The following is a 114,974-nucleotide window of genomic DNA, read 5'->3' as shown; positions in this document are numbered from 1 at the left end:
GCGGTCGAAGATCCGTTCGCGGGCTTCGGCGGGGATGCCGGGACCGGTGTCGGAAATCGTCAGTTCGGCTGTGCTGGAGTCGGATCGGTCCAGGGCGGCACGCACGTCGATGGTGACCGAGCCGTGGTCCCGCATGGCCTGGCAGGCGTTGGTCAGCAGATTGGTGAGGATCTGTGTGATGCGCTCGGGATCGGCGGAAGCGGTGACCGGATCACCGGTGAGATGGAATTCGGTGTCCGGATGCAGCATTCGCATGCTGTCGAATTGGGCGTCGGCGAGCGCGCGCAGATCGACGGGTTCGCGCCGAAGCTGGAGCCCGGCGTCGATGCGCGCCAGGTCGAGCAGATCGTCGACCAGCCGTCCCGCGCGATGTGTCTCGCGGACCAGGAGGAGCAGCATCCGTTGTCGATCCTCGGGATCGGTGTCGGTGGGCTGTTGCAGGACCGCTTCGGCGAGTGAGCGCACGCCTGTGACGGGTGTGCGTAATTCGTGTGCGGCGTCCCCGACGAACGCGCGGATCCGCTGCTCGGAGGCGCGGGCCCGGGCCTCGGCGGCCGCCGTGTCCCGCAACGCCCCTTCCAGCGCGTCCAGCATTTCGTCGAATGCCGCGGCGGTGCGCCCCAATTCGGTGTCGGTGCGGGAGGGCTCGAGCCGTCGGCCGAGGTGACCGTGGGCGATGTCGCGGGCCAGTCTGGTCATGGCGTCGAGCGGTTCGAGGGCGCGGCGCACGCCGAACCAGAGCGCGAGTGAGATGACCGCGATGGCGAAGGTCGTGGCCATGACCAGCAGCAGCCCCAGCCGCGATTGCACGCGAGCCAGCAGGGGAGTGTCGATCTGCAGGGTGAGCCGGCCGCCGTCGATCGCCCCGGACCCGCTCAGCCGGATCAGGCGCGTCTTGGTGGTGCTGTCCTCGGCGATGCGGTGATCGAGGCTGCCGAAGGTGCGGCCGTCGGCGAGCACGAGCCGCACCCGCACCGATCGGGTGTCGACGCGGGAGACGAGATCTTCCGGTGTCACCCCGTTGTGCGCGAGTTCGCGGGCCAGTTGGGCTCGGTCGGTCAGCACGGTGTTCTCGCTGCGGTTGACGACCAGCCCGAACAACGCGTGCACGCTCACCCCGACCAGCACCAGGACGATCCCGGAAACCAGTGCGGCGGTGAGGGTTACCCGCCCGCGCAGCGACACGGTCCTCACTTCGGCGCCCGCAGGGTGTAGCCGAGTCCGCGCACCGTGTGCACGACCCGTTCCCCGTGTTCCTCGAGCTTGCGTCGCAGTGCGCTGACGTGCACTTCGACCAGGTTCGGGTCGTAGTCGTCGTAGCCCCACACGGCCGTGAGGATCTGGGTCTTGGTCACCACCCGGTCGCGTTGCGCCGCGAGGTACGCCAGCAGTTTGAATTCGGTGGCGGTGAGCGTGAGTTCCTGTCCGCCCCGGCGCGCGGTGCCGGTGTCCACGGTCACCTCGAGGTCGCCGATCACGGTGCGGCGCTGGAGTTTCCCCATTCGCCGCAGCAGCGCGTCCACGCGTGCGACGAGTTCGGTGAGGTCGAACGGTTTCACCAGGTAGTCGTCGGATCCGGCGCGCAGTCCGCGGACCCGGTCCTCGACGCCGTCGCGGGCGGTGAGCATGACCACGCCCGCGGCGGAGCGCGCCCGCACCGATTCCAGGAGCGCGAACCCGTCCCGCCCGGGCAGTCCGACGTCGAGGACCACCACGTCGGGCCGGTACCTGGTGAGGTCTTGTTCGAGGAGCGCGCCGTCGCCGCGGGCGAGCACGTCGTGCCCGGCGGCGGTGAGCCCGGCTCCCACCGCCGCGCGAATGGCTTCGGCGTCTTCGATGACAAGGATGCGTCCCGGTTGCACCCGGCAATTCTCCGGTCGGCGGCTGTGAATCCGCTGCGAACCGGGACGCTTCCGGTGAAATTAGTGCGGCACCGCGACGGCGCTGATGAACGCGGCGAGCTGCTTGTCGCTGACGTTCTTGGCGAGATCGGATTCGCAGATCATGCCGGCGAGCTTGTTGCCCTTGCGCATGTCGAGGACGGGCATGCGTTTGATCTGGTTCTGTTCCATGACGTCGAGGACGGTTCCGAGGTCGGTGTCGACGTCCACCGACCACACCCGGCCCTGGGCCAGGTCGCCGGCGCGGACCTTGCCCGGATCGTGTCCCATGGCGATGCAGTTGACCACGATGTCGCGGTCGGTGAGCATGCCGATCATCTGGTCGCCGTCACAGATCGGCAGGGCGCCGACGTCCATGTTGCGCATCATCTGGGCGGCGCGGTCGAGCGTCTCATCAGCGGGGATGCATTCCGCATTCCGGTGCATGATGTCGCGAGCCTTCACTGCGAACCTCCTGTCTCGGATGGGTGTGCCACGAGACATCGTGACCCCAGTCACACCGGAAGGTCAATGCGCCTGTTTCGGATCCTGCCGGTGACCTGGCCGAATCGTCCGGTCCCGGGCGCGCTCAGCCACACCACGAAGGCCAGCAGACCGTCCAGGGTGAGCGCCAGCGCGGCCACCAGGATCGCGCCGACCAACACCTTGTCGTACCGGTAGAGGCTGATGCCGTCGAAGATGTACCGGCCGAGCCCGCCCAGGTTCACGTAGGCGGCGATGGTCGCGGTCGCCACCACCTGCAGGGTGGCCGCGCGCAGGCCGCTGAGCAGCACCGGCAGCGCGTTGGGGAGTTCGACGCGGAGCAGCACCCGCGGCTCGCTCATGCCCATGGCGCGGGAGGCGTCGACCACGATGGGGTCCACGTTCGCGATGCCCGCGTACGCGCCCGCCAGCAGCGGCGGAATGCCGACGGTGAGCAGCGCCAGCAGCGGCGGGGTGAGCCCCAGCCCCATGAGCAGCACCACGAAGGTGAGCACACCGAGGGTGGGCAGGGCGCGCATGGAGTTCGCGAATCCGACGATGAGCGCCGACCCGCGCCGGGTGTGCCCGATCAGCAGTCCGATGGGCACCGCGATCACGGCCGAAAGTCCCACGGCCAGTAGGCTGTACCAGAGGTGTTCGAGCAGCCGCCGCCCGATCCCGGCGGGCCCGGACCAGTTCGCGCCGTCGGTGAGGAAGTGCCAGGCATCGACGAAAAGGTTCACCGCGCAACCCCTTTCAGCCACGGCGTCGCCACCTTGCCCAGCAGGTACAGCGCCCGGTCCACGATCAAGGCCAACACCAGGACGACGATGATGCCCGCCACGATCTCGTCCGGATAGTCGCGCTGATACCCCTGCGTGAACAGCTTGCCGAGCCCGCCCACCCCGATCAGCGCGCCGACGGTCACCATGGAGATATTGGTGACGGCCACGACCCGCAGGTTGGCGAGGAAGACGGGCAGCGCGAGCGGGAAGTCGACGGTGAGCACCCGCCGCCAGCGCGGGTACCCGATGGCGTCGGCCGCGTCGAGGGTGGCGTCGGGCACCGAGTCCAATGCCGCCGGCACCGCGGTCACCAGCAGCGCGACCGAGTAGATGGTCAGGGCGATAACGACATTCAGCGGATCGATGACCCCGATGCCGAGCAGCGGCGGCAGGATCACGAACAACGCCAGCGACGGAATCGTGTAGGCGATCCCGGCCGCGGTGGTGGTGATCCGCCGCAGCCAGCGCGCCCGATGCGCGAGCGCGCCCGCCGGGATCGCGATCACCAGTCCGAGCGCCAGCGGCAGCAGCGCCAGCCACAGGTGGGTGCGGGCGTATCCGGCGATCTCGCCGAAATTGTCCAGCAGATACCTCACCGGGGCTCCTTGGTTCGACCCGCGAAGCAGACCCTGCCACGTGGCCTGCCGGCTGCTCGGCTGTCGGTCATGACAGACGAATCTACGTCACGAGTTTCGGTCATCGGAGTATGGACACAACACCATGCGCGCCCGTGTTCGGGCTGGTGCCGGGCCACCAACCGGCCTGGTACGAGACTTCTTGGATTCGACCAGGATCGAGTGGTCGGTCGGTAGCCTGGACTGTACGACATACAGACACACTGTATGACTCTCGTGGAAGGATTCTGATGATGTCGGATGCCATCAGAGACCTGTTCGAGCGCTATCACGCCTGTTGGGCGGATCGTGATCCGGATCGGATCGCCGCGATGCACACTCCGGATTCGATCTTCCATCTGCATTCGGGTCGGGAGCCCGCGCGGGGGCGGGAGGCGATTCGCGCGGCGGCGGCGGAGAACTTCGCGCTGGTGCCGGATCTGACCTTCCATGTGGTGAATCTGCGTGTGGGGGAGGATTTCTGGGCGGTGCAGTGGAAGCTGTCCGGGACCTCGATCACGGGTAGTCCGGTCGATATCGATATCGCGGATATGGTGCTGGTTCGCGACGGCGCCGTGCTCGAGAAGCACACGTACATCGACGGAGTGGCGATGCAGGCGGCGCTGGCCGCGCCCGCCGACATCGCCTGAACCGCCGGCGGGAGTTCCCCGCGGCAGGGCCGGGTTGGGCCGAGGCGCCTCACGTGGTCTCCCCGAAGAAGACCCGATTGCGTTCGGCGTCCTCGGCGGTGCGCTGGCGGTGTAGCTGTTCGAGCACGTCGCGGGCGTAGATGGCGCCGCGCACGCCGCCGGAATCGTCCACGGCGACACCGATTTCCGCAGGGGAGGAGATGGTGGCGTCGAGAGCCTGGCGCAGGTCGCCGCCGGGCGGGAACAGGGAGCCGCCCGAGGCCATGCTGCCGGCGAGCGGGTGTCCGGCGCGGACGCCTTCCACGCCGGTGGTGTCGATCCAGCCCATCGGCTTCTTGGCCTCGTCGATGACGAGCCGCCATTCGCCCTCGTCCAACCGGATGCCGGGCACCTGTTCGGGGGAGACGGTGGGAAGGTCGTGCAGGGGTACGGCGTCGGCGGGCCGGAAGGACAGTTCGCGGTAGCCGCGGTCGCGGCCCACGAATCCGGCCACGAAATCGGTGGCGGGCCGGGCGAGTACGGTCTGCGGGACATCGTGTTGTTGCAGGCGCCCGCCGGGCCCGAAGACGGCGATGTGGTCGCCGAGTTTGATGGCCTCGTCGATGTCGTGGGTGACGAAGACGATGGTCTTGTGCAGTTCGGCCTGCAGTCGCAGCATCTCGTTCTGGAGTTCGGTGCGCACGACGGGGTCGACGGCGCTGAACGGTTCGTCCATGAGCAGAATGGGCGGGTCGGCGGCCAGCGCCCGGGCGACGCCGACGCGCTGCTGCTGGCCGCCGGAGAGTTGCGCCGGATAGCGATGCGCCAGACCACGATCCAGCCCGACGCGATCCATCACCTCGAGCGCCGCTTGCCGGGCCGCGCGCCGGGATTGCCCGCGCAGCACCGGCACGGTGGCCACATTGTCGACGACGGTGCGGTGCGGCAGCAGTCCGGCGCTCTGGATCACGTACCCGATGCCGAGCCGCAGCTTTACCGGGTCGACCCGGGAAATGTCCTGTCCGCCAACGGTGATGGCGCCGACACTGGGGCTGATCATCCGGTTGATCATGCGCATGGAGGTGGTCTTGCCGCAGCCGGACGGTCCCACGAACACGGTGAACGACCCGGACTCGATGCGCAGGCTCAGGTCGTGGACGGCGGTGGTGCCGTCCGGGTAGGTCTTGCTGACGCCGGTGAATTCGATGTCGGACACCGTGTTCCGCCTCCTTTTATGCGATCGGCTTGTCGAGCCCCTGCGCGGCGACCCACTGGCGGGCGGCGGCGGCCGGTTCGGTCTTGCTGCTGCCGGAGACGGCGGTATTGAGCGAGATGAGTTCGGCGGTGGTGAGTTTCGCGGAGGTCGCGTCGAGCACCTTGGTCAGTTTGTCGCTCTTCTTGGCGGTGTTGTAGAGCGGCGCCACGTTCTGGGGCGGGAAGTTGTGCTTGGGGTCGGTCAGCACCACCAGATTGTTGGCGGCGATGGCGGGGGAGGTGGTGAAGATGTCGGCGGCGGTGACCTGGCCGTCGGTCAGCGCCTTCACGGTGGCGGGGCCGCCGCCGTCGGCGATCGGCACGAAGTTGGCGGCGGCGATGTCGAGTCCGTAGTTCTTCTTCAGGCCGGGTAGCCCGCCCGGCCGTTCGGAGAATTCCGCGGGCGCGGCCAGTTTCACCTCGGCCGAGTGCGCGGCCAGGTCGGCGATGCTGGTCAGATTCCATTTCTCGGCGGTGGCCTTGGTGACGACGACGGCGTCGGAGTCCTCGCCGGGCGCGGGCGCGCCGATGGCGAGCTGATCGCCGAGCGCCTTGGCGAGTGCGGCGTTCACTTCGTCGGGTGTGGTGGCGGTGCTCGATTTGTCCAGATATTGCAGCAGATTGCCGGTGTAGTCCGGGATCAGGTCGATGGCGCACTGCTTCAAGGCGGGCACGTAGGCTTCACGGCTGCCGATATTGAGTTTGGTGTCGACACTGAACCCGTTGGCCCGCAACGCCTCCGCGTACACGTCGGCCACGGTCTCGGATTCGGGGAAGTTGGCGGACCCGACGGTCACCTTGTTCGCGTCGCCGCCGCAGCTGCCGCCCCCACCGAGCGGATTGGACTTGTTGTCGCCACAGGCGGACAGTGCCATGGCGGCGGCCAGCGCGACCGACGCGGCCAGGATTCGGAGTACGGTCCGGGAGATGCGCTTGCCATCGGCGCGCGTGGTGATGAGCGATTGCACTGTCGTCCTTCCGAGCGGGATGCCTGCGGCGGGCGGGGTGTCACCACCCCTGGAACAGACCTAACTGTCCATATTGCCCGTCTAATCCCATGAACGGTGCCTACCTACGGTCGGTTTCGCGCTTCCGGCGGAAACGGCACGCCCGATGTCCGGCCCGGTTTCACCGCCGCGAGGGTCGGCGCGGCAGACTGTTGCGCGTGTCCGGCACTGACTCCCACCCCTCGCAGGCGCTCGGCCGTCGCGCCGCCCGCCGTCGTCCGTCGCGTCGCGCGCGCACGTCCGGGACCGGATCCAACCGATTGGTTTGTGCCGTGCGAACACTGGGCCGGGGCGCGCTCGTCACCGCGATCGCGGTGGCCGCGGTGGCCTGCGGCAGCGCGGACACCGGTCCGGTTGTGACGGTGGGAGCAGGAGATTCGCCGCAGTCCCGGATGATCGCCGAACTCTACGCCGGCGCGCTGGCCCGCACCGGCCTGCACACCCGCGTCGAGGAACGGGTGGGTTCCCGCGGTGATCTGCTCGCCGCCCTCGACTCCGGCGACCTCGCCCTGTTCGGCGACATCACCGGCGACATCCTCACCGCCCTCGACTCGACCGCCACCGTCACCAAGCCGGACGCGGTGAATGCGGCCCTCGCCAAAGCCCTTCCACAGGGCGTCACCACCTCCGACCCCGCCGACGGCACCGACCTGCGCCCCAGCGTGGTCGCCTCCGCCGCGCACCCCACGGACCTCCCGTCCTCCCTGAAGGACCTCGGGCCCCGCTGCGACGACCTCATCGTCGGCATCGACACCGGCGTCCCGCTGGACGTCCAGCGCGCCCCCCTCGACCCCGACCGTGACGTTCTCACCCCCCTGCGCGCCACCTACCACTGCGCCATCACCCGCACGGTCACCTTCACCACCCCCGCCGACCTCCGAAAAGCGCTCTCCGAAGGCGAGATCGAGCTGGCCGTCCTCCCCGGCCCGGCCGCCTTCCTCCCCGGCGACGGCGCCGACCTCACCGCCCTGGCCGACCCCGACTACGCCTTCCGCGCCGCCATGGTCGCCCCCATCCTCCGCAAGTCAGCCCTCACCGACCCGCAGCTCCGCAAACTCAACTACGTGGCAGGCGAACTCACCACCACCGAACTCGCCGACATGATCCACCAGATCCGCGACCAGAACGCCATCCCCGCCGCCGTGGCCCGCACCTGGCTCGACGCCCACGCCCTCTGATCCGGGTCGACCGCCGCCGCGCTGTGCCACAAACCCTTTCGGTCGCCTACCGTGGAGGGTTCGGGGGCAGCTTCCAACGGCGGTACGGAACTGGATACGACGGTGAACTCACCTGACGACGATCATCTGGGCAATTGGCCCTGGCCCACAGGCACTTTCATGGAGCGGCTGTGCCCGCGATCGCGGCGGTCGCTGCTCCGGCTCGGCACGCGGACGTACGGCCCGCCGGGCACGGTGCTCATGCGGCAGGGCGATCCCGGCAGCATGGTGTACCTGTTGCGCTCGCGCGACCGCTCGGTATCGGCGTGCGTGAAGATCACCACGGCCGACGGCCGGCTGCTCGCGATCCGGGTCAGCGGGGACGTGATCGGCGAACTCGGTGCGCTGGTGCCGGATTCGCTGCGCTCCAACACCGCGACCGTGTGCACGCCCACCATCGTGCACCGCATCCCGGGCACGGCGTTCATGACCTTCCTGGAAACCCATCACGACGGTTCCCTGGTGCTGTGCCGTTCCCTGGCCGACCGGCTGGCCTGGTCGGATCAGCGCCGCCTGGATTTCGGCGACCATCAGGTGCGGGTGCGGCTGGCGCGCCTGCTCGTCGAGTTCGTCGAGTCGTACGGGCGGCGGGTGGAGGCGGGGTGGGAGCTCACCGTGCGGCTGTCCTACGAGGAGCTGGGCAATCTGGTCGGGGCGCGGGTGGACGCGGTGGGCAAGGCGATGAAGGAACTGGGCACGGACGGGTCGGTTTGCCTGATGAAGCGGCACGTCATCGTTCGTGATCTCGAAAACCTGCGGCGGGCAGCGGAGTTGACGGATGTTTTCGCGAAAGACGCTCGGGTGACCTGATTTTTCAGGCGTGTTCGCCACCGGCGCGTGCGACTCTCGGGACAGAAGTCTCCCCACCATCCGGTTCGGGGCACGACCCTCGGGAGGTGTGACCGATGTCGGCACCCGCATCACCGTCCGGATGTATCGCGGTCGACGAGCTGTATCGCCGTCTGCTGGTGGTCCACAGTCAGCTGGCGGCCGAGCTCATGATCGCCGCGGCGGCGTTCACTGCTGAAGGGCGGCGGCCAGATCTGCGTTGAGCGCGAGGGCGGGCAGGGAGGCTACGAGCATGTCCACGAGGGCTTCTCGGGGGATGGGTTCCTCGCGCAGCCAGGTGAGGGTGGTCTCCTCGACGAAGGCGATCCAGCCGCGGACCGCCAGGGCGAGGCGGGGGCGGTCGGGGTCCTCGACGGGGATGGGGGCCTCGGTGAGGATGCGGTTGACCAGCGCCATGCGGGTGGCGTTGACGAGGGCCACGAGTTCGGGGCTGGCGCTGGCGGGGCCGCGCAGCAGGGCGAGGTAGGACGTGCGGTTCTCGGTGACGTAGGCGATGTAGCGCTCGATGGCGTCGCGCAGCATGTCGAACAGCGGGAGGGCGGGGTCGGGGGTGGTGCGTTCGAGGAGTTCGGCGTTGGCGTGGTTGACGATCGCCAGGTGGAAGTCCTGCTTGGTGGGGAAGTAGTGGAAGAGCAGGCCGCGGGAGATGCCGGCCTGGGCCGCGATCTCGACGATCGAGATGTCCTCGAGGGCGCGTTCGCGCAGCATGCGGGCGCCGAGCGTGATCAGCTGCTCGCGGCGTTCGCCGGGGCTGAGGCGCACGCGTTTGACCCGGCTGTCCGGTCTGCTGCTCACGGCGCGCTCCTTGGTCACTTGTCCGACAGTACTGAATGAGGTTCGACGATTACTGAACCCGAGTCAATAGTATTGACTTGCGCTCAATAAGAGTATTGACTCCCACTCAATAAGACCATATTCTCGGGTACATGAGTCGCAAGGTTACAGACAAAGCTGTCGGCAACCGGCCTGCCCGGCACGCCCACGTGATCATCGTCGGCAGCGGGTTCTCGGGCCTGGGCCTGGCCATCCGGCTGAGCAAGCAGGGTCGCTCCGACTACCTCGTGCTCGAGCGCGGCAATGACGTCGGCGGCACCTGGCGCGACAACACCTACCCGGGCGCGGCCTGCGACGTCCCCTCGCAGCTGTACTCGTACTCCTTCGCGACCAACCCGGAATGGTCGCGCTCGTTCTCCAAGCAGCCGGAGATCCAGCGCTACATCCAGGGCGTCGCCGACAAGTACGACGTGCGCGACAAGCACATCTTCGACTGCGAGATGACCGGCGCCCAGTGGAACGCCGCCGAGGCGCGCTGGGAGCTCCAGACCAGCCAGGGCCCGTTCACCGCGGACATCCTGGTCTCCGCGGTCGGCGCGCTGTGCGAGCCGAACCTGCCGGACATCAAGGGCATCAACGACTTCCAGGGCGAGATCTTCCACTCCGCCCGCTGGAACCACGACTCCGACCTGACCGGCAAGCGCGTCGCCGTCATCGGCACCGGCGCCTCCGCCATCCAGATCGTCCCGAACATCGCCGCCAAGGTGGCGCACCTGGACGTCTACCAGCGCACCGCCCCCTGGCTGCTGCCCCGCGTCGACCGCGAGTACCTGGCCCCGGAGAAGTTCGCGCTCAGGAAGATTCCCGCGCTGCGCAACCTCTACCGCGCCGGCATCTACGCGGCCCGCGAGACCCAGGTGGTCGGCCTGGCCAAGTTCCCGCCCGCCATGCTCGGCCTGGAGGCCATCGCCCGCGCCAAGCTGTTCGCCGAGGTGCGCGATCCCGAGCTGCGCCGCAAGGTCACCCCGGACTTCCGCATCGGCTGCAAGCGCATGCTGATCTCCAACGAGTACTACCCGGCGCTGGGCCGCGACAATGTGGACCTGGTGACCGACGGCATCAAGGAGATCCGCCCGAACGCCATCGTCACCAAGGACGGCGTCGAGCGCGAGGTGGACGCGATCGTCGTGGCCACCGGCTTCCACGTGACCGACTCGCCGGTCTACGACACGGTTTCCGGTCGCGACGGCCGTACCCTGTCCGAGGTGTTCGACGCCATCGGCCAGCAGGGCTACAAGGGTTCGGCGATCAACAACTACCCCAACATGTTCTTCATGCTCGGCCCGAACGTCGGCCTGGGCCACACCTCGATGGTGTTCATGCTGGAGTCGCAGATCAACTACATCTCCGACGCCATCGCCCAGTTCGACAACCTGCGCCTGCGCACCGTCGAGGTCCGCAAGGACGTGCAGGACGAGTACAACGCGGGTCTGCAGCGCAAGCTGGAGGGCGCGGTGTGGAGCACCGGCGGCTGCGCCTCCTGGTACCTCGACAAGCACGGCAACAACACCACGCTGTGGCCGGACTTCACCTTCCGGTTCCGCAGCCTGCTCGAGCACTTCGACGTGGCGGCCTACGAGACCACCACTCAGCCTGTCGCACAGGCCGTTTAGTCACCCCCCACTCCTTACCAACCGAAAGCGGTAGCCGTGAGCAACGATGCTTACTTCAAGGACAAGGTCTGCGTGATCACCGGTGCCGGTTCCGGCATCGGCCGGGCGCTGGCGGAGAACCTGGCCCGGCGCGGGGCGCACCTGGCGCTGTCCGACATCGACGCCGAGGGCCTCGCCGAGACCGTGCGGCGCTGCGAGAAGTACGGCGTGAAGGTCAAGTCCGATCGGCTCAACGTGGCCGAGCGTGAGGCCGTGCTGCTCTACGCCGACGCGGTGAAGAAGCACTTCGGCAAGGTCAACCAGATCTACAACAACGCCGGCATCGCCCACCACGGCAATGTCACCGACACCGCGTTCAAGGACATCGAACGCATCATGGACGTCGACTTCTGGGGCGTCGTCAACGGCACCAAGGCGTTCCTGCCGTACCTCATCGAATCCGGTGACGGCCACGTGGTGAACGTGTCCAGCCTCTTCGGCCTGATCGCGGTCCCCGGCCAGAGCGCCTACAACTCGGCCAAGTTCGCGGTCCGCGGCTTCACCGAGGCGCTGCGCCAGGAAATGCTGATGAGCGGCACCCCGGTCCAGGTCACCTGCGTGCACCCCGGCGGCATCAAGACCGCCGTCGCCCGCAACGCCACCGTCTCCGAGGGCCTGGACCAGAAGAACCTGGCCAGCCTGTTCGACAGCAAGCTCGCGCTGCACACCCCGGAGATGGCCGCGCAGACCATCACCGAGGCGGTCCGCAAGGGCCACGGCCGCGTGCTGATCGGCTGGGAGGCCAAGGCCCTCGACCTGTTCGTGCGCACCACGGCTTCGTACTACCAGCGGATCTCCGCGGTGGTGCAGAAGCGGTTCCTGCCGTAATACAGCGATTCTGAAGGACATTCGGTCATGCCCGATGTGACACTGCCGTTGCCTGTCGTCCGAGCCGTGCTGAACCCGGTCTTCCGGGTGATGCTCAATCACCGGCTCCCGTTCGGTGTCCAGCGGGCACTGATGGATTGGGGTTCGGCGGCGCAGCGCGCGCCGCGCGGCACCCATGTCGAGCACGTCCGCCTCGGTGGCCGCCCGGCCGAGCGCGTCTCGGTCGGGCCGGTCTCCGACAGCGCCACCGTGCTGTACCTGCACGGCGGCGGCTACACCGTCGGCTCGCCGCTCACGCACCGCTCGCTGGCGGCCTACCTGTCCCGCGAAACCGGTTGCGCTGTGCAGGTTCCCGACTACCGACTGGCCCCCGAACACCCGTTCCCGGCGGCGCTCGAGGACGCCGAGGCCGCGTTCCTGGAACTGGTCCAGACCGGTTTCCAGCCGGAACGCATTGCGGTGGCCGGTGATTCGGCCGGTGGCGGGCTGTCGCTGGCGCTGGCCGAGCGGCTGCGCGACCGGCACGGCCTGACCCCGGCCGCCCTGGGCCTGATCGCGCCGTGGGCCGACCCGAACGAGGTCCCCACCCGCAACCGGGATCTGGTCATCAACAAGCCGTGGTCGCGAGCCTGCGCCGCGGCCTACCTGGGTGGCGGCGACGGCACGGACGCCGGGTACGCGCCGCTGCTGGGCGAACTGCGCGGTCTGCCGCCTACCTACGTCCAGGCCGACAAGGCCGAGCTGCTGCACGACCAGTGCACGCGGCTGGTGGCGCAGCTGCGTGCGGCGGGTGTGCCGACCGAGTTCACCGAGACCGAGGGTCTCTGGCATGTCGCCCAGCTGCAGGCGGCTCTGGTGGCGCCGGCCGCGGCGGTCACCGTCGAACTCGGACAGTTCCTGCGCCAGGCGCTTCGACCAGCCCAAAGCCGGTCAATAGGATAGAGAAGAGTCACAGCGCGAGACCGTCCGGGAACAGGTTCGGGCGGTCCGCGGAGAGTTACCTGTGAGCGTGGCGTAAATTACCCGCCAGTAAACCTCTGTGGAAGGGCAGCGATGCGAGAGTTCGAAGTCCCGGCTACCTACACCATTCCGGAGAACGCCAACATGTCGGACGGCGCGTTCCGGCATGCTGAGAAGACCCCTGACCTGGTGGTCTTCAACACTCCGAATGGCAAGGGCGGCTGGAACGACGTCACGGCGGCGACGTTCGCGAAGACCGTGACCGACGTGGCCAAGGGACTGGTGGCCTCCGGTATCGAGCTCGGCGACCGCGTCGCCATCATGGCTCAGACCAGCTACGAGTGGGTCGTGCTGGACTTCGCCATCTGGGCGGCCGGCGGCTGCACCGTCGCGATCTACGACTCCTCCTCCGCCGAGCAGGCGCGCTGGATCCTCGAGGACTCCGCCACCAAGCTCACCGTCGTCCAGAACGACAAGCACCGCGCCACCATCGCCGAGATCGAGTCCGGACTGGACAGCCTGCGCGAGGTGCTGCAGGTCGACAAGGGCGCGATCGCCGAACTCACCGCGCGCGGCGCCGAACTCGACGACGCCGTGGTGCACGAGCGCCGCGCCCAGGTGAAGGCCGCCTCCCCGGCGACCCTCATCTACACCTCCGGCACCACCGGCCGGCCCAAGGGCGTCATGCTCTCGCACGCCAACCTGTACGCCGAGTCGGCCGCCGACCGCTCCGCCATGAGCGAGTTCCTGCGCCCCGGCCGCAAGTCGCTGCTGTTCCTGCCGCTGGCCCACGTCTTCGCCCGCGCGGTCGCGCTGGCCGCGTTCGACGCCGGCGTCACCGTCGCCCACACCGCCGACTGGTCCACCCTGGTCGAGCAGTTCGGCCAGTACAAGCCGAACTTCATCCTCTCGGTGCCGCGCGTGTTCGAGAAGGTGTTCAACGGCGCCAAGCAGAAGGCGCACGACGGCGGCAAGGGCAAGATCTTCGACTACGCCACCGAGATCGCCATCCAGTACAGCCAGGCCCAGCAGGACGGCAAGCCGAACCTGGTGCTCAAGGCCCAGCACATGCTGTTCGACAAGCTGGTCTACTCCAAGCTGCGCGAGGCCATGGGCGGCCAGTGCGAGTCCGCCGTCTCCGGCGGCGGCCCGCTGGGCGCGCGCCTGGGCCACTACTTCCGCGGCGCCGGCGTCACCATCTACGAGGGCTACGGTCTGACCGAGTCCACCGCCGCCGTCAGCGTGAACACCCCGCGCCACATCAAGGTCGGCTCGGTCGGCCGCCCGCTGCCCGGCCACGGCGCCAAGGTCGCCGACGACGGCGAACTGCTGATCCGCGGCCCGGTCGTGTTCGGCGGCTACTGGAACAACCCGGAGGCCAGCGCCGACGCGTTCGACGCCGACGGCTGGTTCAAGACCGGCGACCTGGGCGCCATCGACGAGCAGGGCTTCATCGCGATCACCGGTCGCAAGAAGGAAATCCTGGTCACCGCGGGCGGCAAGAACGTCTCCCCGGCCATGCTCGAGGACTCGCTGCGGCAGAACGCGCTGATCAGCCAGGTCATGGTGGTCGGCGACGGGCAGCCCTTCATCGGCGCGCTGGTCACCCTCGACCCCGAGGCGCTGCCGGCGTGGAAGGCGCGCAACGGCATTCCGGCCGACACCCCGATCGAGCACGTCATCGAGAACCCGGCCCTGGTCGGCGAGATCAACGACGCGGTCGCGGCGACCAACAAGCTGGTCTCGCACGCCGAGGCGATCAAGAAGGTTCGCATCCTGCCGGTCGACTGGACCCAGGAGGGTGGCGAGCTGACCCCGAAGCTGTCGCTCAAGCGGGCCGTCGTCATGAAGCAGTACGCGGCCGACGTGGACGCGATCTACAACTCCTGACCGGAGTTGGGAGGGTTCCCGGGGGCTGAGCCCCCGGACCCGCACAGGAACATGGTTGGGGCTCACGGTTTTCCCGTGGGCCCCTTCCCTATCCCTGGGTAGCGGGCAGCCGGTCGAGGAAGTCCGCGATGAGCGGGGCGATCTCGGCCACATGCGTCTCCAGCGCGAAATGGCCCGTGTCGAACAGGTGCAGTTCGGCCTCGGGAACGTCCGCGAGATAGGCGTGCGCCCCGGGGGCGGGGAAGAACATGTCGTTCGCACCCCACGTGATGAGGGTCGGGGGAGTGTACTTGCGCAGCCACGCTTGCCATTCGGGGTAGCGGGCCACATTCGACTTGTAGTCGTAGGCCAGGGCCAGCTGCGCTTCCTTGCGGCCGGGGAGGTCCAGGAAGTGCTGGTCCAGGGTCCAGGCGTCGGGGTTCAGCAGGCTCGGATCGGGAACGCCGCCCTCGTACTGGCCGCGGGTGCCCTCGAGGGTGAGCAGGCCGAGGATGACCTCCTCGTCGCCCTCGTGATCGGGTCGCAGCGCGACGAAACCCTGTGCGGCCTCGGACAATCCGGCCTCGTAGGCATTGCCGTTCTGGACCACCAGCCCGGCGATCCACTCCGGATGGCGGGCGGCCAGCCGCAGGCCGATCGGCGCGCCGAAGTCGAAGATGTACATGGCGAACCGGGTCAGGCCCAGCCCCCGCACGAATCCCTCGGTGATGTCGGCCAACCGGTCGAAGGTGTAGTCGAAATCCGCCGGCGCCACGGTGTTTCCGAAACCCGGGTAGTCGGGCGCGATCAGCCGGTAGCGGTCGCCGAGCGCGTCCATGAGCCGCCGGAACTGGTGCGAGGCGGTGGGAAAACCGTGCAGTAGCAGCAGGACCGGGGCGTCGGCGCGGGCGGGGACCGATTCGCGGTAGAACACGTCGACGCCGTCCACCTCGAGGTGACGGTGCTGGACCCGGGGCAGTTCGCTCATAGCTAGGTCAACCGGGGGACGCACCGAATATTTCTCGCATTCACCGAAATTTCCCGGCGACGACCGATGATTTCCGGGCGGCCCCCGCGTCCTACCTGTCGGGTGCCGCCGCACCCGCCACACCGACCGAGGAGGAACCCATGCCCGCACTGAACCCGTACCTGGTCTTCAACGGCAATGCCGAGGAGGCGATCACCTTCTACCAGTCCGTCTTCGGCGGCGAGGCCACCATCGTCCGCTTCGGTGACATGGGCGGCGACACCCCCGGCGACCTGCCCCCGGAGATCGCCAACCGGGTCGCCAACGCGCAGCTGCCGCTGAGCGCCACCAATATCCTCATGGTGTCGGACACCCCGCCCGGCAACGACATCGACAACTCCAACCCCGGCTTCGCCGTCCAGGTCGAGGTGGAGTCCGCGGCCGAGGCCGAGCGCCTGTTCAACGAGTTCGCCCCCGGCGGCACCGTCACCATGCCGCTCGGCAAGGTCGAGTGGGCCGACGCCTTCGCCATGGTCACCGACAAGTTCTCGGTGCCGTGGATGATCAACTACACCGGTTCCGCCACCATGTGACGACGTCACCGGATCGTCATTTCTCGCGCGGGCTCGCGCGGGGGTTCCCGCAGTAGGGTCGGTTTCGTGGCCGATCGCGAAGTACGAATCGCCGGCGGCATCGTCGCGGGCCTGGTCACGCTGGGCGTGGCCGAAGTGGTGTCGGTGCTGATCAGTCCCGACAGCACCCCCTTGCAGGCCGTCGGGGCGTGGGTCGTGGACCATACGCCGGACGGGTTCCGGGAATGGGTGATCGGGCTGGTCGGCACCAACGACAAACTGCTGTTGTTCGTGTCGATGGGCGTGGCGGCCGTCGTGCTGGCGGCCGTCGCCGGACTCGCCGAGCGGGCCCGGCGGCCCTGGGGATCGATCCTGTTCGGGGTCTTCGGACTGCTCGCGACGCTGGCCGCGATGGGACGTCCGGCCGCCGCGTGGACCTGGTCGATACCCGCGCTGCTCGGCACCGCGGCCGGAATTCTCGCGCTGCGCAGCCTGATTCGTCGCCTCGAGGAGTCCGCGGAACGCGCCGCCGCGACACCGGCGGCCGCGGAGTCCGCCGAAGAACAGGCCACGCAACGGCGCCAGATGATGCGCTGGCTCGCCATCACCGGCGCCGTCGCGGTCGCCGGTGGCGTGGCCGGACGGATCGTCGGGCTGCGGTCGCGGGACGTCTCCGCCGAGCGGGCCGATGTCGAGTTGCCCACGCCGACCGGCGTCGAGCCGCCGATCGATCCGGGCGCGGACCTGAGACTGCCGGGCCTCACCCCCTACCTCACCTCGAACTCCAGCTTCTACCGCATCGACACCGCGCTCACCGTGCCGCAGGTCAGCAAGGACGACTGGTCCCTGCGCATCCACGGCATGGTCGATCGCGAGATCCGTTTGAGCTACGCCGATCTCGCCGCACGCACTCCGATCGAGCGGCTGGTCACCCTGGCCTGTGTCTCCAACCCGGTCGGCGGCGATCTGGTCGGCAATGCCCGCTGGCTCGGTTACCGGCTCGACGAACTCATCGCCCAGGCCGGGCCGTACCCCGACGCCGACATGGTGCTCTCCCGCAGTATCGACGGCTTCACCGCGGGCAGCCCCCTCGCCGTGCTCACCGACGGCCGCGACGCCATGCTCGCCGTCGGCATGAACGGTGAACCGTTGCCCACCGCGCACGGCTATCCGGCGCGGCTGGTGGTGCCGGGCCTGTACGGGTACGTGTCGGCCACCAAATGGGTGACCGAACTCGAGATCACCAGATTCGATCGCGCGGAAGCGTTCTGGACCAGACGCGGCTGGTCGGCGTACGGCCCCATCAAGACCGAATGCCGCATCGACACCCCGCGCGGCCGCACCCTCACACCCGGCAAGGTCACCGTCGCAGGGGTGGCGTGGGCGCAGCATCGCGGCATCCGCGGCGTGGAAGTCCGTATCGACCAAGGGGACTGGCAGCCCGCGCGCCTGGCGGCCGCCCCGTCCATCGACACCTGGGTGCAGTGGGCCTTCGACTGGGACGCGCCCGCGGGCAGCGGCGTGCACACCGTGTGGGCGCGCGCCACCGACGGCACGGGGGAGACCCAGACCGAGCGGCGACAGGACGTCGTGCCCGACGGCGCGACCGGATATCCCTCGCTGACAGTGCGAATCGGCTGACGAACACGCCGGTCGAGCACGGGCGACAGTTCCGAATGGCCGTTTTGCCCGCGGCCTCCGTTTAGGATCGGCGCGGCAGTCGTCGCCCAGTCCGACCGGTTCAGGGAGCATCCCTCGACGGAACAGAGGAAGCGCATGACCGGAGTACTCGAATGGGCGCGGGCGGAGAACCTGCAGCCCGGACCGATCACGCTCGACGTCTGGCAGCAGCTGCCGCCCGACTTCCGTCGGCTGGTCGAGGTGGTCAACGGGGATGTGGTCCGGGCCGACACGCCCGCGCTGCCGTACCGTAATGCCACCCGGCGGCTGGCCGCCATGCTGGAATCCGGGGCCGAGCAGCATATGAGCCGGTACAACGACGGCTCGCTCTACGTCGGCGTCGACCAGGACGTGCTGCTGTGGGAATCGCCGCGGCTCACCGTCCGCCGCCCCGACATCATCATGTTCTCCTGCGCCCCCGCCGATGTCGGGCCGCTGCAGGCCGCGCGGGTGAAGATCGCCGTCGAGGTGGTGTCCCCGGCCACCGAACGGGTCGACGCCGCCGACAAGATGGCCGAGTACGCGCTGGCCGGAATCCCTTGGTACTGGCTGGTGTACATGGATCGGGACCGGGTGAAGGCGATTCAGACCCATGTCCTGGTGCTGGGGCACTACCGGCCGCTGCGCCGCCTCGGCGCGCACATCGGGGAGACACTGATCGACATGCCCATCGAGATCGGGATCGATTGGACGCGGCTGATCGGGCTGCTGCTCTGAGGGAATCCGCCCTGCGGAAACGACGCTGCCCGCCGGGAATCCCCGGCGGGCAGCGCCTTTCGAACAGTCGGGATCAGTGCGCCCCGATATCGGCCTTCGCCATATCGTCCGCCCGCCCGTCGCCCTGCTTGCCGAAGCCGATGAACATCGCCGAGGCGACCACACCGATCAGCAGGATCGCCGCGGGCAGGTACATGGACTGGCTCAGCGCGGTGCTGAGCTTCTCCAGGATCGGATCCCGCACCTGCGCGGGCAGATCGCTCAGGCTCTTACCGCCCGAACCCTCGCCGATCGGACCGCTCTGCAGGCCCTGCGCCGAGATCCGCGCCGACAGCAGCGCGCTGATCGCCGCCGAACCGAGCACCGAACCCACCTGGCGGGTGGTGTTGTAGACGCCCGCACCCGCACCGGCCTGCTGCACCGGCAGGTTGTGGGTGGCGGTGGAGGCCAGCGGCGCCCAGATGCAGGCATTGGCGATACCGGCGAAGCCGCCGACGATCATGAACAGCGGCAGCGAGCCGTCCGGCTTCATCAGCGCGGCGAAACCGAACAGGGTGGCCGCGAACACCGCGAAACCGATGGTCGGGATGACCCGCGGCGCGACCTTGTCGGAGATCTTGCCGATGATCGGCGCGAACACACCGGTCAGCACGGCCATCGGCGCGAAGATCAGCGCCGAGCGGGTCGGCGACAGCTCGTGCACCTGCTGCAAATAGAAGTAGGCGGGCACGAACACACTGGTCACCGCCGCGCCCATGGCCGCGATACCCACATTGGACAGCGCGAAGTTGCGGTCCTTGAACAGGCTCAGCGGCACCAGCGGCTCACCGGTATTGCGCGCCTGGTTCACCACGAACAGCGCCAGCACCACGGCGCCGGCCGCGATCATGGCCCAGATCTCGGCGTCCCAGTCGTGGGTGTTGCCCTCCTGGATGCCGAACACCAGCAGGAACATGCCGACGCCCGACAGCACCACCCCGACCAGATCGAACTTGTGCTCGTGCGTGGGCAGCGACGGCACCAGCCAGAACGCCAGCGCGAAGGCGATGATGCCGATCGGCACGTTCACGTAGAAGATCCACTGCCAGCCCTGCCAGTCCACCAGCACGCCGCCCAGGATCGGGCCGACCAGGGTGGCCAGACCGGCCACGCCGCCCCACAGGCCCATGGCCGCGCCGCGCTTGTCCGGCGGGAAGGTGCGGGTGATGACGGCCATGGTCTGCGGCGTCATCAGCGCCGCGCCCAGGCCCTGCACGGCGCGGGCCGCGATCAGCATATTGATGCTGGTCGACTCGGCGCACCAGAGCGAAGCGAGGGTGAACACGACCAGGCCGCCGAGGTAGATGTTCTTGGGGCCGAAGCGATCCCCGAGCCGGCCGGTGACCAGCAGCGGCACCGCGTAGGCCAGCAGGTAGGCGGAGGTGACCCAGATGACCTGGGAGACATCGGCGTGCAGGTCCTTCATGATCGCCGGATTGGCCACCGCGACGATGGTCATGTCCAGCAGGATCATGAAGAACCCGACGACCAGCGCGTATAGCGCTAGCCACGGATTGCGTTGAGTGGACATGGATTCGGGTTCCTATCCCTGGGAGTGGGTTCTGGTGTCGACGCGCTCGCCGGACTCGGAGTCGAAGGTTTCCCATTCGAGATCGCCGCTGCGGAGCTCGTCCATGAGTCCGCGCAGCCAGGTGACTTCGGCGGTGCTGTGCGCGCGTATGTAGTCGACCCGCATCCAGTAACGGCGCGGGACATCGGAGGCGGCGGCCAGGTCGCGGAGCGTGGTCAGCTCGGCGACCCGCGCCTCGATCGAGGCGACGCGTTCGCGGAGGGCATCGATGACCTCGTCCACCGGCAAATTGTGCGCTTCGGCCAATCCGGTCACGAACGCCGGGTACTCGTGAACCGGTTCCCGCAGCAGGTCCCGGACTCGTTCCCGCAGCGCCGTGTGCCCGGCCGTGCAAATGCGGTAGGTGGTCCGTTCCGGCCGGTTACCGGCCCGATCGGTGCTCTCCGCCGCGATCAGTTCCTGATCGGTCAGTCGTGCCACCGTGTGATACAGCGACCCCGGCTTGATCTTGGTGAACTGGTCCTCGTGGCGGCTCAGTAACAGCTGATACATCTCGTACGGGTGCATCGGACGTTCCTCCAGCAGTGCGAGAACCAGCAGCGCCATCGGCGTGAGCGCTGGAGCCGACTGCTTCTTGATCACCACGACCTCCGTTTCGAGTGACGCCATCACCCGTCACCCCGATCCTCCGTGCCAAATATTCCACGTGGAATATACGACGCCGAACACCGCGCTCACAACCCCTCTCGAACGGATCACTCCCCAGCCTTCGTGACCCACGTCACCGTCGTGCGAAATCGCTTGGTGCAAGCTACTTCTCGATGCGCGGCAACTGAAACCGGCCGGTACCATCAACCTTTCGTCAGGGAAGTAGCAGAAAGAGGTACCCGCCATGTCGGACCAGGAATCGACCACCCAGGACACCGCCGCCGCCGACGGCCTCGCCGCGATGATGGCCGCCTGGGACATCAAGGGCACCGCCGATTCCACTGCCGAACAGGCGGATTCGACCGGCGAGTAACCCGCCCCCGGCGCCGGACACCGAACAGCCCGCCGAGTATGACTCGGCGGGCTGTCCCGTTCCAGGCGTCTGCGCCATGATGGACGTATGGGGTGGACGATTACCGAGGATGTGGCGGCATACGAGCGGGCGGCCGGCGAATTCCTGCTGTCGGATCCGGTCCGGCACACCGTGCTGGTCACGGTGCTGGACCGGCTACAGCGGCAGGGGCTGACGGTCTTCGGGGACGCCGCTCCCCATTTCGGGTGGTGGACCACTCCCGGCGGCGAGGTCGCGGCCGCCTTCTTCCGGACACCGCCCTTCGGAATCGTGGTGTCCCCATTGCCGTTCGAGGCGATCGCTCCACTCGTACGGGACTACTCGGCGATCGATCCGGCGCTGCCCGCGGTGTCCGGCCCGTCGGACTCCGCCCGGGCCGTCGCCGAAGTCTGGGCGTGGACGCACGGCACGGCGGTCGCCCTGCGCCGCGCCGATCGCCTCTACCGGCTGGGTGATCTGGTCCCGCCGGAACCGACGCCGGACGGCCGTGGACGCCTCGCGACGGACCGTGACCGGGCCCTGGCGATCGAATGGCTGCTCGAATTCACCCGGGACATCGGCGATCCGCCCCCGGCGCACCCGGACCGCACGATCGACGACCGCCTGCCCCGCGGCGGCCTGTCCCTGTGGGAAGTGGACGGCACCCCGGTCTCGATGGCCGGATCCGGTCCGGCCGTAGCCGGAACCATCCGCATCGCACCCGTCTTCACCCCGAAACCCCTGCGCGCCAGGGGCTTCGCGGCGGCGGCCACCACCTTCGCCTGCCGCCAGGCCCTCGCCTCCGGCGCGAGCGACATCATGCTCTTCGCCGACCTGGCCAACCCCACCAGCACAGCCCTCTACCAGCGCCTGGGCTTCCGCCCCCTCGGCGACTACGACGTCTACCGCCTCGGCTGAGACCCTGCGCCGTACCTCATGCGTGGGCGACCAGTTCTCGGCCGCGACCGATGAGCGCCATGTGGTCGTCCCAGTGCTCGCGGACCCAGGCCGGATCATTGTGTGCGCAGTCCATCGCGGCGTTCTCGTGTCCGGTCAGCTCGAAGTGGAGGGAGTCGCCCAGGCTTCGCACCCGATCGGCGCCGGCTGCCTCTACCGCCGCCGCTGTCGCCCGCACCCGGTCGGCCGTCCAGCGCAGTCCTCGCCGATGTGCCCGCCGGGCAACGATATTCAGGCACACGGCGGCGGCCGCGACGCCGATCAGCGTTTCGATCAGGCGGTCCCGCATCATCGGCAGCGCCGACCCGTGCAGCACGCCGGCCCCGCCGGTGAGCAGCGCGGTCGGGGTGATGAACAGCACCGCGATCGCGTAATTGCCGACGATGAACAGTTCGATCGCGAACATCAGCGAGGCCAGCAGGGCCACCAGGACGTATCCGGACGGTTCCAGCGCGTACAGGGCCGCGAACAGCGCGAGTCCCGCCGCCGTCCCGGCGAAGCGGTGAATCGCCCGGGCATGTCCGCGCACTCGATCCGGCCCGTTGGCCAGGATCACCAGCGCGGCGATGATCGCCCAGTACGGCCGCAGCGACCCCAGCGCCACGCCGATCGCACCGGCCGCCGCACACGCCGCGGCCGCGCGCGCGGTCGTGGTCAGGGCATGCGAATGCGGTGAGAGGCCGCGCCGCAGCCGATAGCCCACGCTCGGCACTCGCGGCCCCGGCAGGTCCGCCCCGCGCAGGCGATCCACCATCGCGCTGACCGCGGTCACCGCCAGCGCGGAAATCAGCCCGTACGAAGCGAATTCGACGATCTGCCCGGCCGCCGAGCCCGCCTGGGCCGCCGCCATTCCCGCCGAGCACACCAGCACGAAGAACAGCGCTCCCGGCGGTCCCGATCGCAGCGCCGTGACCACCCACACCGCCACCGCCGCCACTGCGGTGAGCAATGCGGCCATCGCCGCGGGCGCGAAGTCGTGCCCGGCCACCGCGTGTCCGGTCCAGGCGCCGAGCCAGGTGGTCAGCAGGATCGCGAGGCCCGCCACGGCGACGAAGGTCCCGCGCACCCGGATCGGCCGCCCGTCCCCGTACAGCACCGCGAACGCCCCGAAGGTCGTGAACAGCGCCGCCTGGGGATGGCCCGCCGCCACCGCGAGAGCTGCGGGGATGCCGAACGCCGCCGCCGATTTCACGCCGGATTCGGATCGGCTCCACAGCGCGGGCCGGGCGAACAGCAGCGATCGCACCCGGGTCAGGGCGGGCAGTGGATGGCGATGCGCGGATTCGGGGCTCACACCCCATTGAAACATCTAAGCCTTGCTAACGATTCCTGCGGTGTCGTGTGCGCTTCCAGCCCGGCTCGGGGCCCGAAACGACACGAGGCCGGAACTCGTGAGAGTTCCGGCCCCGCGCGAGGATTCGACTATCAGGCGGTCGGGGAGAACGCCTCGTCGATGATCTCCTGCTGCTCCACGGCGTGCACCTTGGACGAACCCGAGGACGGGGCCGACATGGCGCGGCGAGAGATGCGGCGCAGCTTGCCGAAGCGGGCCGGGAGAATCTCCGGGAGGTTGAGGCCGAAGAAGGGCCAGGCGCCCTGGTTGGCCGGTTCCTCCTGGACCCACGCCAGATCGGAGGCGTTGGGGTACTGCTCCAGGGCCTCGTTGAGGCGGAACTTCGGAATCGGGTACAGCTGCTCGACGCGGACGATGGCCACGTCGTCGCGGTTGTGCTTGTTCTTCTCGGCCACCAGCTCGTAGTAGATCTTGCCGGAGGTCAGCAGCACGCGCTTGACCTTGGAGCGGTCGCCGTTGCCCGACTCGTAGGTGGGCTCCTCGAGCACGGTGCGGAACTTGTTGTCCGTGAAGTCCTCGACCTCGGAGACGACAGCCTTGTTGCGCAGCATGGACTTCGGGGTGAAGACCACCAGCGGGCGGCGGATGCCGTCCAGGGCGTGGCGGCGCAGCAGGTGGAAGTAGTTCGACGGGGTGGACGGGACCGCCACCGTCATCGAACCCTCGGCGCACAGCTGCAGGAAGCGCTCGATACGACCCGAGGTGTGGTCCGGACCCTGGCCCTCGTGACCGTGCGGCAGCAGCAGCACGACCTCGGAGAGCTGACCCCACTTGGCCTCACCGGAGGAGATGAACTCGTCGATGATCGACTGCGCGCCGTTGACGAAGTCACCGAACTGCGCCTCCCACAGGACGAGCGCGTCCGGGTTGCCCAGCGAGTAGCCGTACTCGAAGCCGACCGCCGCGTACTCCGACAGCGCCGAGTCGTGCACCGCGAACCAGCCCGGGTTCGCCGAGCCGATGTTGTGCAGCGGGGTGTACTCGTCGCCGTTCTTGCGGTCGATGATGACCGAGTGGCGCTGCGAGAAGGTGCCGCGGCGGGAGTCCTGACCGGTCAGTCGGACGGCCTTGCCCTCGTCGATGAGCGTGCCGAAGGCCAGCAGCTCGGCCATGGCCCAGTCGACCTTGCCCTCGTACGCCATCTCGCGGCGCTTCTCCAGCACCGGCTTGACGCGCGGGTGCACGGTGAAGCCCTCGGGCACGTTCAGGAACGCGTCGCCGATGCGCTGCAGCACCGTCTTGTCCACGGAGGTCACGAGGTTCGGCGGCAGCTGCTGCTCGTCCTCGACCGACTCCGAGGCCTCCGGCGGGAACTTCTCCAGCTCACGCACCTCGTTGAAGATCCGCTCCAACTGACCCTGGTAGTCACGCAGGGCGTCTTCGGCTTCCTTCATGGAGATGTCGCCACGGCCGATCAGCGACTCGGTGTACGCCTTGCGGACCGAACGCTTGGTGTCGATCACGTCGTACATGCCCGGCTGGGTCATCGACGGGTCGTCGCCCTCGTTGTGGCCGCGGCGGCGGTAGCAGATCAGGTCGATCACGACGTCGCGCTGGAACTTCTGCCGGTAGTCGACGGCCAGCTTGGCCACCCACACACAGGCTTCCGGGTCGTCGCCGTTCACGTGGAAGATCGGGGCGCCGATGAACTTCGCGATGTCGGTGGAGTATTCGGTGGAACGCGAGTACTCCGGCGCGGTGGTGAAGCCGATCTGGTTGTTCACCACGATGTGCACGGTGCCACCGGTGCGGTAGCCGCGCAGCACCGACAGGTTCAGGGTCTCGGCCACGACACCCTGGCCGGCGAAGGCCGCGTCACCGTGCAGCATCAGCGGCACGACCGAGAACGACCGCGCCTCTTCGCCCTTGGTGACGATGTCTTCCTTGGTGAGCAGGTCCTGCTTGGCGCGGACCAGACCCTCCAGCACCGGGTCGACGGCCTCGAGGTGCGAGGGGTTCGCGGTGAGCGACACCTCGATCTCGTTGTCGCCGAACATCTGCAGGTAGGTGCCGCGCGCACCGAGGTGGTACTTCACGTCGCCGGAGCCGTGGGTGGCGGCCGGGTTCATGTTGCCCTCGAACTCGGTGAAGATCTTCGAGTAGGGCTTGCCCACGATGTTGGCCAGCACGTTCAGGCGGCCACGGTGCGGCATACCGATGACGACCTCGTCGAGGGCGTACTCGGCGCACTGGTCGATGACGGCGTCCATCATCGGGATGACCGACTCGGCGCCTTCCAGCGAGAAGCGCTTCTGGCCGACGTATTTGGTCTGCAGGAAGGTCTCGAACGCCTCGGCCGCGTTGAGCCGGGACATGATGTACTTCATCTCGGCCACGGTGGGCTTCGCGTGCTTCTGCTCGACACGCTCCTGAATCCACTTGAGCTGCTCGGGATCCAGAATGTGGGTGTACTCCACACCCACGTGGCGGGCGTAGGCATCGCGCAGGATGGACAGCACGTCGCGCAGCTTCATGCGCTCCTGGCCGTGGAAGCCCGCGACATTGAACTCGCGGTCCAGGTCCCACAGGGTCAGGCCGTGCTGGGTGACATCCAGGTCGGGGTGCGAGCGGAACTTGTCCTTCACCAGCCGCAGCGGGTCGGTGTCGGCCATCAGGTGGCCGCGGCTGCGGTAGGCGTTGATCATCTCCTGGACGCGGGTCGACTTGTCGATGCCGCGTTCCTGAATGTCCTTGCGCCAGCGCACCGGCTCGTAGGGGACACCCATGCCGTGGAAGATCTCGTCGTAGAACTCGTCGGAGATCAGCAGGTTGTGGACGGTCCGCAGGAAGTCGCCGGACTCCGCGCCCTGGATGATGCGGTGGTCGTAGGTCGAGGTCAGGGTCATCAGCTTGCCGATGCCCATCTCCGCGAGCTGCTGGTCGCTCATGCCCTGGAACTCGGCCGGGTACTCCATCGCGCCCGCACCGATGATCGCGCCCTGGCCCAGCATCAGGCGCGGCACCGAGTGGTTGGTGCCGATGGTGCCCGGGTTGGTGAGCGAGATGGTGACGCCGGCGAAGTCGTCGTTGGTCAGCTTGCCCACGCGCGCCCGGCGGACCACGTCCTCGTACGCGGTGTGGAACTGCGTGAAGGTCATGCTCTCGGCGTTCTTGATGGCCGCGACCGCGAGCGCGCGATTGCCGTCCTTGCCCGGAAGGTCGATGGCCAGACCGAGATTGGTGTGCGCCGGGGTGACCGAGTTCGGCTTCCCGTCGATCTCGGCGAAGTGCCGGTTCATGTTCGGGAAGGCCTTGATGCCCTGCACGATCGCGTAACCCAGCAGGTGGGTGAAGGAGATCTTGCCACCGCGGGTACGGGCCAGGTGGTTGTTGATGACCAGTCGGTTGTCGATCATCAGCTTCGCCGGGATGGCGCGCACCGAGGTAGCGGTGGGGATGGCCAGCGACGCCGACATGTTCTTCGCGACCGCCGCGGAGGGTCCGCGCAGCACCTTGGTCTCGTCCTCGGCGGACGGCTTGGGGCCGCCGGAGGTCGGGGCCGCGTTCGAGGTCGGGGCCGGGGTGGTCTGCGGGGCGCGCACCTGCGCCGGGGCCGGAGCCGGGGCGGGCGCGGGCGCAGTGGCGGCGGGGGTGGCGACAGGCGCGGCGGCGGCGGGGGCCGGAGCGACGGCGGCAGGCGCCTGGCTGTTGTTACCAGTCTCGGCAGTGTTCTCCGGCGTGTAATCCGCCAGGAACTCGTGCCAGCTCTCATCGACGGACGAGGGGTCTTGCTTGTACTTCTGGTACATCTCGTCGACAAGCCACTGGTTCTGTCCGAACTGGTCTGTTGAGCTGCTCACAGCAGGTGTTCGCCTCATTTCGTTCTTCGCGCTGCGACGTTTGTGACGTGCCCGGCACGGGTAATCGGCGGATGCGCGCCGATGCGCCCCCACTGAGGATATGCCCACCCCTGTTCGCCGTCGGTCATGGCTACCACCGAGCGGACGCATTCTCTCGTGAGGACTCGTCCTCGCCCGAGAATATTCCTTCCGTCGCCCGCGCCGCAGCCCACAAGCGGGAGTACGGGCCGTCGGCCCCGAGGAGTTCGTCGTGTGATCCGATTTCGCTGATCCGGCCGTGCTCGACGACCGCGATCCGATCGGCCTGCGCGGCGGTCGCGAGCCGGTGCGCCACGATGATCGAGGTTCGTCCCCGCGTCACCGATTCGCTCGCGACCAGCACCGATGCCTCGGCGGCGGGATCCAGTACGGCGGTGGCCTCGTCGAGCAGGAGCAGGTCGGGCCGGACCAGTTCGGCGCGGGCCAGGGCGATGAGCTGGCGCTGCCCGGCCGAGAGTCCGCGCCCGCGTTCCCCGACCGGCTGCGACATGCCCCGGGGCAGTGCGGCGATGGTGTCCAGCGCGCCGACCGCGGCGGCCGCCGCCTCGATTTCAACGCGACTCGCAAAAGGTTTGCCAAATGCAATGTTGCTGGCAATGTCGCCGGTGAAGAGGTGAGCTTCCTGCGGGACCACGCCGAGCCGGGAACGGAACTCGGCGAGGCGATAGTCGCGAATATCCACGCCGTCCACCCGAATTACGCCGTGAGTGTCCGGATCATGGGCGTTGTCATGCTTTTTCGCTATGGAGATTGCCGTCGCGGCGTCGGTAACTTCGTGATTCGCGTCACCGGGCACAGGTTCTCGTGGCATGTCGTAGAGCCGGGCCAGCAACTTCACGATGGTCGACTTGCCCGCGCCGGTCTCACCTACCAGCGCCAGGCTGCCGCCCGCCGGGATGCTGAGGCTGACTCCCTCCAGGGCGGGCCGCACCGCGCCCGGGTACTGGAAGCGCACGTCGTCGAACACCACCTCGCCGCGCAGCCGCCCGTCGATCGGGGCCGCGTCCGCGGGATCGGGGGCGATGGAGGACGGGGTGCGCAGCAGTTCCCCGATGCGCCGCAACCCGACCCGCGCCTGCTGGTATCCGTCGAAGAGCTGCGACAACTGCATGATCGGCCCGAACAGCAGCTGCAGGTACAGCACGAACGCGACCAGGGTGCCCGCGGTGGTGGTGCCGTGCGCCACCGCCCAGGCCCCGGTGAACACGACCGCGGCCAGCGCCAGATCCGCCCACATGCCGACGAAGGCGAAGAAGGTGGCGATGGCCCGCTGCGCCTGCATCCGGCTGACCCGGTAGTTGTCCGAGTACCCGGCGAAGCGCCGCTCGGAGATCGCCTCGTGCCGGTTGGCCTGCACCACCCGCAGTCCCGCGACGTTCTCGGCGAAGTCGGCGTTCACGGTCGCCGAATGCTCCCGGGAGGCGCTGTAGGCGGCGTCGGAGACCTTGCGGAACTTCCAGCTGGCCACCAGCAGCGCGGGCACCGTCACGAACACCACCAGGGCCAGGCCCGGGTCGATGATGGTGAGCGCCACCGCGATTCCGCCGACGGTCAGCAGCGCGACCAGCGCGTCCGGCAGACCGGTCTGCATGAACGTCGACAGCGCGTCGATGTCGGTGGTCATCCGGGTCATGATGCGACCGGACAGTTCCCGCTCGTAGAAGTCCAGGCCGAGCCGCTGCAGATGCGCGTAACTGCGCACCCGCAAGCCGAACAGCACCCGCTCCCCGGCCCGATTGCTCCACAGCAGCGCGGTCGCCGCGACCAGCCACCCGGCCACGACCAGGACGACGCCGATGACGGTGGCCCGCACCAGCGCCGCGCCGTCGTGCCGTCCGACGCCCGCGTCCACCGCGTACCGCACCACCGACGGGAAACCCACGCCGACAAGCGCGTTCAGCGCCAGCAGGAGCATGGTTCCCGCGACCAGCCACTTCACCAGTCCCAGCGCGTGACTCAACCGGAACTCGGGGTCGGGCTCCCGCAACGAGTCCGCGTCCAGCCCGGGTTCTTCCAGTGCGGGCGGCAGCTTGCCGAGCACCCGCCGCACTTCCTCGGGTGTATCCCGATCCGGTTGCGCGCCCGCCGCGGTCTGCCCGAGTTCGAGGTCGGAGTCCGCGGCCGCCGGATCGAGGGGCGCGAATTCCGGTGCGGGCAGCCGGATCACGCGGTCGGCGTGGGACAGCGTCGATTCGCGGTGGGCCAGGATCAGCGTGGTCCGGCCGGAATCGGTGGGCAGGGACGCGAAGATCGCGGCCTCGGTGACGGCGTCGACCGCCGAGGTGGCGTCGTCGAGGATCAGGACGCGCGGGTTGGCGAGCAGGGCGCGGGCGAGGGCGATGCGCTGGCGCTGGCCGCCGGACAGGGTCAGGCCGCGTTCGCCGACCACGGTGTCGTAGCCGTCGGCGAGGGCATTGATGAAATCGTCCGCCGCGGCCTGTTTCGCGGCCGCATGGATCTCGGCCTCGGTCGACTCCGGGCGGCCCAGGGCGATATTGGCGGCGATGGTGTCCGAGAGCAGGAACGCCTCGTCGAACACCACGCCCACGGCCGCGCGCAGTTCGGCCGCGCGCAGGTCGGCGACGTCGGCGCGGGAATCGGTGCCGTACAGGCTGATCCGGCCGGAGTCGGGGGAATAGAAGCGCGGCAGCAGCAGGCTCAGCGTGGACTTGCCCGAGCCCGCCGGGCCGATGATCGCCACCGTCTCCCCGGGCGCGATGTCGAGGCTGAAATCGCGCAGCACCGGCCGGTCCGGATCGAAGCCGAACGTGAGGTCCTCGATGTCGATGCCGAGCGGCCCGTCGGGCACCGGCGCCGGATGCTCGGGGTCGACGCGGTCGGGCGCGCTGTCGATGACCTGGTGCACGCGTTCGGCCGCGGCTCGCGTCAGCTGTGCCATCACCACCACGTACGACACGATCCGGGTGGAGTTGGTCATGGTCGCCACGTAGGCGCCGAAGGCCAGGAAGGTGCCGAGACCGATGCTGCCGTGGAAGGCCAGCAGCCCGCCGACCGCGATCACCGCGACCAGCCCGGCCTGCGGAATCGACCCCAGTGTCGGGCTGAAGCGGGCGTCGATGCGGGCCGCGCGCATGCGTTCGGCGTACAGCTCGCGTCCGTGGCCCTCCAGCAGGTCGACCATGCGGGCCTCCTGCCCGAAGCCCTTCACCACGCGCACGCCGGTGACGGTCTCCTCGACGTGCTGGGCCAGGTCGGCGGCGCGCTGCTGCGCGGACCAGGTGGCGGCGTAGAGACGCGGCCGCACCCGGTAGACCACGAAGGCCAGCACCGGCACCACCAGCAGCGCGGCCAGCGCCAGCGGCGGCGAGAGCCAGAGCATGACGCCCGCGGCGAGCACGAATTGCAGCGCCGCCACCGAGGACCAGGGCGCCATCGACAGCAGCCCCTGCACCAGGGTGAGGTCGCTGATCGAGCGGGAGATGACCTGGCCGGTGCGCAGCTCGTCCTGCCCGGGCCCGTCCAGGCGTTGCAGCGCGGCCAGCAGATCCACCCGCAGTTCGTGCTGGACGTCGAGGGCGAGCCGCCCGGCCAGCATGCGGCGGCCGAAGGAGGCCAGGAATCGGCCCACGGCGAGCGCGCCCAATGCGATCGCCAGGCCCGCGATGATGCCGGTATCGCCCGCGGTCGCGCCGTCGAGCGCGCGTTTGGCGAGCAGTGGCCCGGTCACCTCGACGACCGCGCCGGCCACGATCGCCACCGCCAGCCCGGCCAGCATCCACGGGTGCCCCGCGCACCTGTCCCACAGCCGCCGCAACCAGCCGCGGCCGGTTCCGTCACCGGCCCCGGTCACCATCGTCTCGCCCACATCACTCGAACTCATCGCGGAGAACAACGACCGCCCCACCCCCTGTTTGTTCCCGTCCCCTCACCAGTGTGGCCGGGACGCCGCCTTGTGTCTCTCGTCCCGGCGTGTTCCGCTGAACTTCGCACCCTTGCGTCCGGTCCCGTCGAAACGGAGTTCCCGCCATGCCGATTCAGCGCCTCAATCACGCTGTCCTGTTCGTCTCCGACGTGGAACGCTCGGTGGCGTTCTACAGCGAGGTGCTCGGCTTCCGCCGCCTGCCCGGCGGCTTCCCGGGCGGGGCGTTCCTGCAGGCCGAGGGGTCGGCCAATGACCACGACCTGGGCCTGTTCCAGTCCCCGGACCCGTCGGTCGCGCACCGCACCGGCCGCGTCGGGCTCTACCACCTGGCCTGGGAGGTGGACACGCTCAGCGAGTTGCAGCGGGTGCGCGACGCTCTGATCGCGGCGGGCGCGCTCACGGGCGCGTCGGACCACGCCTCCACCAAGGCCCTCTACGCCGCCGATCCGGACGGCATCGAATTCGAGGTCTGCTGGCTGGTTCCCGACTCCGCGGTGGAGGCCGAACTGGCGGGTATGACCGCGCCGAGCCTGCCGCTCGACCTGCCGGGGCTCATCGCCCGGTACGGCGCGGACACCCCGGGCGGCCCGCGCACCGACCACGCGGTCTGGCAGCGGGTGTTCGCCGACCGGGACTGAGCGTCAGATGTCGCGGCGGGTGTAGAACCACCAGCCCGCCGCGCCCGCGGCCGCGCTCCACAGCACCAGCATCGCCATCGCCGCCGGGGTGGGCGCGATGAGCGCGTTCTTGGCGTACCGTCCGCCGCTGATCGCCCCGACCGTCGAGGACACCGGCAGGATGGCCGCCAGCCCGCCGAATCCGATGGCGCGCGCGGTGATCCAGATCAGCGGCTCCAGCACCGCCCAGCCCAGCACCGCCATCAGCGCCTGGGTGGGCGAGCGCAGCACGAAGCCCACCGCGGTCCCGATCACCGCCCAGCACACCGCCGCCAGCGCCACCCCGATCAGCACGCCGAAGAAGCCGCCGTCCATGGGCACCCGCGAGCCGCCCGCCAGTCGCATGGCGGCCCCGCCGAGCACCTCCATGGCGACCACGGTGGCGAGCGAGAATGCCCCTGCCACCGCGAGTTTCGCGCTCAGCAGCAGCGTCCGGTCGGGAGTGAACAGCGAGCTCATCGCCACGCCCCCGGTGGCGAACTCCGAGCCCGCGCCGAGCGCCCCGAAGGCGGCGGCCGCGGCCACGGTCAGCACCACCACCCAGGCGGTGAGCATGGCCGTCCACCCCGACCCGGAGCTGAACCCCTGCGCGTTCTCACCGCCGGGCTGGAATCCGGCGCCCAGCGCCACGAAGGCCGCCACGCCCGCCGCGACGACCCCGCCGCCGATCACCCAGTTCAGCCGCACCGAAGTCACCTTCCGCACTTCGGAATTCGCGGCCCGGGCCACCACCGGCGGCACAGTGAACTTCATCGAGCGTCCTTTCGTGGAACCTCGGCGCTCGAGTCGCCGCGCACCGACATCACCGGTGCGTTCCGTAGGCGGCCGGGCCGGGGTAGGCGGGGGCGGTGGGTCCGGTGTGGGTGAGGGCGGCCAGCACCTGATCCGGGTGTATGTGTTCGGGCGTGACCTCGGTGAGCTGGACCCGGGCGGCGGAGGCGGCCGATTCCAGTTGCGACAGTGAGGCTTCCGCGATGGCGAGGCGGCCGTCGGGCCGCATGACCGCGTCGGTGAAGCCCTGTGCGGCCAGCGAGGTGGCCAGCGCGATCGGGCTGGAGGCCTTGACCAGCAGCCGGTCCGGATGGCTGCGGCGCAGCCGGGCGGGACTGCCCTGGTAGGCGATGCGGCCCCGGTCCATGACGATGAGCTCGTCGGCGATCGGCAGCACGGTGCTCAACGTGCGCGAGGTGAGCAGCACGGTGCCGCCGCGGCGGGCGTGGCCGCGCAGATGGTCGTTGAGCCAGGCGGTTTCGCCGATATCGAGTCCGGTGGCCGGATCGTCGAGCACCAGCAGCGGGGGATCGCCGAGCAGGGCGACGGCCAGCGCCAGCCGGGTCCGCATGCTCTCGGTGAGTCCGCCGATCCGTTCGTCGGCGGCGTCGGGGAGCCGGACCAGCCGCAGCAGTTCCTCGGCCCGTTCGTCGGAGACGCCCGCGGCCGCGGCGTACACGCGCAGCTGGGCGAACACCCGCCGCGCGGGGTCCAGCCCGCGCGGGGTGAGCATCGCGCCGACCGCCCGCCGCCCGGCCCGCGCCCCGGAACCGGGGCCGCCCACACTGGCGGTGCCGGAGGTCGGGGTGAGCAGTCCGAGCAGCATGCGCAGCACCGTGGACTTGCCGGCGCCGTGCGGTCCCACCAGCGTGGCCACCGTCCCGGCGGGCACCACGAAGCTGACGTCGTCGACGGCGGTGATGCTGTCGAAGGTCTTGGTCAGCCCGCCGGCGGCGAAGGCGAGGGGCCGGGCGCTCACTGCTGCTTGTTCCAGGCCGGCGCGTTCAGGGCGGTCAGCGGGTCGGCGTCGACGATCATGGGCTGCGGCCAGCTCAGCGGCGGCGCGCCGAAGGCGTTGCGGGCATTGTCGACGGTGCGGCGGCCCAGCGCCCGGTTGCCGAATCCGCCGATGGCCGCGCCGATCCCGGCCGGGATCACCTTGCCGACCATGAGCGCACCGCGTTTGGCGATGAACTGCACCATGAACCGCTTGAGCAGCGAGTCGTTCATGGAGCTCAGGCCGGGGATCTTGGCGGCCATCAGGCCACCCCAGTTCTTGGCCGACACGCCGACGCTCTTCTGCACGATCTCCATGCCGCTCTCGCCGAGCACCACGGCCAGCACCAGGGCGCGGCGGCGTTCCTTGTCCTCGGGCGCGATGCCGTGCACCGCGGCCACGGCCAGGGTGAACACCGCGGAGGCCTCCAGGAAGAACGCGGTCTCCGCGCTCATGGCGGCCACCGACGCGACGGTTCCGACGCCGGGCACGGCCGCGGTCGCGCCGACCGCGGTGCCGGAGGCGGTGACGGTGTTCAGATACAGCTTCTCGAACCGCGCGATGATCTGCCCGGGTGTCTCGTCCGGATGATCGGCCCGCAGCTTCGCGACGTATTTCGCGACCGCCGGGGCCTGCACCTGGGACCCGTTGTCGAGCAGCGAAACGACCGCCTTTTCGAATCCGCCCTTGAACATCGGCAACCCCTTACTTCCGTGCGGTCCTCTCCGACCGAAACTCTATGGCACCTCGACAACGATTCGCGAGATAGACCGGTTCCGGACGGGAGCATCGCGCGCCGCGCGGGATCGGCCTAGGGTGGACCGCGTGGCAGGCGTGTCCGAAGGCGCGTCGGGTGTGCCCGACCCGCGGCTGAGCGCGTACGTCCTCGACTACGAGGGCTACCTGTTGCACGGCTTCACCCCGGGCACCCACATCGGCATGCCGGGCCCGGCGCTGACGGTGATCATCACCATCGGCGAACCCATCCACGTCCCCGTCTCCAGTCATCCCGAGCAGGCGGGCGGCCACTGGGACATGCTGGCCAGCGGGCTCACGGTGCGCCCGGCGGTGATCGCGCACAACGGCTTCCAGCACGGCGTGCAGCTGAATCTGACCCCGCTGGGCTGCCGGGCGGTGCTGGGCCTGCCCGCCGCGGCGCTCGGCTCGTGGATCGTGGACCTGGCCGACGTGCTCGGGCCGCGCGCGACGGAGCTGCGGGAACGGCTGGCGGAGCCGGTGTCGTGGCCGGAGCGGTTCGCCGTCATCGACGAGATCCTGCTGCGGCACATCGCCCCCGTGCGCTGGGAGGACGAGCTGACCCACGCCTGGGCGCTGCTGTCCGGACCGGACCCGGCGGTGCGGGTGGCCGAGGTGGCCGACGAGATCGGCTGGAGCCGAAGGCATCTCGGCAACCGTTTCGGCGCGGAGTTCGGCATCACCCCCAAGGACGCGGTCCGGGTGGCCCGTTTCGAACGTTCGCACCGGCTGCTGCGGGAACCGGTCGCGTCGCCGCTGGCCACCGTGGCGGCCACCGCCGGGTACTACGACCAGGCGCACATGGCCCGCGAGTGGCGGGAGCTGGCGGGCATGCCGCCGTCGGTGTGGCGGGAACGCGAGGAGTTCCCATTCGTCCAAGACCAACAGGGGGCCGAGGTCGGAGGCTGGTGCCATGAGTGAAACCACCAATCCCGCGCGAACCGCCACCGTCGTCTGGCCGACCCTGGTCTACCGCGACGCCGCGGCCGCGGTCACGTTCCTGGAGGCCGCCTTCGGCTTCGAGACCACCGTCCGCTACGGCTCGGGCGACACCGTCGATCACGCCGAACTCGCCTGGCCGGGCGGCGGCTCGATCATGCTCGGCGGGGTCCGCGAGGGCATGGCGCTGGATTGCCAGCCGCCCGGCGTCGGCTCGGTGTACATCGTCGTCGACGATCCCGACACGCTGTACGAGCGGGCGCGGGCCGCGGGCGCGGCCATCACCCGCGAACTGCGCGACGAAACCGGCTACGAATCAAGAGAATTCACCTGCCGCGACCCCGAAGGCGTCTACTGGAGCTTCGGCACCTATCGGGGCGCGGCGGGGGAGTGACCGGTCAGACCGCGCCGTGACCGGCGGGCACCCGCTCGGCCTCCACCGGCGGAGGCGGCGGGGTGCCGTCGCCGAACGGCTTGCCGCCCAGGGCTTCCCGGCCGTGCGGGGTCAGCCAGTCGGCGAGTTCGGGGCCCTTGGGCACCACCCGCGTCGGATTGATGTCGGTGTGCACGATGTAGTAGTGCTGCTTGATCTGCACGAAGTCGACGGTGTCGCCGAAACCGGGGGTCTGGAACAGGTCACGGGAGTACGCCCACAGCACCGGCATCTCGGTGAGCTTCTGCCGGTTGGTCTTGAAGTGGCCGTGGTACACCGGGTCGAACCGGGCCAGGGTGGTGAACAGCCGCACGTCGGCCTCGGTGATGGTGTCGCCCATCAGGTACCGCCGGTCCGCGAGGCGTTCGCTGAGCCAGTCGAGCGCCGTGAACAGCCGGTCGTAGGCGGCGTCGTAGGCCTGCTGGTCGCCCGCGAAGCCGCATCGGTAGACGCCGTTGTTGACCTCGGTGTAGATGCGGCGCATGACCGGATCCATCTCCGCGCGTAGATCTTCCGGGTACAGGTCCGGCGCGCCGGGCCGGTGGTACTCGGTCCACTCGGTGGAGAAGTCGAGGGTCATCTGCGCGTAGTCGTTGGTGACCACCGCGCCGGTGCGCTCGTCGACGACGGCGGGCACGGTGATGCCGCGCGGATAGTCGGGGAACCGCTGGAAGTACGCGTCCCGCAGGAAGTGGATGCCGAGCACCGGATCCACTCCGCCCGGATCCAGATCGAATGTCCAGCTGCGCTTGTCGTGGGTCGGTCCGCACAAGCCCAGGGACAGCACCGATTCCAGCCCCAGCAGCCGCCGCACGATCAGCGTGCGATTGGCCCACGGACACGCCCGCGCCGCGACCAGCCGGTACCGCCCGGGCTCCACGGGATACCCGTCCCGCCCGTCCGCGGTGATCCGCGTCTCGATGTAGTTCGTGTCCCGCTTGAATTCGCCGGGCTCGACATAGGTCCCCGGCTCGGATTTCGCGTTGGTCACCGGTTCAGGGTAGTTGCCCTTGTGAATTTGTCCGTTCCGCTCTGTCGCGGAAGTAAGCGTCCGCATACATTCAGGGCATGACTGACTCGAAGCCCACCCGCCTGGAGCGCATCGTCACCGACGGCGGCGCGGACGCGGCGATCCTCACCATCGACCATCCGCCGCTGAACCTCTTCGACAAGGCGCTGATGGACACCCTCGCCTCGGATCTCGAGGAGCTGTCGGAGAATCCGCCCCGCGCGCTGCTGATCCGCGCCGACGGCAAGCTGGTGTCGGGCGGTGTGGACGTGCACGTATTCGACGGGTTGTCGGAGGAGGAGGGAGCGCAGCTGTGGCGGACCCTGTTCGCGCGCATCATCCACCCGCTCGAGGCGCTGCCGTGCCCGGTTGTCTTCGCCGCCCACTCGCTGACCCTGACCGCGGCCTTCGAGATGTCGCTGGCCTGCGACATCATCCTGGCCGCCCCCAAGGCCAAGTTCGGTCTGGTGGAGACCGTGGTCGGCCTGACCCCGTCGATGGGCGGCCCGCAGCGGCTGGCCGAGCGGGCCGGTTCGGGCCGGGCCCGGGAGTTCGTCATGACCGGTGACCTCTACGACGCCGCCACCATGGCCGACTGGGGTGTGGTCAATGCCGTGCACGAGGACGTGGACGCCGCCGCCCGGGCGCTGCTGGCCCGCCTGGCCGACGGCCCGACCCGCGCCCACGCGGCCACCAAGACGATCATCGAGGCCTGGCGGTCCGGCGGTGTCGCCCACGCGGATTCGGTGACGCCGGAGGTGTCCGGGCAACTTTTCGGCACCGAGGACCTGAAGGGCGCGGTGCGCAGCTTCCTGGAGGTCGGCCCCGGAAAGGCCACGTATACGGGCAAATAGGCCCCGGCCGGTCGGACCGGCGGTGCGCGCCCGGGCGTGTCCAATGACGCCCGGGCGTGTCAAGCCGTCTACCTGCGATGGTGTCGGATTGGGGACGACACGAGACCGCTCGATGCCGATTCCGGACGCCCGGTCGTGAACGGCAGCCCAAATCCGACGTTTCCGCAGGCTCGATTGGGGGAACCGGGGTTTGGCAGGACGCCGATCTGTTTCCGTGGGGTCAAAGCCTGACATCCGTTTGCCGACAATCCGCCCACTCCTGTGATCTGCATCATATAGTCACTCATGCCTGGCAGGGCTTCGAGGCACTCGGAGGGACGATGTCGCAGTTACTCGTGGAATTCCCGCACACGCGAAACGGCTGGTGTGACAACCCGCTTGCGCGCGCCGCCGACGGCATCCTGCGCTACGGGAACCTCACCCCCGCCCTGACCGAGCTACTCGACATCCAGGTCCACAATTTCGCCGGCCGCGAGGCCGTCGTCGAGATCGGCGGCCCCCGGCTCACCTACCGCGAGCTCTGGTACTCGGCCTCCCGCATCGCGGGCGGGCTGCAGGAGCACGGCATCGGCTACGGCGACCGGGTCGCGGTCCGCATGCCCGTCGGCGCCCGCTGGGTCCAGGCCTTCCTGGGCGCGCTGCTCTCCGGCGCGGTCCCGGTGCTGGTCCACGACGGCCTCCCGGACGTGGTGGCGGACCGCGTGATTCGCGACGCCTGCGCCGACTTCGTGCTGGACGGCGGTGGCACCGCGGCCGGTTTCGCCGCGGCCCTGCCCGACGGCGCGGCCTTCATCGACGACGGCGCGTCCCTGGGCGAGCTGGCGCTGCTCTCCTACACCAGCCCGGGCCCGGACACCGCCCCGCGCGGGGTCGAGCTGACCAACGAGAATCTGCTCTCCGCAATCCGTTCCGTGGTCGGGGCGCTGGATCTGCCGACCGACGGCCTGCGCAACCTGGTGCTGCTGCCGCTCGCGCACGCCAGCGGGTGCGTGGATCAGCTACTGCCGACGTTCGCGGTCGGCGGCACGGTGGTGCTCACCCCGGACCGGTCCCTGGTGCCGCGGGCGCTGGTGGCCGAGCGGATCGACATGGTCGCCGCGACCCCCAGCATCTTCGCCGGACTGCTGCCTGGCCTGGCCGGGCTGCGGGTGGAGCAGGTGCGTCAGGTGTGCAGCGCCGGGCACCGCGCCGAACTGGCCGCGGCCTCCGCCGCCGCCGGCTCGGTCGCCGACACCCTGCGCGAGGTCTTCCCGGCCGCGCGGCAGTGGTCGGTGTGGGGTGCGACCGAGACCTCCGGCATCGGCCTGGCCCGCGACGACACCGCCCTGGACCTCGACGACCACGACAGCGCCCGCGACACTCTCGGATTCGCCTTCGGGGGAACCGAACTGGCGTTGTGGGGCCCGCGCGCGGACGCCGGGTGCGGCGAATTGCTGTGCCGTGGGCCGAATGTGAGCCCGCGCTACTGGAACGACCCGAAGACCACCGAATCGCGGTTCACCGGGCCCTGGTTCCATACCGGGAACCAGGTCAGCATCACCGCCGACGGTCTGGTCCGCCGGGTCGGCTGACCGGCGCGGTGGGTCCATGTCGCCGAGCCGCCGCGCGGACCGGTTCAGGCGCCGCGCGGAGGTTCCGGGTGCGTCGGGGTCAGCCCAGCAGGCGGCTGTGCAGGGCGTCGCGGATCTCGACGGTGATGCCGATTTCGGTGAGGTAGCCGTCGAGGCCGCCGTAGAGGGCGTGCATCGAGGTGGTGGCGCACTCCAGGTATTCGGTGCGGACGCCGAGCAGGTCGTCGGAGACCTCCTTGTCGGACTCCGCGGTCATGAACGAGCGCAGCACCGGCACCGCGTCATTGCTGAGCAGGTAGTCGGCGAACACGTCGTCCTCGGTGACCCCGACCGCGCGCAGCAGCGTGGCCACCGCCCAGCCGGTGCGGTCCTTGCCGGCGGCGCAGTGCACCAGCGCGGTGCCGGCCAGCGTGGAGTCGGCCAGCGACTTGATCGCGACGTGGGCCTCGGGCAGGGCCGGGAACTGGCGGTAGACCTCGAGCATGTGGGCCTGGGCGGTCGCCTTGTCGCGCGCCTCGTGCGGCGGGGTCTGGCCCATGCGGGAGTCGAAGGGCGTGACCCGCAGTCGCACGCCGTCCGGGATGACGTCGTGTCCGATGTAGTCGATCTCGGCGTGTCCGCGCAGGTCGTGGATATCGGTGATGCCCAGCGTGCGCAGGGTGTCGACCCCGGCGTCGTCGATCCGGCTGAGCTGGGCGGACCGCAGCAGGACGCCTTCCTTGACGGTGGATCCGCCCACGGTCCGTGCTCCGCCCAGATCGCGGAAGTTGAAGGTGCCGGAGATCAGGAATTGGTCGTAGCGCGCAGAGGTCACCAGCTCAGGCTATCGGTGAGTGGGACTCGTGGTCGGCGATCGATCGGTGAGCGGGACTCGTTCGCGGCGAATCCGGGGCGCGGGAATGCGCTCTCGGGTGTGGGGTCGCGCACACCCGCTATGCGTGTCGCGCATATCTCAATAAAATACCGATTGGTCCAAACAACGGCTTTACCTGGCGATCGTTCAATTTGATCATTCCCAATCGATCGCGGGTCCGTTTCAATCAGGTAACAAAACAATCTTGAGGTACGTATTCGGCTATCAAAGCTGGTTACGAGGCCAGTAAACGACGTAACATCGGTACCCGTTGAACGGGTACGTCGGCGTACTGGCCGGTGATCGATGCCGATCTACAGCCCGTTGAGCGAACCGCGCAGGCGAGGTGCGCGAGTCTTTTCGCTAAGGGAGTCGTCGTTGAGCGCAAGTGGAGAACTCACCAGGGTCGGGATTCGTCCGGCCATGACCGCGGCTATCGAGACCGCGGCCGACTCGCTCGATTTCCGTGGGAATCGGGCGCTGCGGGTGCTGTTGCATGCTGGTGTCAGCACGCTGTGGCCGATGTTGAAGTCCTCGCCGGATCGGCAGTTGCGGGCCTACGAGTCCACGCTGTCGGTACTCCGTCAGCGCTGGGAGAACCAGTCGGGTTGTGTTCCGGACCCGGTCGCCACGGCCATGTTCCGGGAGTTGGACGCCGACGTCACCGATTTCCTGGATCTGTGCGCCCGCCGGTCGGGCACCCAGTGGCTGGAACCGGTCGACGCCATCGCCGCCTACCTGCTGGCCGTCATCCAGGGCATGGTGTTGCGCTGGCTGGCGGACTGCGATGACGAGATCTCGCTGGTCGTGCTGGACGACCTGGTCTCGTACCTGTCCACCAAGGCCGTCGACCTCTGAGGATTCGCCCCAGCGGATTCGCCTCCACTTTGTGCTGGACGAGTGACCAGGTTCGTGGTCGAATGATCTGGTGACCGATTCGTCGCCGATCGGCGGGCTGCACGCGGCCACCGCCGACCTGGAACCACCGCTGGCCGCGGTCGACCTGACCGCCCTGCGCGCCAATGCCGCCGATCTGGTGCGCCGCGCCCGCGGCGTGCCGATCCGGGTGGCCAGTAAATCCGTGCGCTGCCGCGCGGTGCTCGAGGAAGTGCTGGGCGACAAGCTCACCGCGTCCGGCGGCTTCGCCGGGATCATGGGTTACTCACTGCGCGAGGCGATCTGGCTGGTCCGCGAGGGCGCGCGCGACGTGCTGCTCGGCTATCCCACCGCCGACCGGCACGCGCTGGCCGAACTCGCCGCCGATCCGCTGCTGCTCGACTCCATCACCCTCATGGTCGACGACCCCGACCAGCTGGACTTCATCCGTGCCGTCGTCGGCGAGAAGGCCGCTCCCCGTGTGTGTCTCGATGTCGACGCCTCCCTGCGCATCGGCCCGCTGCACCTGGGTGTGCGCCGCTCCCCGATCCGCACCCCCGACCAGGCCGCGAAGCTGGCGACCGAAACCCGTTCCCGCGGTTTCCGGCTCGTCGGCGTGATGACCTACGAGGCCCAGATCGCGGGCCTGCCCGACACCAATCCGGCTGTGCGCCTGGTGAAGTGGGCCTCCGCTGCGGAGATCGGCAAGCGCCGCCGCCAGGTGCTGGACGCGGTGCGGTCGGTGGCCGGTGAGCTGGAGCTGGTCAACAGCGGCGGCACCGGTTCCATCGAGGTCTCCATCACCGACCCGGGTGTCACCGAGGTGACCGCGGGTTCGGGCCTGTACCTGCCGACCCTGTTCGACGGCTACCGCAATCTCGCTCCGCGCCCGTCCATGTACTTCGCGGCTCCCGTGCTGCGCCGTCCCGCGCCCGGGATCGCCACCGTGTTCTCCGGCGGCTACATCGCCTCCGGTCCCACGGGTGCGTCGCGGGTGCCGAAACCGGTGTGGCCCTTGGGCTTGAAGCTGATCGGCACCGAGGGCGCGGGCGAGGTGCAGACCCCGCTGACGGGCGCCGACGGGCTGCGGATCGGCGATCGCGTCTGGTTCCGGCACGCCAAGGCGGGCGAGCTGTGCGAGCGGTTCGACGAGGTCCACCTCGTCGACGCCGACGGCAGCCGCACCACCGTGCCGACCTACCGCGGCGAAGGCCTCAACTTCGGCTGACGGCACCTGCGGTGCCGAGTTCCGGCTGTCGGGGGGAACTCGGTGCCGCGCGGTCAGACCCGGTCGAGTTGCAGGACCGCGGCCAGGTCGGACAGTTCGGCCGTGGTGGCCGGGAGGAATTCGGTCAGCAGCGGTGAGCGCACGATGATCGCCGACCACATGGCCCGCGAGATGGCGCTGGTCAGCCAGTGCCGCGACAGCAGCGCCCCGATGCCGTGCGGGGCGTCCTCGGGCGCGGAGGTGGTCATGGAGACCAGCACCACCGCCGCCTCGCGACCCTGGAAGTGGTCGGGCGTGCCGACCAGCACGTCCTCGATCTTGGCCCGCGACAACAGGGTTCGGATGCGCGCCACCTGCGCGTGATACGGGGCCACCACCAGGATGTCGTGCGGGTGCAGGCGGCGGGTGACCGCCCCGGTGTGCCAGGGCAGGCCGAGCAGCGTCCGCACCTGGCGCACGATCTCGCGCGCCTCCTCGGCGGATTCGGTGCCGTTGCCGTGATGCTCCACCGCGACCGTGCGCACGCCGGGCGGGATGCCGTCGAGTTCGCGTGCCAGGGTGACGGTTTCGTTCGAGCGCAGCCGATTGTCGTAGCGCAGCCGCGACACCGGCCCGCACATGCGCGGATGCATGCGCCAGGTGCGGTCCAGGAAGTAGCCGTAGGCGGCGGGCAGGGTGCGGTGCGCGCCGAGCAGCCGGCCCAGCACGGATTCGGCGATGGGCTCGGGGTGGGTGCCGTGCGCGGTGGGCGGCGCGGGGTCGCCGACCAGCAGCAGATTGCGCGCGCACACCGCCACCGCGGCCGCCTCGGCCAGCGGGAACTTCCCGGCGTCCACGATGACCAGCAGGTCCAGGCTGTGGCGCGCGATGCGTTCGGGATCGGTGAAGTCGCCCGAGAGTCCGCCCACCACACAGCCGTTCACGGCATTGTCGAGGAAGCGCGGGTAGCGGGACGCCTCGATGGGCAGCCACTCCGGGGCCACCGCGCGGCTGTCGGCCTTGGCCACCAGCTCCGGGAGCACACCCACGTCGACGACGGCGTCGAGCAGATGCTCGACCGCCCGGTGCGTGCGCGCCACCACCCCGACCCGCCACTTGTAGCGGGTGACGAGCCGTTCCACGGCGCGCGCGGTGGTGACGGTCTTGCCGGTGCCGGGCGGACCTTGCACGGCCGCATAGGAATTGTCGAGGTCCAGCACGGCCGCGGTGACGGCGGCGGCCTGGTCGCCGAACACCTCGGGCAGCGTCGCGCGGGTGCGCAGCCGGGGCGGGCGGCGGGCGAGGATGTCGAAGACGGCCGTCTCGGGCACCTGGGGGAGCGTCACCAGCAGCTGATGCGCGGTGTCCTCCAAGGCTTCCGCGAGACGTGCGTCGGGGCCGGGCGGGCAGGGCGCGATGGCGGTGGGCAGCTCGTCGTAGGGCGCGCAGCCCGCGGGCAGGAACTCGACGACGCGCACCACGTCCTCGAAACCCGCGTCCAGGGAACAGCCGAGCACGGTGGCGTGCGCGGTGGCGCGCAGCCCGGGGGTGACGGCCATACCGGGCGCGGCATTGTCGTAGAGGGTGAGCACGGGGGTGCCGGGCGGCGGCGCGTTGCCGGTGCCCAGGCGGCCGGTGAGGGTCAGGTACCGGCGCAGGGGCCGCTGTCCGGTGCCGTGCCAGTCGGTGTCGACCGAGCCGGAGTCGGCGACGAGGACGCCCGCGGTGTCGGCCCATTCGTCCACGGGGTGGTCGAGGCGGTCGTCGTGGGCCCAGCGCAGCGGGCGGCGTTCGCGCCGGTGATAGCCGAGGGCGGCGGCGGTCAGTCCGGCCGCCTCCTGGGCCGGGCCGCGGCGCGCGCCCGAGCTCTCGGCGAATTCCCGCAGCGCGGCCTCGACGTCGTCGGGGCCGGTCTCGGCGTAGTCGTAGGCCCAGCGGCGGCTCGGCCGCACCCGATGTTCGGCGGCCAGTTCCAGCAGCCAATCCCGCAGGCGCAGGACCGCTTCGGCGCCGTGCGCGCTCTCCTCTTGATTGGGCGGCAGCTGGTGCAGGTCGTAGGACCGCTCGCCGACCACCAGCGCGGCCCGCACCACCGGGTACAGGTCGACCAGCGCGGGCAGCAGCTCCGCCACGGCGTCCTCGGCCTCGGAGTCGCGTTCCCCGACGGCGTCGAGCACCTCGCGCAGATCGCCGCGATAGTGGTGGATCCGCAGCTCCGGGAACTCGCGCTGGCGCTCCATCAGGAACTCCAGCAGCTCGTCGGCGTCGTCGCGCCGCCGCGTGGGCGACACCCCGCCGTCGCGCTCGCCGCCTCGAATCACGAAGGTGCGCTCGGTTTTCGGCAGCGCGGGCGCGGGTACGAAGCCCAGGTCGATGGTGCTCACGCCGGGCATCGGCCCGCGCTCGGCGGTGGCCACGCGATCGCAGACGGTCCCGGGGGCCGTCGCGCCGGGCGTTCTGGGACCGAAACTCAGTGCCACCGGAGGGATTTCCGCGCTGCCGAGCCGGGTCGTGCGCTCCGGCTCGAGCGGGTGGTCAGCGGTGTCGGCGCGGGTGTCACGAGGACTGTCGGCGCGGTGGGGGCGGGCGTTCGCGGGATCGGCGTCGCCGATCGCCGCGGCGAAACCCACGTGGACGATCAAATCACCTGCGGTGCGGCATATTCCGGCCCGAGGCCGGGCTGTTCCGCAGGTGCTGACCATGGGTACGCCGGCGCCGTCGGGTCCCGGCGGCGCGGTGACGCTGACGAACAGGTCGCCCGGGGCGGGGGCGGCCAGCGCGGCCAGGGCGGCCGGTTCGACGAGGCCGTGCACGGGGCGGCCGGTGCGCTCGCGCAGGATCTGGACCTCGGCCTGGCGGCGCAGCGCGGTGAGCGTGGCGGCGGGGATGCCGGTGACCGTGGAGTCGGCGACCGCGAGCCGGTCCACGGTGGTGATGCCGGCGTCGCGCAGGTGGGCGCGGGTGGCCGGGCGCATGCCCGCGACCAGCAGCAGGTCCCGGCGGGCCTCGAGTTCGGCGGTGCAGGTGGGGCAGTGGCCGCAGGCCAGGAAGCGCCGATCGCCCCACTGCACGGGAAGTAGTTCGCCGAGTTTGGATTCCACGATGAGGTCGAGCCGCGCGCGCCGGGCCTGGTAGACCACCGCCATGTCCGCGAGCCGATGGGTGACCGGGACCCCATCCTCCCACACCAGCGCGTGCGAGGCGGCCCGGAAGCCGTTGTGCCGCAAGGCATCCGCCGCCGCTGCCAGCCCGAGCAGGGTGGTGACACCACCGCGGCGTCCGGCGACGCCGGTCACGATGTAGTCGTGGCCCTCGGGTGCGTGGTCGCGGACCAGGAATTCGCAGCGCGCCGCGAAGTCGCCGTCGAACAGGACGGCTCCCGCGACCGCTTCGGCCTCGCCGCGCAGTGCCGCGGCGGTCTGCTCGTGCGCGACCCGCAGTCCGGCCAGCGCCTCGTCCTGCGTGTACTCGGGCGTCGCGGCGGCGGTGTCGCGGCGGAGCGCGCGGGGATGGTCGTCGGGCAGGCCCGCGAGCGGGTCGGCGTCCGGGGGCGTGAGGGCGGCCACGCCGAGGGTGGCCGCGGCGGCCGGGGATAGGCGGATGCGGGTGACGGCGTCGCCGTGGCGGTCGCGGAGGTCGGCGAGGCGGTGTTCGACGGCCGCGTCCGGGCCGCGGGTGAGCGCGCCGTGCGACGGGTACTCGGCCGGGGTCACCAGTCCCAGTTCGGCGTCGAGCGCGCGCAGCAGCGCGAACTCACAACGCGCCGCCGCCACCAGGTCCCCGGTGCTGCACACGACACGATCACCGAACAGCATCAACCGCGGCCCTCCTGTGCCATTGCTCCGCCCGCCCGGCCGGGATCGTCACGTGCCGAGTCGGCCATAGCGTAATGACTGCGGGCGGTGTGATGTGCCGCCAGGTGGGGCCCGCGCGCCGGGTCGTCCCGGTCGCGAGCCGCCCACGTCAGCGCGCGTTTGCGGGCGGTGTTGGGAGACAACGCGACTCGTGCGCGACGTGGTGGCCGGGTTCGGCTCAACGCCCGGTCGGACGCCAGAAATCACCCCGCCATTCCGGCGTGTCGCTCGGCGGGCGGGACCGGGTCGCCCGTCCGGTCCGGCCGCCGGGACCGGCGCCGGACCGGGAATCCGGGCCGACTGTTCGGTCCCCGCGTTAATTACTGACCAGTTGCCTGTTCGGAGCTCCCCCATAGCCGCGTCCGGTCTGTCACAATCTGCCGATGCTTTACCTCGCGGGCGCTCGCGGCCGCCTTCACTACCGACGATGGCAGCTCGACCGTGCGCAGGCCGTCCTGGCTCTGCTGCCCGGGATCGGCCAGCACAGCGCGCACTACCATCGGTTTGCCAGGGCGCTCGCCGCCCACGGAATCGAACTCTGGGCCCTGGACACCTCGGGCCACGGTCTCAGCGAAGGAGACCCGGAGCGGCCCGGCAATATTCACGAACTGGCCGCCGACGCGCGGATGTTCCTGGATCAGGTGCACGAGCACTCCGACTCCACGCCCTTCCTGATGGGTCACTCGCTCGGCGCGGCCACCGCGCTGGCGGTGCTGCGGGACGCCGAACCCCGGGACTTCTCCGGTTTGGTGCTGTCCGGTACGCCGCAGGCGGTGCTGGAGGGCCGGTCGCCGAAGTCCGCCCGCGGCAGCGCGGTCGCGAATCGTGGCCGGGCCCAAGCCGTTTCCGGCGGGAGTTCGGCCGAGGCCCGCTCCCGGGCCGCGGCGGCCACGGCCAGCGAATCGGATTGGCCGGGCCCCCGGCTGCCCGAGGGCCTGCCGGTGCTGATCGTGCACGGCGCGGACGATCGGCGCGCGCCGATCGATCCGGTCCGGGCCTGGTCCGAGCAGGTCGGGGCGCGCTTCCTCACCTACCCGGACACCGGTCACGATCTGCTGCACGAGCCCGCGCACGCGGCGGTCACCGCCGAGGTGGTCGATTTCGTGCACGCCCGTTCGCTGGTCTGACGGCGGTCACGGTTCCGGGTCGCGGGCGGTGGCGGGCCGCAGCAGCCGCACCACCTCCGCGTCGGTGAGCTGGTGGAAGTCGCGATACGCGCCGCCCACACCGCCGAGGTTGCGCGGCACCATCGGGCACACCACCTCATCGGCGATGGCCCGGATCCGCTGCAGCGCTTCGGCCGAGGACACCGGCACGGCCACGACCACCCGCCGGGGCTCGTGCTTGCGCGCGATCTCGCATCCGGCGGCCACGGTCGCGCCGGTGGCCATGCCGTCGTCGACGATCACCACGGTCCGGTCGGTCATGTCGATCGGCGGCCCCTCGCGCAGCACCCGCCGCCGCCGTTCCAGCTCGGCGCGTTCGACGTGCTCGATGTCGATCAGCTGCTCCGGGGACACGCCCGTGTGCCGCATGACGTCGTGATTGAGGACCCGCACCCGGTCCTCGCCGATGGCCCCCATGGCCAGTTCCGGCTGCCACGGCACCCCGAGCTTGCGGACCAGCAGCACATCCAGATCCCCGCCGATCGCGTCGTGCACCGCCGCCGCCACCGGAACCCCGCCGCGAGGCAGTCCCAGCACCAGCGGATCCGCCGCGCGCAGGTGCCTCAGAACCTCACCCAGCGCGCGCCCGGCGGCCCCCCGATCCGGATAGATCATCGGTATTCAGTCTAGTTGCGTGAGGCTCGGCTGACCGGGGCTCATTCGCCGTGGATGGTGTACCGGCGCAGCGCCAGGCTGGGGTTGGTGGCCCGGACCTCGCCCAGGTGCGTCAGGTCGACGCGGGCGGTGGCGATGCCGGGCTGGTCGCCGAGTTCGGCCAGCACCGCGCCGGTGGGAGCGATGATCATGGAGGCGCCGGAGCCGCGCGGTGCGGCCTGGTCGGCGGCGGCGACGTACATGGTGTTCTCGATGGCCCGGGCCCGCAGCAGGGTGGTCCACTGATCGACCTTGCCGGGGCCGGGAATCCACTGCGCGGGCAGCAACAGGGTGTGCGCGCCGGCGGCGGCCAGGCGGCGAATGCCCTCGGGGAAGCGCAGGTCGAAGCAGGTCTGCATGCCGAATACGACGCCGTCGACGGTGAAGGTCTGGGACTGGTCGAGCGGGCCGGGGATGAGCAGGTCGGATTCGCGGGAGCCGAAAGCGTCGTAGAGATGAACTTTTCGGTACACCGCGGCGAACTCGGCGTCGGGGGAGGCGGCGACGAGGGTGTTGTAGATGTGCCCGGCGGGCTGGTCCGGGCCCCCGGCCTCGACCACGCCGGCGACCACGTGCACACCGAATTCGGCTGCCACGCCACGTAATCCGGTGACGAACTCTCCGGTGAGCGGCTCCGCGGCGGCCAGCACCCGCTCGTCGAGGCGCTTGGTGGCGAACATCGCGTACTCGGGGGCCACCACCACCTTCGCTCCGAGTTCGCTGGCCGCTTTGACCTCGGCGCGCAGGGCGGTGAGATTGGCCACGGTGTCGGTGTGCGGATCGAACTGCACCACCGCCACGTCCACCGACCCCGCGGGCGCGGTGCCGGCCTGCTGCCGGGCCGCGGCGCCGGGCTCGGGGACGGCCGCCGCCACGGCTCCCGAGCTGGCCGCATCAGGCGAGGCCAGGGTCCCGGCGACATAGTTGTGGGCGGGCGCGGCTTCGGTATTTCCGAGTCCGGAAACCGGACTCGAGGGCGTCGGGAGGGCGGGCGCGGGCGGGTTGTCCGGTTGCACGACTCCCAGGGTATTCACCCGATGGTCAAGCCCGCAGCTAGCAGGCAGTAAAATCCATGGCAATGAGCACCTCACCGGCCGACAGCGTTCCCACTGACGACGAGAGGGACGTTTCCGGCCCGTCCTTCGCCGATCTCGGGCTCGATGACCGCATTCTGCGGGCCATCGCCGATGTCGGCTACGAATCGCCGTCGCCCATCCAGGCGGCGACGATTCCGCCGCTGTTGGACGGCCATGACGTGGTGGGTCTCGCCCAGACCGGTACCGGTAAGACGGCGGCCTTCGCCATCCCGGTGCTGCAGGGCATGCACGGGGCGGGCAAGGCGCCCAAGGCGCTGGTGCTGGCCCCGACTCGAGAGCTGGCGATCCAGGTAGCGGAGGCGTTCGGCCGGTACGCCACCCATATGCCCGGAACGCATGTGCTGCCGATCTACGGTGGTCAGAACTACGCGGTGCAGCTGTCGGGGCTGCGGCGCGGCGCCCAGGTGGTGGTCGGCACCCCGGGTCGCGTCATCGATCACCTGGAGCGCGGCACGCTCGACCTGTCGGAGCTGCAGTACCTGGTGCTCGACGAGGCCGACGAGATGCTCAAGATGGGCTTCCAGGAGGACGTCGAGCGCATCCTGCGGGACACGCCCGCGGAGAAGCAGGTCGCGCTGTTCTCGGCCACCATGCCGACGGTGATCCGCAAGATCTCCAAGCAGTACCTGAAGGATCCGGTCGAGATCACGGTCAAGACCAAGACCTCCACCAACACCAACATCACCCAGCGCTGGGTGCAGGTGTCGCATCAGCGCAAGCTGGACGCGCTGACCCGCATCCTCGAGGTGGAGCCCTTCGAGGCCATCATCATGTTCGTGCGCACCAAGCAGGCCACCGAGGAGCTGGCCGAGAAGTTGCGCGCGCGTGGCTATTCCGCGGCGGCCATCAACGGCGACATCGCCCAGGCGCAGCGTGAGCGCACCATCGGCCAGCTCAAGTCGGGCGTGCTCGACATCCTGGTCGCCACCGACGTCGCCGCCCGCGGCCTGGACGTGGAACGCATCTCGCACGTCGTCAACTACGACATCCCGCACGACACCGAGTCCTACGTGCACCGCATCGGCCGTACCGGTCGCGCCGGCCGCACCGGTACCGCCCTGCTGTTCGTGGCCCCGCGCGAGCGCCGGCTGCTCGACGCCATCGAGCGCGCCACCCGCCAGCAGGTCACCGAGATGCAGCTGCCCAGCGTCGAGGACGTGAACGCGCAGCGCGTCACCAAGTTCCACGACGCCATCACCGACAACCTGGCCTCGGACAACCTGCCGCTGTTCCGCAAGCTCATCGAGGACTACGAGCGCGAGCACAACATCCCGCTGGTGGACATCGCGGCGGCGCTGGCGGTCGGCGGCCACGACGGCGACAACTTCTTCATGGAGCCCGACCCGGAGCCCGCCCCGCGCGAGCGCCGTGAGCGTGCCCCCCGTTCCTTCGACGACCGCGAACGCGGCCCCCGCGAACGCCGGGAGCCCAGCGGTCCGTCCCGGCACCGTCAGACCGGCGCGGAACTGGTCACCTACCGGATCTCGGTCGGCAAGCGCCACAAGGTCGCGCCGGGCGCGATCGTCGGCGCCATCGCCAACGAGGGCGGCCTGCGCCGCAGCGACTTCGGGCACATCAGCATCCGCCCGGACCACTCGCTGGTGGAGCTGCCCGCCGACCTGTCCAAGGAAACGCTGAACGCGTTGAGCCGCACCCGGATCAGTGGTCAGCTCATCGAGCTCACCCTGGACGGCGGCCCGCCCGGACAGCGCTCCATGAGCCGCGCCCCGCGGCGCGAGGGCAAGCGCCCGGAACAGCACCGGCGCAAGCCGCGCTTCTGACCTAGCGCGCGAAACGACGACGCCCGCATCCGGAATGGATGCGGGCGTTGCGTTTTCGGTGAGTGGCTAGGCCGGGGCGCTGCCGGAGCCGGAGTTGTCGGCCGGGGTCTGCGCGGGAGTGGTCGGCGCGGCCGGGGTGGTCGAGGGGGTCGCGCCGGAGACGTCGGGGGCCGCCGGGGTGGTGGCGGGCGGGGTGGCCTGAACCACGGGGGCGTCCGGGACGGTCGAGAGGCCGACGGTCGGGAGGACGACGCAGCGGGCGTTGGGGTAGTCGATGGTGCCCCAGAGCGAGGCGATGATGGTGCCCGGGCCGGTCTCGACGGTCTTGGACAGCGTCGGGAGGCTGTACTCGGTGTGGTCGTCGAGGGGGACGATGCCGCTGCGGCCGTTGTTCACGTTCAGCCAGGCGACGGTCAGTCCGGAGGCCAGAGGGAAGCCGTTCTGCTGGGCCATGACCTGGAAGCTGACATTGCCGGCGGGCAGCGACACCGTGGCGGCCGGGCCCGCGATGCCGGTGACGGCGGTGGCCGAGGTGAGGCTGAACGGCATGTTGAAGCCGCAGCCCAGGGTGGGGGCCAGGTACGAGAACGGCGTGAACTGAACGCTTTCCAGCTTCGCGGCGGCGACCAGCTGGGCGGCCTTGGCGATGTCGGCGACCGCGGTCTTGCCCGCGACATCGTCGCCGACGGCGTGGGCGAGCTGTTCGACGCCGGTCTCGGCGGGAGTGCGGGGCTGATCGGCAGTGGCCGTGGTGGTGCCCAGGGCCGTGGCGGTGGTGAGCGCGGCGATGGCCGCGGTGCGCCGGAAAAGCGTGCTGCCGTTCACTCTGGCTGCTCCTGCGTTGCGGGTGTGGGGTTCTCGGGCAACCTACCAGTTCAGGTCGGTCCCGGTGCCGCCGAGCCGTCCCGTCGGTGTGATCCGGGTGACAATCCGATCGTTACCGGGGGGTAGGTTTGATGGCGACATCACAGCGACGCTCGGGAGAAGCAATGAAGCTGGCCCTTTCACCCGATGAGGTGACATTCCGGGACGAACTGCGCGAGTTCTACCGGACCAAGATCCCGGCGGAGATCCGTGACCGCGTCAAGTACGGTCTCGAGCTCTCTCGCGATGACATCGTCACCACCCACCGCATCCTCAACGAGAACCACCTGGCCGTGCCCAAGTGGCCGGTGCAATGGGGTGGCCGCGACTTCTCGCCCATGCAGCTGCACATCTGGGAAGACGAGATGCAGCTGGCGTCGGTGCCGGAGCCGCTCACCTTCAACGCCCAGATGATCGGCCCGGTCATCGCCCAGTTCGGCTCCGAGGAGCTCAAGCAGCGCTTCCTGCCGCCGACGGCCAACCTCGACATCTGGTGGTGCCAGGGCTTTTCCGAGCCCGACGCGGGTTCGGACCTGGCCTCGCTGCGCACCACGGCGGTCCGCGACGGCGACTCCTACATCGTCAACGGCCAGAAGATCTGGACCACCCTGGCCCAGTACGCCGACTGGATCTTCTGCCTGGTCCGCACCGATCCGAACGCCAAGAAGCAGGCCGGCATCTCGATGCTGCTGTTCGACGTGAACACCCCGGGCGTCACCATCCGCCCGATCAAGCTGATCGACGGCCACCACGAGGTCAACGAGGTCTTCTTCGAGAACGTCCGGGTCCCGGCCGACCAGCTGGTCGGCGAGGAGAACATGGGCTGGACCTACGCCAAGTTCCTGCTCGGCAACGAGCGCACCGGCATCACCGGCGTGGGCCGCACCAAGGTCAAGTTGGGCGTCGCGAAAGAGCATGCGGCGCAGATCCGTTCGGGCAACGGCACGCTGCTCGAGGATCCGGTCTTCGCCGCCCGGGTGGCCGAGATCGAGAACGAGCTGCTGGCCCTGGAGCTCACCCTGATGCGGGTGATCTCGAATTCCAGTGACGGCAAGCCGAATCCGGCCTCCTCGGTGCTGAAGCTGCGCGGTTCGGAGCTGCAGCAGGCCGCCACCGAACTGCTGCTGGAGATCGCCGGTCCGGACGCGTTGCCGGTGAACGCCGCCGACATCGCCTCGCCCGGCTGGGCGCAGCGCAGCGGCCCCGGGTACCTCAACTACCGCAAGACCACCATCTACGGAGGCTCCAGCGAGGTGCAGCGCACCATCATCGCCTCCACCATCCTCGGATTGTGAGCCGCCGCCATGGATTTCGAACTCACCGATGAACAGGTCATGCTGCGCGATACGGTCCGGGACCTGCTGGGCCGCGCCTACGACCCGGAGACGCGCCTGAAGGTCATCGACACCGAACTCGGCTGGAACCGCGACGTGTGGCGGCAGCTGGCCGAATTGGGCGTCCTCGGACTGCCTTTCGACGAGGAGGACGGCGGCGTGGGCGCGGGCCCGGTCGAGACCATGGTCGTCATGGAGGAGATCGGCCGCCGCAACGCGCCCGAACCCTATCTCGACGCCGTGCTGGTCCCCGGCGGGCTGATCGCCCGCGCGGGCACCGCCGACCAGCGGCAGCGCGTGCTGCCCGCGCTCGCGGGCGGGGAGACGCTGCTGGCCTTCGCGCACGACGAGCCCGGCTCTCGCTGGCCCGCCGCCGATCCGGCCACCACCGCGGTGCCGGACGGGGACGGGTACCGGATCACCGGCGTCAAGAACCCGGTGCCGCACGGTGACTGCGCCGATCAGCTGGTGGTCAGCGCCGCCCTGCCCGGCGGGGGAGTCGGGCTGTTCCTGCTCGCCGCCGACGCCGAGGGCGTCACCCGCACGCCGTTCCGCACCTTCGACGGGCGGCGTGGCGCGCAGCTCGAATTCGCCTCCGCGGCAGCCGAACGCCTCGGCGACGGCGGCGACGCCCAGCCGGTGATCGACGCGGTCACGGTGGCGGCGCAGGCGAGCCTGTGCGCGGAATCGCTGGGCGCGATGGAGGAGTCGATGCGGCTCACCACCGATTACCTGAAGACGCGCAAGCAGTTCGGGGTCACGCTCTCGAAGTTCCAGACGCTGACCCAGCGGGCCGCGAACATGTACGTCTCGCTGGAACTGGCCCGCTCCATGAGCCTGTACGCGACCGCGGCGGTGGCCGACGGCTCCGCGGACCGGGTCGCGGCGTCGCGGGCGCGGCTGCAGGTCGGCCGCTCGGCCCGGCACATCGGGCAGGAGTCGATCCAGATGCACGGCGGCATCGGCATCACCACCGAATACCCGGTGAGCCACTATGTCGCCCGGCTCACCGCCATCGCCCGCACCCTGGGCGGCGACCTGGAGCACCTGCGGGTGCTCAGCGATCGGGTCGGCGAGTACAGCCTCGTGGAGTTCTGACCGTAAGCCCCCTGAACGCGCCCCGCTCGAGCCTCGAGCGGGGCGCTTTCATGTCCGGTCCGGGGTGCGAAGGTGAAATTCCGGTGTCGGCAATCGGATTGGCGGGCGTAGGGTCGGAGCATGGGAGGAGACGCCGTACGGCTGGACGGGAACACTCTGGTGTTGCCCGGTGAGGTGGGGGTGCGGTTCATCCGCACGCTGAGACTGCCCGAGCAGGGGACGCATCCCTTGCCGCCCGGGCTCGGCGAGTTCCCGGTGCGGCGGGTGGCGGACTACGCCGCCTCGGTGCCGCCGGAATGGGCCGAACGCGGCGGCGTCATGCTGCCCATGTATCTGCGCGAGGCCATGTGGCTGTCGTTCTCCGCGAAGGAGCCCGCGGCACTGCAGATCGGCGTGGGCAAGGTGTGCGCGGTGTCGGGGAAGCCGTGGAGCGCCCGGCTCGATCGCGATCCGCAGAACTACGTGGTGCTGCCCCGGCAGCCGTGGCTGGACGGCATCAATTCCGGGAAGGGCACCATCCGGCAATTCGTCGCGGTGCCACTGGGATTGGGCGCGACCGTGGAGGGGCAGGTCACCGGGGAGGAGACCTGGGGCGGGATTCAACTGCAGAACTTCGCGCTGAACGATCTCGAGCTCGCGCGCTGGCGCAAGGCCGAGGAGGAGCGTCGCGAGCGGGAATCCCGCCGGCGTTACCGCAAGTCGGGTTCCGCCTTCCTGGCCGGAGCCCCCGGCGCTCTGCCGCCCCCGGCCGCGGCTCCGGCCTACGGCGCACCGCCCGCCCCGGGCGGTCATCCGGCCGGGGCGCCGCGCGCCACCGCCATGGGACTGGGCGTCGGCGGCACCATGCGGCAGCAGATCTACAAAGACGAACGGCCCCTGGCGGATTGGTCCACCGAGCGCTCGGGCCGCGTCTTCGTGCACCTGGTGACCCCGCCCGACTGGCGGCGCATCACCGGCGAAGCCGCGCCGCCGTCGCCGGTCGACCGCGCGGCGTACACCGCCGCGGGCCTACCCTGGTTCGACTACTTCGATTCGGACGCAACCGATCTCGCGCCCGCCGACCCGCTCGCGACTGTGGTCCCGGTCGGTGACTGGCTGGGCGACGACCACGAACCCTGGCATCCGCCGGCACCCGGTCAGGTGCATCAGCTGGGCGACAAGCAGGGCAAGCCCGTCGAGGACGGGGACTGGTAGCGGCCGGTCGTCCGCGGCGTCCGGCTAGTTGTCGGAGGTGTCCGACGCCGCGTGGTCCGTGGGCGAGGCGCTGGCGGGCTGCGTGGTCTCCGGGCGGGCGGTGACCGGCGCCTCGGTGGTGGTGCGCGGGGATTCCGTTGTGGTCCGGCTGGATTCGGTCGTCGTCGGCCGGGTGGTGGTGGTCGGGCGGGCCGGGGTCGAGCGGGTATTGCTCGGGTCGGCCGGATCCTCCGGGGTGCCGGTGACGGTGGAGATGGGGGCGCGCCGCGACGGCTGATCGGCGGCCACCCGCCAGGTCGGGGACGGCGGGATGACGATGGCCGGAGTCGCGGAGACGCCGCTCTTGGCCGAAGTCACCGGGGCCGCTTGCAGATCCGCGTTGATCGGCGGCGGCGCGACATAGGTGTCGGTGTGGCCGAGACCGCATGCGCCGAGCAGGATGAGACCCGCCGAGACCGTGCCGACCGCGGCCGCGGCGTACACCACGGGCTTGGGCAGGCGACGCCACGGGGTGACCGCGTGGTCGTCCGCGCGGGCGTTGCTGCCGTCCATGGGTGGCACTCCTGATTCGTATCGAGTGGGCTCACCCTAACGGAGGCGATGGGCATCGGCCAGGCGGGTGGTCGGTTCGATCCGAGGACCCGCCTGGGGTATTTCAGCGGCCTCGAAAATATCTCAAACAGCGGTGATTCAGATATCGAATTAGTAAACTCGACGCGTTTTGCATACGTGTCGCATGGACTTTCCGTTGCCGGGCCGTAATGTGTGTCCAAAGTTACACAAGAGACGCTCGAAATTAGCCGAGGGGCGCGCCGAAGATTCGCGAACCCGGCGGGCGTCACCGAGGAGTGGATGATGGGTGCATTCTCGACATCTCTGTTGCGCGCGTCGGCGCGCTCCGGAGAGCCTGCGGCCCCTCCGACGCCGCGGGTGCCGGCGCTCCTGGCTCGTATCGCCGCCTGGGTGTTCTTTCTCGGCGGCCTCACCGGCGCGATTCTCGGTATTGCCGGACTGCGCGTGGAGATCACCGTCGCGGGTTTGATCCTGGCCTGTACCGCAGGTCTGATCCTGCTCAAGATTCGCGCCGACGCGCACGATAGCTAATTTCTAGCGAATCAATTCCGGTTGGTAATTGTCCACTCGAAAGCCGTGGCTTCCGAGTTCGCGCCTTCGATAGTCCGGGATCGATTCGGTTCGCCGAGTTCTTTCAGCAAATCCTCGGAAATGCGCACCAACTCCGACAATACGGACGGGGTGAACCATTCCGGCCGGGTCGCGAACAATAGATCCTCGCTCGAGGTGTTCCCGGAGGCGCCCGGTGCGAACGGGCAGCCGCCCAGCCCGCCCAGCGAACCGTCCACCACGCCCGCGCCCGCGGCCAGCGCCGCCAGCGAATTGGCCACCCCCATACCCCAGGTGTCGTGCCCGTGGAAGACGATGCGGTGCTCCGGAGTTCCCCAGCGCCCGGTCGCCGCCACCGAAGCCACCAGTGCGCCAACCTGACCCGGATGCGCTTGCCCGAGGGTATCGGCGATCACGATGTCCGAGGCGCCCTCCGCGCGCGGATCGGCCGCGATGGCCAGCACCCGCGCCGGATCCACCGGCCCGTCGAACGGGCAGGTGAAAGCCGTTGCCAGACAGAGCTGGATGCGGCCGCCCGCCTCGTGCGCGTACCGGACCGCCTCCGGCATGGCGGCCAGGCTGTCCTCGGTAGTGCGGCCGATATTGGCCTTGTTGTGCGCGTCCGACACCGAGAAGCAGTACTGGAAGTTGCGCACGCCGGCCTCGGCGGCCTTGGCGACGTGCCGCGGCGTGGCCACCCACACCCAGCAGCGTTCCAGCTCCTCGGGGGTCAGCCGCTCGACCAGTTCGAGGGTATTGGCCATGGGCGGCACCAGATCCGGGCGCGCCATGGAACCGATCTCCAGCTCCGGCACGCCCGCGGCCAGCAGCTGCCGGGCGATCTGGACCTTGCGTTCGGTGGGCAGCACCTTCCCGGTGAGCTGCAGGCCGTCGCGCAGCGTGACATCGCGCAGGGTCATGACTTCGCCTCCAGGGCATCGATCTCGGCGTCGGTCAGGCCGAGCAGCTCGGACAGCACCTCGCGGGTGTGCTCGCCGAGGTCCGGGCCGACGTTGCGGATGGGCAGCGACTGCCCGCCGATCACGGGAACAATCCCGGGGAAACCGACTTCCTTGGGCTCCGGCTCGCCCACGTCCACCGGGAAGGGCTGGATCATATTGCGCGCCTTGTACTGCTCGTCGGCGACGATGTCGGCGGCGGTGTAGATGGGCCCGCACGGGATGGCGGCCGCCTCCAGCACCTGCAGCGCTTCCTCGCGGGTGCGCAGGCGCGTCCATTCGGCGATCGAGGCGTCGAGCCGATCGCGGTTGCGCCAGCGGCCCGCGTTGTCCTGCAACTCGGGGTCGGCGGCCAGGTCCGGGCGGTCGATGACCTGCATGTAGCGCTGGAAGATGGCATCGCCGTTGCCGCCGATGATGATGCTGTAGCCGTCGCTGGTCGGGTAGGCGTTGCTGGGCGCGATGCCCTCCATCCGCCCGCCGACCCGCTCGCGATTGATGCCGTAGGCCAGATAGTCGGGCACCAGCGATTCCATCACCGAGAGGATGGACTCGTTCAGCGCCACGTCGATGATGCGCTGCTCCAATGGAACCCGCTGCACCCGTTCCCGCTGGAACAGGGCCATGACGGTGCCGAAGGCGGCGTAGATGCCCGCGATGGAATCGCCGATGGACACGCCGACCCGCACCGGCGGCCGATCCGGATCGCCCACGAGTTCCCGCAGCCCGCCGACCGCCTCGGCCACCGCCGCGAATCCCGGCCGCCGCGACAGCGGCCCGGTCTGCCCGTAGGCGGAGATCCGCGTGATGACCAGATCCGGATTCGCCGCGTTCAGCACCTCGGGCCCGAGTCCCCACTTCTCGAGCATTCCCGGCCGGAAGTTCTCCAGCAGCACATCGCACCGCTTGATGAGATCGAGCACGATCCCGCGCCCGGCCTCGGTGCGCAGATCCAGCGTGATCGACTTCTTGTTCCGGTTGACCGTCCGGTACAGCATCGAGGTATCCCCGCCGTACAGTCGCCAATTCCGCAGCTCGTCACCGGTTTCCGGTCGCTCGACCTTGATCACCTCGGCCCCGAAGTCCCCGAGTATCCGCCCGGCCGTCGGCGCGGCCACGTAATTACCCAACTCCAGAACCCGAACGCCGTCGAGCGGCCGAATCTCCATGCCCACAGTCTGCACGATGGGGTTCGCGCGAATCCGGCGAAGTCGATGGGAACGGCATCCGCCGACGGACATGACAAAGGCCGGTGCGACGGCAAGAGAGAGGTTGGTGTCGTCGCACCGGCCTCGCCATGGGGCGCGGGGTGTACGTGTGGCACGCGCCCCATGGCATCGAGTCGTGTCGGTCCGCGAGACGGGCGGTGGCGGGTGAGTGGCAGCACCCCCATGGGGCCCGAATCGCGGTGCTCCATGCCGGGTTTCAGGCGGCTCGGGGCGTGACTTCCTCGATGATCGAGTAGTGCTCGGCGTTGCCGGTGATGATGGTGCTGGGGTCACCGTGCACGTCGACCGGGACGTCGCCGGCCAGGGTGATGCGGGTGAGGCGGCGGGGCTGGCCGTCGTAGTCGTCGATGGCGTAGTGCTGGGTGGCGCGGTTGTCCCAGATCGCGACGTCGCCGAGCTGCCAGTTCCAGCGGGTGGTGTTCTCCAGGCGGGTGACGCGGTTCTGGAGGAGCTGGAACAGGGCCTGGGATTCGGCGGCGGAGAAGCCGACGAAGTTCTTCACGAAGTGGCCGAGCAGCAGGGCGCGTTCGCCGGTCACCGGGTGCACGCGCACCACCGGGTGCTCGGTCTCGTAGTAGCTGGACTCGAATTCCTCGCGGTAGGCCTTGATGTTGGCGGTCACCTCCGCGTTCTCGCCCCGCGCCACCTCGGTCCGGTCGGCGGCGTAGTCGTAGGCGTTGGTGTGGCGGGCCCGCAGGTTCTCGACGAACGCCTTCAGCGGCGCGGGCAGCGAGTCGTAGGCGGCCACGGTGGAGGCCCAGGTGGTGGAGCCGCCGTAGGACGGCAGGTGCACCGCGCGCAGGATGGACGCCTTCGGCACCCGGTCGACGAAGGTGACATCGGTGTGCCAGCTGTTGGCGCGGCCGTATTCGGAGTCGATGGGCAGGGTCTTGACGCCCTTGGAGGTGACGGTCGGGTGCGGGGTGGTGGGCGCGCCCAGCAGCTGCGCGAACTCGTACTGCCCGTCCTCGGTCAGATGCTCCTGGCCGCGGAAGAAGATCACCTTGTGCTTGTGCAGCGCGTCCTGGATGGCCTGCACGGTCACCGAATCCAGGTCGCCGCTGAGCCGGACGCCGTCGATGCGCGCACCGATCCTGCTGCCCAGCTGCACGACCGTGGGGGTGGAAGTTGCGTAATCGACGGACATGCCATGCCTTTCGCCCGATGGAATCCGGCTCGGATTCGAGCCATGATCAGGACACCATCGGGTACGCCGCCGAAACAGGTTCAGGATCAGCGGGATCGAAAGGACAACGGCGGGCGCCGCGGGCGCTCAGCCCAGGTGTTCGCGCAGATACTTCAGATCGTCGGCCACGCCCTCGGCGGGGGTTTCCAGGATCACCGGCGCGTCCGCGGTGCGGCACACCTCCGCCAGCAACTGCGGATCGATGGTGCCGTCGGCGAAATTGGCGTGCCGGTCCGCGCCCGAGTCGAAGGCGTCGCGCGAGGAGTTCAGGTGCACCAGGTCGATGCGCCCGGTGATGGCCTTGATCCGTTCCACGATCCCGACCAGTTCCTCACCGCCCGCCCAGGCGTGGCAGGTGTCCAGGCAGAACCCGGCCCCGAACTCGCCGACTGCGTCCCACAGCCGCCCGATATCATCGAAATACCTTGCCATGGCGTGATTCCCGCCGGCCGTGTTCTCGATCAGGATCGGCACCGCGAACCCGCCCTTGTCGGCCTGGCGTTCGAACAGCTTGCGCCAGTTGACGAATCCCTCCGCCATCTCCTCGTCGGAGCGGACGTGCCCGCCGTGTACCACCAGGCCGAACGCTCCCAGGTCGGCGGCGGCCTTGGCCTGCTGGGCCACCGCGTTGCGCGAGGGCATGCGCAGCCGGTTGTTCAGGCTGGCCACATTGATCTGATACGACGAGTGCACCACCACGTCGATGTCGCTGGCCTTGATCTGCTCGGTCAGCGGGTGGGGTTTGGGTTTGTCCCAGCTCTGCGGATCCACCACGAACATCTGGATGACATCGGCCCCGAGCTGCTCGCCGAAGCCGATCGGGTCGCTGTCCGTCCGGACGTGAGCTCCAATGCGCATACGCCCAGCGTATCCCCGACCCCCGACAGCCCAGGGCGGGTCCGGCCGGGACGACAAGCAAACGTTGAGTGTTGCGTTAGCGGGTCGTGCGTAGATAGATCGGTAGGAATTCCGAAGCCCGGCCGATCAGAGGAGGTGAATACCGTTGCAGGCGAACGCTGCAGGTTCGCGCGGCGCGCCCGGCCCGGCGCGAGGCGCGGGTCGGATCGGCTACAGTTTCGGTGTTTTCCGGATCGGCCCGTTAACGATCACGCCGATCGTCTGTGGTACTCCGCACGCTGGTGGGTCCCGGCGCGTGGAGTGGGAAGTGGGAGATCGTCATGCTGTCCGAAGGTGACGTTTTTGCTGAGTATGTCATCGAGCGGCAGCTCGGCCGGGGTGGCATGGGTTCGGTGTACCTGGCCAAACACCCGCGGCTGCCCCGGCTGACGGCGCTCAAGCTGCTGAATCGGGAGATGGTCTTCGACAAGGAGGTCCGGGCCCGCTTCGAACGCGAGGCCGACCTGGTCGCCCAGCTGGACCACCACAACATCGTCACCGTCTACGACCGTGGGCTCGAGGACGGCCAGCTGTGGATCTCCATGCAGTACATCGACGGCATCGACGCCGCCAGCGTGAATCCGCAGACCCTGCCGCCCGAGCGGGCCGTGCAGATCGTCGCCGAGATGGCCGACGCCCTGGACTACGCGCACCGCAACGAGGTGCTGCACCGGGACGTGAAGCCCGCCAATATCCTGCTGGCCCGTTCCACCGGCGGTAAGGGCGAGCGGGTGTACCTGACCGACTTCGGCATCGCCCGGCTGCGCGACGACAGCGGTCACCTCACCCAGACCGGGACCTTCACCGCGACCCTCGCCTACGCCTCGCCCGAACAGCTGACCGGGTCCGCGCTGGACGGCCGCTCCGATCAGTACTCGCTGGCGTGCACGCTGTTCTGGCTGTTCACCGGGTCCGGGCCGTTCTCCGCCACCAACCCGGCCGCGGTCATCCAGGGGCACCTGCAGAATCCGCCGCCGCCGCTGAGCAGCGCGCGGGCCGGACTGCCGCCGAGCATGGACATGGTGATCGCCAAGGCCATGGCCAAGCGGCCCGAGGACCGTTTCGCCAGTTGCAGCGACTTCGCGGCCGCCGCGCGCAGTGCGCTCGCGAATCCGAGCGCGCCCGCCATCCCGCTGGTCAACCGGACCGCGCCGCCCATGCCGGTCATGCCCTACACCGGGGGACCGGCTCCGGTCGCACCGCTGACCGGTGGCGGCATGCAGACCGGGATGCCCATGTACACCGGTGGCGCGATGCCGACCGGTGGGCCCATGCAGACCGGTGGGCCGATGCAGACCGGCAATCCGCTGACCGGCGGCGCGCACCAGACGGGGATGCCGGTCACCGGCGGCCCCATGCAGACCGCGCGCCCGCAGACCACGCCGCCGACCCCGGCGGTGCCGTATCCGGCTCCGACACAGGTCAATCCGGTCAATCCGGTCCCGCCCAAGCCGGTGACCGGCAGCTACACCGGTCACGGCACCAACCAGTACACGCAGCCCCCGGCTTACGGCTACGCGGGCCCGGGCCAGCAGCAGCGGCCGCCGATCGCGCCGCTCGCCGGGCCGATGCCGCCCAAGAAGTCCAATGCCGGGCTCATCATCGGCATCGTGTCCGCGGCCGTGGTGCTGCTGATCGTCCTGGTCGTGGTGCTGGCGGCGATCGGCAGCAAGACGGGCGACGACAAGTTGGGGTCGCCGACGATCTCGGCCACCACGTCGCCGGGCGCCGCCCCCAAGAGCGACAAGTCGATCGACTGGTCGGCCGCGGCCAAGGAGTTCCCGAAGCTGTTGCCCGCCACCAAGACCGGCGGCAAGGGCCTCAATGGCGCGACCTGCTGGGTGGCCGACTCCCCGGTCTCCTCCGACGCCACCGACGGCACCCCCGACTTCGGCGACTGGAAGGTGCAGTGGCGCTGCTACGGCGGCAGCGACAACAAGGACCCCTTCTACCGCATCTTCGCCTACTCCTCGTCGGCCGCCGCGCAGTCGGTGGTGAAGGGCCTGACCGCCGACACCACCACCCAGGACACCAACGGCGGCAAGACCTACACCAACTACCAGATGACCGACGACAGCCATCCGCGCATGGTGACCGCCTTCACCGACCCCGGCCGCACCCAGTACCTCATGTACACCGACGGCCTGGTCGGCAGCATCGACGACGTCGTCAAGTGGTGGAAGAGCGCCCCCATCAACTGACCTGACCTGGGCGGATGACAGCCCCCGCACGGGGCACGTAGATTCGCGAACCGAAGGAGAGTCGGTCGGAAGGGATCTTGTGCTGCGCAGCGGGGAGTTGTTCGCCGGGTACGAGATCGAACGTGAGCTCGGGCGTGGCGGGATGGGGGCGGTGTTCCTCGCCCGGCACCCGCGCCTGCCTCGGCTGATCGCGCTCAAGCTGCTGGGCCGGGAGCTGTTCGGCGATGCCGAGATCCGGGGCCGGTTCGAGCGGGAGGGCGATCTGATCGCCCGGCTCGATCACCCGAACATCGTGCCGATCTACGACCGGGGCATCGACGACGCACAGCCATGGATCGCCATGCGGTATGTCGACGGACCGGACGCCTCCCAGCTGGACGCGGCGAATCTGCCGCCGCGCGAGGCGATCCGGATCATTGCCGAGACCGCCCGGGCGCTGGACTTCGCGCACAAGCGTGGGGTGCTGCACCGGGATGTCAAGCCCGCCAACATTCTGCTGGAACGGGCGGACGGCGAGGAACGGGTCTTCCTCGCCGACTTCGGTATCGCGCGGCTGCGCGACGACGCGAGCAAGCTCACCCAGACCGGCTCGTTCACCGCGACGCTGACCTACGCCTCGCCCGAACAGCTCTCGGGTCAGCCGCTCGATCCGCGGTCGGACCAGTATTCGCTGGCCTGCACCCTGTTCCGGCTGCTGACCGGGAACGTGCCGTTCGACGCCGAACATCCGGTCGGCATCATCCGTGGTCACCTCGAGCAAGCGCCGCCGCCGGCGAGCGCGCTGCGGCCGGGGCTCCCCGTGGCCCTGGACGCGGTCCTGGCCCGGGCCCTCGCGAAACAGCCTGAGGGACGGTTCGATTCGTGCGGGGAGTTCGCCTCCGCGGCGCAGGACGCGCTGGAGAATCCGGCGGGTGCGACGCAGTTCCTCGCGCCCGCGCAGTTCGGGCACGGTGGGACGCCGAGACCGTCCGGCCCGCCTCCCACGGCGGTGCTGAACTCCCAGACGGGCGGCGATCCGAATTCCGTTCCGGGAGCGCGCCGGACGATGCAGTACACCGCGATGGCTCCGGTGGCCACGCCGCCGCGTCCGCTGCCGCCGCCCCCTCCCGCGCCCCGCAAGAAGCGTTCCAGGCTGCGCGGCTGCCTGATCGGCGCGGCCGCGATCGTGGTGCTGCCGCTGGTGGGAATCGCGGGTTGCCTGGCCGTGATCGACCGGGCCGCGACCTCGAACACCCCCGCGACCACGACCGCCGAGCCCGCGCCGAGTACCGAGGAGGCGCCCGCGCCGACCGAGGCGACCGAGCCCGCCGGGGTCCCCGAGCACGCGGGCGCGGACGCGCAGCTGCTCAGCCAGCGCTTCCCGCAGATGCTGCCGCCCGCCGACCCGTCCGCCGAGACCAATGCGGGCATCGGCTACCAGGGCGCGGCCTGCACGACCTACCAGCATTCCGCGCCGCCGCCGGACTCCGGTTCCGGGGACCCGGACCTGGGTAACTGGTCGGTGGCCTGGGACTGCGCGGGCGGGGTCGGCCATCCGGCGTACCGGTTCGTCATGTACTCCTCGACCGCCGAGCTGGAGGAGGCGCTGGCCGCGCTGCCCGGCTACAACCGTTCCGAGGTCAAGGTGCGCGGCGGGAAGTACACGAACTACCAGATCAGCGGTAGTGCGCTGCTGCGCCCGCGGCTGGTGACGGAGTTCCACGCCAAGGAGGGCAAGGACGGTAAGGACGCGAAGCACGCCTTCCTCATGTACAGCACCGGCTTCCTCGCCACGGATGACCAGTTGCTGGACTGGTGGCGGTCCGCCCCCATCAATTGAGGCTCCGACCCGGTCGTTCGTGTGGACTTCGTGAGGACACGGCCATCAGGGACATCCCGGATGGCATCCGCCCGCGAAGCTAGACACACTGGACAGCATGACTTCGAACGTCTCGGAATCCGTCACTCTCGACACAGGCACCGACACGGTCGCGGCTCGCGCGACCGACCTGGTGAAGGTCTACGGCTCCGGCGATACACAGGTCCGCGCGCTCGCCGGGGTCACGGCCGAGTTCGCGAAGGGGGAGTTCACCGCGATCATGGGCCCTTCGGGCTCCGGAAAGTCGACGCTCATGCACTGCCTGGCCGGGCTCGACGCGGCCACCGCGGGCACGGTCCACATCGGTGACACCGATCTGACCCGGCTCTCGGACAAGCAGATGACGAACCTGCGCCGCGATCGGATCGGCTTCGTGTTCCAGGCGTTCAACCTGGTCCCCACCCTGACCGCGCTGGAGAACATCACGCTGCCGCTGGACATCGCGGGCCGCAAGCCCGACGAGGAGTGGCTCTCCACGGTGACCAAGCGGCTCGGCCTGAACGACCGCCTGACGCACCGGCCCGCCGAACTGTCCGGCGGCCAGCAGCAGCGCGTGGCCTGCGCCCGCGCGCTGGCCGGGAAGCCGGACATCATCTTCGGCGACGAGCCGACCGGCAACCTGGACTCGCACTCCTCCGGTGAGGTGCTGTCCATCCTGCGCGCCGCGGTCGACGAGTTCGGGCAGACCGTGGTCATCGTGACCCACGATCCGCGCGCGGCCTCGCACGCCGACCGGGTGGTGTTCCTCGCCGACGGTCAGATCGTGGACGAGCTGCGCGAGCCCACCGCGGATTCCATTCTGGACAAGATGAAGTCGCTGGAGACGACGGCCGGGGAGGACGAGCTCTGATGGCAGGCTCCCCGATGCGCAAGGTCGCCTTGCGCAATCTCGCCGCGCACAAGGTGCGGCTGGTGCTGACCCTGCTGTCGGTGGTGCTCGGCACCGCCTTCATCTCCGGGTCGTTCATCTTCACCGACACCCTGCAGAGCACCTTCGACGGCATCTTCGCCAATCAGGCCAAGGGCGTGGACGTGCGGGTGCAGCCCAAGGGGCAGCAGTCGCTCGGCGTGCCGGACGACGTGGTGACCAAGATTGCCCAGGTGGACGGGGTCCGGACCGTCGCGCCCAGCGTCAACGGGCCGGTGGTCCTGTTGAAGGACGGGCACGCCGTACAGACCGGTGGCGCACCGGCTTTCGGGCAGTCGTATCTGCCGCCGGAGAAGTCGGTGGCCGAGCCGGAGAAGTACGTCGACGGTGTTCCGCCCGCCAAGCCGGGTGAGATCTCCATCAACAACGGCGGCGCGGATCGGGCCGGTTTGAAGGTCGGCGATCGCACCCAGGTGCTGGTGCCGTCCAAGGGCAATATCGATGTGACCGTGTCCGGCATCTACGAGATCGACGGCTCCTCCAATACCGGTGGGTTCGTGCAGCTGCTGTTCGAGGACACGCAGGCGCGGCAGCTGTTCACCGACGGCAAGCACGTGGCGTGGGTGGACGTCGCGGCGCGGCCCGGTATGAAGGCCGACGATCTGCGCGACGAGATCAAGGCGGCGCTGCCCGAGTACAAGGTGCAGAACGCCGATGAGGTGCGCGAGGACTTCAAGGCGCAGCTGGGCAACGCGCTGAAGTTCATCAACTACTTCCTGCTGGCGTTCGGGTCCATCGCGCTGCTGGTGGGCACGTTCATCATCTACAACACCTTCTCCATGCTGGTGGCGCAGCGACTGCGGGAGCTGGCGCTGCTGCGGGCGGTCGGCGCGAGCCGGCAGCAGATCGCGCGGTCGGTGGTGGGGGAGTCGCTGATCGTCGGATTGATCGGCAGCGCACTGGGTCTGGCCGCCGGCGTCGGGCTGGCGTTCGGATTGTCCGGACTGCTCAACGCGTTCAAGCTGGGGCTGCCGACCGGGACCATGGCGCTGGAAACGCGGACCGTGGTGGTGGCGCTCGTGGTCGGCACCGTCGTGACGGTGCTCAGCGCGTACGCCCCGGCGCGGCGGGCGGCCAAGGTGCCGCCGGTGGAGGCCATGCGGTCGGAGTCCAATTCGTCCGGAGAGTCGTTGCGGCTGCGGACCATTGTCGGCGCGGTGCTGGCGGTGGCCGGTGTGGTGCTGGTGGTGCTCGGCGCGCGCGGCACCGGCGGGACGGCCGCCTCGGTGGTCGGGATCGGCGCGGCCGCACTGATTCTCGCGGTGCTGTTCGCCTCGCCCGCCCTGTCGCGGCCGGTGGTGTCGGCGCTCGGGGTGCTGACCCGGCCGTTCGGCCCGGTCGGACGGATGGCGCGCAACAACGCGATTCGCAATCCGCGGCGCACCGCGGCGACCGCGTTCGCCTTGACGCTGGGCCTGATGCTGGTGTCCGCCATCGGCATGCTGGGGTCCTCGGCCAAGGCCAGCATCAGCGAACTGGTCGACCACGGCGTGAAGGCCGACTACATGCTGGCGGGCCCGCCCGGCGGCCTGATCGGCGTACCGCTCGCCGCCACCGCCACCGTCGCCCAGGTGCCGCAGGTCAAGGATGTGGTGGCCTTCCACGGGATGGCGTTGAAGGTCGACGGCAAGCAGGTGCTGGGCACCGCGCCCGAGGGGCAGATGACCAAGGTGCTCGACTACACCATGCGCGAAGGCACCGACCAGCTCGGCGCCGACGACATCATGGTCTCGGAAACCTTTGCGGCCGACCACGGTTGGCATCTCGGCGACACCGTCGACATCACCAGCCTGGACTACCGCAAGTTCCCGGTCACCGTGGCGGGCGTCTACAAGGACACCCAGCTGCTGCAGAACCTGGTGGCCTCCATGTCCCTGTACGACCGGACCGTGCCGGTCAGCTACCAGAGCAGCTTCCTGGTCCTGGTCGCCGCCCAGCCGGGAGCGGACCTGCCGGCCATGCGCGCCAACCTGGAGAAGGCCACCGAGCAGTATGTGATCGTCCAGGTCCAGGACCGCGAGGACTTCAAGGGCGCGCAGGGCAAGCAGATCGACACCCTGCTGGCCATCCTCTACGGCCTGCTGGCCCTGGCGGTGGTGATCGCCATCCTCGGCATCGTCAACACGCTGGCCCTGTCGGTCGTGGAACGCCGCCGCGAGATCGGCATGCTCCGCGCGGTCGGCATGCAACGCCCGCAGGTGCGCCGCAGCATCTACCTGGAATCCATGCTGATCGCCATCTTCGGCGCGGTGGTCGGCGTCATTCTCGGCATCGGTCTCGGCATCGGATTCCTCAGCACCCTGAAGGATCTCGGCATCGCGACCATCGCCGTGCCGTGGGGTCAGATCATCCTGATGTTGCTGGCCTCCGGTTTCGTCGGCGTGCTGGCCGCCTTGTGGCCCGCTATCCGAGCCGCCCGCACACCCCCGCTGGCCGCCATCGCCGACCTGTGACCGGCTTCGTTACCCCAGGCCGTCATCCCCGTCGGTTCCTTCGCCCATGAAAGCGGGGGCCTTCGGAAATGACAACGTTTCACTAACGTGACTGGCCAGGGGGACGAGAGCCCGGGGTAGGGAGAGAGGGCCGACGCGGAATCCGCGTCGGCCCTTTGCTTTGCGGTCAGGTAATCGGGAGTCCTGCCGCGGCGGCGGCGATTCCGATGGCGGCGGCGGTCAGGAGGGTGGTGACCACGCCACGGCGGGCGGCCAGCAGGAAGACGGCGGCCCCGGCCAGGACGGCGAACTGCCAGGCGTGCTGCAGCGCCAGGGCGAGGGGGATGGCGGAGCCGAGGATGGCGCCGATGACGGCCGGGCCCGCTCCCGCGAGAAAGGCCAGGACTCGGGGGTTTTCGCGGAGCTGATCGAAGCGGGGGCCGCCGAAGACGACGAACAGGAAGGACGGGGTGAAGGCCACCAGGGCGGCGAGCAGGCCGCCGGGAATGCCCGCGGCGGCGTAGCCGACCACCGCGACCGTCTGCACGACCGGACCCGGGGTGATCTGGCCCAGGGCAACGGCATTGAGGAATTGGGCGTCGGTCATCCAGTGGTAGTGGGTGACCGCGTCGGACTGCATGAGCGGGATGATGACGAAGCCGCCGCCGTAGGAGAGGGCTCCGACCTTGAAGGCGACCCAGCTCACGGCCGCGAGACCGCCGAGGGTGGGCAGGGCGAACGCCAACGGCAGCGGCGCCGCCGACCAGGTCGATCGACCCGGAATGCCGGTGCGGACAACAACTTCCAGGAGACCCGCGGCGACGAGGACGAGCACCAGCCACGGACCGATCACGGCCGCGGCGAGCGCGCCCACCACCAGGTAAGCGATCCAGCGCAGTCGGGACGCCCGCTCCGATCCAGCGCGCTGCCAGCTCGCGGGCGCCAACCCGACGCCGGCATGGACGGCCACCGCCGCCACGGCCGCCCCCGCACCGGCCGCCGCGCCGAGCGCCCAACGTGGCACGCCACCGGCGAGGAAGAACGCCGCCAACGCCAGAATGACCACGAGACCGGGCACGATGAAGCACACCCCGCCCACCAGCGCCCCGGCCGTTCCCCGCAACCGCCAGGCCGAGAAGATGGCGAGCTGCGTGGACGCCGGGCCGGGTAGCAGATTCGTCGCCGCGATCGCGTCCTCGAACTCGTTGGGCGCGATCCACTTCCGCTCCTCGACGCACAACCGCCGCAGCAGCGCTATGTGCGTGGGCGGCCCGCCGAATCCGATGCACCCGATCCGTCCCCACTCGCGGGCGATCGTGCTGAGGCGAACCTCGACCGCGTGATCGCCCCGCCCGGCCCCGCCATCCACGCCCGCAACCCTCGCTTCATCGTCCTGACCAGCACCGGACCCCGCAGTACAGGCAGACGATAACAGCGTTCGGTCAACGGCACAGGGCGTGGTCGATCAGGGTGGCGGCCGCGGATTCCTGGGCCAGGATGTGCTCCGGGGTGTCGCCGAGGGCCTCCGACATGGAGACCACGGCGCTGCGGGCGCCGTCGCCGGTGACGCCATTGAGGGTGATGTAGCCGCCGTCGCCGCCCTCGTGGGACCAGTAGACGCCGCCGCAGCTCAGCGGGCGTTCGGCGAGGCCGAGGCCGTATCGGCCACCCGGCCACATGGTTTCGAGGTCCCCGCTCACCGGCACCGTCCGCCGCATCTCCGCCAGCCGGTCGGCCGGGAGCAGACGGCCGCCGAGCAGGGCTCGGAAGAAGGTGTTCTCGTCCGCGGTGGTGGTGACCCAGGAGAGGTTCTCCGGTTCCAGCGCGATCTGGTCGGTGACGTCGACTTCGGAACCGGGGCCGAAGAACTGGTAGGCGCGGGCGTGCGGCTGCGGGAGCGTGGGCGAGTCACCGAGCCACCGCGTTCCGCGCAGGCCGAGCGGGGTGACGATGCGGTTCTCGATCTCGGTGTGCGCGGGCCGCCCGGTGGCCTGCTGAATGATCTCGGCGAGCAATATGTAGCCGGTATTGGAGTACTGCCAGCCCGAGCCGGGCGCGAAGTCGGGCGCGTGGGCCATGGCCCGGGCGATCAGCTGAGCGGGAGTGTAAGTGTCGTAGCGCTGCTGGTAGTACTCCTCGGGTGTGGTGTACCCGGGCAGGTCGTCGTGAATACCGCCGGTGTGCTGCAACAGCTGGCGGAGGGTGATCCGGGTGCCGTCGTTCCCATTGCCCCGCACCACATCCGGCAGCCACCGCTCGACGGTGTCGTCGAGGGTGAGCCTGCCCTCGCCCGCCAGTTGCAGGACCACGGCGGCGACGAGTGTCTTGGCGGTGCTGGCCATCCGGAAATACCCGTCGGACGGCACCGGGTCGCTTGTCTGCCGGCCGGCCGTCCCGCTGGTGGCGACCGATTGCGTCCCGTCGGGCCCGACGACGCGAGCCTGCACACCACTGATGCCGAGGGCGTGGATCGCCTCGGTGTCCTGGCGCAACTGCAGCGCGAGGGAGGACTCCGCGGGCTCGGCGCACCCGGCGGTCGCCCCGGCGATCAGGAGAGCGCCGAGGACGGCGGCGCAGCGTTTGACCATGACTGAACGCTAGGTCCGGCTGCGTCCCTGGGGAATCCGGCGGATCCCTGGAATCCGGGTGGGGGAGATCCCCCAGGTTTCACAGGGTGATGCGGAAGGCCTTGTCGCCGAGGATGCTCTCGGGCGTGCGATGGTCCGCGAAGGCCGAATACACGATGGTGTCGGGCTGCAATGGGGCGTCGGCCTTGGACTTGCTGCCCTTGATGATCACCGCGATCACGATGATGACGATCACCAGCACCGTGACGATGGCGGCGATCAGCCAGGCCGTGCTGTTCGAATTCCGCCGCTGTGGAGCGTAATTCGGCTGCGGCGTGTGGTGCGCGTAGGTCTGCGGCGGCGTGTACGACGGACCCTGCTGACTCGTGAAATGTTGCGGCGCGGGCTGGTTCGGGTACGCCGGCGTCGAGTTCTGCTGGTTCGGGATCGGGTGGTGCGGGTAGGACGGGGCCTGCTGATGGGGGTACGACGGAGCCGAGGTCGGCGGCGACGGGTACGCGGGGCCCTGGTTGGTGTAGGCGGGACCCGGTCCGACCAGCGGGCGCGGGGTCGACGGGGTGGGTGTCGGCGGGCGCTGGATCACCGGCTGCGGGTGGGCCGGGGTCGGCGGGCGTGGGGCCACGATCGGCTGCGGGTGCGCGGGCGTCGGGGGCCGCGGCGGCGCGGCCGGAGCCGAGAGGGCTCGTTCGGCGGCGGTGGCGAATTCGACACACGAGCGGTAGCGGTCGGCGGGGCGCTTGGCCAGGGCCTTGGCCAGGACGGCGTCGATGGCGCGGGGCAGGGCCTGACGCAGCGGGCTGGCCGGGGGCGGCGGCTGCTGCAGGTGGCCGCGGATGACCGCGGCCGGGCTGGTGCCCTCGAACGGGACCGCGCCGGTGAGCAGCTGGAACAGGGTGCAGGCCAGCGAGTACTGGTCGGAGCGGCCGTCGAGGGACGCGCCGGTCAGCTGCTCGGGGGAGGCGTAGGCGAGAGTGGCTGTGACGGTGCCGGTCTGGGTCAGGTGGCCGGTGTCGTCACGCAGGCGGGCGATGCCGAAGTCGGTCAGGTAGACCCGCTCGCTGGAGCCGGTCTTGGAGGACGAGCGGGCCAGCAGGATATTGGCCGGTTTCACGTCCCGGTGCAGGACATTGAGGCCGTGCGCGTAGTCGAGGGCCTTGGCGGTCTCGGTGATGATCTGGACCGCCCGCAGCGGCGGCAGCGTGCCGGGGCTGATGGACGAGGCGTTCACGCCGTCGATGAACTGCATCGAGATCCACAGCTGCTCGCCCTCGTCGCCGCGGTCGTAGACGGTGACGATATTCGGGTGGTCCAGCCGGGCGACGAGATCCGCCTCGCGAATGAAGCGGGCGCGAATCTCGTCGTCGGAGAACATCTCCTGGTTGAGCAGCTTGAGGGCGGTCATCCGGGGCAGCCGCGGATGCTTGGCCAGATACACCGAGCCCATGCCGCCACGGCCGAGCTCGCGTTCGATGACGTAGCCGGCGAACACATCACCAGAGCGCAAACCGAGCACCCGCTTCCCGAAACCAAATCTGCCACGAGCCTGAATCCGCAGGGCAGCCTATCAGTGCCCGACGCCGCTCAATTGTCGCTGACCAGCCCTCAGCCCGCGTTGAGATGCGCCCAACCTTGCACGTCACCGCGGTCCAGCGCCACCGCGAGCAGGTCCGGGAACTTGTCCGGGGTGCACGCGAAAGCGGGCACACCCAGGGCCGTCAGCGCCGCGGCATTGTCGCGGTCGTAGGCGGGTGCGCCTTCGTCCGACAGCGCCAGCAGCACCACCACCTGCACCCCCGATTCCTTCATGGCGCGAATGCGCCGCAGCATCTCCGCGCGGACGCCACCCTCGTAGAGATCGGAGATCAGGACGAACAGCGAATCGGCCGGGCGGGTGATGAGCGACTGGGAGTACGCGATGGCCCGATTGATATCGGTGCCGCCGCCCAGCTGCGTGCCGAACAGCACCTCCACCGGATCCGACAGCTTCTCGGTGAGATCCACGACGGCCGTGTCGAACACCACCAGCGAGGTGCGCAGCGACCGCATGGACGCCAGCACCGCGCCGAACACCGACGCGTACACCACACTCGACGCCATCGACCCGGACTGGTCGATGGCCAGCACCACGTCCCGCTTCACCGCCTGCGCCTTGCGGCCGTACCCCACCAGCCGCTCGGGCACCACGGTCCGGTGATCGGGCAGATAGTTCGCCAGGTTCTTGCGAATCGTGCGGTCCCAGTCGATGTCCCGCAGCTTGGGGCGCGACACCCGCGCCGCCCGGTTCAGCGCCCCGCCGACGGCGGCCACGGTCTGCGCCGCGATCCGCCGCTCGATCTCCTTGACCACCTTCTCCACCACCATGCGGGCGGTGGCCTTGGTGGTCTCCGGCATCACCCGGTTCAGGCTCAGCAGTGTGCCGACCAGGTGCACATCCGGTTCGACCGCCTCCAGAAGCTCGGGCTCCAGCAGCAATTCGGTGAGGTTGAGCCGATCCACCGCGTCCCGCTGCATCACCTCCACCACGGTCGAGGGGAAGTAGCGGCGAATATCGCCCAGCCACCGCGACACCTGCGGCGCGGACCCGCCGAGCCCGCCCGAGCGCCGCCCGCCCCCGCCCTGCCCGGAGTCGTAGAGCGACCCCAGCGCGCGGTCCATCGCCTGATCGTCGGCGCCACCCAGGCCGCCGCCCCCGAGCCCGGCCTCCCCGGCGCTGCCGAGCACCAGCCGCCACCGCCGCAGCTGCCCTTCGTCGATCTCGTTCATGCCATCCCCCAGGATGTGTATGGGTGGTAACTGCTTGTGCCCCACAGGGAATTGAGTTTCCGGCCCGGCTCGCACGCGCGCCCGCTCCGCGGCTGCGGTCGAAGGCTCTGCGGCCCGTTCCGGCTACCGCCGTGTCGGCTCATCGGGCCACCCCGAGTATCTCGGCGGCCGAACGCATGGCCAGCGCGCCGCGGACCACGTCGTACTCCGCGCTGCCGGTAGCCGCGGCCGTCGGTGCGCCGTGACGGACGGCCTGGCCGATGGCCTGCCGCTCCCCGGCCTCGAACGCGCCGAAGGTCCGGCGCAGCAGGGGCAGGGTGGCCACGAACTGGTCCTCGTCGAGTCCGCACAGCCAGCCGTCGATGAGCGACAACAGGTTTCGGTCGTGCACCAGCAGCAGGCCGCGGCCGCCGAGGAAGCCGTCGATCCAGGCCGCCTTGTCCGGCGCGGTGCGGCCGACCGACAGCGCCGCCGATAGTCGGCGGCCGGACTCCTCGCCGCCGATGCGCTCGGCGTCGCAGAGCAGCCGCACGGCGCGGCCGACGATGCCGCCGTTCACGTCGTCGCGATCGGCCAGCGTCTCGAGGGTGGACAGCCAAGTCCCCGAGGCCCATTCGTCGTCGCGGTTCGACAGCGCCAGGTGCACCGCGTCGATCCGGCTGCGCAGCGCGGCCGCCGCGTCGGCGTCGAGTCCGGTCACCGCGCCCGGTAGGCCGGCGCAACTGCGGACCAGCAGACTGTCCGCCACCCGGGTCAGCGCCGCGCCGTCGGTGCCGCGCACGTCGCCGTAGCGGGCGATGCGCAGCAGACCGGGCAGCGCCGACATCAGGTGGGTGACATCGTGATCCAGGGCCGCGACGGTCTCCAGCCGCGCGATCAGTCCGTCGGTGGCCCCGCCGAGATCGGCCAGCAGCGCCTCCTCCAGCGCGGACGCCACCTTCCCGACCGTGGCGTCCGGATCCCGGGCGGCGTCGAGGATCTTCGCCTCGGCGGCCGACCGCAGGGTGGTGCCCCAGCGTGACGCCTCCACGATCGCGATCGCCAGTTCCGGCCGCCAGCGCAGGGTCCAGGTCTCGCGGAAGGTGCCCGCATTGCGGACCTGGCTGTCGGTCAGCCGCCCCCACCCGATGCCCAGCAGCCGGAGCCGGTGCAGCAGACGCGATCTCGCGAGCCCGCCGTCGGTGCGCAGATCCAGGTCGACGGTCCGTTCCAGCGCCTGCTGCTTGAGCCGCAGCGTCTTGATCTGGGCGCGCAGGTCCGCCTCCAGCGGCACCGTCGGCGTTCCCTCCGGCACCGTCCCCAGCGCCTCGCCCACCACCAGTTCGGTGCTGACCAGCCGCAACAGCGTCTCGTCGCCGTCGCACAGCACCGACCGGGTGGCCTCGGTGACCTCCGACAGCCCGGCCAGCGGCCGCCCCCGCAGGGTCGCGAGAGTCTCGGCCAGCCGGATGGATTCGATGATGTGCGCGCTCGACACCGGTAGATCGTGCGCGCGCAGGGCGCCCGCCACCTTGGTGAGCCAGCGGGCGATCGGCTGGTCGGTCTCGGTGAACAGGTGGTGGTACCAGCCCGGGGAGGTGATGCCCGCGCCGTACCCGGACGAGCTGGCCAGCCGTGAATGCGTCCACGGCACCCAGGTCAGCGTGGCTTTGCCCTTGGGCAGGCCCTTGAGCAGCCGGGCATCGGCCGCGGCCGGGCCCAGCTTGCCCTCCAGCGCGGGCGCGTGCCACGCGCCGCACACCACGGCGAGCCGTTTCGCCCCGTCCTTCAAGGCTTTTCGCATGATCTGCCGCATGTGCGCCTCACGCCGCAGCGTGTGCGCGTCCACCGTGATCCGCGCCGTGGCGGCGGAGAAGGGCTCCTCCTCCGCTGTCCCGGACCCCTCGGCCGGGACGACGGAATCGGATTCCTCCAAGACCTCCGGAAGATCCTCCGCGTGCTCGCGCAGGGCGGCCATGGCCTCGTTGACCGCGGGGAAGATATCGGCGTCCGAAGCGGATTCGACGATGGCGTCCCACCAGCGTTCGGCGTCGTCGTATCCGGCGGCCGAGGCCAGGATGCCGAGCGGGTCGGTCCGATCGCCCGGCTCGTCCTCCACGGCCAGGCAGATCGAAGCCGGCAGATCGCAGAAGCCCGCGGACACACCGTGTTCCGCCGCGTACCGCAGCGCCACCCACTCCGGGGAGAAGGTCGCGAACGGCCAGAACGCGGCCTTGGCGGGGCTGTCGGGCTGATAGGCGAGCAGGGCCACCGGCGGTGACATGCCCTCGGCCGCGACGTAACCGACCAGCGGATCGGCGTCCGAAGGACCCTCGATGAGGATGGCGTCGGGACGGAACCGCGCCAGCGCCAGCGCCAGCGAGCGCGCCGACCCGGGGCCGTGGTGGCGGATGCCGAACACCCGCGTCTCGGCCGGGCCCGTGGCCTCGGTGGAAGCCACGGTGTCGGCCGGGATCGTGGCGGCCGTCATTCGTGCACCTCGCGGCAGGCGCGGTAGAAGTCCGCCCAGTCCGGGCGCTGCCGCACAACGGCTTCCAGGTATTCGGTCCACACCACCTGGTCGGCCACCGGATCCTTGATGACCGCGCCCAGCACCGCGCCCGCGATGTCGGCGGGCCGCAGCACGCCGTCGCCGAAGTGCGCCGCCAGCGCGATGCCATTGGTGATCACCGAGATCGCCTCGGCCGTGGACAGCGTGCCGGTCGGCGACTTGAGCTTGGTGCGGCCGTCCTCGGTCATGCCCGAGCGCAGTTCGCGGAACACCCGCACCACGCGGCGGATCTCCTCGACGGCCGCGGGCACGGCGGGCAGTTCCAGTGCGACGCCGAGCTGTTCGACGCGGCGGGTGACGATGGAGACCTCCTCGTCCTCCCCGGCCGGCAGCGGCAGCACCACGGTGTTGAACCGGCGGCGCAGCGCGGAGGACAGCTCGTTGACGCCGCGATCGCGGTCGTTGGCGGTGGCGATCACATTGAAGCCCTTGGCCGCCTGCACCTCCGTGCCCAGCTCCGGCACCGGCAGCGTCTTCTCCGACAGCACCGTGATCAGCGCGTCCTGGACGTCCGACGGGATGCGGGTGAGCTCCTCGAGCCGGGCGATGGAGCCGGCGCGCATGGCGGTCATGATCGGCGAGGGCACCAGCGCGGCCTCGCTCGGACCCTCGGCCAGCAGCCGGGCGTAGTTCCAGCCGTAGCGGATGGCCTCCTCCGCGGTACCGGAGGTGCCCTGCACCAGCAGCGTCGAATGTCCGGCGATGGCGGCCGAGAGGTGTTCCGACACCCAGGTTTTCGCGGTACCGGGGACGCCGATCAGCAGTAGCGCGCGGTCGGTGGCCAGGGTGGAGACCGCGACCTCCATGATCCGGCGCGGGCCCACGTACTTGGGCGTGATCACGGTGCCGTCGGACAGCGTGCCGCCCAGCAGGTAGGTGACCACGGCCCACGGCGACAGGTTCCAGGAGGGTGGACGCGGGCGGTCATCGGTCGCGGCGAGCGCCTTCAGCTCGTCGGCGAAGGCCTGTTCGGCGTGCGGGCGCAGCAGGGCGTCCGGTTCCTGAGCGATGGTGACTTCCTGAGCAATGGTCACTGCAACTCCTCGAGCATCGTCTTGCGTTCAATGAGGTCATGGGCGAGCTGGTCGAAGGCCTGCTCCCAGTACGGATCCGCGCAGCGGCGGGCCAGACCGGACACCATCCCGGCCAGCTCCACCGGGAAGTGGGCGGACGCCGCGCGGAACAGCGTCCGATACGAGCCGGGCACCAGGCTGGGCGCACCCGGCCGGTCGGCGCACAGCTGAGCGCGCTCGGTGAGCAGCCGCAGCACGTGCTCGGCCATCGGGCCGGGCCACTGCCGGGGCATGGCGCGCAACAGGGATTCGATCTCGGCGAGCCAGCTGGAATCCAGGCCGCGCAGGTACCGCACCTGATCGGCCTCGGGCTGCAGCGCGAACAGGGCGCGCAGCTTGTCGGAATCCGCGTCGCGGGCGGCCGGGCCGGAGATCGCCCCGAACAGGGCCCGCGCCCACACCGGATCGCCCTGTGCCAGTGCGGCATCGGTCCAGCCGGCGAACATGGGTCCGCGCACGCCGTCGGCCATGGACACCCGGACCGCCTCCTCGGGCGACCCGAGCAGCCGTTCCCAGTGCCGCAGCGGCGTGGCCGCCACCACCCGGTGCAGCCATTCGGTGGCCAGATCGGGTGCGCCGTCGGCGCGATAGGCGGTGTAGCCGAAGGAATCCCCGACGCCGTCGCGGCGGGCCGCGTCGTCGAGCACGCCGGGGCCGGTGGTGACCAGTCGCGGCGTGACCGGGCGCGCGCCGAAGCTCAGCCAGGCCGAGGCCCGCTGCGACATCCGTTGCGCGAACGCCGAATCCGGCAGTCGTCCCAGCAGGTCCGCGGCCAGCCGCCGCACCTCCGCGCGCCGATCGTCGAGCGCGGTCTCGAGCAACGGCTCGTCGGCGAGCGAGAGCCCGTCGGCGAGGACCGCCAGCAGATCGGCCTTGCCCGGCCCGGACTCGGTGCCCCACGACCCGGCCAGCACGGCGCTCGCCGCCGCCGGATCGCGCTGCCGCAATTGGGTCAGCCAGCTGCGCCGTTCCGTCGCCCGGCCGTGCGACCACACGCTGTCGTCCTCGGCGGCCGCCCGCACCAGCGACTTCCAGCCCGGATGCTGTCCGGCCAGCCACCGTCCCCGCGCCCCGGCCAGCCGCAACAGCGGCTCCCGATGCGGCGCAAGCGCTTTGGCGCGATCGAGCAGGACGCTCACCAAGCCGTCCGGCGCGCGGAAGTCCCGCGGCCCGGCCAGGGTGAACCACTCCTCGAGGAACGACGAATTGTCCGACAGCATGTCGATCAAGCGCGCTCCCGCGGCGGCGGGCAGCAGCGGCCGCTCATCATCGGACGCGGCGGCACCGCGCTCACCGGAACCGGCGGTGACGCCGCCGCGAGCGAAACAGTCCTGCAGCGCAATGGATTCCAGTAGTACGACCGCGGGATCCCCGCTCAACGCGGTCGCCGCCGAGGTGACGGGCGTGGCCAATCCCGACAGGTCGGCCTGCCGTCGTGCCGTGCCGACCAGCGCCGCCGACACCAGTTCGGCGCTCCCGGCGTCCTCGATCCCGCCGCGGACCGGGTTCGGAGTCCCCGGTGCCACACCGACATCCACCATCACCCCGTCGGCGAGCGCCGCGACGGGAACCAGCCCGTCAGCGGTCCACTCGGCCAGCAGCGTCACCGCGTGCCCGCCCGACAGCCCGAGCAGCCGCCACGGCTCACCCTCGGTCGTCGACACCGGCAACGCGTCGCCACCGGATTCCACTATCTCCCAGCCATTTTCGCCGCGAACCGGAACGACATCGACGAGCAGCACCGGCCACGAACGCAGGAACGGATCGGCTCCCAATGCCCGCGCGTGTTCGACCAGCGCCGCCGCGATGCCGCCCGGGCGCGCGTCGGACCCCGCGTCGGTGTTCGCCGGATCGGATCCGCGTGGATCGACGCCGGATCCAACGGCCGCGACCTGGTCGCCGCGGTTGTTCTCGCCGGTGGCGACCGGCAGCGGGATCGTGGTGAAGGGTTCGGGAATGTCCTCGTGGCGGTCGCCCCAGACGGCGCGCAAGGGTGCGGCAGCGGGGTAGAAGTGCAGGTTCGCGTCCACCTGGAAGCCGGGAGCCGGGGTGTCGTTGGGGAAGGCGGGACTGCCGTAGTGGTGGTCCAGGATCAGGGCCCAGCGGCCCGAGGCCCGCCCGCGCAGCCAGACCCGGCGGGTGTAGAGGCCGTCCTCGGCGGTGGTGCGGACGCCCAGGACCTGCCAGCGGTCGCGGACCGCGGGTTCGACGCGGACCGACTCGGCCGGGGTCTGGTAGCCGATGTGGGTGCGCACGCTGGCGCGCAGGCCGGGGGAGAGCTCGTCGAGGCGGGTGTGCGCGGCCGCCAGCAGGTGCAGCCGGGCGTATTCGCGCAACAGTAGCCGGGGCCAGTCGGAATGGCTTGTGGCGAGCGGCAATTGACGCAGCGTGGCGGCCACGCCGGGGGCCTGCGCGTCGACCATGCGCGCGGCCACGGTCTCGAAGGCCCGCATGGAACGGTCGGACTGGGCCAGGCCGGTCCGGACCTGATCGGTGAGCCAGGTGTCCAGGTCGGCCAGGCCCGCGGTGACCCGGGCGCGGCGCTGATCGGCGGTGGCCCCGGAGCTCGCCGCGGGCTTGGCCTCGGGCGCGGCCTTCTTCGCCGCGCGGGCGGCCCGGCCACCCAGCCAGTCGGCCGCGAAATCGCCCACGGCGTCCGCGGCGGGCACCTCGCCGGCGCTCCACGACAGCAGCAGCGACAGGGCGTGCTTGCACGGGAACTTGCGGCTCGGGCACGTGCACTTGTACGCGGGTCCGGCCAGGTCGACGATGGTTTGGTACGGGCGGCTGCCGCTGCCCTTGCACAGTCCCCACAGCGCCGTGTCGTGCATCCCGGTGCCGCTCCACTTGCCGCGCAATTTGCGGGCGGCGGTCAGCGACGCGGCGTCCGGTGCGAGCGAGCCGATGTGATCGGCGGTCCAAGCGGTGGTCATCCATCCCCCTTCCTCGGTTGACATATTTCTATCCGAGGGCACCGACAGATCCGGGCGTCACGACGCGGCCGGGTCGGATGCGGAAGTCGTTCCGCCGCCACCGATTCGGACGATGCGGACGGTGCCCGCCGAGGGCCGCGGGCGGGCGCGGGCGGCGCTGTCGGTGGGCCGGGATAGGGTCGCGGACATGCCTCGCGTAGCGATCGAATACTGCACACAGTGCCGCTGGCTGCTCCGCGCGAGCTGGATGGCCCAGGAGTTGCTGACCACCTTCGCCACCGATCTGTCGGAGGTCGCCCTGGTCCCGGGCGAGGGCGGTGTCTTCCGCATCACCGTCGACGGCGAGCAGATCTGGGAACGCAAGGCCGACGGCGGTTTTCCCGACATCGCCCTGCTGAAACAACGCGTCCGCGACCGCGTGGCTCCGGATCGCTCACTGGGCCACGCGGACAAGAAGACGGACGAGAACGCCGGACCGGCGAGCTAGCAGCAGCCTCCGCCGCCGCAGCAGCCGCCACCCGCCGGCGGGGCGGGCATGGACACCGGGGCGGCGGCGCCGCGGCTCACGGTTCCGAAGGTGGTCAGCAGCTTGACGGTGTCGTCGTGGCCGTCGGGGCAGGTCGCGGGGGCGGACGCCTCGGCCATCGGACGGGTCAGCTCGAAGGTGTCGCCGCAGCTGCGGCATCGATACGCATAGCTCGGCACCCGGCCAGCGTAGACCACACCGCCGAGCTCGTGCGGCGCGCTGACGATGATCGCCCGGCGACCCGCGAACCACCAGTACCCTCGATTTACGGAGTACGAGGAGGTGTCGTATGAACACTCGGATCTTCGACGAGCCGACCGCAGGCGATGACGTGCCGGTGGCACGGACGGTGTCCGGCGACGTATCCGGCGTCGCCATCGGATCGGCCGCGGTCTGGAAGGGCATTCCCTACGCCGACAGCACCGCCGGTCCGCACCGCTTCCGCCTGCCGCAGCCCCCGCGGCCCTGGACCGGCGTCCGCGAATGCGTGCGCTACGGCGACGTCGCCCCGCAGACCCCGGGCTTCGTGCCCGTCGACGCCAATCTGCGCATGGGCGAGAACTGCCTGTGGCTCAATGTCTGGGCCCCGGCCGCCGCCGTCGACGAACCCCGCCCGGTCATGGTGTGGCTGCACGGCGGCGCGTACTGCCTGGGGACCGCCGCCCAGGCCATCTACGACGGCCGCCGTCTCGCCGAGGCCGGTCAGGTGATCGTGGTCGGCGTCAACTACCGGGTCGGCGCGCTGGGCTTCCTGGACCTGTCCTCGCTGGGCGAGGAGTTCATCCCGAATCTGGGCCTGCACGATCAGATCGCCGCGCTGGCCTGGGTGCGCGACAATATCGCGGCCTTCGGCGGGGACCCGGGCAATGTCACCATCTTCGGCGAATCCTCCGGCGCGGGCTGCGTCACCGCGCTGCTCACCTCGCCGCTGTCGGCCGGCCTGTTCCATCGGGCCATCGCCCAATCACCGCCCGCCACAGCGGTTTTCGGTCCAGAGCGGGCCGCTGTGGTGGCCAAGCGCTATCTGGAACTGCTGGAGCTGACGCCCGACCGCGCGACCGAACTGCTCACCATGCCCCTCGAACGCATGGTGACCGCGGCCGGAACCCTCTTCGACGAGGTGCCCGCGCGGGAACCGGGCCGCCTGGCCGCCGCGCCCGTGGTGGACGGCGATGTGCTGCCCGGCTACCCGAGCGAGCGCTTCCAGCAGGGCCGGTCGCATCGGGTGCCGCTGCTCATCGGCACCAACAAGGACGAATCCTCGCTGTTCCGGCTGCTGCGCTCACCGATCATGCCGGTCACGCCGGACGCCGTGAACTCCATGCTGCGCTCGGTCGCCGCCGAGCATCCGGGCCTGTCGCCCGAACGCGTCGCCGAGTTCGCGGCCGCCTACGCGGCGGGCACGCCGCGCGGCGCGATGATCATGTCGACCGACGCCGCGTTCCGGATGCCCGCGCAGTGGGTGGCCGACGCGCACTCCACGCACTCGCCGACCTGGATGTACCGGTTCGACCACGCCACCCCGATGCTCAAGGCGGCCCGGGTCGGCGCGGGCCATGCCACCGAATTGCCGTATGTCTTCGGCAATTTCGGTTCCTTCGACTACGATCCGACCTTCTGGCTCGGCGGACGCAAAGCGGCGCAGGAGGTTTCGGGCCGGGTGATGCGCCGCTGGCTGGCCTTCGCCGAGTACGGCGTGCCCGCCGCCATCGACGGATCCAAGCACTGGCCGCCCTACCACGCCGGCACCCGGACCACGCTCGTCATCGACAGCGTGGACCGGGTCATCGACGATCCCGACCGCGACCGCAACTCCGTGTGGGGCGACGACGTGGTCGGCTTCTATTGAGCCGCAACCGATCCCGACCCGCCCCGGCGGGCTACACGGTGGCGGTGGCCCGGCGGCCCAGGTGCGCGGGCATGTGCGCGTACCCGTGCAGGGTGTAGAGCGGGCGGCGTTCGGGCGCGCCCGCCAGCGTGAGATCCGGGAACGCGTCGAACAGCGCGCGCAGCGCGTGCACGCCCTCCATCCGGGCCAGGCTCGCGCCCAGACAGGTGTGGATGCCGCTGGAGAAGGTCAGATGCTCGCGGGCGTTCTCGCGGGTGATGTCGAACCGATTGGGGTCGGTGAACTTCTTCGGATCCCGGTTCGCGCCCGCCAGCGACATCACCAGGACGCTGCCCGCCGCCAGCCGCTGATCGCCGACCTCGGCGTCGGCCAGGGCGATGCGCGCGGTCATGGTGACCGGCGGGTCGAAGCGCAGGATCTCGTCGATCGCCTGCGGCCACAGGTCCGGATCCGCGCGCAGCATGGCCAGCTGCTCGGGATGCGACAGCAGCTGGACCACCCCGTTGCCGATCAGGTTCACGGTGGTCTCGAACCCCGCGCCCATGAGCAGGCTCGCGGTCGCCTTCAGCTCGCGCTCGTTCAGCTCCCCGGCCGTCACCAGACTGGACAGGATGTCCTCGCCCGGGGTGGCCCGCAGCTTCGCCAGATGCCCGTTCAGGTACTCGTCCATCACGCCCATGGCCGTGTACGCGTCACGCCAGGCCCGCCACGAGATGCCGATGTCCAGCAGCGGGCTGGCGGCGTCGCCCCAGGTCAGGAACTCGTCGCGGGACGCCTGCGGGAAACCCAGCATCTCGGTGATGATCGCGATCGGCACCTGCTGGGCGAAGGCCGCGATCAGATCGGCCGAGCCCTCCGGCGGCAGCTCGTCGAGCAGCTCGGCGGTCACCGACTCCACCCGATCGCGCAGCCGGCCGATGGCGCGCGGGGTGAACGCCGCCGACACCGACTTGCGGATGCGGGTGTGATCGGGCGGATCGATCATCAGCATGGACGGCGGCTCCACCGGATTCGGCGGCGTCTGCGCCCGCTTCAGGCGATCGCGCAGCCAGGCGGGCATGTCCACGCCGTCCGGGCCGAACGCGCCGAAGCGGTTGTCGCGCAGGATGGTGCGGATCAGTTCGTAGTCGGCCGTCGCCCAGGTGTACGGGTTGTGCACCAGGCGGCCGCGGGCACGGATGTCCTCGATCAGGGGATACGGATCGTGCAGCGCGTCCGACGTGGTGATCAGCTTGGCGAACGGAACATCGTGGCGGGCCTGCCAGCGCAGGCCCCAGCGCGGGGCGCCGTGCTCGACCATCCATCGGGCCCAGTATCGGGGACTCATCATCGCGGGACTCCCTCGTCATCGGATGATTCCACGGTACGTACACGCTTGCCGTGGATAAACATCCCGAGGAGGGAAAGTGTGCTCCTACCGGGGTAGGAGCAACTCGCAACTTTCCGGGCAAGCCCTTGAAATCACAGCCATCGACGACGGATCGTCAGTGGCGCTGGGCGGTGACGCGCTCCGTGGCGACCCGGTGCTCCTGGGCGGCGGGGTCGGGATTGGTGACCTGGACCAGTGAGGCGCCGGCGGCCAGTACCGCGACGAAGCCGTCGATCAGTTCGGCGGGGGTGTCCCAGGGCGTGGTGGACAGGACCCGGTCCTCGGCGGTGAAGCCCTGGCGGGCAGCCGATTTGCGGGCCTCGTCGAGGACGGCGGAGACCGAGGTGCCGTCGAGGGCGCAGCCGATGCCGTGCGGGCGGAACTGGTCGCCGTGGACGCGGACCGAGGTGGCGTAGTCGGTGACGCCGATCGGCAGGTCGCGCACCGGCATGCCCATCGGGTCCAGCGAGAGCGCGGCCACCTCGGCGATGCCGTCCGCCTCGTCGATGCGGTCGGCGGTCACCAGCGCCAGTTCGGCGTCCGGGTCGGCGTGCAGCACCACCTCGACGCCCGCCCACCAGCAGCCCAGCAGCACCGCGGCGGTCTGCCAGTGCGCCGGCAGCAGGACCGCCACCCGGGCGCCGGAGGTGAGCCCGAATTCGTCGCGAATCATATTGGCGGTCTTGGCCGCCCAGTTGGCCAGCGTGAGCGCGGACAGTTCGATGCGCGCGCCGGTGGCGTCGTCGTAATAGGTGATGCGCGGCCCGGCGGGGTCGCGGGCGAGGATGGGGTCGAGCACCGCTTCGGTGAGGGTCTCGTTCAGTTCACGCATTTCGGTCCGTTCGTGCCGGCGTCGATAGGTGGGGCTGGGGGCACGGGCGTCGCGGTCGCGGTTCCGGAGAAATCGAACGTGGCGCTGCCCTTCGCCGAACCCGGACCAGAATAGTCACCCGCCAGCACCACGCGGACCGAGCCCTCGGGCAGCCCCGGCTCCGCCATGACCGGCAGCCCGCCCAGCGCCTGCGCCACCGCGCGCGCCTTGGGGTCGCCGCCGGAAGCGGCCAGCACCCGGCTGCTCTGCACCGGCCCGCCGATCCAGTTGTCCACCGTGCCGGTGCGGAAACCCTTGGCCGCCAGCGCCTGTGCGGCCTGCCCGGCCAGGCCGCCGGCGCCGGAGGCGTTGTAGACGTCGGCGACGACGGTGGACGGTTCGATGCCGCCGTCGCCCTTGGTGTCCTCGTCGTCGTCGCCGACCGCGGCGGTCACGTACTTGTGCACGGCGGTCGGATCGACCCGGACCACGGATTCGCCGTTGTCGGTCCAGCCGTTGAGGTCCTTGACCGGAATGGTCTCGAACTTCACCTCGCCGCCCGCGAGGTCCTGCAGCTGGTGCAGGAAGCTGAGCACGTCCCAGTCGTCGTCGAGCACCACGGTGCGGCCGACCGCGTCGCTGAGCTCCTTCAACCGGCCGGGGCTGGCGAGCACCTTGGCGCTGAGCACCTGGTGCACCAGCTGCGCCATGTACACCTGCTGACGCACGATGCGGTCGATATCGCCGCGCGGCAGGTCGTGGCGCTGGCGCACGAAGCTCAAAGCCTGTGCGCCGTCGAGCTTCTGCTTGCCGGCCGGGAAGTCCGCGCCCGAGAGCGGTTCGTCCACCGCGTTGTTCAGGCACACGTCGACCCCGCCGACCGCGTTGGTGAGCAGCACGAAGCCCAGCAGTCCGACCTCGGCGTAGTGGTCGACGGTGATGCCGGTGAGCCCGGCCACCGATTTGACCAGCGCCTGCCGACCGGCCTGGGTGGAGCGCTGGTCCGCCTCGGCGGGGGAGACGCCCTGATCGATCAGCTTCTGCTGCAGGGTCGACTTGGTGATGCCGTACGCGGAGTTGATCTTTCCCTTGCCCAGGCCCGGGATGTCCACGTAGGAGTCGCGCGGGATGGAGACGGCCACGGCCGAGCGCCCGTTGTTGGGCACCCGGATCAGGATGATGGTGTCGGTATTGAGTCCGCCCTCGCCGTCGTCGCCGGCGTGCAACATGGCCAATTCGTCCTGGGTGAGCGGATTTCCGTGCGCGTCGGTGCGCGCGTCGATGCCCACCATCAGGATGTCGGTCGCACCGTCGGACTTGCCGCCGCCCAGCCCCAGATTGCCGATCCGCTCGATGCCCGACACCAGCTGGTCCACACTGTGCCAGCCGAGTCCGGTCACCGTCAGAGCCAGCACCGCGGCCAGCGCGGCCAGCGCCCGGCCCGGCCCGCCCCGCGGCCGCGGGCGCATCGCTGATGGGCGGGACCCTTTCGGCACGGATGCCCAGGCACTCTCCGGCAACCGACTGTCCTTTCCAAACTCGGCCCACTGGACCCCGGCAAACGAGGTCGAATCGAATGGGAGACCCCCACCCTGCAGGCTAGTGGCGGTAACCGTTCAGTTGCCGTAGCCGGGACTCCGTGAGTCGCGCGATGTCGCCCGATTACCCCGGTCTGTCCGAATGAATCCACAGGTCGCGACGGGTTCGCGGGGTCACTGACATGGCGTGCCACACTGACAGCCGTGATTGCCGACGACGTGAGCCCGACCACCGGGCAGCCGCGCCACGAGAACGCCCGGCTGCTGGTGACCGGAGCGCGCGGCCAGCTCGGCCGGGCCCTGACCACCCTCGCCCCCGGGGCGCGCGGCCTGGCCCGCGCCGATCTCGACATCACCGCCGCCGACGCCGTGCGTGAACTGGTGAAACCCGGTGACGTACTGATCAACTGCGCGGCCTACACCGCCGTCGACCAGGCCGAGTCCGAGCCCGAGGCCGCCTTCGCGGTGAATGCCACCGGGCCGGGCGTGCTGGCCCGGGTGTGCGCCGAACGCGGCGCCCGGCTCATTCACGTCTCCACCGATTACGTGTTTCCGGGCACCGCCTCCCACCCGTACGAACCGGACGATCCGACCGGACCGGCCACGGTGTACGGGCGGACGAAACTCGCTGGCGAGCAAGCGGTTCTGGAGTATTCGCCGGATGCCCGCATCGTGCGGACCGCCTGGGTCTACACCGGCGACACCGGTGATTTCGTGGCGACCATGCGGCGGCTGGAAAGCGAGCGAGACACCATCACGGTGGTGAACGATCAGATCGGCTCACCGACCTACGCCCTCGATCTCGCGGCCGGTCTGCTGGAACTCGCGGGGACGCTGGGGACGGGCGCCGATCCCGGGGGACCCCGAATCCTGCACGCCACCAATGCCGGACAAGCCAGTTGGTTCGATCTGGCGCGCGCGGTCTTCGCGGGCCTCGGCGCGGACCCCGAACGCGTACGGCCCTGTGGCACCGAGGATTTCCCGAGACCCGCTCCGCGCCCGGCGTATTCGGTCCTTTCGGGCAATTCGTGGGAAGCGGGCGGCCTGTCGCCGTTGCGGGACTGGAAGCTGGCACTGAACGACGCATTGGCCGCCGTCTCCGACTATCCTGGGCCCCCGTGAGCCCCTCGGATTCTGTCGGACAGCCCCCCGCCGCGGCGAAAAAACCGCAGCTGGCAGTCGTCACGGTGACCTACTCGCCCGGCGAGCACCTGGAACACTTCATCAGCACCCTGGCCATCGCGACCGGTGAGAAGCCGCAGGTCATCCTGGCCGACAACGGCTCGGTCGACGGTTCCCCGGAACTGGCCGCCGAGGCCAATGCCCACGTGCGCCTGCTGCGCACCGGCGGCAATATCGGCTACGGCGGCGCGATCAACCGCGCGGTGGCCGAGATCGATCCGGACATCGAGTTCATCGTCATCGCCAACCCGGACGTGCGCTGGGGTACCGACGCCATCGACGAACTGCTGGCCGCGGCCCGCCGCTGGCCGCGCGCGGGTGCGCTGGGCCCGAAGGTGCTCGAGCCGGACGGCAGCACCTACCCGTCCGCGCGTTCGGTGCCGGGCATCGCCGACGGCGCCGGCCACGCCATCCTGGGCAGCATCTGGCCCAAGAACCCGTGGACGCTGCGCTACCGCCAGGACAACGAGGCCATCTCGGAGCGTTCGGTGGGCTGGCTGTCGGGTTCCTGCCTGCTGGTGCGCCGCGCGGCCTTCGATTCCATCGACGGTTTCGACTCCCGGTACTTCATGTACATGGAGGATGTCGACTTCGGCGACCGGATGGGCCGGGCGGGCTGGCACAATGTCTTCGTGCCGTCCGCCGAGGTCACGCACGCCAAGGGGCATGCCGCGGGTCGTCATCCGGAGACCATGCTGCCTGCGCATCACGCCAGCGCGTACCGTTTCCAGGCCGACCGGCATCCGCACTGGTGGCAGGCCCCACTTCGGGTGGCACTGAAAGCTGGACTTGCGGTGCGCTGCAAACTTGCGGTTCGATCCGCACTGCGCGAACGAGATCGAAACGGCTCTGTTTAACATTTGGGGCGGTTAGGATCTGCGGTCGCGTATCACTGACCACCTGACACAGGGGAGAAGATGGCGAACAGCGGTAACACCGCCGGGTCCACGGACGCGGTGATCCTGGTCGGAGGCCAGGGCACCCGCCTGCGTCCGCTGACCTTGTCCGCCCCCAAGCCGATGCTGCCCACGGCCGGACTGCCGTTCCTGCAGCATCTGCTCGCGCGCATCGCCGACGCCGGCATCACCCATGTGGTGCTCGGTACCTCCTACAAGGCGGAGGTGTTCGAAGAGCACTTCGGCGACGGCTCCGAACTCGGCCTCGAACTCGAATACGTGACCGAGGACGAGGCGCTCGGCACCGGCGGCGGCATCCGCAACGTGCTGCCCAAGCTGCGCGCCGACACCGTGCTGGTGTTCAACGGCGACGTGCTCGGCGGCACCGACCTGGGCGGGGTGCTCGAGACCCACCACACCTCCGGTGCCGACGTCACCCTGCACCTGGTGCGGGTCAGTGACCCCCGCGCCTTCGGCTGCGTCCCCACCGACGAGAACGGCCGCGTCACCGCGTTCCTGGAGAAGACCCAGGATCCGCCGACCGACCAGATCAACGCCGGCTGCTACGTCTTCCGCCGCGAGTACATCGAGAAGATCCCCGCGGGCCGTCCGGTCTCGGTCGAACGCGAGACCTTCCCGTCCCTGCTCGCCGAGGGCGCGCACATCCAGGGCCACGTCGACGTCTCCTACTGGCGTGACATGGGCACCCCCGAGGACTTCGTGCGCGGCTCGGCCGACCTGGTCCGCGGCATCGCCCCGTCCCCGGCGCTGCCGGGGCAGCGCGGCGAATCCCTGGTCCACCCCGGTGCGGGCGTCGCGCCCGGCGCGCTGCTGATCGGCGGCACCGTCGTCGGCCGCGGGGCCGAGGTCGGCGCGGGCGCTCGCCTGGACGGCGCGATCCTGTTCGACGGGGCGCGGGTGGAAGCCGGCGCCACCGTGGAACGTTCGATCATCGGCTTCGGCGCCCGGATCGGTCCGCGCGCCCTGGTCCGCGATGCCGTCATCGGTGACGGCGCGAATGTCGGCGCGCGCTGTGAACTGCTGCGCGGCGCGCGCATCTGGCCCGGGGTCGACATCCCGGACGGCGGCATCCGCTTCTCCACCGACGTCTGATCCGTCACAACGAAATCGGCCGCCTCCATGGATGGGGCGGCCGATTTCGGGTGTGTGGCGGAGTTTCCGCGGGCGCGGTCAGCGCTCCCACTTGCCGGGGTTGAGGTGGAACTGCGCCAGCGCGGTGGCGTGCCCGTGGCCCATCTCGTGCTCGGTCTCGAGCCAGTTCACCAGGTCCTTCTGCCCGGTGATGCCGGTCTCGGTGAGCAGGGTGAACCAGTCGTCCACGGAGCGGCCGTATTTGGCCTCGATGGACGGGAAGTACGAAGCCGGGCCGTGGGGCTTGGTGGTCGCCATGTCAGTCTCCTGTGCGCTGGGGTGTCATGGGTGGGGACGGTGCGCCCCACCGGAATTCATCGTGCCGTGTCGCGGGTCACAGCATATGCATTGGTAGATTGTCTAGCGATGCTAGAGTTTGGGCATGAGCGCCATCCAGACCCGCAAGGAACGCGAACGCATCGAACGGCGGCAGCGCATCATCGACACCGCGCGGGAGATCGCCGAGACCGAGGGCTGGGACGCGGTCACGGTGCGCAAGCTCGCGGATCGCATCGAATACAGCCAGCCCGTGCTGTACAGCCACTTCGCGGGGAAGGACGCCATCGTCTCCGCGGTCGCCGAGGCGGGGATGGCCGAATTCGCCGGCGTGGTCCGCGAACTCCGCGAGTCCGCGGAGACCCCCGAACAGGCCCTGTGCGCGGTGGTCCAGGGCTACCTCGACTTCGCCCGGGACAGCGCCGCCCTCTACGACGCCATCTTCCTGCTGCGCACCGACCTGAAATTCGGCCCGGACGCGCCGCAGGCCCTCAAGGACGCGTTCGTCGAACTGCTGCTCACCTTCGCGCCCTTCGCACCGCCGCACGACCCCGAGACCTTCACCGAGGTCGCCTGGAGCACCATGCACGGCCTGGCCACGCTGGATCGGGGTGGCCGACTGCGGCCCGACTTTCGACAGCAGCGCCTGGAAATCCTGGTCGCCCAATGGGTTCGCGGTGACCGACCCCACTGATCACCCACGCACCTCCCACCCGGGCATACGCTGAAAGCATGGCTGACGCGGTGGTGGTCGGATCCGGTCCCAACGGGCTCGCGGCGGCGGTGATCCTGGCCCGCGCCGGGATCGACGTCGAGGTGTACGAGGCCTCCGACGGCATCGGGGGCGGGTGCCGCACCGGCGAGGTCACGCTGCCGGGCTTCCACCACGACCTGTGCGCGGGCGCGCATCCGATGGCGGTGGCGTCCCCGTTCTTCCGGGCCTTCGATCTGAAGGCGCACGGGGTCGAACTGCTCACCCCGCAGGTGTCCTACGCGCATCCGCTGGACGGCGGCCGCGCCGGGCTGGCCTGGCTCGACCTCGACCACACCGCCGACGGCCTGGGCCGCGACGGGGGAGCGTGGCGGCGGCTGTTCGGTCCGCTGGTACGCAAGTGGGAGGACCTGGTCGCCCTGCTCATGTCGGATCTGCGGCATCCGCCGATCGACCCGACCGGCATGCTGCGCCTGGACCCCGGGATCGAACTGCGCGTCCTGCGCCGGATGGTCGAACAGGCGACGCCGTTGTGGAACATGCGTTTTCGCGAGGATGTGGCGCCCGCGCTGCTCACCGGTGTGTCCGCGCACGCCATCCGCCCGCCGCGCGGATTCCCGGGCGCCGGTGTGGCCATGCTGCTGGGCACGCTCGCCCATGCGCGCGGCTGGCCGGTGCCGCGCGGCGGCAGCCAGGCCATCATCGACGCCCTCGCCGAGGATCTGCGCACGCACGGCGGGCGCATCGTCACCGGCCACCGCGTCGACTCCCTCGACGAATTCGACGAGGTCCGAGCGGTATTGCTGGATGTCGCGCCCGCCGAGTTGCAGCGCATCGCGACCCTGCCCGCGCGATACGACTTCGCGCTCAACAGGTTCCGCTACGGCGGCGCGGCCTGCAAGGTGGATTTCGCGCTCTCGGGTCCGGTGCCGTGGCAGGCGCGGGGCTGTGATCGGGCCGGAACCCTGCACCTGGTCGGCACCCGCGCCGAGGCCGTGGCCGCCGAAAAGGCCGTCGCCGCAGGGCGGCACGCCGAGCGGCCCTATGTGCTGGCCATCCAGCCCGGCGTCGTCGACGACACCCGCGCGCCCGCGGGCAAGCACACGCTCTACACCTACGCGCACGTGCCCAACGGCTCGGCCGAGGACCTCACCGAGACCATCACCGCCCAGGTCGAACGCTTCGCCCCGGGCTTCCGCGACCTGATCCTCGCGACCAATGTCCGCACCGCGGTCACCATGCCCGCGCACAATCCGAACTACATCGGCGGCGACATCTCCGCGGGCGCGATGACCCTGCGCCAGACCGTCTTCCGGCCCGCCCCGCGCTGGAATCCGTACGCCACCCCGCTGCCCGGCGTCTACCTGTGCTCCTCGGCCACCCCGCCGGGGCCGGGCGTGCACGGCATGAACGGCTACCACGCCGCCCGCCACGCCCTGCGCAAGGAGTTCGGCGTCCCGACCGATCCGCTCGAACTGCTTACCGGCCACTGGCGCAACTGATTGCTACGCTGCGGCCATGGCCGGTTACTCGGGCACGCCGCTCCCGCGCAAGCTCGGCATCAGGCCCGGGAGCCGGGTGCTGCTGGCCGGGGCGCCCGCGGGATTCGAGCTGGGGGAGTTGCCCGGCGGGGTGCTGGTGCACCGCCGCGCCGGGATCGGGCCCTATGACGTGATCCTCGGCTTCTGCCCCGACCGCGCCGCCCTGACCCGCCGGTTTCCCGGCTGGCGGGAGCGGCTCGCGATCGACGGCGGCCTGTGGCTGGCCTGGCCCAAGAAGTCGAGCGGCGTCCCCACCGATCTCGGTGAGAACGCCGCTCGCGCTTACGGTTTGGGTCAGGGCCTGGTCGACAACAAGGTCGCCGCCATCGACGGGACCTGGTCGGGACTGCGGTTCGTGGTCCGCCTCGCCGATCGCTGACTACTGCTGGACCGGCTGGGCGCGATAGAGATCCGGCTCCAGGTAGATGACCCGGGCGGCCGGGACCTCGGCGCGGACTCGCGCCTCGGCCTCGTCGATGGCCGCGGCGATCTCGGCGATCTCCAGGCCGGGCACGATGGCGACCTTGGCGGCCACCAGCATCTCCTCCGGGCCCAGGTACTGGGTGCGCAGGTGGATGACCTTGTCGATGCAGCGGTCGTCGACCAGGGCGGCGCGGATGGCCGCGTCCTCCTCGGGGGTCGCGCCCTCGCCGATGAGCAGGCTCTGCATCTCGACGATCAGGATGACGGCGATGATGCCGAGCAGGATGCCGATCGACAGGGTGCCGACGCCGTCCCAGACCGGGTCGCCGGTGATCATGGTCAGGCTGATCGCGGCGAAGGCGAGGACCAGACCGATGAGCGCGCCCGAGTCCTCCAGCAGCACCACCGGCAGTTCCGGGTTGCGCGAGTTGCGGATGAACCGCCACCAGCTGGCATTGCCCTTGAGCGGCTTGGATTCCCGCATGGCGGTGATGAAGCTGAAGCCCTCGAGCCCGATGGCCAGGCCGAGGATGACGATCGCGACGATCGGGTTGGACAGTTCCTCGGGGTGCTCGATCTTGTGGATGCCCTCGTAGATGGCGTACACCGAGCCGAGCGCGAAGATGACCAGCGCGACCACGAACGAGTAGAAGTAGCGGTTGCGGCCGTAGCCGAACGGGTGCAGCTCGTCGGCCTCCTGCGCGGCGCGGCGCTGACCGAGCAGCAGCAGGCCCTGGTTGGAGGTGTCGGCCACCGAGTGCACGGCCTCGGCGAGCATGGACGCGGAGCCGGTGATGGCCGCGCCGACGAATTTGGCCGCAGCGATGCCGGCATTCGCGCTCAGCGCCGCCAGGATGGCCTTCTTACCGCCGCCCGCAGACAATGAACCGCCCCTTCCGATGTCCGTTTTGCCTAGAAAACGTGTGTGACCGGGAGGAGCCTACCGTCCGCTCGTCACTCCTCGCCGACCGCGGCGCAGAACAGCTGCGCGGGACCGTCCACCGCCTGAGCCCGGATTCCGCCGTCCGCCGCCGAGATCCACGCCGCCCGGCCGCGCTCCACGATCAGGTCGTGATTGCCCTGGAACAACCGCACCCGGCCATGGGTGACCAGCGCGATCACCGGACCGGAACCCACCACCGTCACCGGCTCGGCGTCCGGGTCCAGCTCGAAGCGGCTGAGCGCGAACTCCGGCGCGGGCGTGTGATAGCGGAAGACGCTGTCCGACACCTGCTCCGCACGCACCACCGGCAGGTCGAGCGGCTCGAAGTCGAGCACCCGCAGCAGCTCGGGGACGTCCACGTGCTTGGGGGTGAGCCCGCCGCGCAGCACATTGTCGGAGTTGGCCATGATCTCCACGCCCACCCCGCGCAGGTACGCGTGCAGGTTCCCGGCGTCGAGGAACAGGCCCTCGCCGGGCTCCAGGGTGATGCGGTTGAGCAGCAGCGCCGCCAGTACCCCGGCATCACCGGGGTAGGCCTCGGCCAGCTCGAGCGCGGTGCGCACCTCGGACACGAATTCCTTGCCGCCGCTGCCCGCCTCGGACAGGTAGCGCACACAGCCGTCGAGCACCTTGGGCAGCAGCGTGCTCAGGCTGGCCTGCGGCAGCGCGATCCAGGTGGTGAACAGCGTGCGCAGGCCCGCGGAGTCGGGCTGGGCGGCAAGCAGATCGGCGTACTGGCTCAGTTCCGGGACGTCGAGGGCGGCGAGCAGTCGCACGGTCTGGCGCGGATCGCGGAACCCGGCCAGCGCCTCGAAGCGGCCCAGCGCCACCACCAGTTCCGGCTTGTGGTTCTCGTCGCGGTAGTTGCGCATGGCCGAGTCGAGGGACACCCCGGCGTGGTTCTCGCGCGCGAACCCGGCCTTGGCCTGTTCGACGCTGGGATGCGCCTGCAGCGAGAGCGGCTCCTCGGCGGCCAGGATCTTCAGCAGGAACGGCAGCCGTCCGCCGAATTCGCCTGCCACCGGCCCGAGTTCGTGTTGCGGGTCGGCGCTGACCAGCTCCAGCAGGGATTCGCTGTGACCGTTGATCTGGACGCGGGCCGGATCGGCGGGATGCGCCCCGAACCAGAGTTCGGCTTCCGGATGCGCGGAGGGTACCGGTCGTCCGCACAGCTGTGCGAGCGCGGTGCGCGAACCCCAAGCGTAGGAACGCAGCGCACCAACGAGTTCGTGCACTAGTAATTGCCCCCGTCGTAGCGACCCGGTCCGGTGGCCGGGCGGGAACCGAGTAGTCGGAGATAGGCGGCCGCCATCTCCAGCCGAAGCGCGAGTACCGCAAGCTTTTCGACCTCGCCGCTCGCGGCGGCGGGCACCGGCTGCCCGGGCGCGTCGGCGGGCGGGGCGGCGGCCGCCTCCGTGTCCACGGTAATCAGGTCGGTGTCGACGAGTCCGGCATCCGAGCCGAACACGGCCAGCCGGCGGCGTACGGCGACCTCGTCCGGGCCGGCGCTCACCACGAAGATCCGCACCTGCTCCACCGGCGCGGGCCCGTCGAGCTCCTCGTCGTGGAACAGCGGATCGAAGCCGGGCGCGGCCACGCCCGCGGCCTGCACCAGGCGGCCGTGCGCGGCAATGGCTTCCGAGAGCGAGACGGCCGCGGTGATCTGCCCGGCCGCGGCCAGCAGCACCTCCGACCCGTGTCCGGCGAGCTCGGCGGCCGCGGCGGAATCACCGGCCAGCACGACGCGCTTGCGCTGCATCATGCGGGTGGCCAGGGTCTTGGCGGGATTGTGGAAGGCCTCGTGCTGCGGGCCGTCGCGCAGCGCCTCCTCGTCGAGCAGGTCTGCGAGAGCGTTCAATTCGGGCACCAGCGGTCCGACCCGATGCCGGTCGATGGTGCTCAGCACGGCCAGGCCCGCGGCCAGATAGCGCAGCATCAGATTGTGGTCGAGCACCCGCACCCGCGGCGCGAGAATGGTGGCGCGTCCGGCGGCGGCGGCCCGGATGGGGCCCTCGTCCGGTGTGGCGACGACCACCTCGGCGCCCCGTCGGAGCGCTCGGTCCACCGCCTCGGCCAGGCGCGGGTCGCCCGCGTCGTCACCGGCCACCAGCACCACGTCCAGCGGCCCGACCCACGGCGGGATCGAGGTCGCCGACACCAGCGGCAGGCTGGTGTGGTCACCCAGGGCCGCGATCAGCAATGCGGCCGCGCGGGCGGCGCGTCCGCTCCCGGAGACCAGGACCAGACTGCGCGGGCGCAGATCGGTCAGCCGGGCGAGCGCATCCTCGGAAAGCGCGGCGGCGGTTGCCCTTACCTGCGCTCCCCCCGATGCGGCGGAGCGCAGCACACCCCCGGCGTCCGCCGCCTCCAGCGAGGCGACGTCATCGAGGTCGATTACCGGTGTCCCAGCGATCATCGGGCGTTGCCACCTCCCCTCATCGGGTCACCAGACGCTGGTGAATCCAAGCTCTGTGATTCCACTATTCCAGTCAGGCGCGCACGATGCTCAGGATCTCGGTTACGAGTGCGTCTACATCGTCCTGCGATCGCGCCTCGACGTTGAGTCGCAGCAGCGGTTCGGTATTGGAGGCGCGCAGGTTGAACCAGGCGCCGTCGGCCAGCTGCACGGTGACCCCGTCCAGCCGATCGACCGAGGTGGCGCGGCCGCTGAAGGCCTCGACCACCGCGGTGGTCCGCTCCTGCGCGTCGGCGACCGTCGAGTTGATCTCGCCGGAGGCCGCGTATGTCGCGTAGGCCGAAGCCAATTCCGACATCGTGCGGTCCTTCTCGCCCAGCGCCGCCAGCACGTGCAGCGCGGCCAGCATGCCGGAGTCGGCGCCCCAGAAGTCGCGGAAGTAGTAGTGCGCGGAGTGTTCGCCGCCGAAGATCGCGCCGGTGGCCGCCATCTGCTGCTTGATGAAGGAGTGGCCCACGCGGGTGCGCACCGGGGTGCCGCCCAGCTCGGTCACCAGCTCCGGCACGGCCTTCGAGGTGATCAGGTTGTGGATGACCGTCGCGCCCGGCTCCTTGGTGAGCTCGCGCTCGGCGACCAGGCCGGTGACCGCGGACGGGGAGACCGGGTCGCCCTTCTCGTCCACCACGAAGCAGCGGTCGGCGTCGCCGTCGAAGGCCAGGCCCAGGTCCGCGCCGGTCTTGCGGACGTAGTCCTGCAGGTCGACCAGGTTCTTCGGATCCAGCGGATTGGCTTCGTGATTGGGGAAGGAGCCGTCCAGTTCGAAGAACAGCGGCTCGATGGTGAACTGCGGCAGCGTGCCCAGCACGGCGGGCACGGTGTAGCCGCCCATGCCGTTGCCGGCGTCCACCGCGATGCGCAGCGGGCGCGAACCGCTCAGGTCCACCAGCTTGTGCAGGAAGTCGGCGTAGGCGGTGAGCAGGTCCTCGTGGGACTCGGTGCCGCGCGGGCCGTCGAAGGCCGGGACGCCGGCGATGACTTCCTCGGTGATGGTGGCCAGGCCGGTGTCCTGACCGACCGGCAGCGCCTTGGCGCGGCACAGCTTGATGCCGTTGTACTTGGCCGGGTTGTGGCTGGCGGTGAACATGGCGCCAGGGCAGTCCAGGTGGCCGGAGGCGAAGTACAGCTGGTCGGTGGAGGCGAGGCCGATGTGCACCACGTCCAGGCCCTGGGCGAGCACGCCCGCGGCGAAGGCGGCGGCCAGTTCGGGGGAGGAGTCACGCATGTCGTGACCGATCACAATGCGCCGGGCGCCCTCGGTGCGCATCAGCCGGGCGAAGGAGCCCGCGACATCGCGGACGAAGTCCGCGTCGATCTGCTCGCCGACCACGCCGCGAACGTCGTATGCCTTGATGACTGCTTGAACGGACTCGGCGGACCGGGCGACTGTCATGGGGAACACCCTAGTAGCAGACCCTGGCCGAAGCAGACTTCGCCTGCCCCTACTTGTCGGGTCAAGTGATTCGGTGAACCGAGGGCGACTCGTCGGGTATGGCTCGACGGCGCGCGCTCGATCAGCTGGGCGGGTCGGGTAGGACGCGTAGATGCCCGCGGCGGCCGGTGCGGCCCGTGCGGGTGGTGCGCTGCGGGGCCGGGGCGTAGTCGGCGTAGGCGCGCGGGTCGGGATCCGTTGTGCGGCGGCGCAATCCGGCTTCGCGGACGGCTTCGGCCAGGGCGGTCAGATCGTCGTCGTCGGGGGTGGAGCTGGAAAACCCGCCCTCGTGCCGGACCAACTCCCATCCCTTCGGCGCGGTGATCCGGGAGGCATGTGTTTCACACAAGTCCCAGGAATGTGGTTCCGCGACCGTGACCAGGGGACCCACGACCGCCATCGAGTCGGAGTACACATAGGTCAGCGTCGCGACGGCCGGGTTCTTGCAGCCTGGACGGCAGCAACGACGCATGGGGATCACGCCAAGCAGGGTAACCCCCCTCACGGCCCCGTGGACACAGACACGCTCAATGAACCGCGTCTCACTCGTGCCACAAGGGCCTGCGGTACCTGTGCGATCGTGGCCCGGAAGGGTCCCGCCGGGCGTGTCTCGGACACCGTCGCGAGCCCGCGAGGCGGGTGCGCGCACCCGGTCGGGGCAAGGGTTAGATTCAAGGTATGACCCGTTCACGTAAACGGCGGCCGCCTACCGCGCGGTCGGTCATCCGCCGCGGGCGGGGTGTGCGCGGGCCGATGCTGCCTCCGACGGTTCCGGCCCGGCGCACCCGCGGCCAGGAGTTCGACCGGCTGGTGCTGGAGGCGTTCGCGCCTCTGGAGAGCCGGTGGCACGAGCAGTTGACCAAGCTCGACATCGCGGTGGACGATGTGCCGAAAATCCGTCCGCTGCACCCGGATTCGGTCACCTGGCCCGACGAGGTGGTGGCCGACGGACCGGTGCCGCTGTCGCGTCTGATCCCCGCGGGGGTGGACCGCTACGGCATGGCCACCCGCGCGCGAGTCGTGTTGTTCCGCAAGCCTTTGGAGTTGCGGGCCGGTGACCCGGACGACCTGGTCGACCTGCTGCGCGAGGTTCTCGTGCAGCAGATCGCGACCTATCTCGGGGTGGAACCGGACATCATCGATCCCGAGCCGGAGTAGGGACCGGGCCCGCCCGGGCCCGGAATTCCCTTCGGCTACAGCATTTCTGCTCAGATGATGCCGCGCTTGAGGCGGCGGCGCTCACGCTCGGAGAGGCCGCCCCAGATGCCGAAGCGCTCGTCGTTGGCGAGGGCGTATTCCAGGCACTCGTCGCGGACCTCGCAGCCCAGGCAGATGCGCTTGGCCTCGCGGGTGGAGCCGCCCTTCTCGGGGAAGAACGCCTCCGGGTCGGTCTGGGCGCACAGCGCCCGTTCCTGCCATTGTTCGGCTTCGGTCATCATGCGACCGCCGCGCGCGAAAGTGTCGTACATATCCTCGGCACCGGTGACGATCAGGCTCAGCCGCGGTGGTTCGGGCTGGTAGGCAGCTCGTGCCCACTGTCCGCCCCCCGGCCGCGTCGTCATCGGTTCACCCCCCTCGTATCCGTTCCGATCGTCGGCGCAGAAGTCAGGTGCTGCGCCAGTCGTGGAATCGGTTTGCGATACACCGCCCGGAATGCCCGACGGGGCCAGCTCATCGGCCATCGCTCCGCCTCCTCACTGTGTGTTAGCGCAGAATGATTAATCCGTCGGAGCCGATCCCACCGACGGCCCAACACCGCGGCGTAGTCCCGCGGCCATCCCCGAGCTTGCGCCACTCCGGTGCGAACAGCTGTTCGAAAACCCGTCCGCGCCTTGCACTCTCACGCGGACCCGGAATGACATGCCTGTGATTAGACACGCCGGGAGCGGCGATGGTCAAGCTGCCGAAGCGATTCCGTTACCATCTGCTACCCCTTCTGGCGACGTTCCCGCAGATCAGACAGCAAATTCACAGCAAATGAGCTGCGAGCCGCTTTCGGCCCGTCACCGCATAGGCTGTGCGGATGTGACTCGAGAACAAGCGGACACCGCGCCCGGCACCGGCCTGCGGATCGCGGTCCTGGTCGGCGGAGTCGGCGGCGCCCGGTTCCTGATGGGCGTGCGCGAGCTGCTGCCGGGAGCCGACACCACGGCCATCGTCAATGTCGGCGACGACGTCTGGATGCACGGGCTGCGCATCTGCCCTGACCTGGACACCTGCATGTACACCCTGGGTGGCGGCATCGATCCGGAACGCGGCTGGGGACACGCGAACGAGACCTGGAGCGCCAAGGAGGAGCTGGCGAAATACCACGCCCAGCCCGATTGGTTCGGCCTCGGCGACCGCGATATCGCCACCCATCTCATCCGCTCGGAAATGCTGCGTCAGGGCTACCCGCTCTCCGCGGTGACCGAGGCGCTCTGCAATCGGTGGCAGCCCGGGGTGAAGCTGCTCCCGGCAACCGACGACCGCTGCGAAACCCATGTCGTCATCGCGGACCCGGAGAACCCTGGCGAACGCCGCGCGATCCATTTCCAGGAGTGGTGGGTCCGGTACCGGGCGAACGTAGAGACCCATGGATTTGTGACTATTGGGGCAGAAGCTGCGAAACCGGCACCCGGTGTGACGGAAATCATAGAATCCGCCGATGTGATTCTGCTCGCTCCGTCGAACCCCGTCGTGAGCGTCGGAGCCATCCTCTCGGTCCCCGGCATTCGGGGCGCTATCCGCACGTCGGGCGCGAAGGTGATCGGCCTGTCCCCGGTGATCGGTGGAAAAGCCTTGCGCGGCATGGCCGATGAATGCCTGTCGGTGATCGGCGTGGAAACCTCCGCGGAGGCGGTCGGCGCCCACTACGGCGCCCGCTCGGGCACCGGCATCCTCGACGGCTGGCTCGTCCACACCGGCGACACCGCCGACATCCCGGGCGTCGAAGTCCGCAGCGTCCCCCTGCTCATGACCGACCCGGCGACCACCGCCGAGATGGTTCGCGAAGCCCTCGACCTCGCGGGAGTCACACCGTGACAACGGATTCCATCCAGGCCCCGGGCGACCACGCGTCCGGCGGCGAACTGCGCATCCTGCCGATTCCGGGCCTGCCCGAATTCCGGCCGGGCGACGACGTCGCCGAAGCCATTGCGGCACAGGCGCCTTGGCTGCAGGACGGCGACGTGCTGGTGGTCACCAGCAAGATCGTCGCCAAGGCCGAGGGCCGCGTGGTCTCCGTGCCCACCGACCCCGAGGAGCGCGACGCCGCTCGCCGCCGACTGGTGCTCGAGGAGTCGGTGCGGGTGCTCGCCCGCAAGAACCGCACCCTCATCACCGAGAACAAACTGGGCATCGTGCAGGCCGCCGCCGGCATCGACGGCTCCAATGTGGAGCAGGACGAACTCGTGCTGCTGCCCGAGGATCCCGACGCCAGCGCGAAGGCCCTGCGCGCGGGCCTGGCCGAACGGCTCGGCGTGCAGGTGGCCGTGGTCATCACCGACACCATGGGCCGGGCCTGGCGCAACGGCCAGATCGACGCCGCCATCGGCGCGGCCGGGCTGCGGGTGCTGCACGACTACAACGGCGCGGTCGACGGGCAGGGCAACGAACTGCACGTCACCCTGGTCGCGGTCGCCGACGAACTGGCCGCCGCCGCGGACCTGGTGAAGGGCAAGCTCGGCGGCGTCCCGGTCGCGGTGGTGCGCGGGCTCGACTACGCCGACGACGGCTCCACCGCCGGGGACCTGCTGCGCCGCGGCGAGGAGGACCTGTTCTGGCTCGGCACCGAGGAATCGGTGGACCTGGGCCGCAAACAGGCGCTGCTGCTGCGCCGCTCGGTACGGCAGTTCGCCGACACCCCGGTCGAACCCGAGATCATCCGGGCCGCCGTCGCCGCCGGTCTCACCGCGCCCGCCCCGCACCACACCCGACCGGTGCGGTTCGTGTGGGTGCGCAAGCGCGGTCTGCGCGACCAGCTGCTCGAGGCCATGGCCGAGAAGTGGCGGACCGACCTGACCGGTGACGGCCGCTCCCCGGAGAGTGTGGAGAAGCGAGTCGCGCGGGGCCGCATCCTGTTCGACGCCCCCGAGGTGATCATCCCGTTCTGTGTGCCCGACGGCGCGCACGACTATCCCGACGAGACTCGCCGGGCCGCGGAGAAGACCATGTTCACCGTCGCGGTCGGCGCGGCCGTGCAGGGTCTGCTGGTGTCGCTGGCCGTGCGCGGGGTGGGCAGCTGCTGGATCGGTTCCACCATCTTCGCGCCCGACGTCACCCGGGAGGTGCTGGGTCTGGCCGAGGATTGGAGCCCGCTCGGCGCCATCGCGGTCGGCTACCCCCTCGACGAGCTCGCGCCGCGTGACGTGGGCGAGCCGGGCATCGGGCTGGTCGAGCTGTGAGCGCGGAGTCGCTGCACAAGTCCGCCACCGAACTGCTCGAGACCTGGTTCCCGGCAACGGGTCCCGAGCAGTCGCTGCGCGAGGCCATGCTGGCCTTCCTCGGCTCCGCGCCGCGCGGTTGCCTGCGCGAGCACGCGGCCGGGCACATCACCGCTTCGGCCATCGTGCTCTCCCACGACGAGCGGGAGGTGCTGCTCACCCTGCACCCCCGCGTCGGCCGGTGGATCCAGCTCGGCGGCCACTGCGAGGAATCCGACGATTCGGTCGCCGCGGCCGCCTTCCGCGAGGCGACCGAGGAATCCGGCATCGAGGGCCTGACCCTCGAGCCCGGCCTCTACGGCGCGCAGGCCCACCCCATCACCTGTTCCCTCGGCGTCCCCACCCGGCACCTGGACCTGCTGTTCAAGATCAAGGCCCCGGAAGGCGCTGTCCCGGTACGCAGTTCGGAATCCACCGACCTGCGCTGGTGGCCGGTCGACGCCCTCCCCGCCGACGCGGACGTGCTGTTGCGCTGACCGGGACACGGGGGTTCCGGACGGCGGAACCCCCGTGTTACTGTCCGGTCGTACACGTTCTCAGGGCGGGGCGGAATTCCCCACCGGCGGAAATGGCGATCCGGACCGATCCGGGACGCACGAGCCCGCGAGCGCCACACCCCCGGGTGTGGGTCCAGCAGATTCCGGTGTGATCCCGGAGCCGACGGTCAGAGTCCGGATGGAAGAGAACGCGGCACCGGCACGATCGCCCGCGCGGTCGGGCCCTGTTCGCGTCTATGCCCTGGGTGACAGCGAACAGGAGGAATCCCCATGTCACCCATGCCGAATCGCATCGCTCTCGTCGCCGCCCGCTGGCACAGCGACATCGTCGACAAGGCCGTCGAATCCTGCCGAGCCGAGCTGCTCGAGCGCGGGTACACCGAGATCGACGTGATCGAGGTGCCCGGTGCGTTCGAGATTCCGTTGCAGGCCAAGCGGTTGGCCACCAGTGGCGCCTACGCCGCGGTCGCCGGGGTCGCGCTGGTGGTGGACGGCGGCATCTACCGCCACGACTTCGTCGCGCCGACCGTGGTCGACGCGCTCATGCGGGTGCAGCTCGACACCGATGTGCCGGTGTTCTCCGCGGTGCTCACCCCGCACCACTTCCACGAGCACGCCGAACATCTCGAGTACTTCGCTCGCCACTTCGTGAAGAAGGGCGCGGAGCTCGCCAACGCGATCGCCGCGACCCTGGCCCTGGGCGCGGTGCGCGCCTAGGACCAGGGTGCGGGTGCCGACGGCGCGCAGCAGGGGGAACGCGCCGGCGGTCCGGTTTCGGCCCAGGGGTTGGGGTCAGGCCGGAACCAGGTCTTTGTCGTGCGGGCCATGGTCGTCGTCGACCATGGCCCGCTCGTCGAACGGGATCTCACGGTCCAGCACCGCGCGGACGCGTGCCGGGTCGATGGTGTCGGTCCAGGTGCCGACCAGCAGGGTGGCGACCGCATTGCCCGAGAAGTTGGTCAGCGCACGGGCTTCCGACATGAACCGGTCGATGCCCACGATCAGGCCGACCCCGTCCAGCAGCTCCGGGCGATGGCTCTGCAGCCCGCCCGCCAGCGTGGCCAGGCCCGCGCCGGTGACACCCGCCGCGCCCTTGGACGCCACGATCATGAACAGCAGCAGCCCGAGCTGCTCGTGCCAGGCCAGCGGCTTGCCCATGGCGTCGGCCACGAACAGCGTCGCCATGGTCAGGTAGATGGCGGTGCCGTCCAGGTTGAACGAGTACCCGGTCGGCACAACCACACCCACCGTGGTGCGATCCACCCCGACGTGCTCCATCTTGGCGATCAGCCGCGGCAGCGCCGACTCCGAGGACGAGGTCGCGAAGATCAGCAGATACTCGCGCGCCAGGTAGCGGACCAGCTTGAAGATCGAGGTTCCCGCCACCAGCCGCAGCAGTAGGCCGAGCACGCCGAAGATGAACACGACGCAGGTCAGGTAGAAAGCCACCATCAGCAGCGCGAGCTGCTTCACCGCGTCCAATCCGGTGCGCGCCACCACGTTCGCCATCGCGCCGAACGCGCCGATCGGGGCCAGCCACAGGATCATGGTCAGAATCCGGAAGACCAGCTTCTGGATCGAGGCCACCCCGCGCAGGATCGGTTCACCCGCCGCGCCCATGGCCTGGATGGCGAATCCCGCCAGCAGCGCCACGAACAGCGCCTGCAACACCTTCCCCGAGGTCAGCGACGACAGCAGCGTCGTCGGCACGATGTCCTCGAAGAACTGCCAGGTGCCGCCCGCCGCCTTGGCGTCGGTGGCGTACTTGGTGACCTCCTTCGCGTGCGCGGCCACGTTCAGGCCCGATCCCGGATGCAGCAGATTGCCGACCAGCAGGCCGATGCCCAGCGCCACCGTGGACATGATCAGGAAGTAGCCGATGGCCAGACCGCCCACCCGGCCGACCTTGGCGGCCGCCCGCACCGAGCCGATGCCCAGCACGATGGTGCAGAAGATGACCGGCGTGATCATCATCTTGATCAGGTTCACGAAGATGGTGCCCAGCTCACCGACGCTCTTGCCGAAGCCCGGGGCCAGCTTGCCGACCACGATGCCGGCGATGACGGCCACGATGACGGCCAGGTACAGCCAGTGGGTACGGTCTCGGGCCGGTGGTGTTGCACTGTCGCTCATAACGTGAGAATCATGTTCCACCGAGTGACGCCGGTCACTGTTTCGTAAATTATGTTCATGATGTTCGCGGAGGAATCGTGAAGGGCCGAAGACCCCGCCGCACCCTGGCCGGGCAGGTGTTCGTCGTCCAGGTGCTGGTGCTCGCGGCGGTGATCGCCGCCGCGGCGCTGCTGACCTTCCTGCAGACCCGCCGGGTCCAGGACGACGCCACCCGCGCCGAGGTGCGCGACACCGCGGTCGCCGTCGCGCAGTCGCCCTCCACGCTGGCCGGGGTGCGCGGCCCGGACCCGACCGCCGCGCTGCAACCGGTGACCGAGGCCATCCGCAAGGCCACCGGCATGGACTTCATCGTGGTGATGGCCCCCGACCGCACCCGCTACACCCACACCGAGACCGACCGGATCGGAAAACCGTTCAGCGGCAATATCGATCGGGCGCTGGCGGGGGAGACCTTCACCGAGACGTTCACCGGCACCCTCGGCCCCTCCATCCGCGCGGTCACCCCGGTCCGCGACGCCGACGGCCGCATCGTCGCGCTGGTGTCGGCGGGCGTCACCCGCACCCACATCGGCGAGCAGGTGCGCGCCCAGCTGCCGCTCATCCTGACGGTCGCCGCCGGCGGGCTGGCGCTCGCCACCATCAGCTCACTACTGCTGCGGCGCAGGCTGTTACGGCAGACCCACGGGCTCGGCACGGCCGAACTGCGGATGATGTACGAGCACCACGACGCGGTGCTGCACTCCATCCACGAGGGGCTGCTGGTATTCGGCAAATCCGACACCGACGCCGAGGTGGTCAACGATCAGGCGCGCCTGCTCCTCGGCCTGCCCGACGGGCCGATCACGCGTGCCGATCTGCCGGTGTCGTTGCAGCGCTTGGGGACCGGCGTGGTGCGCGACGAGATGCACGTGACCCCCGAGCGGGTACTCGTGGTGAACCAGGACGTGGTCGAGCACGCCGGACGCCGCATCGGCACCGTGGTCACGCTGCGCGACCACACCGAGTTGCGGGACGTGCTCGGCGAACTGGATTCGGTGCGCGGCTTCGCCGAATCGCTGCGCGCCCAGGCGCACGAGGCCGCCAACCGGCTGCACACCGTGGTCACCATGGTCGAGCTGGGGCGGCACCGGGAGGCGGTGAGCTTCGCGACCGCGGAACTCGAACTGTCCCAGGCCCTCATCGACCGGCTCACCGGGGCGGTCGCCGAACCCGCGGTGGTGGCGCTGCTGCTGGGCAAGGTGGAGCAGGCCGCCGAATCCGGCGTCGAGCTGACCGTCACCGGCGACACCCAGCTCGACACCACCGATCCGCTCACCCCGCACGAGATGGTCACGCTGCTGGGCAATCTCATCGACAACGCCCTCGACGAGGTGAGTCACGACGAGGACGCCTGGCTGGAGGTGACGGTGCGCCGCGACGACGCCGAGCTGTACATCCGGGTCGCGGACAGCGGGCCCGGCATGTCCGAGGAGCTGTTCACCCGCGCCACCGAGCGCGGCTACTCCACCAAGACCGACCACCACGGGCTCGGGCTGGCGCTGGTGCGGCGGCTGGTGGCCCGGCACGCCGGTGAGTTGCGGGCCCGGCGCGAGCCGGAATCCGCTGTGATCGTGAGGTTTCCGCGATGAGAATCGACCGCGAGGCGCCGGTCCGGGTGCTGATCGTCGAGGACGAGCCGAAAATCGCTGCGGCGCACCGCTCTTACCTGGAACGGGTGGACGGTTTCGACGTGGTGGGGGTAGCGCACACCGGACGCGAGGCCCTCTCGATCGCGAAAAGGTCACAATCTTCCGGCGTCCCGATCGACCTGGTGCTGATGGACATCGGTTTGCCGGACATGAGCGGGCTCGCGGTGGCGGCCGCGCTCGCGGTGCTGCGCCCGCGCCCCGACGTCATCGCCGTCACCTCCGCCCGGGATCTGGCCATGGTGCGGGCCGCCGTCGCGCACGGCGTGGTGCTGTATCTGTTGAAGCCCTTCACCTTCGCGGCCTTCCGGGAGAAGCTGGAACGCTACCGCGAGTACCGCGCCGCCCTGCCCGCCGGCGAGACGGCGGTGTCGCAGCACGACATCGACCGCGCCTTCGGGGTGCTGCGCACACCCGAGCAGCGGCCCACGTCCCCGAAAGGCATTGCGCCGCAGACGATGGACGAGGTGTCGCGTGCGGTGCGGGGGGCGCCCGAGGGACTGTCCGCGGGCGAAGCGGGCCGCGCGGTGGGGGTTTCGCGGGTGACCGCGTGGCGATACCTGGAACGTATGGCCGAAGACGGCGTGGTGGAACGGCGAACCGACTACGGTCGGACCGGACGGCCGCAGGTCCGCTACGTGTGGTTGCGCTGAGTGCGGGGGGATCGCACGCCGAGCGCGGTTCGCGGCTGGTTTGCGCGTACGGGGAAGTGACGGGAACCACAGGGTCGGTTGCGCCGGAACCGACTGCTCATGATGTAACGGTGGCCACCTTTCGGTCCGCACACGTGCTGTAACAGCGGCTAGGTTCCAAGATATGTAGCTGCGAAGTTCGATGAGGTTGAGTAGCGGAGAAAAGGTGCGAATGTTCGGCAAACGGTTGGGTTCGCCGGATCCCAAACGCCACCTGTGGGTGCTGGGGCTCATTGCCCCCGGGTGTGCGTTGCTGCCCTCGCAGCTGGTGTTGCACACCAAGCTCGAGGTGTTCTGGTGGATCGGTCCGATCATCATCCTGATCGCGATTCCCGTCCTGGACTGGGTCGTCGGGGAAGACGGCACCAACCCCCGCGACGAGGACTACGAGCTCCTGAGCAATGACCGGTACTACCGGTGGTGCACCTACCTGTTCCTGCCGATCCAGGTGATCGGCCTGATCATCGCCGCCTGCATGTGGGCCGGAACCGACTTGTCGGTGGTCGACAAGATCGGGCTGGCAACCACACTGGGACTCGTCAGCGGCATCGGCATCAACGCCGCCCACGAACTCGGCCACCGGGTCGAGAGCCTGGAGCGCTGGCTGTCGAAGATGGCGCTGGCGCAGTCGGCGTACGGCCACTTCTTCGTCGAGCACAACAAGGGCCACCACGCCCGCGTCGCGACCCCCGAGGACCCCGCCAGCGCCCGCATGGGTGAGTCCCTGTGGGAGTTCCTGCCCCGCAGCGTGATCGGCGGCTTCCGTTCGGCAATCACGCTCGAGGGCGAGCGGCTGGCGCGCAGGGGACACCGCTGGTTCAGTGTCCACAACCACATCCTGCAGGCGTGGAGCATGACCGTCGTGCTGTTCGGCGGACTCATGGCGATCTACAGCCCGACCATCCTGCCGTACCTGGTGCTGCAGGCCGTGATCGGCGCGGGCCTGCTCGAAACCGTGAACTACGTGGAGCATTACGGCCTGCTGCGGCGGCGCCGCCCGAACGGCAACTGGGCCCGCTGCGCGCCCAGCGACAGCTGGAACAGCGACCGCCTGGTCACCAATATCTTCATGTTCCACCTGCAGCGGCACAGCGACCACCACGCCAATCCCGGCCGCCGCTACCAGACCCTGCGCAGCTCGCAGGAGGCCCCGCAGCTGCCCGCCGGCTACGCGACCATGATCGTGCTGGCGCTGTTCCCGCCGCTGTGGCGTGTCGTCATGGATCCGCGCCTGCTCGCGCACTACGCGGGCGACGTCAGCCGCGCCAATATCCAACCCCGCAAGCGGGAGCGCATCCTCGCCGCGTACGACCTCCGGGCGGCCGCGTAGGGTTTGGGAGAAGCAGCCGACCAGGAGAGGCAGATGACGACCTCAGTGTCCAGCACGATGACCCCTGATGTTCGCAACGGGATCGACTACAAGGTGGCGGATCTGTCACTGGCCGAGTTCGGCCGCAAGGAGATTCGCCTTGCCGAGCACGAGATGCCGGGCCTGATGGCGCTGCGTCGCGAGTACCACGACGTGCAGCCGCTGAAGGGCGCGCGCATCTCCGGCTCCCTGCACATGACCGTGCAGACCGCCGTGCTGATCGAGACCCTGGTCGCGCTGGGCGCGCAGGTCCGCTGGGCGTCCTGCAACATCTTCTCCACCCAGGACCACGCGGCCGCCGCGGTCGTGGTCGGCCCGCACGGCACCGTCGACGAGCCCAAGGGCACCCCGGTCTTCGCCTGGAAGGGCGAGACCCTGGAGGAGTACTGGTGGGCCGCCGAGCAGATGCTGACCTGGCCGGGCGAGCCCGCCAACATGATCCTCGACGACGGTGGTGACGCCACCATGCTGGTGCTGCGCGGCGCCCAGTTCGAGAAGGCCGGCGTCGTGCCGCCCGAGGACGAGACCCACTCCGAGGAGTACAAGGTCTTCCTGAACCTGCTGCGCGCCAGCCTCGAGGCGGACGGCGGCAAGTGGGGCGCCATCGCCGAGTCGGTCAAGGGCGTCACCGAGGAGACCACCACCGGCGTGCTGCGGCTGTACCAGTTCGCCGCCGCGGGCGAGCTGGTGTTCCCGGCCATCAACGTCAACGACTCGGTCACCAAGTCGAAGTTCGACAACAAGTACGGCACCCGCCACTCGCTGATCGACGGCATCAACCGGGGCACCGATGTGCTCATCGGCGGCAAGAAGGTGCTGATCTGCGGTTACGGCGACGTCGGCAAGGGCTGCGCGGAGTCGATGGCCGGCCAGGGCGCGCGCGTGCAGGTCACCGAGATCGACCCGATCAACGCGCTGCAGGCGCTGATGGACGGCTTCGACGTGGTCACCGTCGAGCAGGCCATCGCCGACGCCGACATCGTGATCACCTCGACCGGCAACAAGGACATCATCACCCTCGATCACATGAAGGCGATGAAGGGCCAGGCCATCCTGGGCAATATCGGCCACTTCGACAACGAGATCGACATGGCCGCCCTGGAGCGCTCCGGCGCGGAGCGGTTGAACATCAAGCCGCAGGTCGACCTGTGGACGTTCCCCGAGACCGGCCGCGCGATCATCGTGCTGTCCGAGGGCCGTCTGCTCAACCTGGGCAACGCCACCGGCCACCCCTCGTTCGTCATGTCGAACTCCTTCTCCAACCAGGTCATCGCGCAGATCGAACTGTGGACCAAGCCGGAGGAGTACGACAACGAGGTCTACCGCCTCCCCAAGCACCTCGACGAGAAGGTCGCCAAGATCCACGTCGAGGCCCTGGGCGGCACCCTGACCAAGCTCACCAAGGACCAGGCCGAGTACATCGGCGTGGACGTGGAGGGCCCGTACAAGCCGGACCACTACCGCTACTGAGCGCGAATCGTCCGTAGCAGCTGAAAGATTCGGCCGGTCACCCGTGGGTGACCGGCCGAATCTCGTCAACCACCGGGGGAACGAAGGCGGCGGAGCCCGGTCTAGAAGGCGACGGAGCCGTTGCTGGCGGAGACGTCGATCGGGACCGCGACCGGGATACTGTTGCCGCTGGTCGTGGTGTCGTGGGTGTCGGCGGTGGGTGTCGCGGGTTCCAGGGTGACCGGGGCGGCGGTGGCGGCGCCGGTGGCGAGGGCCGCGGCCGCCAGGCCGGTGATCAGGGTGGCCGAGACTCGGTGTGTCAGGCGAGATTTCATGGTGTCCTCCGTCGTCGGATCTCAGGGCATATTAAATGCACATGTTTCATACATGTGCCATGACCGCTGGGGGCCGGAATCGTCGGAGTCGCGGTGCCGCCCCTGGTGGCGGCGGGGAAATTGCCTGCGGCAGCCCGAATCTCGTTGCCGTGCGGTTAGTCCACGAACGGGGGTACGTCGGTGCATCCCCGGTCCGCGCGCCAGTACCGGCCCTGACCCAGGAATTGGCACAGGGCCGAGTTGAGATAGGGCACGCTCGAGGAAGCGCTCCAGCCCGAACCGGTAGTCGTGGCTACCGGCTGCGCGGCGAGCAAGGCGAGGTCGATCGTGTGGGTGGACGGCTGGAATCCGACACGACAGTAGGAGACATGGGTGCTGTCGCCTTCGACCCAGGTGCCGCCCTGCATCTTGCAGGTGATCTGACCGCTCCCGCTCGAGGCCGACCCGGTTCCGTCCGCGGCGATCGGAGCCGGATCGGTGGGTGTCAGGGGGTCGAGGGTGAGGGGGGCCGCGGTGGCGACGCCGGTGGCGAGGGCGGCGGTGGCCAGGGTGGCGGCCAGGAGTGTCGAGACGCGGTGTATCAGGGGGGATTTCATCGGCCGGCTCCTTGATGGTTCAACGTCGGCAAATTCTAAAAGGAAAGTGTTTCAGAACTGTGCCGTGAATTCCGGGGGCATGGCCCGGATGAATCCCGGTGGAAACGACTGTGCCGCCGACCCGTTCGGGGCGGCGGCACAGGAGCTCGCTGGGACTACTTCAGGCAGTAGTCCAGGACCGGGATCCAGGTGCCGCCGGTGATGGTGCAGATACCGGCGCTGAGGAGTTGGCTGACGCTGGAGCCGGTGCCGAGGACATTGCTCGAGCCGCCGGAGGAGGAGAGGGAGGAGGCCGAGCCGGAGTCGGCGACCTGGGTGGCCGCGTCCGGGGTGGCGGGGTCGAGGGTGAGAGGGGCCGCGTTCGCGGTGCCGCCCAGGGAGAGGGCGGCGGTGGAGATGGCGACGGCGACCAGGGTGAGGCGTGTCTTCATCAGGGGTGCGCTCCTTGCAGGGGGAGTGGTGGCTAGAACCTACAAGGGTTGAATCGTTAACGTTTCGGATTCGCTCAGATTGTTCCGGCGATCGCGGATCGGGCTGGCCGGACAAACGGGAACCTGCCGTTATGCGGCGGCCGAGGTTGGGTAGTCTCGCCGCATGGGTGCACTGGTTCCGGTGGAAGGGCTCGACGGCGCGGGCAAGCGCACGCTCACCGAGGCTGTCGTCGCGGACCTGCGCGCCCGCGGGCTGCGCGTCGCGACGCTGGCCTTCCCGCGGTACGGGGTCTCGGTGCACGCCGATCTGGCGGCCGAGGCGCTGCGCGGCGGCCATGGAGATACCGCCCAGTCTGTGAACGCCATGGCGCTGCTGTTCGCCCTCGACCGGGCCGACGCGCGCGACCAGCTCTCGAAACTGCTGGCGGACAACGACATCGTGCTACTGGACCGCTACGTCGCCTCCAATGCCGCCTACTCCGCCGCGCGGATGGAACAGGACGCGCGCGGTGAAATCGTGGACTGGATCGCCACATTGGAGTTCGAACGATTCGGACTGCCGGCCCCGGATGTCCAGATTCTCCTGGATGTTCCGGTCGACGTGGCCGAGGAGCGCGCCCGCCTGCGCGGCGAGGCCGACGCCGCGCGCGCGTTGGACGCGTACGAGAAAGACGGTGGACTGCAGCGCCGCACCGGTAGGGTCTACCGTGAGCTGGCCGAAATCAGCTGGCGTGGACCGTGGTGGGTGCATCGAACCGGAGACGATCCGGCAACACTCGCCGCGCGCCTCGCGGAAATTGTTGCTGGATAGGGTTGGATGTCCGCCGACAGGTCACGAGTGTTGGCGTGGCGGCCGAATCAGAGCCGGAGAGGTGACAAACTAGACGTTATGAAGCCGAAGATTCTGGTCGTCGACGACGATATGGCTCTCGCGGAGATGCTCACGATCGTCTTGCGCGGTGAGGGTTTCGACCCCCACGTCGTCGGAGACGGCACGCAGGCGCTGACCGCGGTCCGGGAGTTGCGCCCGGACCTCGTGTTGCTGGACCTCATGCTGCCCGGCATGAACGGCATCGACGTATGCCGGGTGTTGCGAGCCGACTCGGGTGTGCCCATCGTGATGCTGACGGCGAAGACCGACACGGTCGACGTCGTCCTGGGTTTGGAAAGCGGCGCCGACGACTACATCGTCAAGCCGTTCAAGCCGAAGGAACTCGTGGCCCGGGTGCGGGCGCGCTTGCGTCGCACCGAGGAGGAGCCGCAGGAACTGCTGTCGATCGCCGACATCGTCATCGATGTGCCCGCGCACAAGGTGACTCGCGGCGGCGCGCAGATCTCGCTGACTCCCCTGGAGTTCGATCTGCTGGTGGCGCTGGCCCGCAAGCCGCGTCAGGTGTTCACCCGTGAGGTGCTGTTGGAACAGGTCTGGGGATATCGGCACGCCGCCGACACCCGCCTGGTCATCGTGCACGTGCAGCGGTTGCGCGCCAAGGTCGAGAAGGACCCCGAGAACCCTGAGATCGTATTGACCGTTCGAGGTGTGGGCTACAAGGCCGGACCGCCGTGATCGATGGCTCCAGAAACCGCGTGCAGCGGTGGCTGGCGGTAGTGATGGCCTGGTTCCGCAATCTGGGCGAGCAACTGGGCCATGTGTGGCGGCGTTCGCTGCAGTTGCGAGTCGTCGTGTCCACCCTCACCCTGTCGCTGATCGTCATCACGATTCTGGGCGTCGTGCTCACGAGTCAGATCACCGACCGGCTGTTGGACGCGAAGATCAACGCGGCCGTCGAGGAAATGGGTCGCGCCCGCAACACCGTTCAGAATCAACTGACCGGTGTGCACGACTCGGGCACCCAGCAGAGTCGACTCGACGATGCCCGCCGCGCGCTGTTCTCCAGCGCCGGCGGGACCCAGACCGGCGGCGCCGCAGGCAGTTACGAGGCCGCCCTGGCGATGACGGGAGACAGCGGACAGGAGCTGACCTCCGGCTCGATCCAGGAGATCCCCACCGAACTGCGGCAATTCGTCAAGCAGCGGCAGGTCTCCTACCAGTTCTCCACGGTCTCCAGCCCGGACGGGTACAAGGGTTCGGCGCTGATCATCGGCAGTCCGTCGGCCGATATCGACTCGCTGGAGATCTATCTGATCTTCCCGCTCACCAATGAGCAACGCAGCCTGTCGCTCATGCGCGGCACCATGCTCATCGGCGGCATCGTGCTGCTGGTCCTGCTGGCCGCCATCACCGCGCTGGTGACCCGGCAGGTGGTGCTGCCCATCCGATCCGCGGCCCGCATCGCGAGCCGATTCGCGGACGGGCGCCTCAAGGAGCGCATGCTGGTGCGCGGTGAGGACGACATGGCCAGGCTGGCCATGTCGTTCAACGAGATGGCCGAGAGTCTGTCCAACCAGATCACCCAACTCGAGGAGTTCGGAAATCTGCAGCGCCGCTTCACCTCCGACGTCAGCCACGAACTGCGCACGCCGTTGACCACGGTGCGCATGGCGGCCGACCTCATCCACGGATCCAGCGACGACCTGGACCCGGCGCTGGCGCGCTCCGCCGAACTGCTGGTCAACGAACTCGACCGGTTCGAGGGCCTGCTCAACGACCTGCTCGAGATCAGCCGCCACGACGCGGGTGTGGCCGAGCTGCAGGTGGAATCGCTGGACGTGCGCATGTGCGCGCGGGCCGCGGTCTCCACCGTGCGGCACCTGGCCCGCGAATCCGGCGTGGAACTCGTGGTCGACATGCCCGAGGAACCCCTTGTCGCCGAGGTGGATCCGCGTCGCGTCGAGCGGGTGCTGCGCAACCTGCTCGCCAATGCCATCGACCACAGCGAGGGCAAACCGGTCCTCATGCGCATGCGCGGCGACGTGGACGCCAATGCCGTCGCCATCGTGGTGCGCGACCAGGGCGTGGGCCTGCGCCCGGGCGAGGAGAAGCTGGTGTTCAACCGCTTCTGGCGCTCGGACCCCTCCCGCATGCGCCGCTCCGGCGGCACCGGCCTGGGCCTGTCCATCAGCGTCGAGGACGCCAACCTGCACGAGGGCAAGCTCGAGGCGTGGGGCGAGATCGGCGTGGGCGCCAGCTTCCGGCTCACCCTGCCGCTGGTCCGCGGCCGCAAACTGGGCACCAGCCCACTCACGCTGGAGCCGCCCAAGATTCGCGGCGCGGTCTCACCCGAACAACTGGCCCTGGACATCGCGGGCTCCGACGCCCCGGCGGGCTCGGACACCGCGTCCGGCGACGCCGCCGCGGGCCCCGATGCGGTCCCGGGGGGCCTGCTCGGCCTGGCCGCGCTCGAATCCGTGCCCACCGCAATCGAACCGGGCGCGGCCGGCCCCGAGGCCGACACGGCGGAATCCGCCGCCACGGAAACCGGCGACGGCGAATCGGGATTCGACGCCATCGCCCCGGAATTCCCGGCCGCCACCGAGATCCACGACACGACCGCCGACCACGGCGACGTGACCGCCGCCGACCTGGCCGACGCCGCCGACCTGGCCGTCCGCGAGGGCTTCGAGCCCGAGCCCCCCGATAACGGCGCCGCCGGAACACCTCCCGGCGCCGCCGATGGAACCGGTTCCGGGCGGGACGATTCCGGGGGCTCCATATCGGCCGAGCCGGGTGACGGCCGATCATGAGGCGGCCGGCGAGGGCTCTGTTCCGGGCCCTGGCGGCCCTCGGCTGCCTGATCGTGGTGAGCTCCTGTGCGAGCCTGCCGGATTCGTCGGCGCCGCAGGCGCTGGGCAGCCTGGACCACCAGCCCACCAGCACCGCGCTCAACCCGCCGGTGGCCGGGCGTGAGCCCGAACAGCTGCTGCTGGACTACCTGCAGGCCACCGCGGACCCGGCGAACCGGCATCAGCTGGCGCGCCAATTCCTCTCGCCCGCGGCCAATGTGCAGTGGGACGACGGGGCCGGGATCACCATCGTGGACTCCCAGCCGAACACCTTGCGCGAGTCCCGCACGGGTGATTCGGCCACCTATGTGATCCGGGCGCGCAAGATCGGCGAGCTGGCCGCGGACGGCTCCTACCGGGCCGCCGACGGCACGCTGGAGACCAAGATCGATATGGAGAAGATCGACGGCGA

Annotated in this window: 101 protein-coding genes and 1 riboswitch (2 of these 102 only partly in view); of the genes, 51 read left to right on the top strand and 50 right to left on the bottom strand. The window is 69.8% G+C overall.

Going from position 1 to position 114,974, the window contains the following annotated elements; genetic code table 11:
* The 5 genes in view from ABZ382_RS12225 to ABZ382_RS12205 are tightly spaced (at most 60 nt apart) and all read right to left on the bottom strand, a layout consistent with a single transcriptional unit that may run on beyond the window.
* A protein-coding gene (locus ABZ382_RS12225; protein ID WP_357087296.1) for a HAMP domain-containing sensor histidine kinase crosses the window boundary here: on the bottom strand, positions 1–1,185 show its 5' portion. The gene continues 165 nt to the left of window position 1, outside the view; 1,185 of the gene's 1,350 nt are visible here — the first part of the coding sequence; the start codon lies at positions 1,183–1,185; its stop codon lies off the left edge, out of view.
* A gap of 5 nt (positions 1,186–1,190) precedes the next feature.
* Complete coding sequence (locus tag ABZ382_RS12220) at positions 1,191–1,862, bottom strand: response regulator transcription factor (RefSeq protein WP_357087294.1); 672 nt, start codon at positions 1,860–1,862, stop codon at positions 1,191–1,193.
* 60 nt (positions 1,863–1,922) lie between these two features.
* Positions 1,923–2,345 (bottom strand): CBS domain-containing protein, encoded by a 423-nt coding sequence (locus ABZ382_RS12215; protein WP_357087292.1) that lies wholly within the window; start codon positions 2,343–2,345, stop codon positions 1,923–1,925.
* Between the two features lie 50 nt (positions 2,346–2,395).
* Complete coding sequence (locus ABZ382_RS12210; protein ID WP_357087374.1) at positions 2,396–3,106, bottom strand: ABC transporter permease; 711 nt, start codon at positions 3,104–3,106, stop codon at positions 2,396–2,398.
* A complete protein-coding gene (locus tag ABZ382_RS12205; RefSeq protein ID WP_357087290.1) occupies positions 3,103–3,744 on the bottom strand; it encodes an ABC transporter permease in 642 nt (213 codons plus the stop codon). The genes ABZ382_RS12210 and ABZ382_RS12205 overlap by 4 nt, the downstream gene beginning before the upstream one ends.
* A gap of 272 nt (positions 3,745–4,016) precedes the next feature.
* On the opposite strand from ABZ382_RS12205, the gene ABZ382_RS12200 reads away from it, so the two are divergent.
* Positions 4,017–4,412, top strand: coding sequence for a nuclear transport factor 2 family protein (locus ABZ382_RS12200; RefSeq protein ID WP_357087289.1), 396 nt, complete (start codon positions 4,017–4,019; stop codon positions 4,410–4,412).
* Positions 4,413–4,461: 49 nt separating this feature from the next.
* Here the strand turns inward: ABZ382_RS12200 and ABZ382_RS12195 are convergent, their stop codons facing one another.
* A complete protein-coding gene (locus ABZ382_RS12195; RefSeq protein WP_357087287.1) occupies positions 4,462–5,607 on the bottom strand; it encodes an ATP-binding cassette domain-containing protein in 1,146 nt (381 codons plus the stop codon).
* Positions 5,608–5,623: 16 nt separating this feature from the next.
* Positions 5,624–6,520: an ABC transporter substrate-binding protein gene (locus tag ABZ382_RS12190; protein ID WP_357087371.1), complete on the bottom strand. Its 897-nt coding sequence runs from the start codon at positions 6,518–6,520 to the stop codon at positions 5,624–5,626.
* 404 nt (positions 6,521–6,924) lie between these two features.
* Here ABZ382_RS12190 and ABZ382_RS12185 point away from each other — a divergent pair, with 404 nt between their 5' ends.
* From ABZ382_RS12185 to ABZ382_RS12175, 3 genes are all read left to right on the top strand, one after another.
* Positions 6,925–7,830: a glycine betaine ABC transporter substrate-binding protein gene (locus tag ABZ382_RS12185; RefSeq protein ID WP_357087285.1), complete on the top strand. Its 906-nt coding sequence runs from the start codon at positions 6,925–6,927 to the stop codon at positions 7,828–7,830.
* Between the two features lie 102 nt (positions 7,831–7,932).
* Positions 7,933–8,679 carry a Crp/Fnr family transcriptional regulator gene (locus ABZ382_RS12180; protein ID WP_357087283.1) on the top strand — a complete coding sequence of 249 codons (747 nt, stop codon included), beginning with the start codon at positions 7,933–7,935 and terminating at the stop codon, positions 8,677–8,679.
* Between the two features lie 95 nt (positions 8,680–8,774).
* The gene (locus tag ABZ382_RS12175) at positions 8,775–8,921 is read left to right on the top strand and encodes a hypothetical protein (RefSeq protein ID WP_357087281.1); all 147 of its coding nucleotides are present in this window, start codon (positions 8,775–8,777) and stop codon (positions 8,919–8,921) included.
* Here the strand turns inward: ABZ382_RS12175 and ABZ382_RS12170 are convergent.
* Positions 8,887–9,513 carry a TetR/AcrR family transcriptional regulator gene (locus ABZ382_RS12170; protein WP_357087278.1) on the bottom strand — a complete coding sequence of 209 codons (627 nt, stop codon included), beginning with the start codon at positions 9,511–9,513 and terminating at the stop codon, positions 8,887–8,889. The two genes, ABZ382_RS12175 and ABZ382_RS12170, sit on opposite strands and share 35 nt — an antisense overlap.
* 131 nt (positions 9,514–9,644) lie before the next feature.
* Here ABZ382_RS12170 and ABZ382_RS12165 point away from each other — a divergent pair, with 131 nt between their 5' ends.
* The 4 genes from ABZ382_RS12165 (at position 9,645) to ABZ382_RS12150 (ending at position 14,882) form a co-directional block, all read left to right on the top strand.
* A complete protein-coding gene (locus ABZ382_RS12165; protein WP_357087276.1) occupies positions 9,645–11,165 on the top strand; it encodes an NAD(P)/FAD-dependent oxidoreductase in 1,521 nt (506 codons plus the stop codon).
* Positions 11,166–11,201: 36 nt separating this feature from the next.
* Positions 11,202–12,032 carry an SDR family oxidoreductase gene (locus ABZ382_RS12160; protein WP_357087274.1) on the top strand — a complete coding sequence of 277 codons (831 nt, stop codon included), beginning with the start codon at positions 11,202–11,204 and terminating at the stop codon, positions 12,030–12,032.
* Positions 12,033–12,059: 27 nt separating this feature from the next.
* Entirely contained in the window at positions 12,060–12,974 is a 915-nt protein-coding gene (locus tag ABZ382_RS12155) for an alpha/beta hydrolase (protein WP_357087272.1), read from the top strand.
* Positions 12,975–13,085: 111 nt separating this feature from the next.
* A complete protein-coding gene (locus tag ABZ382_RS12150) occupies positions 13,086–14,882 on the top strand; it encodes a long-chain fatty acid--CoA ligase (protein ID WP_357087270.1) in 1,797 nt (598 codons plus the stop codon).
* 88 nt (positions 14,883–14,970) lie between these two features.
* Here the strand turns inward: ABZ382_RS12150 and ABZ382_RS12145 are convergent, their stop codons facing one another.
* Positions 14,971–15,849: an alpha/beta hydrolase gene (locus ABZ382_RS12145; RefSeq protein WP_357087268.1), complete on the bottom strand. Its 879-nt coding sequence runs from the start codon at positions 15,847–15,849 to the stop codon at positions 14,971–14,973.
* 140 nt (positions 15,850–15,989) lie between these two features.
* Between ABZ382_RS12145 and ABZ382_RS12140 the strand changes: the two genes are divergently transcribed.
* The 3 genes from ABZ382_RS12140 (at position 15,990) to ABZ382_RS12130 (ending at position 18,797) form a co-directional block, all read left to right on the top strand.
* On the top strand, positions 15,990–16,421 hold the full coding sequence (locus ABZ382_RS12140; RefSeq protein WP_357087266.1) for a VOC family protein: 432 nt from the start codon (positions 15,990–15,992) through the stop codon (positions 16,419–16,421).
* A gap of 66 nt (positions 16,422–16,487) precedes the next feature.
* The gene (locus ABZ382_RS12135; RefSeq protein WP_357087263.1) at positions 16,488–18,041 is read left to right on the top strand and encodes a molybdopterin-dependent oxidoreductase; all 1,554 of its coding nucleotides are present in this window, start codon (positions 16,488–16,490) and stop codon (positions 18,039–18,041) included.
* A 135-nt stretch (positions 18,042–18,176) separates the two neighbouring features.
* Positions 18,177–18,797, top strand: a complete 621-nt coding sequence (locus ABZ382_RS12130) for a Uma2 family endonuclease (RefSeq protein ID WP_357087260.1) — start codon at positions 18,177–18,179, stop codon at positions 18,795–18,797.
* A 73-nt stretch (positions 18,798–18,870) separates the two neighbouring features.
* Here the strand turns inward: ABZ382_RS12130 and ABZ382_RS12125 are convergent, their stop codons facing one another.
* Together ABZ382_RS12125 and ABZ382_RS12120 are read right to left on the bottom strand one after the other, a co-directional pair.
* Positions 18,871–20,367: a DHA2 family efflux MFS transporter permease subunit gene (locus ABZ382_RS12125; protein ID WP_357087257.1), complete on the bottom strand. Its 1,497-nt coding sequence runs from the start codon at positions 20,365–20,367 to the stop codon at positions 18,871–18,873.
* Between the two features lie 12 nt (positions 20,368–20,379).
* Complete coding sequence (locus tag ABZ382_RS12120; RefSeq protein ID WP_357087255.1) at positions 20,380–21,036, bottom strand: PadR family transcriptional regulator; 657 nt, start codon at positions 21,034–21,036, stop codon at positions 20,380–20,382.
* A gap of 223 nt (positions 21,037–21,259) precedes the next feature.
* On the opposite strand from ABZ382_RS12120, the gene ABZ382_RS12115 reads away from it, so the two are divergent.
* Together ABZ382_RS12115 and ABZ382_RS12110 are read left to right on the top strand one after the other, a co-directional pair.
* A complete protein-coding gene (locus ABZ382_RS12115; RefSeq protein ID WP_357087253.1) occupies positions 21,260–21,388 on the top strand; it encodes a hypothetical protein in 129 nt (42 codons plus the stop codon).
* 87 nt (positions 21,389–21,475) lie between these two features.
* Positions 21,476–22,324, top strand: a complete 849-nt coding sequence (locus ABZ382_RS12110; RefSeq protein ID WP_357087251.1) for a GNAT family N-acetyltransferase — start codon at positions 21,476–21,478, stop codon at positions 22,322–22,324.
* A gap of 16 nt (positions 22,325–22,340) precedes the next feature.
* On the opposite strand, the gene ABZ382_RS12105 is transcribed toward ABZ382_RS12110, so the two are convergent.
* From ABZ382_RS12105 to ABZ382_RS12095, 3 genes are all read right to left on the bottom strand, one after another.
* Positions 22,341–23,672, bottom strand: a complete 1,332-nt coding sequence (locus ABZ382_RS12105) for an FUSC family protein (RefSeq protein WP_357087248.1) — start codon at positions 23,670–23,672, stop codon at positions 22,341–22,343.
* A gap of 116 nt (positions 23,673–23,788) precedes the next feature.
* Positions 23,789–27,535, bottom strand: a complete 3,747-nt coding sequence (locus tag ABZ382_RS12100) for a multifunctional oxoglutarate decarboxylase/oxoglutarate dehydrogenase thiamine pyrophosphate-binding subunit/dihydrolipoyllysine-residue succinyltransferase subunit (protein WP_357087246.1) — start codon at positions 27,533–27,535, stop codon at positions 23,789–23,791.
* 112 nt (positions 27,536–27,647) lie between these two features.
* A complete protein-coding gene (locus ABZ382_RS12095; RefSeq protein ID WP_357087244.1) occupies positions 27,648–31,397 on the bottom strand; it encodes an ABC transporter ATP-binding protein in 3,750 nt (1,249 codons plus the stop codon).
* Positions 31,398–31,543: 146 nt separating this feature from the next.
* Here ABZ382_RS12095 and ABZ382_RS12090 point away from each other — a divergent pair, with 146 nt between their 5' ends.
* The gene (locus ABZ382_RS12090) at positions 31,544–32,077 is read left to right on the top strand and encodes a VOC family protein (RefSeq protein ID WP_357087241.1); all 534 of its coding nucleotides are present in this window, start codon (positions 31,544–31,546) and stop codon (positions 32,075–32,077) included.
* Positions 32,078–32,080: 3 nt separating this feature from the next.
* Here ABZ382_RS12090 and ABZ382_RS12085 read toward each other — a convergent pair whose 3' ends face one another.
* From ABZ382_RS12085 to ABZ382_RS12075, 3 genes are read right to left on the bottom strand one after another with little or no spacing between them, the layout of a single operon-like run.
* On the bottom strand, positions 32,081–32,869 hold the full coding sequence (locus ABZ382_RS12085; RefSeq protein ID WP_357087238.1) for a hypothetical protein: 789 nt from the start codon (positions 32,867–32,869) through the stop codon (positions 32,081–32,083).
* Between the two features lie 49 nt (positions 32,870–32,918).
* The gene (locus tag ABZ382_RS12080; protein WP_357087235.1) at positions 32,919–33,866 is read right to left on the bottom strand and encodes an ABC transporter ATP-binding protein; all 948 of its coding nucleotides are present in this window, start codon (positions 33,864–33,866) and stop codon (positions 32,919–32,921) included.
* Positions 33,863–34,579 carry a hypothetical protein gene (locus tag ABZ382_RS12075; RefSeq protein ID WP_357087233.1) on the bottom strand — a complete coding sequence of 239 codons (717 nt, stop codon included), beginning with the start codon at positions 34,577–34,579 and terminating at the stop codon, positions 33,863–33,865. The genes ABZ382_RS12080 and ABZ382_RS12075 overlap by 4 nt, the downstream gene beginning before the upstream one ends.
* A 130-nt stretch (positions 34,580–34,709) precedes the next feature.
* Here ABZ382_RS12075 and ABZ382_RS12070 point away from each other — a divergent pair, with 130 nt between their 5' ends.
* Both ABZ382_RS12070 and ABZ382_RS12065 read left to right on the top strand, forming a co-directional pair.
* Complete coding sequence (locus tag ABZ382_RS12070) at positions 34,710–35,561, top strand: helix-turn-helix domain-containing protein (protein ID WP_357087230.1); 852 nt, start codon at positions 34,710–34,712, stop codon at positions 35,559–35,561.
* A complete protein-coding gene (locus ABZ382_RS12065; RefSeq protein ID WP_357087228.1) occupies positions 35,554–35,973 on the top strand; it encodes a VOC family protein in 420 nt (139 codons plus the stop codon). Before ABZ382_RS12070 ends, ABZ382_RS12065 begins: the two co-directional genes overlap by 8 nt.
* Before the next feature lie 4 nt (positions 35,974–35,977).
* On the opposite strand, the gene ABZ382_RS12060 is transcribed toward ABZ382_RS12065, so the two are convergent.
* Entirely contained in the window at positions 35,978–37,003 is a 1,026-nt protein-coding gene (locus ABZ382_RS12060) for a glutathione S-transferase C-terminal domain-containing protein (RefSeq protein WP_357087225.1), read from the bottom strand.
* Between the two features lie 77 nt (positions 37,004–37,080).
* Between ABZ382_RS12060 and ABZ382_RS12055 the strand changes: the two genes are divergently transcribed.
* A complete protein-coding gene (locus tag ABZ382_RS12055; protein ID WP_357087222.1) occupies positions 37,081–37,875 on the top strand; it encodes an enoyl-CoA hydratase/isomerase family protein in 795 nt (264 codons plus the stop codon).
* Positions 37,876–38,195: 320 nt separating this feature from the next.
* Entirely contained in the window at positions 38,196–39,446 is a 1,251-nt protein-coding gene (locus tag ABZ382_RS12050; protein WP_357087219.1) for an AMP-binding protein, read from the top strand.
* A 79-nt stretch (positions 39,447–39,525) separates the two neighbouring features.
* Here the strand turns inward: ABZ382_RS12050 and ABZ382_RS12045 are convergent, their stop codons facing one another.
* Positions 39,526–40,260 carry a tyrosine-protein phosphatase gene (locus tag ABZ382_RS12045; protein ID WP_357087217.1) on the bottom strand — a complete coding sequence of 245 codons (735 nt, stop codon included), beginning with the start codon at positions 40,258–40,260 and terminating at the stop codon, positions 39,526–39,528.
* A 417-nt stretch (positions 40,261–40,677) separates the two neighbouring features.
* Here ABZ382_RS12045 and ABZ382_RS12040 point away from each other — a divergent pair, with 417 nt between their 5' ends.
* Together ABZ382_RS12040 and ABZ382_RS12035 are read left to right on the top strand one after the other, a co-directional pair.
* Complete coding sequence (locus ABZ382_RS12040) at positions 40,678–41,157, top strand: TetR family transcriptional regulator (RefSeq protein WP_357087214.1); 480 nt, start codon at positions 40,678–40,680, stop codon at positions 41,155–41,157.
* Positions 41,158–41,227: 70 nt separating this feature from the next.
* A complete protein-coding gene (locus ABZ382_RS12035) occupies positions 41,228–42,403 on the top strand; it encodes an amino acid deaminase/aldolase (protein WP_357087212.1) in 1,176 nt (391 codons plus the stop codon).
* A 53-nt stretch (positions 42,404–42,456) separates the two neighbouring features.
* Here the strand turns inward: ABZ382_RS12035 and ABZ382_RS12030 are convergent, their stop codons facing one another.
* Positions 42,457–46,197, bottom strand: a complete 3,741-nt coding sequence (locus ABZ382_RS12030; protein ID WP_357087209.1) for an AAA domain-containing protein — start codon at positions 46,195–46,197, stop codon at positions 42,457–42,459.
* A gap of 422 nt (positions 46,198–46,619) precedes the next feature.
* On the opposite strand from ABZ382_RS12030, the gene ABZ382_RS12025 reads away from it, so the two are divergent.
* The gene (locus ABZ382_RS12025) at positions 46,620–47,363 is read left to right on the top strand and encodes an alpha/beta fold hydrolase (RefSeq protein ID WP_357087206.1); all 744 of its coding nucleotides are present in this window, start codon (positions 46,620–46,622) and stop codon (positions 47,361–47,363) included.
* Between the two features lie 6 nt (positions 47,364–47,369).
* Here the strand turns inward: ABZ382_RS12025 and ABZ382_RS12020 are convergent, their stop codons facing one another.
* Positions 47,370–48,017 (bottom strand): phosphoribosyltransferase family protein, encoded by a 648-nt coding sequence (locus tag ABZ382_RS12020; protein ID WP_357087204.1) that lies wholly within the window; start codon positions 48,015–48,017, stop codon positions 47,370–47,372.
* Positions 48,018–48,058: 41 nt separating this feature from the next.
* Complete coding sequence (locus tag ABZ382_RS12015; RefSeq protein WP_357087369.1) at positions 48,059–48,862, bottom strand: carbon-nitrogen hydrolase family protein; 804 nt, start codon at positions 48,860–48,862, stop codon at positions 48,059–48,061.
* Between the two features lie 272 nt (positions 48,863–49,134).
* Here ABZ382_RS12015 and ABZ382_RS12010 point away from each other — a divergent pair, with 272 nt between their 5' ends.
* Positions 49,135–50,934, top strand: a complete 1,800-nt coding sequence (locus ABZ382_RS12010; protein WP_357087201.1) for a DEAD/DEAH box helicase — start codon at positions 49,135–49,137, stop codon at positions 50,932–50,934.
* A gap of 66 nt (positions 50,935–51,000) precedes the next feature.
* Here ABZ382_RS12010 and ABZ382_RS12005 read toward each other — a convergent pair whose 3' ends face one another.
* Complete coding sequence (locus tag ABZ382_RS12005; RefSeq protein ID WP_357087199.1) at positions 51,001–51,759, bottom strand: hypothetical protein; 759 nt, start codon at positions 51,757–51,759, stop codon at positions 51,001–51,003.
* 164 nt (positions 51,760–51,923) lie between these two features.
* Between ABZ382_RS12005 and ABZ382_RS12000 the strand changes: the two genes are divergently transcribed.
* From ABZ382_RS12000 to ABZ382_RS11990, 3 genes are all read left to right on the top strand, one after another.
* Positions 51,924–53,093 (top strand): acyl-CoA dehydrogenase family protein, encoded by a 1,170-nt coding sequence (locus ABZ382_RS12000; RefSeq protein ID WP_357087196.1) that lies wholly within the window; start codon positions 51,924–51,926, stop codon positions 53,091–53,093.
* Between the two features lie 9 nt (positions 53,094–53,102).
* Positions 53,103–54,230: an acyl-CoA dehydrogenase family protein gene (locus ABZ382_RS11995; RefSeq protein ID WP_357087193.1), complete on the top strand. Its 1,128-nt coding sequence runs from the start codon at positions 53,103–53,105 to the stop codon at positions 54,228–54,230.
* Between the two features lie 120 nt (positions 54,231–54,350).
* Positions 54,351–55,424, top strand: coding sequence for a hypothetical protein (locus ABZ382_RS11990; RefSeq protein WP_357087191.1), 1,074 nt, complete (start codon positions 54,351–54,353; stop codon positions 55,422–55,424).
* 24 nt (positions 55,425–55,448) lie between these two features.
* Here ABZ382_RS11990 and ABZ382_RS11985 read toward each other — a convergent pair whose 3' ends face one another.
* Positions 55,449–55,976 carry a hypothetical protein gene (locus tag ABZ382_RS11985; RefSeq protein ID WP_357087189.1) on the bottom strand — a complete coding sequence of 176 codons (528 nt, stop codon included), beginning with the start codon at positions 55,974–55,976 and terminating at the stop codon, positions 55,449–55,451.
* Between the two features lie 303 nt (positions 55,977–56,279).
* Here ABZ382_RS11985 and ABZ382_RS11980 point away from each other — a divergent pair, with 303 nt between their 5' ends.
* Positions 56,280–56,528 carry a hypothetical protein gene (locus ABZ382_RS11980; RefSeq protein ID WP_357087186.1) on the top strand — a complete coding sequence of 83 codons (249 nt, stop codon included), beginning with the start codon at positions 56,280–56,282 and terminating at the stop codon, positions 56,526–56,528.
* Between the two features lie 11 nt (positions 56,529–56,539).
* Here the strand turns inward: ABZ382_RS11980 and ABZ382_RS11975 are convergent, their stop codons facing one another.
* The 4 genes from ABZ382_RS11975 to ABZ382_RS11960 all read right to left on the bottom strand — a co-directional run bounded on the left by ABZ382_RS11975 (position 56,540) and on the right by ABZ382_RS11960 (position 60,778).
* The gene (locus ABZ382_RS11975; RefSeq protein WP_357087183.1) at positions 56,540–57,466 is read right to left on the bottom strand and encodes a hydroxymethylglutaryl-CoA lyase; all 927 of its coding nucleotides are present in this window, start codon (positions 57,464–57,466) and stop codon (positions 56,540–56,542) included.
* Complete coding sequence (locus ABZ382_RS11970; protein ID WP_357087180.1) at positions 57,463–58,674, bottom strand: CaiB/BaiF CoA-transferase family protein; 1,212 nt, start codon at positions 58,672–58,674, stop codon at positions 57,463–57,465. The genes ABZ382_RS11975 and ABZ382_RS11970 overlap by 4 nt, the downstream gene beginning before the upstream one ends.
* A gap of 256 nt (positions 58,675–58,930) precedes the next feature.
* Complete coding sequence (locus ABZ382_RS11965; RefSeq protein ID WP_357087178.1) at positions 58,931–59,881, bottom strand: TauD/TfdA family dioxygenase; 951 nt, start codon at positions 59,879–59,881, stop codon at positions 58,931–58,933.
* A gap of 126 nt (positions 59,882–60,007) precedes the next feature.
* Complete coding sequence (locus tag ABZ382_RS11960; RefSeq protein WP_357087175.1) at positions 60,008–60,778, bottom strand: deoxyribonuclease IV; 771 nt, start codon at positions 60,776–60,778, stop codon at positions 60,008–60,010.
* A gap of 320 nt (positions 60,779–61,098) precedes the next feature.
* Here ABZ382_RS11960 and ABZ382_RS11955 point away from each other — a divergent pair, with 320 nt between their 5' ends.
* The 4 genes from ABZ382_RS11955 (at position 61,099) to ABZ382_RS11940 (ending at position 68,257) form a co-directional block, all read left to right on the top strand.
* Positions 61,099–63,018 carry a protein kinase gene (locus tag ABZ382_RS11955; protein WP_357087174.1) on the top strand — a complete coding sequence of 640 codons (1,920 nt, stop codon included), beginning with the start codon at positions 61,099–61,101 and terminating at the stop codon, positions 63,016–63,018.
* Between the two features lie 79 nt (positions 63,019–63,097).
* Positions 63,098–64,837 (top strand): protein kinase, encoded by a 1,740-nt coding sequence (locus tag ABZ382_RS11950; RefSeq protein WP_357087173.1) that lies wholly within the window; start codon positions 63,098–63,100, stop codon positions 64,835–64,837.
* A gap of 97 nt (positions 64,838–64,934) precedes the next feature.
* Positions 64,935–65,726, top strand: a complete 792-nt coding sequence (locus ABZ382_RS11945) for an ABC transporter ATP-binding protein (protein WP_357087170.1) — start codon at positions 64,935–64,937, stop codon at positions 65,724–65,726.
* Positions 65,726–68,257, top strand: coding sequence for an FtsX-like permease family protein (locus tag ABZ382_RS11940; RefSeq protein ID WP_357087168.1), 2,532 nt, complete (start codon positions 65,726–65,728; stop codon positions 68,255–68,257). The genes ABZ382_RS11945 and ABZ382_RS11940 overlap by 1 nt, the downstream gene beginning before the upstream one ends.
* 166 nt (positions 68,258–68,423) lie before the next feature.
* Here the strand turns inward: ABZ382_RS11940 and chrA are convergent, their stop codons facing one another.
* The 7 genes from chrA to ABZ382_RS11905 form a co-directional block, all read right to left on the bottom strand.
* Positions 68,424–69,605 carry a chromate efflux transporter gene (gene chrA / locus ABZ382_RS11935; RefSeq protein WP_357087166.1) on the bottom strand — a complete coding sequence of 394 codons (1,182 nt, stop codon included), beginning with the start codon at positions 69,603–69,605 and terminating at the stop codon, positions 68,424–68,426.
* Positions 69,606–69,678: 73 nt separating this feature from the next.
* Complete coding sequence (locus ABZ382_RS11930) at positions 69,679–70,824, bottom strand: serine hydrolase domain-containing protein (protein ID WP_357087164.1); 1,146 nt, start codon at positions 70,822–70,824, stop codon at positions 69,679–69,681.
* A gap of 79 nt (positions 70,825–70,903) precedes the next feature.
* Positions 70,904–72,328 (bottom strand): protein kinase, encoded by a 1,425-nt coding sequence (locus ABZ382_RS11925; protein WP_357087161.1) that lies wholly within the window; start codon positions 72,326–72,328, stop codon positions 70,904–70,906.
* Between the two features lie 98 nt (positions 72,329–72,426).
* Positions 72,427–73,587 carry a VWA domain-containing protein gene (locus ABZ382_RS11920; RefSeq protein WP_357087158.1) on the bottom strand — a complete coding sequence of 387 codons (1,161 nt, stop codon included), beginning with the start codon at positions 73,585–73,587 and terminating at the stop codon, positions 72,427–72,429.
* Between the two features lie 139 nt (positions 73,588–73,726).
* Positions 73,727–76,057 (bottom strand): DUF5682 family protein, encoded by a 2,331-nt coding sequence (locus ABZ382_RS11915; RefSeq protein WP_357087156.1) that lies wholly within the window; start codon positions 76,055–76,057, stop codon positions 73,727–73,729.
* Complete coding sequence (locus ABZ382_RS11910) at positions 76,054–77,166, bottom strand: AAA family ATPase (protein WP_357087367.1); 1,113 nt, start codon at positions 77,164–77,166, stop codon at positions 76,054–76,056. Before ABZ382_RS11910 ends, ABZ382_RS11915 begins: the two co-directional genes overlap by 4 nt.
* 2 nt (positions 77,167–77,168) lie before the next feature.
* Positions 77,169–80,144, bottom strand: coding sequence for a DUF5691 domain-containing protein (locus ABZ382_RS11905; RefSeq protein WP_357087153.1), 2,976 nt, complete (start codon positions 80,142–80,144; stop codon positions 77,169–77,171).
* A gap of 187 nt (positions 80,145–80,331) precedes the next feature.
* Here ABZ382_RS11905 and ABZ382_RS11900 point away from each other — a divergent pair, with 187 nt between their 5' ends.
* Positions 80,332–80,631, top strand: coding sequence for a SelT/SelW/SelH family protein (locus ABZ382_RS11900; protein ID WP_357087150.1), 300 nt, complete (start codon positions 80,332–80,334; stop codon positions 80,629–80,631).
* Here ABZ382_RS11900 and ABZ382_RS11895 read toward each other — a convergent pair.
* Positions 80,628–80,849, bottom strand: a complete 222-nt coding sequence (locus tag ABZ382_RS11895) for a zinc ribbon domain-containing protein (protein WP_357087148.1) — start codon at positions 80,847–80,849, stop codon at positions 80,628–80,630. The two genes, ABZ382_RS11900 and ABZ382_RS11895, sit on opposite strands and share 4 nt — an antisense overlap.
* 110 nt (positions 80,850–80,959) lie before the next feature.
* Between ABZ382_RS11895 and ABZ382_RS11890 the strand changes: the two genes are divergently transcribed.
* Positions 80,960–82,519: a carboxylesterase/lipase family protein gene (locus ABZ382_RS11890; RefSeq protein WP_357087145.1), complete on the top strand. Its 1,560-nt coding sequence runs from the start codon at positions 80,960–80,962 to the stop codon at positions 82,517–82,519.
* A 31-nt stretch (positions 82,520–82,550) separates the two neighbouring features.
* Here ABZ382_RS11890 and ABZ382_RS11885 read toward each other — a convergent pair whose 3' ends face one another.
* From ABZ382_RS11885 to ABZ382_RS11875, 3 genes are all read right to left on the bottom strand, one after another.
* A complete protein-coding gene (locus ABZ382_RS11885; RefSeq protein WP_357087365.1) occupies positions 82,551–83,846 on the bottom strand; it encodes a cytochrome P450 in 1,296 nt (431 codons plus the stop codon).
* Positions 83,847–84,003: 157 nt separating this feature from the next.
* Complete coding sequence (locus tag ABZ382_RS11880; protein WP_357087143.1) at positions 84,004–84,720, bottom strand: TIGR03089 family protein; 717 nt, start codon at positions 84,718–84,720, stop codon at positions 84,004–84,006.
* Positions 84,708–86,168, bottom strand: a complete 1,461-nt coding sequence (locus ABZ382_RS11875; RefSeq protein WP_357087140.1) for an LCP family protein — start codon at positions 86,166–86,168, stop codon at positions 84,708–84,710. The genes ABZ382_RS11880 and ABZ382_RS11875 overlap by 13 nt, the downstream gene beginning before the upstream one ends.
* Positions 86,169–86,444: 276 nt before the next feature.
* Between ABZ382_RS11875 and rfbD the strand changes: the two genes are divergently transcribed.
* Genes rfbD through ABZ382_RS11860 form a run of 3 tightly spaced genes read left to right on the top strand, consistent with a single transcriptional unit; the run spans position 86,445 to position 89,428 of the window.
* A complete protein-coding gene (gene rfbD, locus ABZ382_RS11870) occupies positions 86,445–87,359 on the top strand; it encodes a dTDP-4-dehydrorhamnose reductase (protein ID WP_357087362.1) in 915 nt (304 codons plus the stop codon).
* Positions 87,356–88,276 carry a glycosyltransferase family 2 protein gene (locus ABZ382_RS11865; protein WP_357087136.1) on the top strand — a complete coding sequence of 307 codons (921 nt, stop codon included), beginning with the start codon at positions 87,356–87,358 and terminating at the stop codon, positions 88,274–88,276. The genes rfbD and ABZ382_RS11865 overlap by 4 nt, the downstream gene beginning before the upstream one ends.
* 60 nt (positions 88,277–88,336) lie before the next feature.
* Positions 88,337–89,428, top strand: a complete 1,092-nt coding sequence (locus tag ABZ382_RS11860) for an NDP-sugar synthase (RefSeq protein WP_357087133.1) — start codon at positions 88,337–88,339, stop codon at positions 89,426–89,428.
* A gap of 78 nt (positions 89,429–89,506) precedes the next feature.
* Here the strand turns inward: ABZ382_RS11860 and ABZ382_RS11855 are convergent, their stop codons facing one another.
* Entirely contained in the window at positions 89,507–89,725 is a 219-nt protein-coding gene (locus tag ABZ382_RS11855) for a DUF4287 domain-containing protein (RefSeq protein WP_357087131.1), read from the bottom strand.
* Between the two features lie 124 nt (positions 89,726–89,849).
* Between ABZ382_RS11855 and ABZ382_RS11850 the strand changes: the two genes are divergently transcribed.
* From ABZ382_RS11850 to ABZ382_RS11840, 3 genes are read left to right on the top strand one after another with little or no spacing between them, the layout of a single operon-like run.
* Positions 89,850–90,437 (top strand): TetR/AcrR family transcriptional regulator, encoded by a 588-nt coding sequence (locus tag ABZ382_RS11850; protein WP_357087129.1) that lies wholly within the window; start codon positions 89,850–89,852, stop codon positions 90,435–90,437.
* A gap of 38 nt (positions 90,438–90,475) precedes the next feature.
* Positions 90,476–91,957 carry an NAD(P)/FAD-dependent oxidoreductase gene (locus ABZ382_RS11845; protein WP_357087126.1) on the top strand — a complete coding sequence of 494 codons (1,482 nt, stop codon included), beginning with the start codon at positions 90,476–90,478 and terminating at the stop codon, positions 91,955–91,957.
* A 16-nt stretch (positions 91,958–91,973) separates the two neighbouring features.
* A complete protein-coding gene (locus ABZ382_RS11840) occupies positions 91,974–92,375 on the top strand; it encodes a hypothetical protein (RefSeq protein WP_357087123.1) in 402 nt (133 codons plus the stop codon).
* On the opposite strand, the gene ABZ382_RS11835 is transcribed toward ABZ382_RS11840, so the two are convergent.
* The 5 genes from ABZ382_RS11835 to ABZ382_RS11815 all read right to left on the bottom strand — a co-directional run bounded on the left by ABZ382_RS11835 (position 92,376) and on the right by ABZ382_RS11815 (position 97,748).
* Positions 92,376–93,302, bottom strand: a complete 927-nt coding sequence (locus ABZ382_RS11835; RefSeq protein WP_357087120.1) for a cation diffusion facilitator family transporter — start codon at positions 93,300–93,302, stop codon at positions 92,376–92,378. It lies immediately after the preceding gene.
* A gap of 71 nt (positions 93,303–93,373) precedes the next feature.
* Positions 93,374–94,597: a mannose-6-phosphate isomerase, class I gene (gene manA, locus ABZ382_RS11830; protein ID WP_357087118.1), complete on the bottom strand. Its 1,224-nt coding sequence runs from the start codon at positions 94,595–94,597 to the stop codon at positions 93,374–93,376.
* Positions 94,597–95,778, bottom strand: coding sequence for a tobH protein (locus ABZ382_RS11825; RefSeq protein ID WP_357087115.1), 1,182 nt, complete (start codon positions 95,776–95,778; stop codon positions 94,597–94,599). Before ABZ382_RS11825 ends, manA begins: the two co-directional genes overlap by 1 nt.
* 73 nt (positions 95,779–95,851) lie before the next feature.
* Positions 95,852–97,228: a phosphomannomutase/phosphoglucomutase gene (locus ABZ382_RS11820; RefSeq protein ID WP_357087112.1), complete on the bottom strand. Its 1,377-nt coding sequence runs from the start codon at positions 97,226–97,228 to the stop codon at positions 95,852–95,854.
* 121 nt (positions 97,229–97,349) lie between these two features.
* A complete protein-coding gene (locus tag ABZ382_RS11815) occupies positions 97,350–97,748 on the bottom strand; it encodes a DUF3499 domain-containing protein (protein WP_357087109.1) in 399 nt (132 codons plus the stop codon).
* A gap of 197 nt (positions 97,749–97,945) precedes the next feature.
* Between ABZ382_RS11815 and ABZ382_RS11810 the strand changes: the two genes are divergently transcribed.
* Entirely contained in the window at positions 97,946–98,425 is a 480-nt protein-coding gene (locus ABZ382_RS11810) for a metallopeptidase family protein (RefSeq protein WP_357087107.1), read from the top strand.
* 50 nt (positions 98,426–98,475) lie between these two features.
* On the opposite strand, the gene ABZ382_RS11805 is transcribed toward ABZ382_RS11810, so the two are convergent.
* On the bottom strand, positions 98,476–98,736 hold the full coding sequence (locus ABZ382_RS11805; protein ID WP_213560898.1) for a WhiB family transcriptional regulator: 261 nt from the start codon (positions 98,734–98,736) through the stop codon (positions 98,476–98,478).
* Positions 98,737–99,331: 595 nt separating this feature from the next.
* Here ABZ382_RS11805 and cofD point away from each other — a divergent pair.
* From cofD to ABZ382_RS11785, 4 genes are all read left to right on the top strand, one after another.
* On the top strand, positions 99,332–100,291 hold the full coding sequence (gene cofD / locus ABZ382_RS11800; protein ID WP_357087360.1) for a 2-phospho-L-lactate transferase: 960 nt from the start codon (positions 99,332–99,334) through the stop codon (positions 100,289–100,291).
* The gene (locus ABZ382_RS11795) at positions 100,288–101,652 is read left to right on the top strand and encodes a coenzyme F420-0:L-glutamate ligase (protein ID WP_357087105.1); all 1,365 of its coding nucleotides are present in this window, start codon (positions 100,288–100,290) and stop codon (positions 101,650–101,652) included. Before cofD ends, ABZ382_RS11795 begins: the two co-directional genes overlap by 4 nt.
* Positions 101,649–102,167: an NUDIX domain-containing protein gene (locus ABZ382_RS11790; protein WP_357087103.1), complete on the top strand. Its 519-nt coding sequence runs from the start codon at positions 101,649–101,651 to the stop codon at positions 102,165–102,167. Before ABZ382_RS11795 ends, ABZ382_RS11790 begins: the two co-directional genes overlap by 4 nt.
* Before the next feature lie 52 nt (positions 102,168–102,219).
* Positions 102,220–102,382: riboswitch (FMN riboswitch) on the top strand.
* Positions 102,383–102,458: 76 nt separating this feature from the next.
* Positions 102,459–102,905, top strand: a complete 447-nt coding sequence (locus ABZ382_RS11785; protein WP_357087100.1) for a 6,7-dimethyl-8-ribityllumazine synthase — start codon at positions 102,459–102,461, stop codon at positions 102,903–102,905.
* A gap of 75 nt (positions 102,906–102,980) precedes the next feature.
* Here the strand turns inward: ABZ382_RS11785 and ABZ382_RS11780 are convergent, their stop codons facing one another.
* Positions 102,981–104,321: a cation:dicarboxylase symporter family transporter gene (locus ABZ382_RS11780; RefSeq protein WP_357087097.1), complete on the bottom strand. Its 1,341-nt coding sequence runs from the start codon at positions 104,319–104,321 to the stop codon at positions 102,981–102,983.
* A 77-nt stretch (positions 104,322–104,398) separates the two neighbouring features.
* Here ABZ382_RS11780 and ABZ382_RS11775 point away from each other — a divergent pair, with 77 nt between their 5' ends.
* From ABZ382_RS11775 to ahcY, 4 genes are all read left to right on the top strand, one after another.
* On the top strand, positions 104,399–105,949 hold the full coding sequence (locus ABZ382_RS11775; RefSeq protein WP_357087095.1) for an ATP-binding protein: 1,551 nt from the start codon (positions 104,399–104,401) through the stop codon (positions 105,947–105,949).
* Entirely contained in the window at positions 105,946–106,659 is a 714-nt protein-coding gene (locus ABZ382_RS11770; protein ID WP_357087092.1) for a response regulator, read from the top strand. The genes ABZ382_RS11775 and ABZ382_RS11770 overlap by 4 nt, the downstream gene beginning before the upstream one ends.
* Before the next feature lie 211 nt (positions 106,660–106,870).
* On the top strand, positions 106,871–108,028 hold the full coding sequence (locus tag ABZ382_RS11765; RefSeq protein ID WP_357087090.1) for an alkane 1-monooxygenase: 1,158 nt from the start codon (positions 106,871–106,873) through the stop codon (positions 108,026–108,028).
* A 33-nt stretch (positions 108,029–108,061) separates the two neighbouring features.
* Positions 108,062–109,537 (top strand): adenosylhomocysteinase, encoded by a 1,476-nt coding sequence (ahcY, locus tag ABZ382_RS11760; protein WP_357087088.1) that lies wholly within the window; start codon positions 108,062–108,064, stop codon positions 109,535–109,537.
* A gap of 101 nt (positions 109,538–109,638) precedes the next feature.
* Here the strand turns inward: ahcY and ABZ382_RS11755 are convergent, their stop codons facing one another.
* The 3 genes from ABZ382_RS11755 to ABZ382_RS11745 form a co-directional block, all read right to left on the bottom strand.
* Positions 109,639–109,851: a hypothetical protein gene (locus ABZ382_RS11755; RefSeq protein ID WP_357087086.1), complete on the bottom strand. Its 213-nt coding sequence runs from the start codon at positions 109,849–109,851 to the stop codon at positions 109,639–109,641.
* A 155-nt stretch (positions 109,852–110,006) separates the two neighbouring features.
* Complete coding sequence (locus ABZ382_RS11750) at positions 110,007–110,447, bottom strand: hypothetical protein (protein ID WP_357087084.1); 441 nt, start codon at positions 110,445–110,447, stop codon at positions 110,007–110,009.
* Positions 110,448–110,602: 155 nt separating this feature from the next.
* Positions 110,603–110,878: a hypothetical protein gene (locus ABZ382_RS11745; protein WP_357087081.1), complete on the bottom strand. Its 276-nt coding sequence runs from the start codon at positions 110,876–110,878 to the stop codon at positions 110,603–110,605.
* 163 nt (positions 110,879–111,041) lie between these two features.
* Between ABZ382_RS11745 and ABZ382_RS11740 the strand changes: the two genes are divergently transcribed.
* The 4 genes from ABZ382_RS11740 to lpqB all read left to right on the top strand — a co-directional run.
* Positions 111,042–111,689 (top strand): dTMP kinase, encoded by a 648-nt coding sequence (locus ABZ382_RS11740; protein WP_357087078.1) that lies wholly within the window; start codon positions 111,042–111,044, stop codon positions 111,687–111,689.
* Positions 111,690–111,767: 78 nt separating this feature from the next.
* On the top strand, positions 111,768–112,445 hold the full coding sequence (gene mtrA / locus ABZ382_RS11735) for an MtrAB system response regulator MtrA (protein WP_357087076.1): 678 nt from the start codon (positions 111,768–111,770) through the stop codon (positions 112,443–112,445).
* Between the two features lie 44 nt (positions 112,446–112,489).
* Positions 112,490–114,523 carry an MtrAB system histidine kinase MtrB gene (gene mtrB / locus ABZ382_RS11730; RefSeq protein ID WP_357087358.1) on the top strand — a complete coding sequence of 678 codons (2,034 nt, stop codon included), beginning with the start codon at positions 112,490–112,492 and terminating at the stop codon, positions 114,521–114,523.
* A protein-coding gene (lpqB, locus tag ABZ382_RS11725; protein WP_357087074.1) for an MtrAB system accessory lipoprotein LpqB crosses the window boundary here: on the top strand, positions 114,520–114,974 show its start. The gene runs 1,345 nt beyond the window's last position; the window shows 455 of its 1,800 coding nt (coding positions 1–455); its start codon is at positions 114,520–114,522; its stop codon lies beyond the right edge, outside the window. The genes mtrB and lpqB overlap by 4 nt, the downstream gene beginning before the upstream one ends.

It is taken from the genome of Nocardia sp. NPDC005825 (genome assembly GCF_040630175.1).
Lineage (GTDB): Bacteria > Actinomycetota > Actinomycetes > Mycobacteriales > Mycobacteriaceae > Nocardia.
The sequence above is the reverse complement of the archived record's forward strand: the minus strand, read 5'-3'. Positions and strand labels throughout refer to the sequence as shown.

Bases quoted from the DNA above. Each gene is read 5' to 3' on its own strand.
- ABZ382_RS11980 (WP_357087186.1), top strand. From the start codon at position 56,280: ATGGGTGCATTCTCGACATCTCTGTTGCGCGCGTCGGCGCGCTCCGGA.
- ABZ382_RS11780 (WP_357087097.1), bottom strand. From the start codon at position 104,321: ATGAGCGACAGTGCAACACCACCGGCCCGAGACCGTACCCACTGGCTG.
- ABZ382_RS11965 (WP_357087178.1), bottom strand. From the start codon at position 59,881: ATGTCCGTCGATTACGCAACTTCCACCCCCACGGTCGTGCAGCTGGGC.
- ABZ382_RS11745 (WP_357087081.1), bottom strand. From the start codon at position 110,878: ATGAAGACACGCCTCACCCTGGTCGCCGTCGCCATCTCCACCGCCGCC.
- ABZ382_RS12025 (WP_357087206.1), top strand. From the start codon at position 46,620: ATGCTTTACCTCGCGGGCGCTCGCGGCCGCCTTCACTACCGACGATGG.
- ahcY (WP_357087088.1), top strand. From the start codon at position 108,062: ATGACGACCTCAGTGTCCAGCACGATGACCCCTGATGTTCGCAACGGG.
- ABZ382_RS12090 (WP_357087241.1), top strand. From the start codon at position 31,544: ATGCCGATTCAGCGCCTCAATCACGCTGTCCTGTTCGTCTCCGACGTG.
- ABZ382_RS11750 (WP_357087084.1), bottom strand. From the start codon at position 110,447: ATGAAATCCCCCCTGATACACCGCGTCTCGACACTCCTGGCCGCCACC.
- ABZ382_RS11915 (WP_357087156.1), bottom strand. From the start codon at position 76,057: ATGACGGCCGCCACGATCCCGGCCGACACCGTGGCTTCCACCGAGGCC.
- ABZ382_RS12115 (WP_357087253.1), top strand. From the start codon at position 21,260: ATGTCGGACCAGGAATCGACCACCCAGGACACCGCCGCCGCCGACGGC.
- ABZ382_RS12095 (WP_357087244.1), bottom strand. From the start codon at position 31,397: ATGAGTTCGAGTGATGTGGGCGAGACGATGGTGACCGGGGCCGGTGAC.
- ABZ382_RS11810 (WP_357087107.1), top strand. From the start codon at position 97,946: ATGACCCGTTCACGTAAACGGCGGCCGCCTACCGCGCGGTCGGTCATC.
- ABZ382_RS11940 (WP_357087168.1), top strand. From the start codon at position 65,726: ATGGCAGGCTCCCCGATGCGCAAGGTCGCCTTGCGCAATCTCGCCGCG.
- ABZ382_RS11975 (WP_357087183.1), bottom strand. From the start codon at position 57,466: ATGACCCTGCGCGATGTCACGCTGCGCGACGGCCTGCAGCTCACCGGG.
- ABZ382_RS12165 (WP_357087276.1), top strand. From the start codon at position 9,645: ATGAGTCGCAAGGTTACAGACAAAGCTGTCGGCAACCGGCCTGCCCGG.
- ABZ382_RS11995 (WP_357087193.1), top strand. From the start codon at position 53,103: ATGGATTTCGAACTCACCGATGAACAGGTCATGCTGCGCGATACGGTC.
- ABZ382_RS12065 (WP_357087228.1), top strand. From the start codon at position 35,554: ATGAGTGAAACCACCAATCCCGCGCGAACCGCCACCGTCGTCTGGCCG.
- ABZ382_RS12125 (WP_357087257.1), bottom strand. From the start codon at position 20,367: ATGTCCACTCAACGCAATCCGTGGCTAGCGCTATACGCGCTGGTCGTC.
- ABZ382_RS11880 (WP_357087143.1), bottom strand. From the start codon at position 84,720: ATGCGTGAACTGAACGAGACCCTCACCGAAGCGGTGCTCGACCCCATC.
- ABZ382_RS11930 (WP_357087164.1), bottom strand. From the start codon at position 70,824: ATGGTCAAACGCTGCGCCGCCGTCCTCGGCGCTCTCCTGATCGCCGGG.
- ABZ382_RS11845 (WP_357087126.1), top strand. From the start codon at position 90,476: ATGGCTGACGCGGTGGTGGTCGGATCCGGTCCCAACGGGCTCGCGGCG.
- ABZ382_RS11945 (WP_357087170.1), top strand. From the start codon at position 64,935: ATGACTTCGAACGTCTCGGAATCCGTCACTCTCGACACAGGCACCGAC.
- ABZ382_RS11885 (WP_357087365.1), bottom strand. From the start codon at position 83,846: ATGAGTCCCCGATACTGGGCCCGATGGATGGTCGAGCACGGCGCCCCG.
- ABZ382_RS12020 (WP_357087204.1), bottom strand. From the start codon at position 48,017: ATGATCTATCCGGATCGGGGGGCCGCCGGGCGCGCGCTGGGTGAGGTT.
- ABZ382_RS12190 (WP_357087371.1), bottom strand. From the start codon at position 6,520: ATGGCACTGTCCGCCTGTGGCGACAACAAGTCCAATCCGCTCGGTGGG.
- ABZ382_RS11985 (WP_357087189.1), bottom strand. From the start codon at position 55,976: ATGGACGGCAGCAACGCCCGCGCGGACGACCACGCGGTCACCCCGTGG.
- ABZ382_RS11960 (WP_357087175.1), bottom strand. From the start codon at position 60,778: ATGCGCATTGGAGCTCACGTCCGGACGGACAGCGACCCGATCGGCTTC.
- ABZ382_RS12110 (WP_357087251.1), top strand. From the start codon at position 21,476: ATGGGGTGGACGATTACCGAGGATGTGGCGGCATACGAGCGGGCGGCC.
- ABZ382_RS12000 (WP_357087196.1), top strand. From the start codon at position 51,924: ATGAAGCTGGCCCTTTCACCCGATGAGGTGACATTCCGGGACGAACTG.
- ABZ382_RS12175 (WP_357087281.1), top strand. From the start codon at position 8,775: ATGTCGGCACCCGCATCACCGTCCGGATGTATCGCGGTCGACGAGCTG.
- ABZ382_RS12105 (WP_357087248.1), bottom strand. From the start codon at position 23,672: ATGTTTCAATGGGGTGTGAGCCCCGAATCCGCGCATCGCCATCCACTG.
- ABZ382_RS11755 (WP_357087086.1), bottom strand. From the start codon at position 109,851: ATGAAATCTCGCCTGACACACCGAGTCTCGGCCACCCTGATCACCGGC.
- ABZ382_RS12150 (WP_357087270.1), top strand. From the start codon at position 13,086: ATGCGAGAGTTCGAAGTCCCGGCTACCTACACCATTCCGGAGAACGCC.
- ABZ382_RS12140 (WP_357087266.1), top strand. From the start codon at position 15,990: ATGCCCGCACTGAACCCGTACCTGGTCTTCAACGGCAATGCCGAGGAG.
- ABZ382_RS11770 (WP_357087092.1), top strand. From the start codon at position 105,946: ATGAGAATCGACCGCGAGGCGCCGGTCCGGGTGCTGATCGTCGAGGAC.
- ABZ382_RS12085 (WP_357087238.1), bottom strand. From the start codon at position 32,869: ATGAAGTTCACTGTGCCGCCGGTGGTGGCCCGGGCCGCGAATTCCGAA.
- ABZ382_RS11955 (WP_357087174.1), top strand. From the start codon at position 61,099: ATGCTGTCCGAAGGTGACGTTTTTGCTGAGTATGTCATCGAGCGGCAG.
- ABZ382_RS11890 (WP_357087145.1), top strand. From the start codon at position 80,960: ATGAACACTCGGATCTTCGACGAGCCGACCGCAGGCGATGACGTGCCG.
- ABZ382_RS11850 (WP_357087129.1), top strand. From the start codon at position 89,850: ATGAGCGCCATCCAGACCCGCAAGGAACGCGAACGCATCGAACGGCGG.
- ABZ382_RS12120 (WP_357087255.1), bottom strand. From the start codon at position 21,036: ATGGCGTCACTCGAAACGGAGGTCGTGGTGATCAAGAAGCAGTCGGCT.
- mtrB (WP_357087358.1), top strand. From the start codon at position 112,490: ATGGCCTGGTTCCGCAATCTGGGCGAGCAACTGGGCCATGTGTGGCGG.
- ABZ382_RS12030 (WP_357087209.1), bottom strand. From the start codon at position 46,197: ATGCTGTTCGGTGATCGTGTCGTGTGCAGCACCGGGGACCTGGTGGCG.
- ABZ382_RS11990 (WP_357087191.1), top strand. From the start codon at position 54,351: ATGGGAGGAGACGCCGTACGGCTGGACGGGAACACTCTGGTGTTGCCC.
- ABZ382_RS12145 (WP_357087268.1), bottom strand. From the start codon at position 15,849: ATGAGCGAACTGCCCCGGGTCCAGCACCGTCACCTCGAGGTGGACGGC.
- ABZ382_RS11785 (WP_357087100.1), top strand. From the start codon at position 102,459: ATGTCACCCATGCCGAATCGCATCGCTCTCGTCGCCGCCCGCTGGCAC.
- ABZ382_RS11920 (WP_357087158.1), bottom strand. From the start codon at position 73,587: ATGAACGAGATCGACGAAGGGCAGCTGCGGCGGTGGCGGCTGGTGCTC.
- ABZ382_RS12130 (WP_357087260.1), top strand. From the start codon at position 18,177: ATGACCGGAGTACTCGAATGGGCGCGGGCGGAGAACCTGCAGCCCGGA.
- mtrA (WP_357087076.1), top strand. From the start codon at position 111,768: ATGAAGCCGAAGATTCTGGTCGTCGACGACGATATGGCTCTCGCGGAG.
- ABZ382_RS11860 (WP_357087133.1), top strand. From the start codon at position 88,337: ATGGCGAACAGCGGTAACACCGCCGGGTCCACGGACGCGGTGATCCTG.
- ABZ382_RS11905 (WP_357087153.1), bottom strand. From the start codon at position 80,144: ATGACCACCGCTTGGACCGCCGATCACATCGGCTCGCTCGCACCGGAC.
- ABZ382_RS11825 (WP_357087115.1), bottom strand. From the start codon at position 95,778: ATGATCGCTGGGACACCGGTAATCGACCTCGATGACGTCGCCTCGCTG.
- ABZ382_RS12075 (WP_357087233.1), bottom strand. From the start codon at position 34,579: ATGTTCAAGGGCGGATTCGAAAAGGCGGTCGTTTCGCTGCTCGACAAC.
- ABZ382_RS11765 (WP_357087090.1), top strand. From the start codon at position 106,871: ATGTTCGGCAAACGGTTGGGTTCGCCGGATCCCAAACGCCACCTGTGG.
- ABZ382_RS11855 (WP_357087131.1), bottom strand. From the start codon at position 89,725: ATGGCGACCACCAAGCCCCACGGCCCGGCTTCGTACTTCCCGTCCATC.
- ABZ382_RS11840 (WP_357087123.1), top strand. From the start codon at position 91,974: ATGGCCGGTTACTCGGGCACGCCGCTCCCGCGCAAGCTCGGCATCAGG.
- ABZ382_RS11820 (WP_357087112.1), bottom strand. From the start codon at position 97,228: ATGACAGTCGCCCGGTCCGCCGAGTCCGTTCAAGCAGTCATCAAGGCA.
- ABZ382_RS12050 (WP_357087219.1), top strand. From the start codon at position 38,196: ATGTCGCAGTTACTCGTGGAATTCCCGCACACGCGAAACGGCTGGTGT.
- ABZ382_RS12010 (WP_357087201.1), top strand. From the start codon at position 49,135: ATGAGCACCTCACCGGCCGACAGCGTTCCCACTGACGACGAGAGGGAC.
- ABZ382_RS12100 (WP_357087246.1), bottom strand. From the start codon at position 27,535: ATGAGGCGAACACCTGCTGTGAGCAGCTCAACAGACCAGTTCGGACAG.
- ABZ382_RS11970 (WP_357087180.1), bottom strand. From the start codon at position 58,674: ATGGAGATTCGGCCGCTCGACGGCGTTCGGGTTCTGGAGTTGGGTAAT.
- ABZ382_RS11900 (WP_357087150.1), top strand. From the start codon at position 80,332: ATGCCTCGCGTAGCGATCGAATACTGCACACAGTGCCGCTGGCTGCTC.
- ABZ382_RS11875 (WP_357087140.1), bottom strand. From the start codon at position 86,168: ATGCGCCCGCGGCCGCGGGGCGGGCCGGGCCGGGCGCTGGCCGCGCTG.
- ABZ382_RS12155 (WP_357087272.1), top strand. From the start codon at position 12,060: ATGCCCGATGTGACACTGCCGTTGCCTGTCGTCCGAGCCGTGCTGAAC.
- ABZ382_RS12055 (WP_357087222.1), top strand. From the start codon at position 37,081: ATGACTGACTCGAAGCCCACCCGCCTGGAGCGCATCGTCACCGACGGC.
- ABZ382_RS11740 (WP_357087078.1), top strand. From the start codon at position 111,042: ATGGGTGCACTGGTTCCGGTGGAAGGGCTCGACGGCGCGGGCAAGCGC.
- ABZ382_RS12200 (WP_357087289.1), top strand. From the start codon at position 4,017: ATGTCGGATGCCATCAGAGACCTGTTCGAGCGCTATCACGCCTGTTGG.
- ABZ382_RS11805 (WP_213560898.1), bottom strand. From the start codon at position 98,736: ATGTACGACACTTTCGCGCGCGGCGGTCGCATGATGACCGAAGCCGAA.